Genomic DNA, 113,551 nt, shown 5'->3' on the forward strand with positions numbered 1-113,551 from the left:
TGCGATCTCCTGGTCTATGCGGCTCCCATCAGTTTGGCGCGCAGGGACGGCGGCAGAAACGCCAGCAGATTCCCCGCCAGTACCAGCGCCAGCCCGCACAGGGCCGGCGGTGTCCAATGGTAGCCTTCGTAAATGGTCGAAATGGTCAGCGCTACGATGGGGAATAATACCGTGGAATAGGCCGCGCGGTCAGGCCCGATGCGGCCGACCAGCATCAGGTAAGCGGTAAAGCCGATCACCGAGCCGGGGATGGCGAGATAGAGCAGGGCGCCGAGATAACGCGGCGCGGGATCGATGGTGAACGGCATGCCCATGGCCAGCGCCGCCACGCCCAGCGTGGTGGAGCCGATCAGCATGGCCCAGCTGTTGGTCAGCCAAGGCGTCAGGCCCAGCTGCATGGACTGCATGCGGCTGGACAGCAGATTCCCGCACGAGAAGCACAACGTGCCGCCCAGCGTCAGCGCGAGGCCGAGCAGCGTATGGCTGTCGTGCCAGTGGCCGGCCATCTGCGGCGCGAACAGCAGCACGATGCCGCCGAGGCCCAGCAGGGCGCCCAGCATCACCTGCGGCTTGATAGGACGGCCGAGGAAGATGCGGCCGTTGATGGCGTTCCATAGCGGCGCGGTGGAAAACACCACCGCTTCCAGTCCGCTGGTGACCCACTGGCTGGCGTAATAGAAGCACAGGAAATTCAGGCAAAACAGCGCGATCCCTTGTGCGAACAGATAAGGCCATGCCTGGCGCGGCGGCCACCATTGGCGGCGCGTGAGCAGCAGGCCGGCGAACAGCAAGGCGGCGGCAATCCAGAAGCGGTAAGCGATCGACACCGGCGCTGGCACCACGCCCAGTTGAAAAGTAATGGCGATCCAGGTCGTGCCCCAGATCAGGACTGTGAGGAGGTAGAGGAAGATATTCATAGTGTCGCCAGCATGACGGCCGCACGGCGTGGCGACTTGTCTGAAATTGCGCATATCGCGGCAGGGGCCGGCGCGGTGCGGGCGCTGCGTGCTAGACTTTCTCCATGTCTTCCCGTGCCCACAACCTGCCCGCGACCTTGCTGTCCGCCTTGCCGGACGGGCAACTGTCGCATTCCGTGTTCAAGACCATGTCGGAGACCGAGGCGCAACTGGAGCGCTTTGTCTGGCTGGGCGATGAACTGGCATTGGCGATCTGGCGGCGCGACACGCCGGTGGCGGAGACCAGCTACAACCAGCCGGGCCACCACACGCTGTCCTACTACCTGGACGGCGGCCATCGGACCGAGCGTCTTTCGCTGCCGGGATTGTACGGTGCGCCGAAACGCTTGTGCACTTTGCCGGACTGGCACGAGTCCTCATGGACGGTACGCGGCCAAATGCACTTCATGCACATCTACTTCCTGCCGCAGCACTTCACCCGGCGCGCGGTGGTGGAACTGGACCGCGAACCGCGCGAACTGACCCTGGCCGACCGCACCTACTTTGAGCATGAACGCATCGCCCACCTGTGTGCGGCCCTGGCCAGGATGCCGTGGGACGGACCGGACGCGCAATTGCGTGCCAACGAAGTCACGCACGAGGCGCTGAGCCACCTGCTGCTGGCGCAATCGGCGCCGCTGCAGCAGGCGCGCGTGCGCGGCGGCCTGGCGCCGGTGGTGCGGCGGCGGCTGGCCGACTACATTGAGGCGAACCTGGGGCACAGCATCACGCTGGGCGTGCTGGCGGCGCTGGCCAACCTGTCGGAGTTCCACCTGGTGCGGATGTTCAAAGTCTCATTCGGCATGTCGCCGTCGGCCTGGATCGCCGCGCGCCGCATCGAGCACGCGCGCGTGCTGCTGAAATCCACCGACCAGCCCTTGCAGCAAATTGCCGACGCCTGCGGCTATGCCGACCTGAGCCACTTCAGCCATCGCTTCCGGGCCGCCCTCGGCGCCGCCCCCAGCCGCTACCGCAGCATCGTCACCGCCTGAATTCGGGGTCAGCTCTGACATTTGGACATCCGGTTGCCACAATTGATATTTCTCAAAACCGGGTTAATCAAAACTGATACGCAAATGCCTGCTGCTTTTGCATTTCATGTTTGGGTTTCTGGGGGAGCGTATTGAGATTTCTCAAGCATCCTGCTCGCCTGTCCGAATGTCAGAGCTGACCCCGAATCACGCAGTGCTTAATCTTCCATCTCGTTGATCAGGTTGACGATTTCGTCGCCGTAGGAGGCGAGTTTTTTCTCGCCGACGCCGGAGATGCCGCGCAGGTCGTCCAGCGCCGTCGGGCGGGCTTTGGCGATTTCGCGCAGGGTGGCATCGTTGAAGATGATGTAGGCCGCTACATTGTGTTCGCGCGCGGTGCCCATGCGCCACGAGCGCAGGCGGTCGAAGATTTTTTGCTCGTGCGCCGACAGGTCGCTTTCCACATATCCCTTGGCGGCACGGCTCGGCTTCTGCTTGACCGGTTTCTGGTACTGGCGCAGCTGTACTTTCTGCCCGCCCTTGAGCACCGGGCGCGCGGCATCGGTCAGCTTCAGTGAGCTGAATTGCTCGTGGTCGACCGTCAGCAGCCCCAGCGCGATCACTTGCCGCAGGATGGCGCGCCATTCCTGCTCGCTGCGGTCGGCGCCGATGCCGAACACCGACAGCGAGTCGTGGTGCCAGGTCTTGATCCGTTCCGTCTCCTGCCCGCGCAGCACGTCGATCACGTGGCCGGCCGCGAAGCGCTGGTCGACCCGGTACACGGCCGACAGCAGTTTCTGCACCGGCACCGTGCCGTCGAAGGATACCGGCGGGATCAGGCAGGTGTCGCAATTGCCGCAGGGACCAGCTTTCTCACCGAAGTAGTCGAGCAGGCGCACGCGCCGGCAGCTTAACGTTTCGCACAAGCCCAGCATGGCATCGAGCTTGTTGCCCAGCACGCGCTTGAAGGTTTCGTCGGCTTCGGATTCGTCGATCATGCGCCGCTGCAGCACCACGTCCTGCAGGCCGTAGGCCATCCAGGCGCTGGACGGTTCGCCATCGCGGCCGGCGCGCCCGGTCTCCTGGTAGTAGCCTTCGATGCTCTTGGGCAGGTCCAGGTGGCAGACGAAGCGTACGTTGGGTTTGTCGATGCCCATGCCGAAGGCGATGGTGGCGCACATGACGATGTTCTCTTCGCGCAGGAAGCGCGCCTGGTTGGCCGCGCGCACCGTGTGCTCCATGCCGGCGTGGTAGGCCAGTGCGCGCACGCCGTTCTCGTTCAGGAATTCGGCCGTTTCTTCCACCTTCTTGCGCGACAGGCAGTAGACGATGCCGCAGTCGCCGCCGTGTTCGGTTGTGATGAAATCCAGCAGCTGTTTGCGGCCGTTGGCTTTCTCGACGATCTGGTAGCGGATGTTGGGCCGGTCGAACGAGGATACGAATTGCGCCGCGTCGTCCAGCTGCAGGCGGTGCACGATTTCGGCGCGCGTCTGCGGATCGGCGGTGGCGGTCAGCGCGATGCGCGGGACATTGGGGAACTGCTCGTGCAGCACCGACAGCTTGATGTACTCGGGCCGGAAGTCGTGCCCCCATTGCGATACGCAGTGCGCTTCGTCGATGGCGAACAGCGAGATTTTCGAATCCTGGAACAGGTTCAGGCAGCGGTCGGTCATCAGGCGCTCGGGCGCCACATAGACCAGGTCCAGCTGGTTGGTGCGCACCAGCCGCTCGATGCGGCTGGCTTCTTCGTAGGACTGGGTGGAGTTCAGGAAGGCCGCGCGCACGCCGACTTCTTCCAGCGCGTCGACCTGGTCCTGCATCAGCGCGATCAGCGGCGATACCACCACGCCGACGCCGTCGCGCAGCAGGGCCGGGATCTGGTAGCACAGCGATTTGCCGCCCCCGGTGGGCATCAGGACCAGCGCGTCGCCGCCGCCCGCCACATGGCTGACGATGTCTCCCTGCTGGCCGCGGAAGGCTGGGTAGCCGAAGACGGTTTGCAGCAAGTGGAGGGCGCGTTCGTTATTTTCCTGATGACTCATGATGCTACTGCAACTACTTTAAAAAGATTTAGTCCTTCCAGACGATCACGCCAGTGTAACCTGTGATGAGCACCAGCAGGCCAAAAGCGATGCGATACCAGGCAAAAATCGTGAAAGTATGGGAGGCAACGTAGCGCAGCAGCCAGCGCACGCAGAAGAATGCCGAGATAAATGCCGAGACGGTGCCGATGGTGAACATCGGCAGGTCTGACGCCGCCAGCAGGTCGCGCGCCTTGAACAGCGAGTAGGCGGAGGCGATCAGCAGGGTGGGTATGCCCAGCAGGAAGGAAAACTCGGTGGCGGCCTGGCGCGAGAAGCCGAACATCATGCCGCCAATGATGGTGGAGCCGGAGCGGCTGGTGCCTGGAATCAGCGCAAAGGCCTGGGCGATGCCCATTTTTAAGGCATCCAGCGGGGTCATGTCGTCGACTGAATGGACGCGCACCGAGACCGGATTGGCAGCCACGTGGCGTTCGACGATCAGGATGATGATGCCGCCGACGATCAGCGCCAGGGCCACCGGCACCGGCTTGAACAGGTGTTCCTTCAGCATGTTGCCCAGCGCCAGGCCGAGGATGGCCAGAGGCAGGAAGGCGATGGCGATATTCAAGGCAAAGCGTTGCTGCTTGCGGTCGGTGGTCAGTCCGGTGGTGACTTTGGCGATGCGGGCGCGGTATTCCCAGCAGACGGCAAAGATGGCGCCGGCCTGGATCACAATTTCAAATACATTAATTTTTTCTTCCATGCCCTGGAAGCCCAGCAGGTGCTCGGTGAGGATCAGGTGGCCGGTGGAGGAAATCGGCAAAAATTCCGTCAAACCTTCGACCAGGCCCATGATGAGGGCTTTCAGCGCGAGAACAATATCCATGAAATTAAGTACTTACAGGTGGAAGTTGGAAAAAAAGTGTGCAGCGAGGAGGGTGCCGGGGTCGAAGCTTACCATGTCCGAGTTAACATTTTGTGAATCTCACTCAACGGTAATCTGGGTGGCGGCCATGGCAAGGACTATTTGGCAGAGCTTTGCATTTTGTCATGTGGTTTGTGCGCTGTCGGCCGCAGACTGGGCAGATGCCGAACACCATCCCGCCTGCCCGTTACGATTTGCCGTGGAAAGCCGTGTTGTCGCATGCTTTACGTTCCTTCTTGGTATTTTATTTCCCCACCGTGAGCGCGAGCATCGATTGGCGGCAACGGCCCCGTTTCCGTGACAAGGAGCTGGCAAGAAGTGGCTTCGGCACCAAGCCTGACGTGATGGTGGCCGATAAACTGGTCGAGGTAGCCCTGCGCGAAGGTGGCGGCAGGCCGGTCCTGCTTCACATTGAAATCCAGGCGCAGCGCGATCCGGCGCTGCCCCGGCGCATGCACAACTACCACCAGCTTATCGTCGGCACCTACGGCTTGCCGGTCGTCAGCCTGGTCTTGCTGGCGGATCCGCATCCCCCAACAAGCTCATCATGATCCGGACAAACTCTACGCGGCCAAGCTGCATTTGACCAGGCTACTGTTCAAGCATCGCTGGCGCCAGAGGCGCATAATCGTTTTATTCAATGTGATCAACTGGATGATGGCCTTGCCTGAGTCGTATGAGCGTCGCTACAGACAGGCTGTTGATCGGACGGAGAAGGAGCTCGGAATGAAAAAACTGTACAACTCATTCGAGCAAATGCTCGTCAACGATGGCATCAAGCTCGGATTGGAACGCGGCTTGGAGCAAGGTCTTGAGCAGGGGCTTGAACAAGGTCTTGAGCAAGGTCTTGAGCAAGGTCTGGAGCGTGGGCGTAAAGAAGGCGCGATCGCGGTATTGGAGCGCATGCTGGTGCAGCGTTTCGGCCCGCTGCCGCAAACGGTGCGCAAAAAGCTGGCCAAGGCTAGTTTGACGCAACTGGCGGCCTGGAGTGATGCGCTGGCGGCGGCGCAATCGCTGAAGCAGGTGTTCAGATAAAAAAAGCCCCCGCGGCAGGCTGCGGGGGCGGAAGTGCGACCATCGTGCGGCGTCGCGAGGGAGATGCTCTTTAGAAGGTGACATCCAGGCGGGCGCCGAAGTAGCGCTGGAAGTCGCGCGGCGGCATCCATTCGGTGGTGTTGACCGCGACCGGCGTGTTCGGCGCTTTCGGACTCCAGGTGCCATTGGCGATCGCGTTGTTCAGGCCGGTCGCGTAGCGCTTGTCAAACAGGTTGTTGACCAGGAAGGTGAGCTTGTAACGGTCCTGCTTGTCCTTGACGCCAAAACTCACGTTGGTGATCGCATACGCCCCTTGAATGGTGTTCGGGTCCTGATTCAGCGAGAACTGGGTGCGGCTCTGGTAGCGGGTGGAGCCGGCGACGAAGCCGTTGAAGCTGGCCGATGGCAGCATCAGGTCGTACTGACCGCCCAGATTCACTTTGACTTTCGGCGCGTTCGGCAAGGTCTTGCCGGCCAGGTTCTGCACGAAGGTGTTGTTGTACTTGGGGTTCTGCGCGCAGCCCGGTCCCGGCGTGCCGGCCGTGCCGGCCGCGTTGATGACGTTGTAGCACGGACCGTTTTCAAATTCCTGGATGGTCGCCTCGGTGTAGGCCAAGCTGCCGTTCAGCTGCAGCGCGCGCGTCACGCGTACATTGCCTTCCACTTCCAGGCCCTGGGTGCGCAAGCCGCCGATGCTGTTCAGACCGGTGCGGAAGGTGCCGTCGTCGTCAAAGAAGCTGGACGATTGCTGGAAGTGCTTGAAGTCGGTGCGGAACAGGGCCACGCTGAACATGGCGCGGTTGTCCCACAGGCTTTGCTTCCAGCCCAGCTCGTAACTGCGCGCGGTTTCCGGCGCCACCGCCGGCAGCCTGGCGGTGGCCGCGGTGAAGCCCGACGTCAGGTCGTAAGCCTTCCCTTTGTGGCCGGTCGATGCCATGGCGTACACCATCGCGTCCTTGTTGAGGCGGTGCTCCAGGCCCAGCTTGTAGGTGCTGCTCTTGTCGTTGTCCGACTTGGTGTAGAACTCGGTGAGCGCCTTGACTTGCGGCGGCACGGTGTAACGGCGGAAGTTGTAGCCGGTGTCTTCGTCGTTGTAGCGGGCGCCGAGAATCAGACTGGTATTCGGGCGGAAGTCCCACGACCCTTGGCCGTAAATGGCCTTGCTGATATTCCAGGCGTCGGCGCCATAGGCCGTGCCGTAGGCCTGGATCAGCGGCGCCTTGGTCAGTTCGCGCGTCAACGCGTTCTTGCCGTACCACAGGCCGGCCACATAGCGCAGCGCGCCCTTGTCCGGCGAGGTCAGGCGGAATTCCTGGGTGGTCGATTTGACGTCAAAGAAGCCGTACTGGTACAGGCCGCCATGCATGCCGCTCGGCTGGCCATTCGGCAACAGCAGGAAGGGCAGGATGTCGACGTCGGTGTTGTCGTTGTCCTGATAGTCGTCCATGTGGTACTTGCTGTACGACGAGATCGAGCTCAGCGTGTGGCCCTGCAGCGGGCTGTTGTCGTCGAACGCCCAGTCCAGCTTGACGCCGGTGCCGGCATCATGGAATTTGCCGCCGGTCGGATAGTCGTTGCGCACGTCGCGGTTGTCCGGGCTGATGTGAATGCCGGCCAGCACCACCGACGGCGGCAACTGCGGCGCATTGCGGTACAGCGCGCCCGGCGACATCGAGGTGAAGGCGGTCGAGCAGCAGAATTTCTCGGTGCGGTTGTAGTGCGGCGTCAGCGTCAGGGTCAGCTGGTCGAGCGGCTGCCACTCCAGCTTGCCGCTGAGGTTGTCGCCCTTGCTGCCATTGAGCTTCTTGCCGGTGGTGAGATTGTTGAGCGTGCCGTCGAAGTTGGTCTTGCTGGCGGCCACGCGCAGGCGCAGGGTGTCGGACACGGCGCCGCCGGTGCTGACGCCGACGCGCCATTCATCGTCGTTGGTGATGTAGGTGGTGGCGTTGGTTTTCCACGGACCGCCCAGCGGCTTGGTGGTGATGTTGATGGCGCCGGCAATCGAGCTCTTGCCGAACAGCGTGCTTTGCGGGCCTTTCAGCACCTCGATGCGGCCGACGTCGGCCAGGTCCTTGAAGGCGCCGGCCTGCATGCCCAGCGGCACGTCGTCAACGATCACCGCCACGTCCGCCTCCACGCCGATGCCCAGCGAGAAGGTGCCGATGCCGCGCATATTGATGCTGAAGTTGCCCGGCTGGGTGCCGTAGGACAGCGTCAGCGCCGGCGACAGCGCCGGCACGTCTTCCAGGTCGCGCACGTTGGCGCGCTGCAGGACGGCGTCGTTCAGCACGGTGATCGAGGCCGGCACGTCCTGCAGATTCTGCGCGCGCTTGTTGGCGGTGACGATGACCGATTCCAGTTTGCCGCTGTCGTCCTGTTGCGCCGCCGCGGTGCCGGCCAGCAGGGCCAGGGTCACGGCGGCGGTGATGCGCCGCAGTTGAGGTTGCTTTGTGTGCATGTCGTGTCTCCAGTGGATGTTATGGTTTTTGGGTGCTTCAACTAGATGGTGGAATCGCTTCCACCCGGGGTAAAAAAAATCCGCCGGCAGCCGCGCGGGCTGTCCGGCGGGACGTTTATTGACTGCTGACCTTGAGCGGCGCCTTCAGCTTTTGCGCATAGCCGCGCACGTAGGCATCCCAGGCGGCGGCATCGGCAAAATCGCCGCTCTTGCTCCAGCCGGCGCCGAAGTAGTAGACGAAGGGCTGGCCCGGTTGCGCCGTGCCGATCGACAGCTGCTGTCTATCGATCACGTCGAAGGCCTTGACGCCGGCCGGCAGGATGACGCCGCAGCCGATGCTGCCGTCGTCGCCGTGCGCCGGTTCCCAGTAGCTGTTGAAGTTGTTGGCGCCGTCGGCGGTGTAGTGGCCTTCGCCATCGCGCTGGACGATGCCGACGCCGACATTCAAGGGCTGCTTGCGGTTGCTGGCAAACCGGGTTTCAACGCGGGTCATATTGGAGCCGGCATCGATTGAGAAGCGCTTGACTTCGGACACGGTGCGGCCATTGCCCGCATCCCAGCCGGCGTAGGTCAGCTCGAACACGGCGCGCAGCGGGCCGTCGGCCAGCACCTTGTATTTGGTGAAGTTGGACGAGTTATACAGCTTGCCTTCGCTGACGATGGTGGTGCCGCCGCAGCCGCGGCTCTGGCCCACGCTGTAGTAGTCCAGGCCTTCACCCTCGTCGTGGTGATACTCGCCGCGCTTGTACCACTTGTCGACCACCGGCGTGCGCACCTTCTTCACCCACACGTCCACGCCGCTGCTGATCAGGTGTTCCTTCGGGTCCTTGATGATGGCTGGGCCGTACACGCGGTGCGCGGTGCGGTCGCTCTCCCAGGCGAAATCGTCGAGGCGTTCCGGCACAAAGCGCGCGTGGGTTTTCACCTCGGCCGGCGGCACGGCGGCCAGCCGCTCGGCCGGCAGCACCAGGTAGCGGCGCGTTTCGCCCGCCGCCAGATTCACCGGAAACACGATCTGCTTGCCGATCACCTGCGAGTTGACGATGGCCGAGGTGGCGGCATCCATCACCACCGGCCTGGCGATGCCGGCGCCCAGCTTTGCTTGCGCCAGTTCGTCGCCGCGCACGCCGCTGGTTGGATTGGTGACGCTCACGGTGTGCGGTCTGGTTTTCTCCAGCACCGCCATGCGATACACCTCGCTGCCGGCCAGCAGGAAGCCGCCGACGCCATACACTTCGGTCAGATTTTCGTCAAAGACTTTGGGCGCCAGACCGATAGGCTGGACGTGGGTCAGTTTGCCGTCCGGCTGCACGTTGGCCACCAGCGCGGTCCAGGCTTTCTGCACGGCCGGCTTGAAGGCCCTGGCGCCCAGCAGGCCCTGATTCACACCCCAGGCGAAAGCGTAGGTGTACAGCGCCGAGCCGCTCGATTCCTTCATCGGATAGGTGTCGGGATCGAGCAGGCTGGCGCGCCACAAACCGTCAGGCTGCTGCAGCGTCAGCAGCCGGGCCGCCATCTCCTTGTATTGCTGGACGAAGCGCGGACGCTCGGGATGGTTCTCCGGCAGATATTGCAGCACGCGCACCAGGCCGCCCATCACCCAGCCGTTGCCACGGCTCCAGTAGACCTTCTTGCCGTTGGCTTCGCGCTTGTCGAAGTAGTTGGAGTCGCGGAAGTACAGGTGTTCTTCCTTGTCGTACAGGTAGTCCGACGTCACCCACCATTCGCTGATGGCGAAATCCAGGTAGCGCTGGTCGCCGGTGATGGCCCACAGGCGCAGCCAGGCCGGCGGCGCCATGTACAGCGCGTCGCACCACGACCAGCGGTCCTGGTTGCCCTTGACGGTGAACTCCAGCGAACCGGTGCGGCGGTTGGCGAGGATGTCGTCAAAGCTGGCGCGCAGCGGCGCGATCATCTTCGGGTCGCGGGTTTGCAGATACAGCTCGGCGTAGGTCTGGCCAACGATGTGATCGTCCGCGTGGTAGTGATTGGGGCCGAGCTTCCAGTTGTTCTTCTGGCCCATGGCGATCATCGCATCGCGGTACTTGCTGCTGCCGGAGATATTCGCCAGCGCCATGATGCCGTTGTAGCCCACCGCCTGGGTCCAGTCGTCCGGGCGGTGCTTGCTCGGATTGGCCAGTTGCCAGTCGGCCACGCGTTCCATGGCCGACAGCACGGCTTTCGGATTGATCGCGGCCGACGGCGCAGCCGCTTGCGCGGATGGCGCTTCGGCCGCAACGGCGGGCACGGAGTGGAACATGGCTGCCACGGCAGCCAAAACAGCAATGCGGAGATGCGATGATGTCATGTGGTTGGTCTCGGGTTATTTGTACATGGGGCCTGCCGTGACGAACGGACCGCCCTGATAGATGGTTGGTGCATCGCCGGCCGCTGGATAGTCTGCGCTATCCGGGAAGTGGCCGGCGAATTCGGTGGAGCTATGCTTGGGCACATAGCCCAGGTGTGAAGCGTATTTGTTGTCCCACCACTTGGTGGCGTTGTTGGAGGTGCCGAAGGTGATGGTGTGGCCGACGCGCGGCGTGAACAGCGAGCAGCGGATCAACTCAACCAGATCGTCGTAGGCCAGGTAGGTGACCATCATGCGCGGGTTCTTCGGCTCCGGGAAGGAGGAGCCGATGCGCAGGCATACGGTCTCGGTGCCGAAGCGGTCGTAGTAGTAGCGCGACAGCGCTTCGCCAAAGGCCTTCGACACGCCGTAGAAACCGTCCGGGCGCAGCGGCATGTGGGCGTCCACCAGGTCAGTGGTCTTGTAGTAGCCCACCACGTGGCTGGAACTGGCGAAGATCACGCGCTTGACGCCGCACTTGTGGATAGCTTCATACAGGTGATGCAGGCCAAGGATGTTGGCGTTCATGATCGGCTCGAACTTGTCTTCCACCGAAATGCCGCCGAAGTGCAGCACGGCGTCCACGCCTTGCATCATGCTCATCACTTTGTCGCGGTCACCAAGGTCGCCGATCACGATTTCCTCGCCATCGCGTGCGGGGCCGAGGTCTTTGACGTCATTCAGGCGGACGACATCCGCCCAGGCCTTGGCGCGCTCGCGCAGGACGGTGCCCAGGCCGCCCCCGGCGCCGGTCAGCAGGATGCGTTTGAATGGTTTAGTAGTGGTCATGGGTTGCTTTTATAGGATGGTAAAGGTATTGTAGTTAAACGTTTAATCAGCAGTATAACCAAATTCTCCCCGAGGTCAATCGATTCATGAAAAAGCCGGTTCCCACCATCCGCGACGTGGCCGCCGGCGCCGGCGTCTCCACCGCAACGGTATCCAAGTTCGTAAACCGCACGCAGCGCTTTTCGCCGGCGGTGGAACAGGCCATTACGCGGGTGATCGCGCAGCTGGGCTACCGTTCCAATCCGCTGGCGCAGTCCATGATCACCGGACGCACGCAGAGCATCGGCCTGTCCGTGCTGGACGTGGCAAATCCCCACTTCAGCAGTGTGGTGAAGGGCGCCAACCGCGTGGCGCAGGCGCACGGCTACAACCTGCTGCTGGTCGATACCGAGGAAAACCCGCACCGCGAACGCCCGCTGCTGGAAGCGCTGAGCCGCCGCGTGGACGGCATGATCGTCATCTCGCGCATACCGGAAGCGGAGATGGCGTGGATGCTGGAACTGGACAAGCCGCTGGTGTTCCTGGGACGGCTGGCGCAGCGCGACATTCCCTGCGTGGCGGGCGACGACCATCGCGGCGCGGCTATGCTGGCGCGCCATCTGCTGACGCTGGGGCACCGGCAGATTGCCTATCTGGGCTTCTCCAAATCGCGCCGCGACGAGGAGCGCCTGGCCGGCATCCGCGACTGCCTGGCGGCCATGGGGCTGGCGCTGACGGTATACGACGGCGGCGCGCCGTCGGCGCACGAAGGGGAGCGCATGAGTTCCTCCATCATGCTGGGCGCCACCCATCCCGATGCGCTGATCTGCTACAACGACCTGATGGCCATGGGCTTCATGAAAGCCGCGCAGACGCTGGGCTTCCGCGTGCCGGAGGATATCTCGGTGGCCGGTTTCGACAACATCGATTTCGCCAGTTACAGCCTGCCGCCCTTAACCACGGTCGATCTGCAAAGCGAGCGGATGGGGGCGGCGGCCATGGAGCAGTTGCTGGCGCAGGTCGAAGGCAGGCCGGCGGCGTGTTCCACCATCATCGAGCCACAGCTGGTGCTGCGTCATTCGACGTTGAACCGCAACGTGTAAGTGTTTACCTTAGAAGCAAAATCACATACTATTTGTAAAACGTTTTCCAATAACAATCGAGACGACATGAAATTCCTTCCCCTGACCATGGCTGTGATGACAGCCTGCGCCTCCGCATCGGCGGCGCCGATGAACCGCACCGTTCAAGACAACGCCTACAAGCAGCTGGACTTCTTCTTCAAAAAGCTGGTGGCGGAACGGGAGAACATGGTGCTGGACGGCGCCTCGCCGTTCAAGAGCGGCGACAAGTTCTTGCCGGGGAAGGTGGCGGCAGGACTGGGCCATGTGCTGCTGAATACTTCCAGGGATGACCCGTCGCTGGAGCAAAAGCTGAAGGACTACCGCGATATCGCTGACATGACGGTCGGCATGGACAATCACACCTGGGGCATCTATTACTACATCGGCACGCTGGTAAAGCTGAAGCAAGCCGGCCTGCTGGAGCGCGCCGTCAGCCCGGCCACGCTGGAGAAGCTGCGCAAGCAGCTGGACTGGCGCACGTTTGTCACCCCGCAGTGGGATCTGATCAACCTGCCGACCAATTACTATGGCGTGGCGTTCAGCATCGCGCGCCTGCGGATGATGATGGGGTGGGAAGACGACAGCGCCGGCAAGATCCTGCTCGACAAGATGCTCACCCATTATAAAAAATACTCCGGCAAATTCGGCTTCTCCGACGAGACCGATGGCGAAGGGCGCTTCGACCGTTACAGCATCCTGCTGATCGCGGAAATTTGCGAACGCTTCCTGGAAACCGGGCTACAGCCGACCGACGAGCTGAAAGGCCTGCTGCGCAAGGCGGCCGACATTGCACTGAACGTCGCCAATACCGAGGGCCAGGGCTTCAGCTTCGGCCGCAGCCTCGGGCCGTATGGCGAGACGGCGCTGGTGGAGATCCTGTCGGTATCGGCCTACCTCGATGTGCTGACGCCGGAGGAGAAGCAGTATGCCTACGCCTTCTCCTCGCGCATCGCGGAGCGCTACATGAACTTCTGGTACGACCCGGCCATGCATTCGCTGGACATGTGGGGCAAGGGCCGCCGCACCGATACTTATCGCGGCAAGCACCGCATCCTGGGTGAGAACTTCTCGCTGCTGCATCAGCTGATCTACACCAACGAGACCTGGAACAAGGCCGGCTTCAAGGATGTGCAGCCGAAGGCCGACCTGCAGGCGTGGCTGGACAAGAATCGTCCGCAGTTCAGCACCACCATCTTTGCCCAGGGTGAGTATGACCGTGCGTTGTCCATCTTCCGCGACGGCCCGCATGTGGTGAGCCTGAACATGATCAACGGCGGCGTCAGCCAGCATGACAACAGTCCTTATTACCCGCTGCCATTCGTGCCGAACATCGTCTCCGGCGTGGCCGACAGCGGCGGTGCGCATCCGCAGCTGCTGCCCAGGTTCACCATGGCCGATGGCGCGCAGCTGATCGGCGCGGCGTGGATCAAGGATATCAAGACTGGCAAGGATGGCCAGCGCTACACGGTCTCTTATCGCCAGGACGAACTGGATCGTCTTGGCAAGCGCTCGCCGGTCAAGGACGGCCGCATCAGGCTGCGCACCACTTATACGCTGGAACATGGTGTAATGACCCGTACCGATATTTACACTCCCGTGGGTGCGCAGGAGGTGGACAAGATCACGCTGGAATTTGCCTCCTTTTCCGACCAGGCCAGCATCAAGGGCAATACCGTAACGTTCGCGCAGGGCGCGGTAAAGGAGTACAGTGTCAGCGGCTTGCAGCAATGCGAATCTGCCCCGACCAACGGCAGCAAGGACTTCATGGCGCCATACGGGCCGATGAAGACGCTGGTCACCTGCAGCAGCGGCAAGCTGACCATGAAAGAACCGCTCACCATCAAATGGACCATCAAATATGCCGCATCTGAAAATTGAGTACACCGCCAACCTGGATGCGCACACCGACATCGGCGCTTTGTGCAAGTCGTTGTCGCATACCTTGGTGACGATGCAGGATGCCGCCGGCGCGCTGGTGTTTCCGCTGTATGGCACGCGCGTGCTGGCCTACCCGGCCGCGCATTATGCGGTGGCGGACGGGGAGCAGGGGCGCGCCTTCGTCTACCTCAATCTGCGCATCACGCCGGGGCGCAGTCCGGCGCTGGTGCAGACGATCGGCGAGACGCTGCTGGCGGCGGCGCGTGCGCAGCTGGAACCGGTAATGGATAAGCTGCCGCTGCGCCTCACGCTGCATATCGATGCCACGCCGCCCGGCTACGAAGGCAAATTCACTAATTAAAACGCATAAACTTCAGGAGACATGAATGCGACAAGTGTGGAAGCTGCTGTTGTTAGCAAGCTGCCTGACCGCGAACTTCGCGGCGACAGCGCAGGACGATCAGGCGCCGGGACAGGCGCAGGCCAACAAAGGCGCCAGCCCGCGCGCCGAACTGGCCAGGCAGCCGCCCACGCTGCAAAACATCTACGGCCGTCAGCCGCTGTCGCTGAACGGCCGCTGGAGCTATATCATCGATCCTTACGAAACCGGCTTCTACAACTATCGCCGCCAGCCGTTCGATCAGTCGGCCACCGGCGCCGGCGGTTTCTACGATGACCGCAAGCCGCGCGACAAGGACGACGCGGTGGAATACAACTTCGATGGCTCGCCCACGCTGGCGGTGCCGGGCGACTGGAACTCGCAGGCGTCCAGGCTGGAATTCTACGAAGGCACGCTGTGGATGCGCCAGAAATTCAATGCTATGCCCAAGGACGGCAAGCGCTACTTCCTCTACTTTGGCGCGGTCAACTACGAGGCCCACGTCTACCTGAATGGCAAGAAGCTGGGCAGTCACAAGGGCGGTTTCACGCCGTTCCAGTTCGAGGTGACCGGCCGCCTGCTGAAAGGCGAGAACACGGTGGTGGTCAAGGCCGACAACACACGCCATCAGGACGATATCCCGACCGTGAATACCGACTGGTGGAACTACGGGGGCATCACGCGCGATGTGCTGCTGGCGGAAACGCCGGACACCTACATCGAGGATTACCAGATCCAGCTGGCCAAGGGCGACATGGGCCGCATCGAAGGCCACGTGCAGCTGGCAGGTGCCAAACGCGCGCAGGACGTCACCATCTCGATCGCGGAGTTGGGCGTGAAATCCACCGTGCGCACCGACGCCAATGGCCGCGCCGCGGTCAGCATCGCGCTGCCGAAGAACAAGGTGCGCTACTGGTCGCCGGAAGACCCCAAGCTGTACAACGTCACCATCGCCGGTGTTACCGACACGCTGAATGACCGCATCGGCCTGCGCACCATCGAGACGCGCGGTCACGACATTCTGCTGAACGGCAAATCCGTGTTCCTGCGCGGGATCTCGCTGCATGACGAGAACCCTCTGATCCCCGGCCGTCTGCGCGGCGAAGGCGATATGCGCATGATGCTGCAATGGGCCAAGGACATGAACTGCAATTACGTCCGCCTGGCGCACTATCCGCACAGCGAAGAGATGATCAAGCTGGCCGACGAAATGGGCTTGCTGGTATGGGCCGAGGTTCCGGTGTACTGGACCATCTCGTGGGAGAAGCCGGAAGTCTACGCCAACGCCAAACAGCAGCTGACCGATCTGGTGGTGCGTGACAAGAACCGCGCCAGCGTCATCATCTGGTCGATCGGTAACGAGACGCCAGTCAGCCCGGTGCGCACTGAGTTCATGGGCAAGCTGGCCGACACCGTGCGTTCGCTGGACCGCACCCGCCTGGTGGGTGCGGCGCTGGAAGTGCACCGCACCGGCGACGTGGTGACGGTGGAGGATCCGCTGGCCGACAAGATCGACCTCGCCAGCTTCAATCAATACGCCGGCTGGTACTGGTCGAACAACAAGGAGATGATGAAGTTCTCCTTCAAGGTCAATTACAACAAGCCGGTGCTGGTGACCGAGTTCGGCGCCGACGCGCTGGGTGGCTATCACGCCGACAGCGATACCAAGTGGAGCGAGGAATATCAGGACCAGTTGTACAAGAACACCTTCAAGCTGCTGGACGCGATTCCCGGCCTGCGCGGCATGACGCCGTGGGTGCTGACCGACTTCCGCTCGCCGCGCCGCCCGCATCCATACTTCCAGGACTACTGGAACCGCAAGGGTCTGATTTCGGAGACCGGCAAGAAGAAGCAGGCCTTCTACACGCTGAAGTCCTATTACGAACAAAAACAGCAACAGTACAAATGAAGACAAAATATATCGCTGCCGCCATCGGCGCGGCCTTCGCGCTGTGCGCGCAAGCGCAGGACGCCCAGATCGACCGCAAGGTCGCAGACCTGATGAAGCAGATGACGGTGGCCGAAAAAGTCGGCCAGCTGCATCAGCTCTCCGGCCGTCAGTTCACCGGCCCGACCAGCAGCGCTTATGCCGACAAGCTGGCCGATATCCGCGCCGGCAAGGTCGGCTCCATGCTGAACGTGACCGGCGTGGCCGATACCCGCGAGATCCAGGCGCTGGCGCTGCAATCGCGCCTGAAGATTCCGTTGCTGTTCAGCCTAGACGTCATTCACGGCTACAAGACCGTGTTCCCGGTGCCGCTGGGCGAAGCCGCTTCGTGGGACATGGAGGCGATCGAACTGTCCGCCCACATCGCCGCCAGGGAGGCCGCCGCCGCCGGCATTCACTGGACCTTCGCGCCAATGGTGGACGTGGCGCGCGATCCGCGCTGGGGCCGCGTCATGGAAGGCGCCGGCGAAGACACTTATCTCGGTTCGCAGATTGCCGTCGCGCGCGTGCACGGCTTCCAGGGCAGGAAGCTGGGCGCCACCGACAGCGTGATGGCCACCGCCAAACACTTTGCCGCTTACGGCGCCGCCATCGCGGGCCGCGACTACAACGCGGTCGATATGAGCGAGCAGCAGCTGCATGAGGTCTACCTGCCGCCGTTCAAGGCCGCCGCCGATGCGGGCGCCGCCACCTTCATGAATTCCTTCAATACGCTGAACGGCATTCCAGCCACCGGCAGCGCCGTGCTGCAGCGGGATATCCTGAAAGGTGCCTGGAAATACAAGGGCTTCGTGGTCAGCGACTGGGGCTCGGTGCGCGAGATGGTGCCGCATGGGTATGCCGCCGATCTGTCCGACGCTGCGGTCAAGGCCATCAACGCCGGCAGCGATATGGATATGGAAGGCTATGCCTACACCCAGCATCTGGAAGCCGCAGTCAAAGCAGGCAAGGTGAAGATGGCGACACTGGACGACGCCGTGCGCCGCATCCTGACCAAGAAGTTTGAACTAGGCCTGTTCGACGATCCGTACCGCTATTCCGACGCCGCGCGCGAAAAAGCGGTGCTGGGAGATCAATCGCACCGTGCCGCCGCACTGGACGTGGCGCAGAAATCCATCGTGCTGCTGAAGAACGAAAACAAGCTGTTGCCGCTGTCGCGCGACAGCAAGCGCATTGCGGTGATTGGGCCGCTGGCCGATTCGCAGCGCGACCTGGAAGGCGGCTGGGTGGTGCAGGGCGATCGTGCGCGCGTGGTGAGCATCGTTGAAGGCATCCGCAGCCACGCCGGCAAGGCGGAGATCAGCTACGCACAAGCGTGCGCGCCGGGCTGCGCCAGCAGCGCGGGCTTCGCCGAGGCCGTGGCCACCGCCTCGCGCGCGGACGTGATCGTGCTGGCCGTGGGCGAAACCTGGGACATGAGCGGCGAAGCCAAGTCGCGTACCGACATCACGCTGCCGGGCCAGCAGGAGGCGCTGTTCGACGCGCTGAAGGCCACCGGCAAGCCGGTGGTGGTGGTCATGCTGGCCGGCCGGCCGCTGGTGTTCAACACCGTCGCCGACAAGGCGGACGCCATCGTCTACGCTTGGTTCCCCGGCAGTGAAGGCGGCAACGCGGTGGCCAATGTGCTGTTCGGGGACTACAACCCGTCCGGCAAACTGCCAATCACTTTCCCCCGCGGCGTGGGGCAGATTCCGCTGTCATACGCGCAGTACAACACCGGCCGCCCGGTGACCGACGAGAAGAACGTGGTCTACAAATCGGCCTATATCGATTCCGTCAACACGCCGCGCTACGCCTTTGGCCATGGCCTGAGCTACACCGACTTCAAATACGCCGGTCTGACGCTGAGCAGCCCGACCATGGCGCAAGGGCAGAAGGTGACGCTGTCCTTCGATCTGGCCAACAGCGGCAAGGTGGCCGGCACGGAGATCGTGCAGATGTACCTGCGCGATATGGTGTCGTCGGTGGTGCGGCCGGTGAAGGAGCTGAAAGGATTCCAGAAGGTGCATCTCAAGCCGGGCGAGACGCGCCGCGTCAGCTTCACCATCGACCGTGACACGCTGTCCTTCTTCAACAGCCAGTTGAAGTGGGGCGCGGAAGCGGGTGATTTCAAGCTGATGATCGGCAGCGCCTCGGACGACATTCGTCTCGAAACCACCCTCAAGCTGACGCAGTAAATTAGCGCAGCTTGAGTATCTTGGCCAGCTCGCCGCTTTTATCCAGCGCCTCGATGGCGCTGTTAAATTCGGCGAGACTGATCCGGCTCTTGCGCGAGACGGCACACTTGGTCTTCACCTCGTACACTGTCAACAGATGAGCGCCCGGCGGCAGGCTGCCTTCGGCCATATAACGGTCGATCACATAGCGCGGCGTGATCAGGTAATCGAAACGCCTGGCCTGCCATTTGCGCAGCGACAGCGCTGTCGATGGCGCATCGTCGCGGATGTAGTCCGTGCCCAGTACTTTCTCCAGTTCCGGGTAGCGGAAGCCCAGCACGGTGCCAATACGCTTGCCGCGCAGATCCGCCACGCTGGCCGGCGGCTTCACGCGTGGCGATGACAGTATCACTTCGCTGATCGGGATAAAGGGCTGGGTCCAGTCGACATCGCCGGGCAGCCATTCAGGCAGGTAGCTGCACAGGATATCGCCCTCGCCGGATTCCAGTGCGCCCATCAGGCGGGTGCGCGGCAGCTGGACATATTGCACCGGACGGCCCAGCTGGCGCGCCAGCGCCGCGCCCAAGGCGTCCTGGAAGGCGGTGGGCGGCTGATAGCCGGAGGTCAGCAAACCGTCGACTTTTTCGATGTAGCGCAGCGGCGCCTTGTCCGCGGCCTGCACCGGTGCGGCCGCCAGCAGCAGGGCGGCGATCAGCGGGCGGATCAGCATATCAGGCCTTTCTGCATCTCGCTGACCTCCTCGCGCAGCCAGTCGCAGAAGTGGGTGATCTTGCTCATGCCTTGCTTGCTGCGGTTGATGATGACGCGGTAGCCGCGTCCATATGGCGCGCTTTCGCACTTCACCATTTTCAGGCTGCCGCTGCGCAGGTCCTCGCTGGCGATCGCGTGCGACACCAGCGCGATGCCTTGTCCCGCCACAGCCGACTGCACCATCACCGCAAAGTTGGTGAAGGCGCGCGAGAAGTTGTACTTGCCCTTGAGCGCATTGTTCTGGCGCAGCAGCGCGATCCAGGTGTCGGTGGTGAATTCGTGCAGCAGCGGATAGCGGTGCAGGTCGGCCAGCGTGATCTCGGCTGCGCCGGGCGTCAGCAGGGACGGGCTGTAGACCGCCACCAGCCGGTCGTGGAACAGCAGGTCGGGATCGCCGGGCACCACGTCGTAGGTGCGCAGCGCGATGTCGGTGCTGCCGTCGTCCATGTTCACCAGCTGGTCGCTGGAGTCGATGCGGATATCGAGATCCGGATGCTGCTGCGTAAAGCGGGCGATGCGCGGCACCAGCCATTTGATCGCCAGCGAGTGCGTGGTCGAGATGCGCAGAATTTTCTCGTCATCGCCGGTCTGCAGCGCGGCCACCTTGGTATTCAGTTCGGCCAGCATGCCGCGCACCGTAGCAGCCAGCTCCTGGCCTTTCTCGGTCAGCGTGATGTGGCGCGGATGGCGCAGGAACAGCTCGAACCCCAGCGCCTCTTCCAGCTGCTTGACCTGCAGACTGATGGCGGCCGGCGTCTTGTGCAGCTCCTGCGCGGCCAGTTTGAAACTGCCCCAGCGCGCGGCGCAATCGAAATCGAGCAGGCCGGACAGGGAGCGCAGTGGTTTTGCCATGACCTAGGATTTCTTATTCAAGTAGCGAAAATAACTCGTTTGATAACACTTTGGGGCTGGCAGAAAATATAACCCATAAGCCGCTAAAACTCCATGAACAAGTTTTCTTTACAGGGGATTGCCATGACCACGATCGCTGCATGTCATCAGAATGTCATTCCAACCTGCCCCGGGCTGGCGGCCAGAGTCAAGGCTGAACTGATCCGCATCCTGGCGCAAATGGCTGTGCGCCGTTAAGCCGGGGCGGTGGCGCGTTCAAGGCTGGCAAGCCATTGTATGGCGTGCTCGCGCGAGGTGCCGCACATGTCGGCGGCTGGCTGCAGGCCAGCGCAGAAGGCCGGACGCTCGGGCTGGCCGAAGATGTTGCAGCGATTGTCCTCAGCCAGCTGCACGCAGCGCACGCCGGCCGGTTTGCCGTTCGGCATACCAGGAATGGGGCTGGTGATGGAGGGGGCCGTGCAGCATGCGCCGCAGTTTGGCCGGCACTCCAGCGTGGAGGCGGTCGGATTCATAGGGGCGGTATTTTACCGCGCTTTGGTGGACGCCAGCCATTTTGCCACTTCCCGCGCCACCCACGGTCCGTCGTCCAGCGGCAGGTCGTGGCCGGCGTCGGGATGCACCGCATGCGGCGCCTGCCACGCCTGCGCCAGACGCGCGGAGCAGCGGGGATCCACCAACTGGTCGCCGGCGCTGCTCAGCACCAGCAGCGGCACGGCCGGCTTGCGCGCCGGCGCGCGGAAGCGGGCGGCGGACCACAGCTGGCGCAGCGCGTTCGCGCGCGTGACCGGAAACTCGCGCTGGTAATCGAGCCAGCGCGCCAGCAGGCCGGCACGCTGGCCGGCGTCGCCGGTGCGGCTGGTCAGGCGCAGGATCAGGCGTTCCTGATTTTCGATGCCGCCATTGGCCAGTTGCTGCAATATCGATGGGTAGTTCTGCCAGCGCAGACGCTGGTGAAAGCGGCTGTAGGGGCGCATGCTGGTGTTGATCAACACGCAGCGCGTGATCTCCTGCGGGTAGCGGCTGGCCCATTCCACCGCCACCATGCCGCCCAGCGAGAGCGCCAGCAGCGCGTAGGGTGCCGGCACGCCGCGCGCGCGCAAGTCGGCGCGGCAGAATTCGACCATCTGCGCCACCGTGGTAGGGCTGCGCATGGCGTGGCGCTGGCCGTTGCCCGGCAGGTCGGGCGTGATGATGTCGACGTCCGGCAGCGCCTCCGCCAGCTCGCCGGGGAAGCGTCCCCAGTGGCGCTGTTCGCGCATCAGGCCACGCAGCAAGATCCAGCTGCTCATGAGTGATACCACTGGTCCAGCGCACGCCGGTGCTGCACCTTGCGCGCCATGCCTTCCGGCGTCCAGCGGCCATGGCTGCCGGCGGCGCGCATCAGGAAGTCGAACAGGATCAGATGCCGGCGCAGCACCCGCTGCAGCCGATGGCGCGCGGTCGGATTGAAGATGGCGATGCGGTCGAAGATCTGGCGCGGATTTTTTTTCACCCACAGCCATGAGCCCATCTCCAGCGTCAGCGGCAGGAACACGTTGTCGCTATTCAGATAGAGGTAGTCCCACAGGTCGCCGTGGGTGCGGTACTGGCGGCTCTGCGGTTCGAACACGTAGTTGTGATTCGGGTAGGCGGTGCTGAACAGTTCTTCCAGCGCGCCGATGTCGGCCAGGTGCGGGATCGGCGTGACGGTGTGCGCATGCGGGAACCAGATGCGGTCGCGCAGGCCGAAGCCGGAGTGACAATCAAGCGCCATGCTGAATGGCCGCGCCAGCAGTTCGCGCGCCACGATGTCGCACACGGCCTGGCTTTCCGGCTCCATCGGCGCGCCCTCGGCGCCGCGATACCAGGGCAGGTGATGGCTGTAGCGCTGGCCGCCCAGCATGAACGGCACTTTCTCCACCGCGCTCAGCGGCGCGTTGCGCATCAGGTCCACCCCTTGCGGATTGCAGCGCGTGGCCTGCCACATGCCGCCCGGGTTCACCAGCGGCATGAACACCAGGCGCATCGACTCCAGCTGCTGATGCAAGGTGGCGTCCCAGCGCAGCCGCGCCAGCAGGCTTTCCATGAACGACAGCACCACCTGGGTGCCGATCCGTTCCAGCCCGTGGATGCCGCCAAAGAAGCCCAGTGCCGGCACGTCCGGACTCGGATTGCCCAGCGCGACGGTGTAGACCGGGAACTGGCGGCCGTCCATGGCCACCGTGCAGGAAGTGCCAACTTCGAGATGCCGTCCGCCTTCGTCGATCAGGCGTTTGAGGGTGATGAGTTCAGGCAGATTCTTCTCGGGCATGGCAAGCGACGCAAAAAGATGTGACCGATAGTGTAGCCGATTGCTAGCGTGCCGTCGTCGCCGTTTCCAGCAGTGTCGCGCGGAAGGTGGCCACCAGCGGCCGCAGGTTGATGCGGTGCCAGGCCGCCCACAGCGCGGCGCGATAGCTGAACCACGGCAGCTCGCGCAGCACCACGCCCGGCGGCGCCTGATGGCGCAAGCCTTGCTGCACCAGCGCCACGCCCAGGCCGGCCGCCACCAGTCCGAGCGCGGTGGTCGGTTCGCTGGCTTCCATCTTGATGTTGGGCGTGAAGCCGGAGCGCACGCAGGCCGCCACAAACTGGTGATGGTGGTCGCCGGTTTCCTGGTGGCGCACGACGATGAATTCCTGCCCGGCCAGGTCGTCCGGCCTGAGCTGCTTGACTGCGCACAGCGGGTGCGATTCCGGCAGCGCCAGGATCATCGGGTCGCTGAGGATTTGCGCGCCTTCCAGGTCGGGATCATTGGCCGGCGGCGGATCGCATACCAGCGCGATATCGAGGCTGCGCTGGCGCAGGCCTTCCAGCTGTTCGGAGGAGTGCAGGCTATACAAGGCCACGTGCACGTTCGGCCGCGTCGCGCGCAGGGAGCGCAGGCCGGCCGGCAGCACGCCGCCATGCATGGCGTTCTCGATGTAGCCGATGCACAGGCCTCCTTCATCGCCGCGCCCCAGCCGCCTGGCCAGTCCTTCCAGCCGCGCGGCGTGGGTGAGAAAGGCCTGGGTCTCGGCCAGGAAGGTGCGGCCATCGCGCGTCAGGCGGATGCGCTGCTGGCTGCGCTCAAACAGCGTCAATCCCAGCTTTTCCTCCAGCTGGGCGATCTGGCGCGACAGCGGCGACTGCGAGATGTGCAGGCGCTCGGCGGCGCGGCCGACATGCTCCTCTTCGGCCACGGCGACAAAGTATTGAAGTTGACGGATATCTAACATATCAGACCTTGGTGGACTTAAGTTGTGCAAATTATGTCTTGGACAGTCTTATCTGGTCAACCTAAACTGGCATCACTTTCTTCATTTACCAAGGAAATCAAGATGAGTATCCGTCACAAACTACAGGGCAAGCTGGGCTTCGGCACCGCGCCGCTGGGCAATATGTTCCGCGACATTCCACACGCCGAGGCGCTGGCCACGGTGGACGCGGCCTGGCAGCAGGGCATCCGCTACTTCGACACCGCGCCGCTGTACGGCGCCGGCCTGGCCGAGCTGCGTCTGGGCGAGGCGCTGGCGCAGCACAAGCGCGAGGACTATGTGTTGAGCACCAAGGTCGGCCGCGTCATCCTGGACGAGCTGGAAGATCCGGCCGCGCGCGACATGGGCGAAAAGGGCGGCGTGTTCGAGCACGGCCTGCGCAACAAGATCCTCAACGACTACAGCGCCGACGCCACGCTGCGATCCATCGAGGACAGCCTGAAACGCCTGAAGACCGACTACCTCGACATCGTTTACGTGCACGACGTGGCGCAGGATTTCTACGGCGACGAATGGCTAGCGCAATTCGAGATCGCCCGCACCGGCGCCTTCCGCGTGCTGGACCGCCTGCGCGATGAAGGCGTGATCAAGGCCTGGGGCCTGGGCGTGAACCGCGTCGAACCGCTGGAATTGACGCTGGACCTGAATGAACCCAGGCCGGACACCTTCCTGCTGGCCGGCCGCTACACCCTGCTCGACCACGAGCGCGCCCTGCAACGCCTGCTGCCGGCGGCGCACAAGCGCGGCGTCGACATCGTGGTCGGCGGTCCATACAGCTCGGGCATCCTGGCCGGCGGCACGCATTTCGAGTACCAGAAGGCGTCACCGGAGATCGTGGCCCGCGTGGAGCGCATCAAGGCCGTCGCGCAGAAGCACGGCATCAGCGTCAAGGCGGCGGCATTGCAGTTTGCGCTGGCCCATCCGGCGGTGGCGGCGGTGATACCGGGCGCCAGCCGTCCGGAGCGTATCGCGGAAGATCACGCCGCGTTGAACGAGCAGATTCCACCCGCATTCTGGCAAGAGATGCGCGAACAAAAACTGGTGGCCGCCGATGCGCCGCTGCCGACTGACAAGGAGTAAAACATGAGTATTCCCGCACTGGGACTGGGCACCTTCCGCCTGCAAGGACAAGTGGTGATTGATTCGGTACGCAACGGCCTGGAAGCCGGCTACCGTGCGATCGACACCGCGCAAATCTACGGCAACGAAGCGGAGGTTGGCGCGGCGATTGCCGCCAGCGGCGTGCCGCGTTCGGAGCTGTTCATCACCACCAAGATCTGGATCGACAATCTGTCGCGCGACAAGCTGATACCGAGCCTGAAAGACAGCCTGGCCAGGCTGCGCACCGATTATGTGGATCTGCTGCTGATCCACTGGCCGTCGCCGGGCGGCGCGGTGCCGGTGCAGGAGTTCATGACGGCGCTGGCGCAAGCAAGGGAGCTGGGACTGACGCGCCAGATCGGCGTCTCCAACTTCACGGTGGAGCTGATGCAGCAAGCCATCGACGCGGTTGGCGCCGAGGCGATCGCCACGAATCAGATCGAGCTGCATCCGTATCTGCAAAACCGCAAGGTGGTGGAGTTCGCGCGCGGGCATGGCATTCACATCACGTCCTACATGACGCTGGCCTATGGCAAAGTACTGGGCGATCCGGTGATTGAAAAGATCGCCGCGCTTCACGGCGCCACGCCGGCGCAGGTGGTGCTGGCGTGGGCTATGAAGCTGGGGTACGCGGTGATTCCCTCGTCCACCAGGCGCGCTAACCTGGACAGCAACCTGAAGGCGCGCGATCTGCAGTTGAGCGATGAGGACATGGCGCAGATCGCAACGCTGGAGCGCAACGGCCGCCTCACCAGCCCGGAAGGCCTGGCGCCAGTCTGGGATTAGGCCTTATCGCGGCACACCAGCGCGATCTGCTCCCGCAGCCAGCGCTGGGCCGGATGGGCATCGTTGCGGCGGTGCCAGTGCAGCACGAACGGCACCGGCGCCAGCGCGATCTCCTTCGGCAGCGACAGTAGCGCAAGCTGGTCGCGCAGCCCGCTGCCCTGCACCGCGCCTTCCATCATGGTCGCCAGCAGATCGCCGTTGGCGACGATGGCGGGGGCCGCATACATGTGCGGCAGCGTGACTGCGATATCGCGCTTGCGACCCAGTTGCGCCAGCACGGTGTCGACGTGACCAACGCCGTCGCCTTCGGGTGATACCAGCAGATGCTGACACGCGAGGAAGGCGTCCAGCGTCATTTTCTTTTTGGTGAGCGGATGCTTTTTGCGCGCCACGCACACAAAGCGTTCTTCAAATAGCGGCATGGTGGGGATGCGCGGTGTGCTGCCGCCAGGGACGCCGATGGCGGCATCCGCCTCGCCCGCGTCCAGCAGCGCGAGCGCTTCATCGCGCGCGGTGAATGACTTGACGCGCAGCTTGATGCCGGGCGCCAGTTGCGACAACCGTTTCTGCAGCGCTGGCAGCACGGAAAACGCCGGATGGTCGGACAGCCCGAGCGTAAAGCGGATGGCGGCGCGGCGCGGATCGAATTCCTGCGTGAACTCCAGTGTGCGCTGGATGCTGGCCAATGCCTCACCCAGCGGCGCGGCCAGTTCCAGCGCGCGCGGCGTCGGTTGCAGGCCGCTGGCGCTGCGCACGAACAAATCATCCTTGAGCAGCAAACGCAGTCGCGACAGCGCGGCGCTCATGGCTGGCTGCGTGCGGCCGATGCGCACGCCAGCGCGGGTGACATTACGTTCGCACATCAGGGCGTCGAAGGCCACCAGCAGGTTAAGGTCGATTCCATGAAGATCCATGAGATGGATAATACCGTATATCCATTATCGATTGGACTTGCGTGATACGCCGGCGCTACAGTGAGCGGGTCACTGACTCACTTGGGAGCTACATCATGACTATGCAGGAAAATGGCCTGACCACGGCCCAGCAGCAAGCGATCGAAAACCTCTACCGCGCCTTCAACGAACACAATCCCGCGCTGCTCGACCTGGCGCTGACGGCGGACTGGCAGGACATTCCGCTCGGCCCCGGCCAGCAGCCGGGCAGGGAAGGGATGCGGCCGATTGTGGCCATGTTCACGGAAGCTTTTCCGGATGTGAAGATCACGATACACGACATCTTCGGCCGCGATGGCCGCGCGGCGGTGCGCGCGCAGATCACCGGCACGCATCGCGGTGAATTCTTTGGCATCCCGGCCACCGGCAAGCCGATTGCGGTCGCCATTCACGAGTTTCATCACCTGACCGAGGACCGCATTACCCATACCTGGCACCTGGAGGACTGGTTCGCGATGCTGAATCAGGTGGACGCCTGGCCGCCGCGCTGATATATTTGGCGCATTCACACCTGAGGTATTCGTCCGATGCGCAATTAATGTTGTTGTCTGCTTAAGCACCAGTCCCACCGGGACGGTTTTGACACATCATTTTGGGCATCACCATGACGAATACCTGTCTGACGCTGGAAGGCGTCTCCTTCACGCTGGCCGACGGCCGCGTTCTTTTCCAGGACCTGAACGAAGTGTTCGACCAGCGCCGGACCGCCCTGGTCGGCCGCAATGGCGCCGGCAAGAGTGTGCTGGCGCGCCTGATGGCCGGCCAGCTGGCGCCGTCGTCCGGCCGCATCGCGCGCGGCGGCACGGTGCATTATCTGTCGCAGCACATCGCGCAGCAGGGCTCGGTGGCGGCGCTGGCCGGCGTGCAGGGCACGCTGTCAGCGCTGGAACGCATCGCTAACGGCAGCGTCGATCCGGCTGATTTCGACGCAGTGGGCGAGCATTGGGATCTCCGCGAGCGCCTCCAGCAGGAGCTTGATCGCAGCGGCCTGCCGCATCTGCGGCCCGAGATGCCAGCGGATTCGCTCAGCGGCGGCGAGGCAATGCGGGCGTCGCTGATCGCCGCGTGGCTGTCCGGCGCATCCTTCCTGATCCTCGATGAACCCAGCAACCATCTGGACCGCGCCAACCGGCTGGCGTTGATGGCGCAATTGCAGCGCTGGCCGCATGGCCTGCTGGTGATCAGCCACGACCGCGAATTGCTGGAGCAGATGGAGCGCATTGTTGAACTGTCGCCGCTTGGCCTGCGCAGCTATGGCGGCGGTTATGCGTTCTACGCGGAATGCAAGCGCGTGGAACGCGACAGCGCGCAGCGGCAGCTGGAGCAGCGCAAACTGGAGCGCAAGCGCGAAACGCAGGCGATGCGCGAGCAACAGGAACGGCAGGAGCGACGTCTCGCGAAAGGCGCCAGCGATGGCCGCGATGCCAACCAGGCCAGGATCCTGCTGGGTGGGCAGAAGAACCGTGCGCAGGGCACGGCGGGCAAGCTGCGGCAGCAGCATGCGGCGCAGCAGGAGGCCTTGTCGCAGCGGGTGCGGGAGGCCGCGCGGCAGATCGCGCCGGATGCCGCCGTCGCCATGCACGTGCTGGCGGGGCCGCAGGCCGCGCGCCTGCGCCTGGCTGAGCTGGAGGATGTGGTGCTGCCGTTCGCGCCTGCTGCAACGCGCACCATCAGCCTCGCCATCAGCGGCCAGCAGCGTATCGGCGTGACCGGCCCCAATGGCAGTGGCAAGTCGACCTTGCTTCGGCTGCTGGCCGGGCAGCTGGTGCCGCTGGCCGGAACGTGCGCGGTGCGGGCGCGGACGGCGTATCTCGATCAGCAGCTGGCCGGCCTGGCGCCGCGGCGTTCCGCCATCGCGCATCTGCTGGACGCCAACCATGAAGCCGGCGAATCCGCATTGCGCACGCATCTCGCACAAATGGGACTGGACGCGCAACTGGCCGCCGCGCCGGTCAGTACGCTCAGCGGCGGCGAACGCTTGAAAGTAGCACTGGCCTGCGCGCTGTACGCGCATCCGCCGGCACAGTTGCTGCTGCTGGATGAACCAAGCAATCACCTCGATCTGGCGTCGCTGGAGGCACTGGAAGTCATGCTGGGCCAGTATCAGGGCGCCTTGATGGTGGTGTCGCACGATGAAACCTTCATGCAGGCGCTGCACCTCACGCACCGCCTGCACGCCAGCGCTGACGGCTGGCGCCTGACCGAAGTTTAAAGATCGATGGCAGCGCGGCTGAATGCTGCCGCCGCGCGTCAATGGCGGCGCGGGTTTTCAGCGGTAGTTGCGGCGTTTGCAGCCCGCAGGTGCAGGCCGCGTCCACGATGGCGGCCAGATCGTCGAAGCTGAAGCGGTGCTGCGGCAGATATTCCGCGTAGCTGCCGTCAGCTTGCCCTCGGCCGCCGCTGAAAAGGAGCCAAGGTCCACTGCGCGGACAAATACCGCCATGCTGGTTAAACGGGCAGCTGGGCGAGGTAGTGGTTACGGCTTGATGATCGCCACCGCGCCGCCCGATGGCGCCAGTTTGAGCGTGATGCTTTGCGTGGCGTTGACTTTGGCGTCGCTGGCCTTCAGGCGATTGACGTCGGCGCCGTCCTGCAGCAGCTTCGCGTTGTACGTGCCCTTGCCGAGGAAGGACAGCGGCACCTTCACGCTGCGGCCGGCTTCATTGGTCATGGCGCCGATATACCAGGTGTCGCCCTTGCGGCGGGCGGAGACGATGTACTGGCCGATGTCGCCGGCGAGGATGCGGGTTTCGTCCCACGACGTCGGCACGGTCTGGATGAACTCCGCACCATCGGCCCACGAACCGTCGGCGTTCTTGTAGGCGGCCGGGCTGTCGGACACCATCTGGAACGGGCTGTCGTACACCACATACATGGCGATGGCCTGGCCGCGCGTGGTCATCACCTGCGGCTCATGGTTACGATACGCGAAGGTGGACGGCGTGAGGCTACGGAAGCCGCCCGGCGTGTAATCCATCGGACCCAGGATCATGCGCGTGAACGGCAGCGTGACGTTGTGGGTAGCGGTGATGCGCGCGCTCCACTTATTGTTCTCGGCGCCGAGCACACCCTCCTGCGTGATGTAGTTGGGCCAGGTGCGGTTCAGGCCATTCGGTGGATAGGCGCCGTGCAGGTCGACCATCAGCTTGTGTTCCGCGGCCTTGCTCAGCACCTTGTGATACCAGTCGACCATCTCCTGGTCGTTGCGGTTCATGAAGTCCACTTTCACGCCCTTGATGCCCCAGGCGGCGTACTGCTTGAAGGCGGCATCCATCTGGTTGTCCAGCTGCTGCCACTGCACCCAGACCCATACGCCCACGCCTTTGGATTTTGCGTATTGCATCAGGGCCGGCATGTCCATTTCCGGCTTGGCGCGGGTGACGTCGGCCTGCGGATTCGGTTCGACGTCGCTGCCCACCGACCAGCCCTCGTCGATCAGGATGTCGTCCAGCTTCATCTCCCTGGAGAAGTCGATGAAGGCCTTGTAAGTGGCGGTGTTCACGCCGGCATTCGGCACGTTGATGGCCCAGTCGTTCCACCAGTCCCACGAGGTCTTGGACGGCTTGATCCAGCTGGTGTCCTTGATCTGCGACGGCGCGGCCAGCGTTGGAATCAGCGACGATGCGGTCAGCTCGCCCGGCGCATCGCCCAGCATCACCACGCGCCATGGCGTCTGGAAGCCCTGGCCCTTCAGCTGCACGGCAGCGGAGACGGTTTTGCGGAAGCGGAAATCGCGGTTGTTGTCGAAGCGCGGCGGCAGCGTGACCATCACGCCCAGGCCGGCATCGCCGCGCCCGGACAGGAAGAAGCCCGGATAGTCCTTCACGTCCGATTCCGCGATGGCGAAGGTGGTGGTGCCGGCGCCGGTCTTGCACACCAGCGGCGCCATGAAGTTGTGGAAGTTGCGGATGCCGGACGACTTGATCTTGTCGTATTCCGCCTCAAAGCTGGTGTCGAAGCGGCCCATGTTGGCGCCCCAGCACTCGTAGTCTTTAGCGAAGTTGAACTGCGTCGCTTCGCTCATCACCTTGAAGCCGGACAGGCCGGCCTGCTCCGGCACCGCGTAGCGCAGCGCCACGCCATTGTCGTAGGCGCGCACCAGCAGCTTGAATTGCGGGGCCTTGCCGTTGGCGGCAAATGCCAGGCTCGATTCATTGAAATGATCAGGCGCGCTGCGCGCCTTGCCGACCACGATCTCGTACGTGTCCTTGATGCTGCGCTCGGTGTGGCCGCTCAGCTTCGCACCGGCCGCGATGGCGCCGATGTCGAGGTTAAGGCCCAGCGGCGACGGCGCGATGATCTGCTTGCCATCGCGGCTGACGCTATAGGTCAGCTTGTCGCTGTCGACCGCGACCACATTGCGTCCGTCGGGCGATTTGACGGTGACGGTTTCTGCCTGAGCCGATGCGGCCAGGGTGATGAGCGCAAGCAGGCTTGCGGCGCGGATGTGATCTGCCATGAAGTCTCCGGGGATTGTATTTATCCCGGTATTGTGCAATCAGCAATCCAACGCCGCAATTACGAAATTTACCAAGCGAAGGTATGTTTATTCACGCGTGACGCAACAGCGTGCGCGCTTCACTCAAACTGGATCCGCGTGATGTAGTAAGGGCTGTAGGCGGTGGCCTGTCCCTGCCAGGCGATGCCGTCGATGGTTTTGCCTTCGATGGCCAGTTCCTTCAGCGGGACTTCGACCTGGGTCCAGGTCTTGGCCTTGGGCTGGATGACGAAGCTGGAGTCGACCGGCTTGCCGTCGACCATGGCCTTGACGGTCAGCATCTGGCCGCCCTGGCCGCCGCCGTTGATGCTGAACGTGAGCTTGGTGTAGCCGGCGGTGGGGAAGGCGTCGTGGTGCAGCGCCAGCGCGCTCCAGGGATCGCCTTGCACCTTGATCGGCTTGACGCCGCCGGCCGCCACCGCCAGATCAACCTTGGCCCAGCTCCAGCTTTGCCAGCCGTTCTTGAGCTCATCGTCGTACACGACAAAAGGTTGGGTTTGGGCCAGTGCGGGCCTAGTCAGCCAGGCGGCGGCCAGGCCGGCCAGGGATGCGATGAATCCACGACGGGTGTGCATAGTGTCTCCTTTGAAATTTTTTTTGGAAAATGTACCGGCAGATTGGGTGACTTTCAATCACACAGTGTGTTTTGGCGCATGTTTAGTCGAGAAAACGCAACGCGGCGTACAATATGGCAATGCGCCGACTTCGCCTCCTGCTATTGCTGATATTTGTACTGAGTTCATCCGCCCAGGCGATGGCCTCGGTGCACAAGTGCTGCCCGTCGGCGGCGTGCGGCATGGCGCAGTGTGTGGACCTGGGCTGCGCGCCGGTTGTGCCGGCCATGGCTTTCAATCGCCCGGCGGCGGCGCGGCTGATGCCGGCGGCGCAGGCTTATACCATGTACCTGGCCATGCCCGATACCGATCCTTATGAAGAAGTGTGGACGCCGCCGGATTGAGCTGTTGCCCACGCCGGACCTCTCCCATTTAACTTTTAAAGGAAGATCATGAAATCGAAGACCGTGAAAATCGCAGTGGCCGCCGGCCTGCTCCTGAGCTCGGCCGTAGCCTTTGCCGCCAGCGCCGACTGCTGCGGCGACGTCCTCTGCTGCATCAAGATGCTGGTCTGCTGCTAATCCGCACTGACTAGCCGAGAAAGCCCGCCGTTCACCCGGTGGGCTTTTTTTCGATTAGCCGAAGGTGAAGGCGAAGGCTTTGGCGCCCTGGTCGAGGAATTGGATGTCGAAGCGGCGCTGCCTGACCTGGCCGGATTGGCGCACCAGCTGATAGAGGCGGGTGGCGTCAACGACGCCCATGCCGCCGGCATCGATGTCGGCGCCGTGGTCGGCGCCCGGGGCTTTGCCGTCCAACATCACCTTGATGCGCACCTTGCCGCCCGCCGTGCCCGGCCCCATCACCAGATGCAGATCGCGCGCGCTGAACTGGCAGGCCACGCCGGCGCCCGGCTCGTCCGCGACCGCGCTTTCCGCGCCGACGATCCAGCGGCCGTTCAGGCCCAGCTGATTCAGGCTCAGCTGTCCGGCCGAATACACTTGCGGACGGTCCTCGCGCAGGCGCGGTGTCAGGCGCAGGTTGGAAGCCTTCTGGTAGCCGAGGTAGGCCTCGTCCGAGCCCAGGTTGGCGAGATCCGGCGCCATCTGTTCATCATTGGAACGCGGATTGACCAGTGTGTTGTCGACCGGACCCGGGCTGGCCTCGGCCAGCAGCGACTGGATCGCCCGTTCCATCTTATCGTAGCCGCCTTCGCCAAACTGGTGGTGGCGGATCTTGCCGTTGGCATCGACCAGGTACAGTGCCGGCCAGTAGCGGTTGCCCCACGCCTGCCAGATCTGCTGAGCGCTATCGACCGCGATCGGATAATCGATCTGGAAGCGGCCCACCGCCGCGTTGATGTTGACCAGGTCTTCCTCGAACTTGAATTCCGGCGTGTGCACGCCCACCACCACCAGCCCGCGCTCGCGGTATTTGGCGGCCCAGGCGCGGATGTAGGGGACGGTGCGGATGCAGTTGATGCACGAGTAAGTCCAGAAATCCACCAGCACCACCTTGCCGCGCAACTGCTGCGGTGTCAGCGGCGCCGAGTTGAGCCAGGTGGTGGCGCCACTGAAGCCGCCCGCGCGGCCCTCGACCGGCAGGTTGCTGGGTTTAGTCGCAGCCTCCGCCGCCAGCGACGGCACGCCAGCGGCAGCCAGCGCCCCCAGCGTGATCATGGACAAACTGAGGTGACGTTTTTTTATCTGCATGGGCGTGGCCGGTTGATGAAGTCAGGCCGATTGTAGGCGCCTTGCTCCCACCTGCCATCTCCCAATCGAGTAGCGCGGGGAAAAGCATCATTTAGTAATTTACATTTAATTGTCAAAATAATAAAATTCAATATCGGCACCTGTTTTGGGGGGATGATGAAACAATCTAAAGTTGTCGTGATCGCATTGGGCATGCTTTTGTTTTCGGCTCGGGCCGCTCAACCGGTAACTTCCCCTGCAATACTTTCTGGGACCGTTGTCACTGCGCCAGGCGTTGCTCCGGTTGTTCCAGGCTCGCCTTCTGCCCCGGCGCCGCCACCTATGCCAGCAGGTTATGTGGTCGTTTCGACCAACCATATCGACCAAGTTGCTGCTACCGCGAAGCTGGCTATCGAAGCGTCACAAAAAAATGAAGAATCGGTAATTAAAATATTGGGCTATGTGGGCAGTGCCTTTGCTGCGCTTGTAGCGGTTTTCGCGTTCTTCGGAATTAAGGAATTCAAGGACATCAAGGCCAAGGCGAAGGGGCTGGCAGAACCACTTGAAAAACTGCAGTCCATGAATGTGTCGCTGACACAAGTGCACGAGATGTCAGAGATTCTGATTCGCCTGTTCTCGTTGCGGCATATGAATCAGCAGCTTGGTGAGTTGGTCAGGAAACAAAGTCCCGATGTGAAGAAAACTGCGCTTGACGCGATCCCCGAAGGTCGAGCGCTACTGGACTTGGCAAAGGCTCACTACAAAGCTGTCAGGGAAACTGAAAAGCAGCATACGGCAGAGCATGACGAAAGCCTGTCCAAGCAAAGCGAAAGGGTTCTCTCCTATGTCGCTGCAGTTTTAGCGGTTATCGCCATGCGTGCGGATGCGTTTAATGATGCGGTAAGGTGGGCAGAAGAATCGGTAGAGCATAACCCACGACAGTATGATGATCGTTACTATAATCTCGCCTGCGCACTCACGCGGCGTAACGAAGGAAATGATAGAGTGAGGGCGCTGGTAATACTTGAAGATGCCTTTAAGCGGAAGGCCATTTCGTGGCAAGAGGCATGGGATGACGAGGATTTCCAGAAAATCCGCGATGGTTTGGCGAAAAGCGAGTTTAAGAATGCAGCTGTGGTAGCTGCCGGCGGAGGCGCTCAATGGGGCGCTAATCTGGCTGTTCGCAGGCTGCGCAAAAAACGCCGATAAAAAGCGGTTTTCGCGGCGCAAGCTTAAATATTCGGTTCTTTGATTCTCATATTGAGACCTCCTGTATGCAACCATTCTAGCACGTATCAAGCGCAGAAATTCGTTCGTCAGGGAGCCGTCGCAAGTAGCGCCGTTGAACGACACATCCGCTTGCGCTGGCCGTCACGGGATATCAATCACTTACGATTGCTGGCGACACATCGACTTGCACCAGACGACACATCCAGTTGCGCTATGGGCTGAGAACGACACATGAGCTTGCGCCAGATGCCAAGTTGATCTCAGGAAATATTGTGGAGTAGACTACCGGTTATCTGAAGATAGCTGTTAGGGCATTTATGCGATATTCACATCTAGCTCCGCTCAGCCTTGAAATGCGCGCGAAATTGGCGAGAGCGGCATTAAAGTTTTTTAGTCCTATGACTCAGCAGGAGACGCTTGCAGTTTTGGGCCGCCAGCCGAGTACTCAGGCCACTACTCCGTTAGGAGGATTTGATTTCCTCCAGTACTTGGAAAAAACTGGAGACTTACCTGATGCCATGAAGTATGCGAATGTAGTTCGTCAACTTCTTGAGACAATGGCGAGAACGGGTTGGCTCATGATAATGGGGCCATCCGGGAACGTCATGATGCCGACGACCTACTACTATCTTAAAGAGAATACGGCGGTTGAGCAGAAGGGACTTTTCACGCTGTCAAACGCGTTGGGAATTGATTTCCTGCATTCGCTTATCGCACCAAATCTTGTTCATCTGTCCGGTGTTAACGCTCACGGTGATGAACATGGCGGCACAGGTATGTTGATCGCGCCAAATGTTGTTCTTACCTGCGCCCATGTAATTCGGGACATGACGCTATATCCAAAACAGGAAGTGGATCATGCCGAATTGACGGTCAAGGATGTGAAGTCTCATCCGAACATTGACGTAGGCTTGGTTTATTTTGATCAGCACGCCGCGTATTCAACATATGCGCTGCCGTGTGTCGATCCACAAGTTGGAATGGACGTGGCGATTTTTGGGTATCCCAAAATACCTTACGCTAAGCACGCCCCGCTGACGATGCAAAAAGGTGAAGTCACGTGCGGGGAGGTGCTTTGTTTTGATGGAACGCGCGTCTTCCTGTTCTCGGCGATTGCGCGCCCCGGTAATAGCGGCGGACCAATTCTATCGGCCGATGGCCGCTTTCTCGGAATCGTTACTGAGGACTTGATGTACAAAGATTCGGAATCACCGGAGAAGTACTTCCACCCCCACTTTGCGGGAATTCCTACATCAGAAGTCGTTAAGGCTATTTCCGATATGGACGCCTCGATATCTCTACCCGTAGAAGACTATCAATAGCGCTTTTCTTAAGCGCCTTGTCTACTTGGAGAACCTTAATGCACAAATTGTTGATTACACTACCCTTGCTGTCATTGCTGACCGCATGCGCAACAAGCAATGAATTTCGTACCGTAAATCTCGATCCCGGAACATTTGAGACCATCTGTGGAGGAGATACAGCGGGTAGGCCCAGCCAACCTGTCGCATTGGTAGCAAGCGGAAATTCACCTTTTGCAGCTGGTTCTGTCTCATGCGGAACCACTCGTGGCCCAGCATCTCCTGAGTTCCAAAAGGTAGCGTTAAGCTTTGCAGAGTCCGATAAGACTTTGGCGCGGCCCAGCGCGCTTATTCTCGTGTCCGCGTCAGGACCGAAAAGCGGTCACATGTCAGGTCAGCTTGCGGATGCGATCAAGATTCAGACATCCATGGCCGGAATGTCACGAGTGATAATGCTCGAAAAAACACCACTTACCGAGCAAGGGATTTATCTGGGGTATGCCTATCCATGAGAATCTGGCGTATTAGGATCGGGACTGTATTCAATCGTTTCGGAGACTAGTCGCTCCTGTAGGTAATGACTCCAACAGTAGTCTGCCATCAGTTCTTTCACTGTCCGCCACTGTGTAGCTCGCTCGCCAACCAGCCGTTGCATGTCTTCTGCTTGGTCGGTGGAACATTCAACTGGAAATGCAGGTGCGGCATGCGCCAGAAGCCAGAGAGTTCGCGTGATGCCGTTACTGAAGCTCACGGCATTGTCTGACAACCCTATTCCTGCTTTAGCGAGGGGCACTGGATTGCCGGCACCGTAGCTGAAACCATCCACCGCCCGCCCGAATTTATAGTCGGCCAGCCAGCCTCGGCGCTTTAAGTGTGGCAGCCACTTGTCTCTGCCGGGGCGATATGAAAGGTAGCGGCGTAGGACGGGATCGACTATTGCGTGAATGCTGCCCAGCCACGCTGGGCCTTTGCTGGCCTTCCAAGCTTGTAGAAATCGTTCGGCATTGACGATGACCACGGCACGCTGTTCCATCATGTAGTTGGAGGCATCGACCCGCATATATGCGGGGCCGCTGCTTTCTGTTTCGACGCGGTAGATCGCCGTTGGGGTGTGTCCGAACAGATAGGTTCGTCCGATCAACGAGACGGTCATATTTTGATCCCTTTCCCACCCAGTATGAACGCAACTGCGTATGCCAAAAAATGGCCGACCGCGCCAGCATGAACCGGCCGCTGGGGCCCGCCGTGTTCCAACTCGTCGATAGCCGCCCGCCGTAACGAACACCTAGTCGAGGTTTTCGACTGCCGACACGACCACTGTTACCGATGACAGCACGTCATAGGGCTGTTGGATACCTCTAAATTCGCCGGTTTTACTATCTATCCATAAGTGAGTAATGCTCGGAAACCAGTCAGGGTCGACAGGATGTAGCGCGTTCGGGTTGTGGTACATGACAATGCTGTCCGCCCATGATTCCTCGTATCGTGGATCATCTACGTCGATAGCGAACTCTAGCGGCCGTAGAGCCTCTGGGTCAGGGTTGTACTTGAACCCCCTCCGAATCATCAAAACGTCGTCTGAACCCAGCCCAGCCAACTTCCCCATGCGATTGAATTTCGTGATCGTTGCCGCATTGCTAAACAAGACTGCGCTGATATTTTCAGCATCAGGATAGTTGAAGAAATTTGAGGGAATAGTCTTGCCATTCCAGCTATGCGATTCGACCACTTCAGTCTTGGCAATGTCCTTGCCTTCCCCGTCGAGTTCCAGCCGTGTCCTGATCCCGTATAGAAATTCACTTAACGCAGTTCGTGACCACATCATGGAACCGGGCATGTGGTAATCGTGAACCGCCAGCACAAGCGGCTTACCGACGACGTGTGGTTTTTCCCAATACTTCTTCTTGAGCTTCGAGAACAGAGGACTGCCAAACTTGATCGGCAAGTAGTCGTCTGCCAGTGCCATGACTTCCTCGTGAGTTTCCGGCTCATCGGCATCGGGACGGTTCTTATCTTTGCTTGGATTCACCGTCACGGCTTCGACAAGGCACTCATCTCCAAACCATGAAAGGTGAAAATCAGGAGCGGGATTGCCTCTTACGAATTCGAACCCTTCTTCGTACAGATAGACGTACAGGTAAAGCTCCCAAAGGCGTGCTTCAAATCCATGCGTCTGGAACTCTTTAATGTAGTGTCCATCAGGGTCTTTATATGTGTAGACGATTTCGCGGATAAGGTTGCGAGCGGCCTCGTAGCGTGGCTCTGAAATCAGGACTTTGAAGTAGGGATGTAATTCATTATCAGGGACAACCGGCACGAGGATTTCGTACGGCGCTACTTTCTCATCTCCCTGTGGATAAAGCGCCTGACCGTCATGCTCGTATTTCTTAAACGCCTCCGCCATAGCCTGTATGGCTTGATCCGGGGTTTGATAAAATTCACCGCTCACTTCAATGCAACGGAACATCTTCCGACTGTCGCGACCGAGGATCAGAAAGCCAAAGTCTCCATCGGTCTTGTCGAAGGTGATCAGGCCAAGAATCTTTTTTTCGAACGCCTCAAACCACGCAACCTCTTGAGCCATCACACGAATCAAAGGCTGCCGCGCGTAGCAGTAAGCATTGAACTGAACTCGTGATATCTGTCTCATAGTTGAGCCATGAAGAGGTTATGCGATTGATCGAACATGATCGTGCGGGAGTCGAGTTCTGCCAGATGGCAGAATCCCTTCCCAGCATGTAGTCCCTTGTGAGGTAATTACTTCAAACCGATATCTCCGATTCTGATTCACGTCATTTAGCGTCACTAACAAAAGCTCGGTCTCCTTCACCAGCGTAAATTGCAGCGTATCCTCGATGAAGTGCTCATTGTCATCCAGCGTTCCTTTTGGATTCCAAACAGCGGCCTGAGGGGAGTAGTCCCAGTCAAATGGCCCAAGTTTGCTGCGGAACCAATTCGCAAGATTGCGCGGTTTGGGATCGTATGCGTAACACTTCACGCAATTAACACGATATGGGGTGTCCCGCTGATTAAAAACCATCAGCTTCGCTCGCGTTTTTCCGCTGACATTAACGATACCCAACGCTTCAACGCTAGGCAGGGTTTCTGCCTTCTCGAACGACTGGCGCAAAAAGGCGGCCTTTGTAATCTGATACATGCGCCGTGCTTCAATCCACGAAAGTAATGCTGCAACAGCAGCTACAACGCTGATGGCAATCGCTACATCAATGTTCATCGGACACTTAAACCTTTTTCATTTTTCCTACACCTGCACGATTCATGACTGACCCGATTTACGTTTAAGTCGTTCTTCGTTCCATTTGCGCTCCTCCTCCGCCAGATCAACGCCATCCACGCTCATGAAGAATTCGCGTTGACTGTAGCGTTTAAGGCGAACTGTCTCAGGATCATGCCGACAAGGCATTGACAAATCCAGCGGCTCACCGCCGAGTTCGACCACGGTGGCCGACAGCAGGTCGCCCACAAGCTTCCACGCTTCGAAGGCCACTTCAAGCAAGTCTTTGCCGGGGAACTGAGAAATCATCCATGTACGCCATAGGACCGGCGCGGAATCGCAATCCGGCCCCAGACCTCTCCAAAATGAATCAGTGCGGCAGATTTCTTTATAGCGCTCATATGCGTCGTCCGAACTCTCCCAAGGCTCGACGCGAAATGGAAAACTGATCTTGATCCGAGAGCCTTCGATGGTGCCGATGCAGCCTCGACTTTCAACGTCTAGCATTCCTTGGTGGACTATAAAGTTTCTTCTGAGACGCAGGAGCGAAAAGAGATCGGTAGCAATTACTTCCTTCAGTCGAGGCTTAATTGCGCGCCTTGCGGATTCATGGCGCTCCAAGTTTTTTGTAAGCAGCTCCGGCACGTCCGCGACGGCTCGGATGAACGAATTAAGGGCATATCGAAAAGGAGCCGGATCGTGGTAGTTCCCCTCCATCTGATGAAGATGCCAATGGCACTCGTGCCAACGGTCGAGTGATGCTTCAATTGGCTGATGGGCGCACGACATCGAGTTCGGCTCCTGCGTTCACTCTGTTCATCAAACTAATCCTCGCTCATCAGTTCCGTGACATCGGTTTCCAAGATGGCGGCTAGTTTGCACAGCACGAGCAAGGATGGATTTCCGACGCCACGCTCGATCTGGCTGATGTAGGTTCGGTCCAGATCGGCGGTCAGGGCGAGTGCTTCCTGCGATAGCCCCTTCTGGCTTCGTAGTGCCCGAATGTTGACCGCAAGCTGCTTGCGAATCTGATCATAGTTCCGTCCCATGAAAGGGAGGATGCCTACAACGGGACTACCAATCCACGGATTATATTCTACAAATGATGACTATAATCCACATTTGAAGATTATAATCTACATGTCATTGAAGTGGAGGAGGCTATGGGTTGGTACAAGATCGGCGACAGAATCCTGTCGGACAGGGAAATGAATGCCGTGAGCGGTGGGTTCCTCGACATGGCGATACCCTGTATCGTAACCGCCGTCGGAGTATGGTTGTTGACCATGCTATTGCCGAAAGTTCACTTCTTCGTTGTGCACACCACAACGACCAAGCTGATCTACGTGGTGTGTGGATTCACTGTGTTCGTGGCGAGCTACGCGTATCGCAAATTGATCGCTGCGCTGGGAGTGATCGCGTTCTTCGGCTTGATCCTATTCTGTTTAGGGATGGCCTTCTTGGAGTGGGTGGTCAAGTAGTAGCGATTATTGGCCTCTCCTGCCGGGCTTGTAACGCCGCCGTAAGGGAGCGTCGATTTCTTCGGCTGTAGCATAAAGGATTTCGGTTTCCGAAAAGCCGTGCTGACGCAGCTCATTCTCTGTCGCGGCAATCTTCTGTTGGCGGCCGTCGTTGCTCGGCCAGTGGATCTGGCTGCTCTTGATCAATTGGGTAAGTTTGAAGTACGACATGTTTAGTAACGTGCAGACTTCCCCCTTGCTCAAGCGCGACAATCTCGCGTCTCCTGCCCCTGCTTGAACGAGAGGCCATACGTGAGTTAGTACCTCCTCCGCGAAGGATTTGAGCATTGGACTTCCAGAGAGAAATGGAAGTAACTGTATGCCAGGCCCCATGGTGGCCAGACGTTGAATGACGAGCGCTGCAACGTGATCAAACGCGGTCCTTTCGCCGTTAAGAAATGAAACAGAGAGGTTCAAGCGCGTGTGCTCCGTGGCCGGGCTGTCATCTAATCCGTCGAACCGTACGAGGGCACCCCAGAAGTCCAATACCTTCCCTAGTGAGTCTGCGCTTTTTGATTTCAGCATGCCTTGAACTGCAACCATAGCGCTGTCGGTCACTGGGGGACCGTGCATTATTAGCAGCGAGGCTTCGCAGTGATCGCAGGTCGTGAGTTCGCCACGTCCGATGGAGGGGGCTTTGCCACACTTCTCGCATCGGTCCACCAGCAGACACTGATGATCAGTACATGCCGAGAACGGCCGCACAAGCCATTGCTGTCGCCAATACGGCTTCTCTGTCAGGCATTGGCTGCAAAAGGCGCGTGCATCATCGCGGCGAAAGCAACGGTCAGGTATTGCCATCGAATGATACAGACGAGGTGAGCGTCTTGATGTACTAATCCTTGGCAAGGCCAGCTTGGCCGCATCCGCTGAAAGGCCGAGTGACTGGATGAGAATGCGGTACCGATGTCGATCAATGATGCATGCTCTCAGTGTCGGCTCATTGATTTGAATTCCAATTGCAGCGAAGAGTCTATAAACCGACGAATGGCCATTTTCTTCTGCCGCACGAATTAAGAAGCTGGCGGCGCTTTCCCCGTCATACGGTATTGGGCGAAAAAGCAGTCTCATGACAATGAATGCCTCCTCATTGCTGTCGCCAGCGCGCTGGGCGCGAGTCGAAACGGATTTTCTCGGACGAGGCTGACACGGGCCAATCTGCCAGAGTCCCACACTGCTGCAAAGTGTTCCATCGTCAGACGCGAGGCCCCGTTGGAAAAAGCGCTCAAGGCTGCATGCTTGATGAGCCCTGTGACATAGGATGGAACGCCACTGGTTGCCGCATAAACTTGGCTTGCCGTGTAGAGCGAGTCAAAGTGAGGCGCGCCATCCAATTTCAGCCGGGTCACGGTTTGCTGCATTGCTTCGGCGAGAAACGAGACAAGTGTGCCGGGATTGTCTTGGTCGCCGGGAGTGAGGGCGCTCAGACAATATTCCAGAGGAAATCTGCGGGCATGCTGACCGTCCGCCGCTAAGAGTGGCGCGAAGGCAGGAAGTCCAACCAAGCAAAAAGAAATGCCCGTTTGATCCACTACCTCTTTGATCCAATTTCGAACGTGTTCATTGGTGGAAGCTGAACGGTTCTTGAGCAAGAATAAATGGTGAAACTCGTCAGCGAATACTAGAGTCGTTTTTGTCTTTTGTAAGAGCTTGCACAAACGTCTGGTTAACTTGCCGCGGTTGCTTCCGGAATCAAGGTCGTCTACACCCAGCGCCTGTAGCATGCTTTCCGCAACGCCCCGAATTGTTGCCGATGCTGGTATTGAAAAATAGAACGCTGGCACGATTGTGCCGTCAACGTAATCGTCGCGGACGGTCGATCTCTTCATACGAGATAGAATCGTGCGGCAAACGGTCGTCTTTCCCATGCCGCCTTCTGCTAGTAGAAGGCTCCCTACCGGTTCGCTGTAGAATTCAGATTGCAATGAGCATTCCTCAATGCCGCGCACGGCGGCGTCAAAAGCGGGATGCGCGATAACCATTTTGTCGAGTAATGCGACCCGCCGCACAAGGTCTCTTCTGTCCATAGTCACTCCACGTCGTAGGCATCAAATTTCGGAATGCTTTGCCATGCGCTATGGTCGGCATTGGGGGGCGGAGACCGGCGTGACGGTGATAACGCTTGAACTTCGTGGGCTACCTGTTCCGGTTCTATGGCACTCGATGGGTTTTCGATTCGCCGTTGGCTTTGGCGGGCGACTTGGATTCGCCCGGCTCCATTGGTCAGCTTGCGCAACCACTTTTTAGCGACTTGGGATTCGCTTTGAATACGCGAATAAAGGCGCCAGAGCGCGATGGCATTTGCATTGCCGCCGAACTTGTTTCTATCGGATTCAGACATTGCCTTTTTGATCGCCATTGCCTCATCGTGAGCAAACTGCGTCAAATCACTTGTATATTCCGGGTCTATCGACTCGGCCAAGATCAAATCTCCTTTTTTGGTTGGGTCTTCTACAAATACTGTGTGCAAGTTCAGCTCATCAACAAGCAGCGTGACCTTCGAATGGCCTTGTGCTTCAAGGGTGGGGAAGGCATGCGAGTAATACTGAAGCCCAGCATATTGAACGCGCCCGCCACTTATGGTTCGTTGATATGGCCGTCGAGCGAGCGCGTTCACCTCATCCGCACTTAATTTCATGGGAGGCATTGCCTTCGCCTGCTCATCCCATGCGACACAGGGGGCGCGCATCGTCCGTGTATGAACCGTTTTGTGGTAGACCTCATTGATCCATTCTTGTGTGAAGGAAGTGACCTGCTGTAAGGTGAACCGAGCATTCTTCGTAGAGTCGTAGTCACCGCGTTTAGACGGATTCGAAAATGTGGTTCCGGGCAAAGATTGAATCAAAGCCAAGGTCAATGTTCTGAAAAAGGATTCGATGTGCGCCTTCCCATCTGGATCGCGCACTTGCGCTGGCGATATCGTAATGGCGAGCGTGTCGCACAGCAGAATGAACGCAGAGTTTGCGAACTCGACTCCGTTATCCGGAATGATCAGGGCTGGGATGCCGTATCGCACGAGCATGTCTTTTAGAGCAGCTAGGGCTGTGGTAGCGCTGGCCGGGAAAAGGCTGCAATAGATGCCGATAATGCAGCGGGTATTCACGTCGAGGACCGTGGTCAAATATGGATGGCCGATTACCTCGCCTGTGTCGGGGTCAATGACCAGCACATCCAATATGTGCGTGTCCATCTGGACAATCGAAAGAATTGCGGCTGCTTTGGTCGATCTTCCTGCGGCTCGCGCCGCCTTGCTTGCTGCCAATCCGCCTTGCTGAGCGCGTGTCACTTCGAAAGGGTCGAGCAGCTTGAGTCTGCGCTGGATTGTTCGCATCGACACCAGCTTCATCTTGTTTCGATGGGCGTCACAGTAACCTAGTTCTGCCGCACGGCCGACGACCTGCGCAAACACAGCATTGCCACGCCGCCACTCACGCCGCAAAAATTGATTGTCTATTGCTTCACTGATGAGCTGTTCAATCTCAACTCCGATGCGCATCGTTCGATTCCCCAGATTTCGCCGAGGCGCAAGGCCAGAAATCCCGTTCTGGCGGAATGCTCGAATCCAGTAAGTCACTGACCTAACCGATGGAGGTGCTGTATCGGATATCTCGGCAGCGATGACCTTGATCACTTCAGCAAGTTCCGCTTTAGCCGCTGGAAATGCAAGGCCAAGAATGGCGTCCTCGACATACCTGCGTTTGCGCATGATTACCTGCGCATTGTGCGCAGTGAGGGTAGTTCCCGGCGTGTTCGAAAGCACAATCGTCTGCTGTTCTTGAAGTTCTATGAATGCGGTATAAGGCATCCTATGAACTTGCCCGCCAGCGCTACTTGAATAGCGAACCATATCTCTAGCAACAAAACTCACTTCGAAGTCTGCGCCGTGCATGGAGAACCGCATGCCAAGCTGAGGTTCCGCGATCTTGTCCACTATGCTGCTCCCTGAAGAGACTGCATGTCAGGATCGAGATCAGCACTCCATAGCTGGTGAAAATGGAGATAGTCTGCGAGATGAGCCGAAAGACGATTTCGCTGCAATAGCAGGTATGCTTGATGAAGAGTGGTAGTGCCGCTGCTTATGAGTATCGATCTTGCATGGTCGATCTCATTTGCCGTGTAGCGTTGTAGATGCCCGCGCGAATAACGGCGAAGAAGATCATTGAGTGTGTGCGTTCCCGGCAGATGGCGGGCGTCGATTACGCCGAACCCGACACTGACTTCGGCGAGCATGACGCGCATCGTGTTGAAACGCTCGATGTCATCGGCGGACAGATTTTCAGTGGATGGCTTGACCTCGTGCACTTCGTAGGTTCCAGCCATCGTCCGGATAAGGAAATCTGGATGTGCGAATCGGCCGCCAGGCAACGTAATTCGGATAGCTTGAGTGCGATAGGCATTAACCCATGGCGAACGTTCCAAGACTACAGCATAGGCCAGTTCGAGTTGGCTTTCTAGCGGAACGATGCCACCGCATTTGCGGCTTGGGAATAAGGCGGTTCGTCGCCCTCGACCTCCTTGGTGAATGCGACGGGCCCCGTGAAGAATTCGCGCTACCGTGGGCAGCTTTAGAAACGCCGCTTCGATTTGAACTGTCAGTTCTGACCGTGGAGTATCAAACGCGGCACAATCACCATTGCTTGCATCGAGACATCCGCGTAACTCATTGGCTTCTGAGGTGCCTGTTGCAGAGGCCGCAAGTGGCTGCATACGCCCGTGGCCGGGCCCTTTGCTTGGAAACATTGTGTTCCTCCAAATGTGCTGATCACCAGCGCCCAAGACGGGAGCTGCTGTTGTGGCGCCGCCTACAAGATCGACGGCGTGACTTGACCTTTGGCTACATTCAGAAGACACTATGGGTGCGAACCGGTTCGTATCCTCTGATATGTACCATCAGGCGGGCCCGAAAGGGCCCGTTTGCATTTCTGGCGGTTATTTTGTTCGTACTGGTTCTAGTCCCCCTTATCACCCCCCTCAAATTCCAAGTTGTAGTCGTGTTCTTTGTACCCAGCCTTCATCCCAAGGGCCACGGCGATGCGATGACTTTGACCGCGTGACGGTACGTTGTGAGACCGCAACACTTGATAAACCATCGTTGGGCTAAATCCGTTGCGACGTGCCCATTCAGCCGCAGAAATTCCGCGTAATTCGAACTCCCTCATCACGTCCGCCGCTGTGCGATACATAGTGCGCCCCACTTTTACCAAGACTTGCATGCAACACTACAATAAGCATAAATGTTGCACAAGTGCTTGTTTTTGTTAGTTTTTTGTCGTTTCAGCTTTTGTCGTTTTTGACCGGAATTTGGATTTTCTTCATCTAATTGATATCTCTTTGGCGCACCTTCTGACCGAGCTGTCTCGTCTTGTTTGTGACAAAGAATGACAATCTCTCTGTTGCATTAGTGTAATGTTTTCGATGTGGCGCTTGAATATGGCTGGCGCGGGAACTAACTCGACTACAAAGGAAATTTCCATGAAAGTTTCACAAGTATCGCTTCGTAATTTTCGGCGCTTAGAGGACGTCCAGTTCAGCCTTGAGGATGATCACACCGTCTTCGTCGGGCCCAACAACAGCGGGAAAACATCGGCCGTATCAGCATTTCGTTTGTTCTTCGAACGGGGCAGCGAATTCACAATCAACGATTTTACGGTCGCTTGCATAGGTAAATTTGATCGATATGGTGACGATGCGACGATGATGCCGGATAGCCTGCCAGCAATTGAAATGGATATCTGGCTGTCTATCAATCCTGATGTTGAATTCGGCAGAGTCTTTTCGTTGTTGCCCGACGTGTCAAACGACTTTGACAAAGTTGGAATACGCCTACGTTATTGTGTTCAGGACGGTCAACTATTACGTGATGAGTACACCACGAGTGTCCCAGCGCTGGATGGCAAACGCCAGAAAAGCCTAGCAAAATTCTTACAACAAGTGCCGAGGCTCTCGCGCTACTTTACAGTCAGATACTATGCTCTCTCGATTGAAGAGGACGGAGTAAAGGAAACGGAGATTGAAGCAAAGGAGGGGAAGCGAACGCTCAATTCGCTGATTAGAGTCGATTTCATTGATGCCCAGCGGAACATACATGATCAGGACAGTGGGCGTTTCAACCGTCTTTCCGCAGCATTCTCGGCATATTACAAGAGTAATCTGGAGAAGCCGTCTGAAAACGAGGCGGCCAACAAAGTTATTGATGAAAACAATTCGCGACTAACTGCACATTACGACACGCACTTCAAACCTTTGCTCAGTGTAATTTCTAAACTCGGTGTTCCTTCGGCGCATGATAGAGCGTTGCGCTTGGTTTCATCGATGAGTGCTCAGGATGCGTTGCAGGGAAACACCGAGTTGTTTTATGTGGATCAGGTTCTAAAGCACGAACTACCGGAGGCATACAATGGCCTTGGGTTTAAGAATCTCATCTATATAGCGATTCAGCTAAACCATTACCATGCGCAGTGGCTGGCGACAGAGAGCGGGCGTGAACTTTGCCAGCTCATCTTTATCGAGGAACCCGAGGTTCATCTTCACGCGCAAGTTCAGCAGGTATTCATAGCGAACATTTCAAAAATCTTGAGCGAGACCGCAAAAGAACTTGGAGTGGGTGCAGTGACCCCTCAACTCGCTATCTCAACACACTCCTCACATATTGTTGACGCTGTAGCGTTTGAAAAAATTCGATACTTCCGTCGAGTTCCACTTAAGTCTCAAGCTGGAAACGGGGCTGCGAGCCCAAGTGCCACATCAGTGTTGAATCTCCACGATTTCAGGCCCACACCAGAGCCAGTAAGGGCGCTTACCGCGCAAGAAGAGCTCTTAGACGAGCCAGAAAAGGAAAAGCTGCTTGCTGAGCTGAAAAAGGGGCAGCAACAAGCTACTATCGATTTCCTGAGAAAATACTTGAAGCTTACTCACTGCGACATGTTCTTCGCAGATGCTGCCATTCTTGTTGAGGGTACGGTTGAAAAATTGCTGCTTCCCCAGATGATCGACCAAAGTGCAGCGCGTCTTCTAAATCGCTACATAACGATCTTAGAAGTTGGTGGGGCGTACGCGCATAAGCTCTCAAGCCTGCTCGGTTTCTTGGGAATTCCGTTCCTTGTAATCACTGACATTGACACCGTCGATGCCGCTGACGCTAGGAAGGCTTGCCGCGCTGATAAGGCTGGGGCGCGAACCTCAAATGCCGCCCTCAAGTTTCTTTTGTCGAAGAGCACTCGCGACGAGCTTGTGGCGCTCACGACGGAAGAATGTTTAGTCCAATCTGGACAGTGCTTTGTGACGTTTCAAAAGCCGGTCAAAGTGGGCGAGGACGAAATGCACGGCCGCACTCTTGAGGAGACGTTCATCTACGAGAATTTGGAAATTTTTGAAGGTGAGCAGAAGGTCGATATCGGGCTAGACCTAACGGCAGCAATGACGTGCGATGAGCTTATGGACAAGATTTACGGCGAGGTTCGCGATCAGAATTTCAAGAAGGCAGATTTCGCGCTGGCACTAGCGTCCTCTCAAATCAAATGGAATACGCCAGCTTACATCGAAGCAGGGCTGCGGTGGCTTGAGGAGCGACTGTCTCCAATTGCGAACGCTGAAGCTCAGTAGATCATCAATGAGGACGCGGAATGAACACCACACTTAAGCCGACGAAGGCAGACGAGCAGATTCGAGAGTGCATTGATAAGCGGACGAGTTTTTATGTAATTGCCGGTGCCGGATCGGGGAAGACGACTTCGCTGATTTCTGCACTAGACTTCATCCGTAAGCAACACGGAAAACAACTTCGGCGTGACGGGCAACAAATCGTTTGCGTCACTTATACGAAACGCGCGGTCGCGGTCATATCGTCCCGACTCGGATGGGATGACCTTTTTATCGTCAGCACATTGCATGGCTTTCTTTGGGGGGAGGTGAAGCGTTACATACCTAGCATACGCAAGGCACTCCAAGAAAAAGTGATACCAGACCGCATCGCGAAAGCGAAGGAAGACGATGATGGTGGGAAAAGCAAAAAGGCACTAAATGCGCGCGCAAAAGTCGAGGCACTTCAGCGTGATTTAGAGGGATTGCACGCCGTACCAGCATTTACGTATAACGATTCAAACTTCAGCAACTATCTTCAAGGCGAAATCGGTCACGCCGACGTAATTGATATTGCTGCGCAAATGCTTACGATAAGCCCTCAATTGCAACGAATAATGGGGCAGAAATATCCCTACATATTTGTGGATGAGGCACAGGACACTCAAGAGAACGTAGTCGCGGCGTTGAACACACTCTGCCAAGGTGTCGGATTGCCGATCATCGGATACTTTGGGGACCCGCTACAACAGATTTATGACAAGAGAGCAGGGGATTTTAAAGGGCCCCAAGATTCGGTTCGCATTCCGAAGGAGGAGAATTTTCGATGCTCTACTGAGGTAATCGATCTTCTCAACGCATTTCGCAAGGACATCCAGCAATTCCCGGCTGGCAAGAACGCTGAAATTAAGGGAAGTGTCATCATCAGACTCATTCAGACCGAAAAGCCAGGTGCACCTCGGGGGCGTTATACGACAGAACAAATGGATAGCGTGTCTCAAAAGCTAGACGACGCGCTGGCAAGCTGGGGCTGGAAAGACCGGAAGAAAGCCAAACACCTGTACCTCGTCAGGCAGATGATTGCAAAGAGACTAGGTTTCTCGGCCCTACATGAGCTGTTTACCGGGGATTACTCATCAACGCGCGCGCAAGACGATTACGAAAATGGCGAGCACTATCTTCTCAAGCCCTTTATTGCTTGCCTCAATCCTCTGATAAAAGCTCACAACTCAAAAAACAGCAGAGCCACGATAGATCTGCTGCGCCAAAACAGCCCGGCTTTCGACCCGAAGGGTAAGAACTCCAATCTTCCGCTCAGAGAAATGCGGAAAAGAATCGAGGCAATTACGACCACTTTGGATGAAATGTGGAAGAGCAAGACCACTGGCGATATTCTCAGATACTGCCGAGAGAATGAGCTCTACCCTGTCTCAAAGCGTCTCACAGAGAATCTAGATCGCGAACGCCGTGGTGAACCCTATGATGAAGAGAAGCATGCATCGGAAAAAGGTGAGTGGCTGGCGGACGAATTCTTTACGATGGGTTTAAAGGAGATTTCCCATTATTGTGACTTTATCGATGACAACACCGAATTCAGTACCCAGCATGGTGTTAAGGGGGAGGAGTATGAGAGCGTCCTGGTTGTATTTGACGATGTTGGCTCCGCTTGGAATAACTACAGCTTCGTTAAGACGTTAACTCCGGAGAGTGCCGGGGGCGAGCCAACAGATCGGCAGCGCCGCTTGACCACAAATCTCGCGTACGTTTGCTTTTCGAGAGCAGAAAAAGATCTACGGATTGTGATGTTCTCTCCTAACGCAACGGCTGCGAAACAGGAGCTACTGAAGAAAGAGTTGTTTACTGAGGGTCAAATTGAAATTGCTTGAAGGCACCTACTGCTCACTCAATGCTCTTCGCAACCGGCGAAGTAAGCTGCGCACCGGACTGGCCTAAGAGACTGCCTTTTTAGGTCTCGTTAACGCGAGCACATGCACGCGAATGCGCGGAGGGCCTTATGGCGCAAGTCGATGTGTCGCCAGCGCAAGCGGATGTGTCGTCCAACGAGCGCTCGCTTGACGCTATCCCGCCCTGCGATTATATTAATGACTCACAAGTAAGTTACTTTCACCTACACCCATGCAAGCCCCTCAAGATACCAAGCCACGCTGGGAGCGGCGCAAGGATGCGCGGCCGCAGGAGTTGCTGGCGGCGGCGCTGGAGCAATTCGTGGAGCGCGGCTATGCCGCCACCCGCCTGGAAGACGTGGCCAAACACGCCGGCGTATCCAAGGGAACCCTGTATTTATATTTCACCAACAAAGAAGAACTGTTCAAGGCTGTGGTGCGCGAAAGCATCGTGGCCACCATCGGTCAGGCCGAGCAGGATGCGGCGGTGTTCGAAGGCTCCAGCAGCGAGTTGCTGCGCGCCCTGCTGATGCGCTGGTGGGACCAGATCTGCGCCACCCCGATCGCCGGCGTCACCAAGCTGATGCTGGCCGAAGGCCACAATTTCCCGGAACTGGTGAAGTTCCACAATGAAGAAGTGGTGGCGCGCGGCAGCGCCCTGATCACCGGCGTGCTGCAGCGCGGCATCAGCAGCGGCGAGTTCCGCCCGGTCGACCCGGCCGTCATGACCCAGGTGCTGATCGCCCCAGTGATGATGCTGATGATGTGGACCCGCTCCTTCATGCCGGCCTGCGAGATGCCGCCGGTCGATCCGCACGTGTTCCTGGACACCTTTATCAGCACCACGCTGGTTGGCCTGGAGGCGCCCAAGCCGTGAGCGCCGCCCGGTATTTTTCCATCCAGCTTGCCTTTTTCGCAGGTTCACCCCCTTTAAACTGCAGACTGTCGCAATTTCCCGCGAACCCGCCGTCGAATCGTTAATATGTGCCTCGATGCCAGTTCAACGATAAAATGACGGATTATTTAATCCCGACCTGAGTCATAAGATGAATATCGAACAAGCCCGCTTCAACATGATCGAACAGCAAATCCGTCCTTGGGACGTCCTGGACGCCGAGGTGCTGGAGTTGCTGCACGTTGTCAAACGTGAAAACTTCGTGCCGGCCGCGCACAAGGCGCTGGCCTTTGCCGACATTGAAATCCCGTTGCCGGGCGGCGAAGCGATGCTGGCGCCGAAGATCGAAGCCCGCCTGCTGCAAGACCTGGCCCTGAAGAAGCACGAATCGGTGCTGCTGATCGGCGCCGGCACCGGCTACCTGGCCGCGCTGCTGGGCCACAAGGCGCAGAAGGTGACGGCGGTGGAAGTGTCGCCGGAACTGAAGGCGCTGGCGGAACAGAATCTGGCCGCCAACGGCGTCACCAATGTGACGGTCGAGCTGGGCAATGGCGCGCAAGGCTGGTCCAACGGCGCCCCGTTTGATGTGATCGTGGTGTCCGGTTCGCTGCCAGTGCTGCCGGAAGCGATGTTGCAACAACTGAAGGTGGGCGGCCGTCTGGCGGTCATCATTGGCCAGGCGCCGGCGATGAAAGCGCAGCTGATCACCCGCACCGGCGAAGCCGGCTACGACACCCGCACCCTGTTCGAGACCAACGTCAAGCCGCTGGCCTCGGCGGTGGCGCCGTCGCAGTTCAAGTTTTAAGCGGGAAGGGCAGCCATGCAGCAGATTACTGCGCTGGAGCTGGCCGACTGGCTGGCAGACGACGCGCGTCCCAACCCGATGTTGCTGGACGTGCGTGAAAACTGGGAATTCGAGACCTGCCGCATTGACGGCTCGGTCCAGATCCCGATGAATACCATACCGGCGCGCATCGACGACCTCGATGAGGATGCAGCAATTGTCTGCATCTGCCATCACGGTGCGCGCAGTATGCAGGTGGCTGCCTTCCTGGAGCGTAACGGCTTCAGCAAGATGATCAACCTGACCGGCGGGATCCACGCCTGGGCGCTGCAAGTCGACGGCACGATGGCCAAGTATTAAGCGGCCCGCGCTGTCGGCCGGCGCGGCGATCAGGTAGCAGTGTTTTTGATTTGTTCAACTTTTTGATGACTCCAACGGAGATTGCAATGCAGAGACCCCTTATCGCCGTGCTGATCACCAGCGCCTTCTTGACGCTCAACGCACAGGCGGCCGACCTGCTCCAGGTGTACCAGCAAGCACTGGCCAATGACGCGACCTACGCCAGCGCCCGCTCTTCGCTTGCCGCCGGCCAGGAACGCATCACCCAGGGGCGCTCGGGCCTGCTGCCGACCATCGCGGCCAGCGGCAGCAATACCCGCAACACCGGCGACGCCACCTCGGCCGAGTTCCTGACCGGTAACCTGGTCAAGAACGATACCGAGTATCACGCCAACACCTACACCGTCTCGCTGTCGCAGCCGCTGTTCAACTGGGGCGCGTGGGAAACCTACCAGCAGAGCAAGCTGGCCCAGGCCACCGCCGAAGCCACCTTCTCGCAGGCCCAGCAAGACCTGATCGTGCGCGTGGCGCAAGCTTACTTTGACGTGCTGACCGCGCAGGACAACCTGACCGCGACCCAGGCGCAGAAAGTGGCCACCACCGAGCAGCTGGCCTCGGCCAAGCGCAACTTCGAGGTCGGCACCCAGACCATCACCGACACCCACGAGGCGCAGGCAGCCTACGACCTGGTGGTGGCGCAGGAATTTGCCGCCATCAACGACCTGGACAACAAACGCACCGCGCTGCAGGTTATCGTCGGCCAGACCACCGGCGAGCTGGCGCCGCTGCGCCCCGGCGTGACCATCGCACCGCCGTCGCCGGCCGCGGTGGAGCCGTGGGTCAGCTCGGCGGAAACGCAGAACTATTCGGTGGTGGCCGCCGGCCTGAACGTGGAGATCGCCAAGCGCGAAATCTCGCGCAACCGCGCCAACCACCTGCCGACCGCCAACCTGATCGCCAGCACCTCGCACCAGCGCCAGACCGGCGCCAGCGGCAGCACCGTCAACAACAATGCCATCGGCGTCAGCTGGAACATCCCGATCTTCAACGGTTTTGCCATCACCAGCAAGGTGCGCGAAACCATCGCCCTGGAAGACAAGGCCCGCAACGACCTGGAAGCCACCAAACGTGCCGCTGCCCAGACCGCGCGCCAGGCCTTCCTCGGCATGACCAGCGGCCTGGCCCAGGTCAAGGCGCTGGAAGCGGCGGAAGTGTCGAGCAAGTCTTCGCTGGATTCGAACAAGCTGGGCTACCAGGTCGGCGTGCGTATCAATATCGATGTGCTGAATGCGCAAAAGCTGCTGTACTCGACTCAGAAAGACCTGTCGAAAGCCCGTTACGACACCATCATGAACGGCCTGCGCCTGAAATCGGCGGCCGGCTCGCTGAAAGAGTCGGACCTGGCGCCGATCAACGCGCTGCTGGCGCACTAATCCCCGTTATCGTCGTTCCGGCGAAAGCCGGAACCCATGGAAAGCGTGCGTTGCCAAGGCGCTTGCGTTCTATGGGTTCCGGCCTTCGCCGGAACGACGTTTACGCTAATTATTAGTGAAAATTGCATAGTCATCGCAATTTTCATGAATTTATTCCATCTACGCACAGGCGGATACTAGCTCCATCGCAACCAACAATGAAGGAGCTAGATCATGAAACAAGTCGCTATCATCACCGGCGCATCGCGCGGCATCGGCGCCGCCATCGCCCAACGCCTGGCCAAGGACGGCTTTGCCGTGGTGGTCAACTACGCCGGAAACGTGGCCGAGGCTGACAAGGTCGTGACCGCCATCCACGCCGACGGCGGCCAGGCCATTGCCATCCAGGCCGACGTGGCCAGCAGCGCCGACGTGCGCCGCCTGTTCGACCAGACCGTCGCCCAGCTCGGCCGCGTGGACGTGCTGGTCAACAACGCCGGTATCATGCCGCCGCAACTGCCGCACCTGGCCGCCACCGACGACGAGACGTTTGACCGCCTGGTGGCCGTCAACCTCAAGGGCAGCTTCAACACCATGCGCGAAGCCGCCGGCAAGCTGGAGCAGGGCGGCCGCATCATCAACTTCTCGTCCAGCCTGGTCGGCACGCTGCTGCCCGGCTACTCGGCCTACGTGGCCACCAAGGCCGGCATCGAAGCCATGACCACCATCCTGGCCAAGGAATTGCGCGGCAAGAACATCACCGTCAACGCGGTCGCGCCCGGTCCCACCGCCACCGCCCTGTTCCTCGACGGTAAAACGCCGGAACTGATCGAGCGGCTGGCCAAGATGCCGCCGCTGGAGCGCCTCGGCCTGCCGGAAGACATCGCCAACGCGGTGGCCTTCCTGGCCGGCGCCGACGGCGGCTGGATCAACGGCCAGACCCTGCGCGCCAATGGCGGCATGGTGTAAGGAGACGACATCATGAGCAACGCTATTGTTCTGGTTACGGGCGCCGGCACCGGCATTGGCCACCTGTCCGCGAAAGCGCTGGCGCTGGCCGGCCACACGGTGTACGCCTCGATGCGCGACATCCACGGCCGCAACGCCGCCAAGGTGCGCGAGCTGCGCGACTGGGCCTTCGCCAACGGCGCCGATGTGCGCGCGGTGGAACTGGATGTGCTGTCGCAGGCCTCGGCCGACGCGGCGGTGGCCAGCATCATGGCCGAGCGCGGCCGGCTGGATGTGGTGGTGCATAACGCCGGCCATCTGGTGATCGGCCCCACCGAAGCTTACACCCCGGAGGAAATCAGCAAGGTGTTTGACACCAATTTCCTCGGCACCCAGCGCGTCAACAAGGCGGTGCTGCCGGTGATGCGGGCGCAGAAACAGGGTTTGGTATTGTGGGTCAGCAGCTCGACCACGCGCGGCGGCTTCCCGCCTTTCCTCGGCCCGTATGCGGCGGCCAAGGCGGCCATGGATTCGATCGCGGTGACCATGGCGTATGAACTGGCGCGCTTCAATATCGAGACCTCGATCGTGGTGCCGGGCGCCTTTACCGCCGGGACCGACCATTTCGCCAACGCCGGCAAGCCGGCCGACGCCGCCACCAGCGCCGCCTACGCGGTGTACGATGGCCTCATGGACCAGGTCGGTGCGCGCCTGACCGAGCTGATGCCGCCGGAGGCCGATCCGGCGGCGGTGGCGGCTGACATCGCCCGCATCGTCAGCCTGCCGCACGGCACGCGGCCATTCCGCTCCATCACCGACTTTGTCGACGATGGCGTGACGGCGGTGACCGAGGTGGCCGAGCGGGTGCGCGTGGAGTTTGCCGAACGCATCGGCATTGCCGATCTGCTCAAACCCAGCCAGCCCTGATTACAGGCCGGCGCCCTGACCGTCGAAGCTGCGTTCGATCAGTTCAATCTTGTAGCCGTCGGGATCGGTCACAAAGGCGATCACGGTGGTGCCGCCCTTGACCGGACCCGGTTCGCGGGTCACGTTGCCGCCGTTGGCCTTCACGGCCGCGGCGGTGGCGTAAATATCCTCGGCCGAGATGGCGATGTGGCCGTAGGCCGTGCCCATGTCGTAGCTGGTGGTGCCGTAGTTATAGGTCAGCTCCAGCTCGGCGTGCTCCGGGTTTGAGCCGTAGCCGAGGAAGGCCAGCGTGTACTGGTATTCCGGGTTGTCGCTGGTGCGCAGCAGCTTCATGCCAAGCACCTTGGTGTAGAAATCGATGGAGCGCTGCAAGTCGCCAACTCGCAGCATGGTGTGCAGGATGCGCATGGTAAATCCTTGTTTGTGTGAAAACCAAACAAGGATTTTATCAGCGGCTGGCCGATTGCGCTGTGGCCGGCGCTACCCGCCACACCACGTTGCCGACGTCGTCCGCCACCAGCAGCGCGCCCTGGCCATCCACCGCCACGCCCACCGGCCGCCCCTGCGCCTTGCCTTCGCCGTTGAGGAAGCCGGTCAGGAAATCCTGCGGCGGCCCGGACGGCTTGCCGCCGCTGAACGGCACAAACACCACCTTGTAGCCGCTGTGCGGCTTGCGGTTCCAGGAACCGTGCTGGCCGATGAACACGCCGCCCTGGTAAGCCTGCGGGAACAGCTTGCCTTCGTAAAAGGCCAGCCCCAGCGAGGCGGTGTGCGCGCCCAGCGCATAGTCGGGCGCGATGGCCTTGGCCACCATGGCCGGCTGCGGCGGCTTGACGCGGCTGTCCACATGCTGGCCGTAGTAGCTGTAGGGCCAGCCGTAGAAACCGCCATCCTTCACCGAGGTCATGTAATCGGGCACCAGCTCGTTGCCCAGTTCGTCGCGCTCGTTGACGGCGGTCCACAAGGTTTTGCCTTGCGGCTCCCAGCCCATGCCGTTGGGGTTGCGCAGGCCGGTGGCGTACAGGCGCGATTTGCCGCTGGCCAGGTCCAGCTGCCAGATGGCGGCCCGGCCCAGTTCTTCTTCCATGCCGTTTTCCGCCACATTGCTGTTCGAGCCCACCGTCGCGTACAAATACTTGCCGTCCGGGCTGGCGATGATGTTCTTGGTCCAGTGGTGATTGCGCGGACCGGCCGGCAGGTCCATCACCTTGGTGCCGGGCGCGCTGATGCTGGTGGCGCCTTCCTGGTAGGGGAAGCGCAGCACCGCGTCAGTGTCGGCCACGTACAGGTACTGGCCCACCAGCGCCATGCCGAACGGCGAGTTCAGGCCCTTGAGGAAGACCGTGCGGGTTTGCGCCGCGCCGTTGGCGTCCACCCCGCGCAGCAGGGTGATGCGGTTGGCCGATTCGGTTACCGCGCCGGCTTTCTTTTGTACCGCCTTCATCACCATGCCCTTGACGCCCTTGCTATCCTCCGGCTTGGGCGGGGCATTGGTTTCCGCCACCAGCACGTCGCCGTTGGGCAGCGTGTAGACCCAGCGTGGATGGTCCAGCCCGCGCGCATAGGCGCTCACCCGGAAGCCGGCCGGCGCCAGTGGCTGCTGCTGCCCGCTCCAGCGCTCGACCGGGGCAATGTTCACGGTGGGGATCAGCTGCTTGTCGGGGGCCGGCAGGCTGGGGTTGGGGCCGAAGCCGGGGGGATAGGCCTGGGCCTGGGCCAGCGCGGGCGCGGCCACCATCAGCAGGAAGGCAAGGGGATGACGCATGGACACTCCTTTCAGTCGCGCTTGACGTGCGGTTGCGGCTGCGCCTCGGCATCGCTACGCGGTTTCTGCACGCCGCGCTGGTTGTGCAGGTCGGTGTCGACCATGCCGCTCTCGATATCGGCCGCGGCCTGGCGGATGATGCTGCGCGGTTTGGCGCCATTGCCGTCCGGCGCTTCGTCGCGCTCGTGCGGCATGCGCTTGACGCCGTCATCCTTGACCTTGGCGTCGGTATTGATGTGTTGTTGCTTCAACATGGCAGCCTCCATCAGGGTTGATGAGAACCATCTTAGCGAGTTGGTTTTGTGTCAGTCGCCACATTGAATTCCGACAATTTTTGAAGGAAGTCGTTTATCATTTAGACCACGTTTTTCTTCCCCGGGATTTTCTGCATGAGCACTGCCGCCAAGCTGGACAATTGCGCCAACTGCGAAACGCCGCTGAGCGGCCACTTCTGTTCCAACTGCGGCCAGGAAGCGGTGCTGCACCACGCCAGCACGCGCGAGTTCCTGCATGAATTCATCGGCCACTACGTGGCGCTGGAGGGCAAGCTGTGGAGCTCGCTGCGGTTGCTGATCCTCAAGCCGGGCGAGCTGACCAATGAATACATCCGCGGCCGCCGCGTGCGCTATGTGCAGCCGCTGCGCATGTACCTGACCTTCAGCGTGCTGTTCTTTGCCCTGTTCAAATTCACCAGCGACGGCAGCAGCCACGTCGAGGCCAAGGTCGAAGGCCAGACCACCGCCGCCAAGGCGGTGGCGCCGGCGCGCGTGCTGGCCGATACCGTGGCCGCCGAGCGCGCGCGCATCGGCAAGCCGGCCACGCCGGAAGATGCGGCCAGCCACTCAGCCGCCAAGGAGGCCGTGGCCGAGATGATGAGCGACATGGCGGCTGAAGACGCCCGGTCGGAAATGCGCGCCGCCAAGGCCCAGGCCGCGGCCGACGCCGCTCCCAAGGACGATGACAAGGACGTCAACGTCAACATCAACGAAGAATACATTGACGGCAAGCTGAGTGACTGGCCGCTGCTGCGCCGCCAGTGGCATGCGCTCAACCAGTTGCCGCCGGAAGAGCAGGTCAAGGTGTTCAAGAACGGCATGAGCCATTACGCGCCGTACGCCATCTTCTGCCTGATGCCGGTGTTTGCGCTGTTCCTCAAGGTGCTGTACCTGGGCTCGGGGCGCCGTTTCGGCGAACACATGCTGTTTGCGCTGCACACCAATGCCTTTGCCTTCCTGATGTTCTGCGTGATCCTGCTGGCGCACTTCCCGCTGCTGCAGTTCGCGCTGTGGTGCTGGCTGATCGGCTACCTGCCATGGGCCATGCGGCGCGTGTACCACAGCAGCCGCCTTGGTACTTTTGCGCGCTGGTCAGCGCTGATGCTGGCCTATATGATCGCGCTATTGTTTGCGGTGATGGTGTCGGCTGGCATGGGCATCCTGTCGGTCGGCCATTAAACTTGCGCCAGACACTGTTTAAATGTACAGTGACGGCGCGCCTAGCCTGAAGCCGAGATTTTTATGACCACCACGCACGCTGTTTTCCACACTATCGCACTGGTCGTGCGCCCGAATACCGACGGCATTGCCGAATCGGTGGGCAGCGTGGTCGATTTCCTGCAGCAGCGCGGCTATGAGGTGGTGTTTGAAGAAGCCACCGCCGCCCACCTGGGCGTGCAGCTGGACGATGCGCGCGTGCTGAGCGCGGCCGGCATCGGCGCCGAATGCGACGCCGCCATCGTCATGGGCGGCGACGGCACCATGCTGGGCATCGCCCGCCAGCTGGCGCCGTTCAATGTGCCGCTGATCGGCATCAACCAGGGCCGGCTCGGCTTCATGACCGACATCCCGCTGGAAGGCATGCACGATGCGCTGGGCCGCATCCTGAGCGGCAGCTACAAGGCCGAGCGCCGCACCCTGCTGGAAGGCCGCGTGATGCGCGGCGACGCCAGCATCCACGTCGGCATGGCGGTCAACGACGTGGTGGTGTCGCGCGGCGCCGGCGCCGGCATGGCCGAGCTGCGCGTCGATGTGGACGGCCAGTTCATGTACAACCAGCGTTCGGATGGCCTGATCATCTCGACCCCGACCGGCTCCACCGCCTACGCGCTGTCGGCCGGCGGACCGCTGCTGCACCCGTCGCTGGGCGGCATCGTGATGGTGCCGATCGCGCCGCACGCGCTGTCCAACCGCCCGATCGTGCTGCCGGAATCGAGCGAGATCGTGGTGGAGATCGTGCGCGGGCGCGACATCAGCGTCAACTTCGACATGCAAACCTTTGCCAGCCTGCAGTCGCAGGACCGCATCGTGATCCAGCGCTCGCCGCATGCGATCACCTTCCTGCATCCGGACGGCTGGAGCTACTACAACACTCTGCGCGAAAAGCTGCACTGGAACGAATACCCGTCCGGTGAGGGCAAGCTCGCTTAATCACCTTTATTGGCCTCCATGCTGCGTACCCTGTCCATCCGTGATTTTGTTATCGTCGAGTCGATCGAACTGGAGTTCTCCGCCGGCTTCACCGTGTTCACCGGCGAGACCGGCGCCGGCAAATCGATCCTGATCGATGCGCTGACGCTGGCGCTGGGCGGCCGCGGCGACGCCAGCGTGGTGCGCGAGGGCGCCGCCAAGGCTGACATCACGGCCGATTTCGCGCTCAGCGCCCAGGCGCGCGAGTGGCTGGTGGCGCATGAATTCGCGGTGGAAGAAGATGGGGCGCTGCTGCGCCGCGTGATCGACAACGCCGGCCGCAGCAAGGCTTACATCAACGGCATCGCCGCCACCGCCGCGCAACTGCGCGAGCTGGGCGACCTGCTGGTCGACATCCACGGCCAGCACGCGCACCAGTCGCTGATGAAGACCGAGGCCCAGCGCGACCTGCTGGACGGCCAGGCCGGCGCCGCCGGCGAAGCGCGCGCGGTGGCCGCGGCCTACAAGGCATGGCGCGCGCTGGCGAAGCAGCTGGAGGAATTCGAGACCAACGCCGCCAACGTGCTGTATGAACGCGAGCGCCTGGAGTGGCAGGTCAATGAACTGGAAAAGCTGGCGGTCAAGCCGGGCGAATGGGCGGAGGTCAGCAATGAACAAAGCCGCCTGTCGCACGCGGCCAGTTTGATGGAAGGTGCGCAGGAAGCGCTGGCGGCGATCTCCGAAGCGGAAGACCATCCGATCTTGTCGCAGCTGTCGTCGCTGAACCAGAAGCTGGGCAAGCTGGCCGATATCGACAGCGGCCTGCAGCCGATCGTGGACCTGATCGAGCCGGCGCGCATCCAGCTGCAGGAGGCGGTGTATGCGCTCAATGATTATCTGGACCGCGTGGACCTCGATCCGGCGCGCCTGCGCAGCGTCGAGGCGCGCATGGACGCCATCCATTCGGCGGCGCGCAAGTTCCGCGTGCCGGAAGACGAGCTGCCGCAGGAACACGCCAGGCTGGCCACGCGGCTGTCGCAGCTGGCCGACGCCACCGATCTGGAAGGCTTGCGCAAGCAGGAAGAGAAGCTGAAGTCGGCCTACCTGGCCGAGGCGTCCAAACTGAGCGCCACCCGCGCGCGCGCCGCGCGGCAGCTGGGCGAGGCGGTCACCAAGGCGATGCAGGAACTGAACATGACCGGCGGCCGTTTCGAGGTCGCGCTGCATGCCTGCGAGCCGGCCGCGTATGGCGTCGAGCAGGTGGAATTCCTGGTGGCCGGTCATGCCGGCGTGGCGGCGCGGCCGCTGGCCAAGGTGGCCTCGGGCGGCGAACTGGCGCGCATTTCGCTGGCGATTTCGGTCATCACCTCCGACGCCACTACGGTGCCGACCCTGATCTTCGATGAAGTGGACAGCGGCATCGGCGGCGGCGTGGCGGAAGTGGTGGGGCGCTTGCTGCGCCGGCTGGGGCAGGAGCGCCAGGTGCTGTGCGTGACGCACTTGCCGCAGGTGGCCAGCCAGGCCAGCCAGCACTTCCAGGTGGCCAAGGGCACGCTGGACAATGGCAAGACGGCCTCGCGCATCGACGTGCTGGACGCCAAGTCGCGGGTGGAAGAAATCGCCCGCATGCTGGGCGGGCTGGAAATCACCGCCACCACCCGCAAGCACGCCCGCGAACTGCTCGCTTCCTGATATCGCTCAGTTCAAGCGCGGATAAACGCGCTAAGATTGATCATTGGCCTTGACAATGGAGGGCGATCATGGAAACCGAGCAAAGATTCGAAAGACTGGAATTTTTTGCTGACGAAACCAAGCAGCGCCTGACGCGCATTGAGACGCGGCTTGAGGAGATGGCGACCAAAGCGGATTTGTTCGCTCTTGAAGCAAGGCTGATCAAGTGGATGATTGCGACCGCTTTCGCGATTACCACCGTCATGGGTGGCGTAGCAGTCGCGGTCGCAAAGCTTATACATTAAGATAAGGGCTTACGGTTCAACCTTCAGCCATTCATGACCTTCCAAAAAGAACCTCCCCACAAGCACGGCAGCGTCGGCCGCAGCGCCATCGTCCTGGTTAATCTCGGCACGCCGGACGCGCCGACCCGTTCCGCGGTGCGCCGCTATCTCAAGCAATTCCTGTCCGACCCGCGTGTGGTCGAGATACCGCGCGCGATCTGGTGGTTCATCCTCAACCTGATCATCCTGCCGTTCCGCTCCGGCCAGTCGGCCAAAAAATACGCCACCATCTGGACCAGCGAAGGCTCGCCGCTGCGCACCCATACCGATGCCCAGGCGCTCGGCCTGCGCGCCGCGCTGGGCGAACGCGGCCATGAAGAGCTGATCGTCGCCATGGCCATGCGCTATGGCTCGCCGTCGCTGCCGGAAGTGCTTGGCAAGCTGAAGGCCGACGGCGCCGACCGCATCCTGCTGCTGCCGGCCTACCCGCAATACTCCGGCACCACCACCGGCTCCATCTGCGACGCCGTGTTCCAGCACTACGGCAGCGTGCGCAACATTCCCGAGCTGCGCTTCGTGCGCAACTACCACGACCATGAGGGCTATATCCGCGCCCTGCGCGACGCCGTGCTTAATCACTGGGAACAGCACGGCAAGCCGGAAAAACTGGTGATGAGCTTCCACGGCGTGCCCAAGCGCACCCTGATGCTGGGCGACCCCTACCACTGCGAATGCCTGAAAACCGCGCGCCTGCTGGCCGCCGCCCTCAAGCTGACGCCGGAGCAGTACGTGGTCACCTTCCAGTCGCGCTTCGGCAAGGCCGAGTGGCTGCAGCCGTACACCGCGCCCACCGTGGCCCAGCTGGCGCGCGACGGCGTGCGCCGGCTGGACGTGATCTGCCCCGGCTTCATCAGCGATTGCCTGGAAACGCTGGAAGAAATCAATATGGAAGTGCGGCACGATTTCGAGGCCAACGGCGGTACCGACTACCACTATATCCCCTGCCTGAACGAAACCCCGGCCTGGATCGCCGCGCTGGCCGAGATTGCCGAACAGCACATCATTGGCTGGCCGACCCAGCTGGCACCGTCGCAACGCGAGGCGCTGCGCAAAGAGGCCGAGGCCGGCCGCGACAAGGCCCTGGCGCTTGGGGCCGCCGACTGAAAAGCAACAACCCCGCCCCCGTCACCCCGTCACCCGATAATCAGCACTTGCGGGTGACGAGTGCCAGCCTGTTAAAATAGCCGCCTGATGCAAGCTTAACGTTGTCGAAATGGCAGGCAAATAAACCCTTGAAATCGTAGGTTATTGCCCCATTTGCTGCCACAGCGGTAACAAAAGTAATGTCAAACAAATACGATTGTAGGAGTCTTTAGATGCAAGATCAGGAAAACCAAGCCGTACCACCTAATCCAGAGGCGGCTGAAGCCGCTGCGTCGGCCCCACCATCGACCCCGGAACAAGCCGCTGGCCAGCCGTCGCTGGAAGAACAGCTGGCCGCTACCGAAGCCAAGCTGGCTGAAATGCACGACGCCTTCATGCGCGCCAAAGCCGACGGCGAAAACATCCGCCGCCGCGCCCAGGAAGACGTGGCCAAGGCCCATAAATTCGCTGTCGAAAGCTTTGCCGAAGCCATGGTGCCGGTCAAGGACAGCCTGGAAATGGCCCTGAAAGTGGACGCGCCTACCGTCGAATCGCTGAAGGAAGGCGTGGAAATGACGCTGAAACAGCTGTCCTCCGCCTTCGAGCGTAACCGCCTGATCGCCATCGAACCGGCCCAGGGCGAAAAACTGGACCCGAACAAGCACCAGGCCGTGGCCGTGGTGCCGGCCGAGCAGGAAGCCAACACCGTCGTGACTGTGCTGCAAAAAGGTTACATGATCGCCGACCGCCTGCTGCGTCCGGCCATCGTTACCGCAGCGCAAGCAAAGTAATTTTAAGCTCTTGAAACAATAGAGTTTTTCCACATATTAGTACCATCTGAACTTTAGCAAATAAGGAAAAAAATCATGGGTCGTATTATCGGTATCGATTTGGGAACCACCAACTCGTGCGTTTCCGTCATGGAAAACGGTCAGCCTAAGGTAATCGAGAACGCCGAAGGCGCGCGCACGACGCCATCCATCATTGCTTATCAAGACGATGGTGAAATCCTGGTCGGCGCGCCGGCAAAACGCCAGGCTGTGACCAACCCAAAAAACACCCTGTTCGCGGTGAAGCGCCTGATCGGTCGTAAGTTCGACGAGAAGGAAGTGCAGAAGGACATCGGTCTGATGCCTTACGCCATCACCAAGGCCGACAACGGCGACGCCTGGATCAGCGTGCGCGACAAGAAACTGGCGCCGCCGCAAATCTCGGCCGAAGTGCTGCGCAAGATGAAGAAAACCGCGGAAGACTACCTGGGTGAAGAAGTCACCGAGGCCGTCATCACCGTGCCGGCGTACTTCAACGACTCGCAGCGTCAAGCTACCAAGGACGCCGGCCGCATCGCCGGTCTGGACGTCAAGCGCATCATCAACGAACCAACCGCAGCGGCACTGGCCTTCGGCCTGGACAAGTCGGAAAAGGGCGACCGCAAGATCGCCGTGTACGACCTGGGCGGCGGTACCTTTGACGTATCGATCATTGAAATCGCGGACGTGGACGGCGAGAAGCAGTTTGAAGTGCTGTCGACCAACGGCGACACCTTCCTGGGCGGCGAAGACTTCGACCAGCGCGTGATCGACTACATCATCGAAGAGTTCAAGAAGGTCAACGGCCTGGATCTGAAAAAAGACCCGATCGCCCTGCAGCGTATCAAGGCTTCGGCCGAGCGCGCCAAGATCGAACTGTCGTCGTCGGCCCAGACTGAAATCAACGAGCCGTACATCGCCATGGCGAACGGCGCGCCGGTCCACCTGACCCTGAAGATCACCCGCGCCAAGCTGGAATCGCTGGTGGAAGAGCTGATCAACGCCACCATCGAGCCTTGCCGCACCGCCATCAAGGACGCCGGCATCAAGGTATCGGACATCGACGACATCATCCTGGTCGGCGGCATGACCCGTATGCCGAAGGTGCAGGAGAAAGTGAAAGAGTTCTTCGGCAAGGATCCACGCAAGGACGTGAACCCGGACGAAGCGGTGGCCGTGGGTGCCGCAATTCAGGGTTCGGTGCTGTCGGGCGAGCGCAAAGACCTGCTGCTGCTGGACGTGACCCCGCTGTCGCTGGGTATCGAAACCCTGGGCGGCGTGATGACCAAGATGATTCACAAGAACACCACGATCCCGACCAAGTTCTCGCAAGTGTTCTCGACCGCCGATGACAACCAGCCTGCGGTGACCATCAAGGTCTACCAGGGCGAGCGTGAAATCGCGGCCGGTAACAAGAGCCTGGGTGAATTCAATCTGGAAGGCATCCCGCCAGCAGCACGCGGCACCCCGCAGATCGAAGTGACCTTCGACATCGACGCCAACGGCATTCTGCACGTCGGCGCGAAAGACAAGGCCACCGGCAAAGAGAACAAGATCACGATCAAGGCCAACTCCGGCCTGACCGAAGCGGAAATCCAGAAAATGGTGAAAGACGCTGAAGTCAACGCCGAAGAAGACAAGAAAGTGAAGGAACTGGCCGAGTCGCGCAACCAGGCCGACGCGCTGGTGCACTCGACCCGCAAGTCGCTGACCGAATACGGCGACAAGCTGGAAGCCGGCGAGAAAGAGAAGATCGAAGCGGCGATCAACGACCTGGAAGCCTCGGTCAAATCGGGCGACAAGGCCGAGATCGACGCCAAGGTGGCCGCGCTGTCGACCGCTTCGCAGAAGCTGGGCGAGAAGATGTACGCTGACATGCAAGCCCAGCAGGCCGCTGGCGGCGCCGAAGGCGCAGCCCCAGGCGCCGGTGCTGAGCAGGCCAAGCAGCAGGACGACGTGGTCGACGCCGACTTCAAGGAAGTCAAAGACAGCAAGTAATCGCCATCCCGCGCAAGCGGGTGTGGCCAGCCGAGTCGTGTGGCAACGCCGCCGGCTCGGCTTTTTCGCATAAATCAGTACAGAATATAAGCAAGGTTACGACAACATGGCAAAGCGTGATTTCTACGAGGTACTCGGTGTTGCAAAGGGCGCATCCGAGGACGAGATCAAGAAGGCCTATCGCAAACTGGCTATGAAGTACCATCCGGACCGCAATCCGGACAGCAAGGACGCGGAAGAGAAATTCAAGGAAGTCAAAGAAGCCTACGAGATGCTGACCAATCCGGAAAAGCGCGAGGCGTATGACCGCTATGGTCACGCCGGCGTCGATCCGAACATGGGCGGCGGCGGCGGCTTTGGCGGCGGCGGTTTCGGCGACGCGTTTGGCGACATCTTTGGCGACATCTTCGGTGGCGGCCGCGGCCGCAGCCAGGGGCCGCAGGTGTACCGCGGCGCCGACCTGCGCTACAACCTGGAGATCACGCTGGAGCAGGCCGCGCACGGCTTCGACACCACCATCCGCGTGCCGTCGTGGGACAAGTGCGACACCTGCCACGGTTCCGGCGCCAAGCCGGGCACCTCGCCGGTGACGTGCTCGACCTGCGCCGGCCACGGCCAGGTGCGCATGCAGCAGGGCTTCTTCAGCATCCAGCAGACTTGCCCGAAATGCCACGGCACCGGCAAGATCATTCCGGAACCGTGCGCCGCCTGCTCGGGCCAGGGCCGCATCAAGCGCAACAAGACGCTGGAAGTGAAAATCCCGGTCGGCATCGACAACGGCATGCGCATCCGCTCGTCCGGCAACGGCGAGCCGGGCACCAATGGCGGGCCGTCGGGCGACTTGTACGTGGAAATCCACATCAAGCCGCATCCGGTGTTCCAGCGCGAAGGCGACGATCTGCACTGCGAAATGCCGATCTCGTTTGCCAAGGCGGCCCTGGGCGGCGAAATCGAGGTGCCGACGTTGTCTGGTAAAGTAGCGTTTACAATCCCGGAAGGCACCCAGTCGGGCAAGACCTTCCGCCTGAAAGGCAAGGGCATCAAGGGCGTGCGTTCCGGCTTTGCCGGCGACTTGTTCTGCCATGTGGCGGTCGAGACGCCGGTCAAGCTGACCGAGAAGCAGAAAGAACTGCTGCGCGAGTTCGAGAAGTCGACCACCGAAGGTGGCGCCAAGCACAGCCCACAGACGAAAACCTGGCGCGACAAGGTGAAGGATTTTTTTGAGTAATTCACCCGTCACGTTGAATCGGTAATATCCAGACCGCCGCGCTGCGTTGTGAGCAGACCGGCGGTCTTCTTATGTACGAGAGGAGCATCATGGAAAGCCTGAAGAACAGCACATCCCCCCTGCGTCACCTGCTGGAGAACAACCGCAAATGGGCCGCATCGGAAATCGAGCGCGACCCGGACTTCTTCAACCGCCTGGCCACGCAAGCGGCGCCGGAATACCTGTGGATCGGTTGCTCGGACAGCCGGGTGCCGGCAAACGAGCTGCTGGGCCTGGCGCCGGGCGACGTCTTCGTCCACCGCAACATCGCCAACGTGGTGGTGCACTCCGACCTGAACTGCCTGTCGGTGCTGCAGTTTGCGGTGGAAGTGCTGAAGGTCAAGCACGTGATCGTAGTCGGCCACTACGGCTGCAAAGGCGTGCACGCGGCCATGACCGGCACCCGCGTCGGCCTGGTCGACAACTGGCTGCGCCACGTGTATGACGTGAACCAGAAGCACGAGCGCTACCTGGGCGCCGTGGTCAACGAACAGAAGCGCTCGGAGCGCCTGGTGGAACTGAACGTGGTCGAGCAAGTGAACAACGTGGTGCAAACCACCATCGTGCGCGACGCCTGGGACCGCGGCCAGGAACTGACCGTGCATGGCTGGGTCTATGGCATCAACGACGGCAAGCTGCAAGACATGGGCATCGCCGTCAGCGCGCTGGACCAACTGGCCCCGGTCGTGCAGCAGCGCTTGGCGAAGTACGAAGCTGCATAAATTCCGCATAACGATATCGGATTAGATTCGTTTTCTCACGAAGGACGGCGGCATAGACTGGATGGCACATCTTTACAAGAGAGTGTGTCATGGCTGCCGTCCTTCAGGATTCTTTTCAGGTTGAGCTGTTCGATGCGCCGCTGGGCGCGGAGATTGTCGGGCTGGATCTGAACCGCCCGCTGCCGCAGCGGGACTTTCAACGCATTCATAAGGCGCATCTGGATCACCATCTGCTGGTGTTCCGCGATCAGCGCATCACGCCCCAACAGCAGGTCGATTTCAGCCGCCGCTTCGGGCCGCTGCAGATCCATGTGCTGCGCAATTTCCAGCTGCCTTCCCATCCGGAGGTGCTGATCATTTCGAATATCATCGAGAACGGCAAGCCGCTCGGCCTGGGCGATGCCGGCCATTTCTGGCACTCGGACCTCTCGTACAAGGACAAGCCCAGCCTCGGCTCGATGCTGCATGCGCAGGAGTTGCCGCTGGAGGGCGGCGATACGCTGTTCGCCAATATGCATCTGGCTTACGACACGCTGCCGGCCGCGCTGCGCCACGCGGTGCACGGCGCGCGTGCTGAGCACAGCTATCTGGCGCAGTATGAAGAGCTGCGCCGCCGCAGTCCGTTCCGCCCGGCGCTGACGCAGGCGCAGATCGATGAGGTCAAGCCGGTGCTGCATCCGGTGGTGCGCAGGCATCCGGAGACGGGGCGCGAGGCCTTGTTCGTCAGTGAGCATTTCACCACCCGCATTGACGGCATTCCCGACGACGAGAGCCGCGCGCTGCTGGCCGAGTTGTTCGCGCACAGCGTCAAGCCGGAGCATGTGTATCGCCATCGCTGGGCGCCGCATGATCTGGTGTTCTGGGATAACCGCTCGCTGATGCATCTTGCCGGCGGCACGCCTGAGCATTTGCGCCGCAAGCTGTACCGCACCACCATCGAAGGCGATGTGCCTTTCTAATCCAATGAGGAAACCCATGTTCAGATTGACCGCCGCCATCCTGGCCCTGTCGCTTGCCGCCGCTGCTCCCGCGCGGGCCGAGGGGCGCATTCGTATCGCCGAGCAGTTCGGCGTGGTGTACCTGCTGCTTAACGTGGCGCAGGATCAGCAGCTGATCGAGAAGCAGGGCAAGAAGCTCGGCGTTGATATCACGGTGGAGCGCTTGCAGTTGTCAGGCGGTTCGGCGGTGAATGATGCGCTGCTGTCGGGCGCCATCGATATCGCCGGCGCCGGCGTCGGCCCGCTGCTGACCATCTGGGACCGCACCAGCGGCCGGCAGAATGTGAAGGGCGTAGCCTCGCTGGGCAGCTTCCCTTATTACCTGGTCAGCACCAACCCGAAGGTGAAGTCGATTGCGGATCTGAGCGAGAAGGACCGGATTGCGCTGCCGGCGGTGACGGTGTCGGTGCAGTCGCGCATCTTGCAGTATGCGGCGGCCAAGCAGTGGGGCGACAAGGAGTTTGCGCGTCTCGATAAGTACACGCAGACCTTGCCGCATCCGGATGCGGCGGCGGCGCTCATCGCGGGCGGTACGGAGATCAACGGCCACTTCGGCAATCCACCGTTCCAGGAGCAGGAGCTGGCTGCGAACCCGAATGCGCGCATCATTTTGAATTCCTACGATGTGCTGGGCGGGCCGAGTTCGGCCACGGTGCTGTATGCCACCGAGAAGTTCCGCAACGAGAATCCGAAGACCTATCGGGCCTTTACCGCCGCGCTGGCGGAGGCGGCGCAGTACATCGCCAAAAATCCGGAAGGCGCGGCCGACACCTATCTGCGGGTCAGCAAGGCCAAGGTGGATCGCGCGCTGCTGCTGAAGATCATCAGGAACCCGCAGGTGAATTTCAGCGTGGCGCCGCAGAATACCTATGGACTGGCGCAGTTCCTGTACCGCGTCGGTGCGATCAAGAAGCAGCCGGCCAGCTGGCGCGACTACTTCTTTGACGATCCTGTGATTGCGGCCGGGTCATGAGCTTGCAGATCGTCAGCCCGACCGGCGGCATCCAGCCTCTGCTGCGCGCGCAGCACGTGAGCCTGGAATATGGCGGCACGCGCGCCACGCAGGATGTCAGCTTCGATGTGTATCGCGGTGACCGCTTTGTGCTGCTGGGGCCTTCGGGCTGCGGCAAGTCGTCCTTGCTGAAGGCGGCGGCTGGCTTCATCCAGCCAGCCAGCGGCAGCATCGCCATCCATGGCGCCGAGGTGCGCGGGCCGGGGCCGGATCGCATCGTCGTGTTTCAGGAATTCGATCAGCTGCCACCCTGGAAGACGGTCAAGGAAAATGTGATGTTTCCGTTGTTGATGAGCAGGCGCGTCAGCCGGCATGAGGCCGCCGAGCGGGCCATGCATTGGATCGGCAAGGTGGGCCTGGGGGGATTTGAGCATGCGCATCCGCACACGCTGTCCGGCGGCATGAAGCAGCGTGTGGCGATTGCGCGCGCACTCGCCATGCAGCCGGAGGTGCTGTTGATGGACGAGCCGTTCGCCGCGCTCGACGCGCTCACGCGGCGCAAGATGCAGGAGGAGCTGGGGCGCTTGTGGGAAGAGCTGCGCTTTACCTTGTTGTTTGTGACGCATTCGATAGAGGAGGCGCTGGTGGTGGGGAATCGGATATTGCTGCTGTCGCCGCATCCGGGGCAGGTGAGGGCGGAGTTGAATAGCCATCAGTTCGATCTGGTGAGCGCGGGCAGTGCGGAGTTTCAGGCGGCCACCCAGCGCATCCACGGATTGCTGTTCGGTGATGCTGCCGCCGCCGTCGCCCCGGCAGACGGCGGACGGTATGCCGCTGCGACCCATGCTGAGCGTGCCGGCAAGCGGGCTATGGGCCGCACAGGCGTAGCGCCCGGCGTGCGCCGGGACGACGGGGTGGCGCGATGAGCCAGGTCTTCGATCCGCCGATCCGGCAGGAGCGCGAATATGCCGTCGCGCCGCCGGCGTTGCGGCCGGCCGCGCCGGCACTGCCGCTGGCCGCCAGCGCATGGCAGCAGGGCTGGCTGCGCAAGGCGTTCATCCTCATCGTGCTGGCCGTCGTATGGGAAGCCGCCGCCCGCTGGCAAAACAATGACTTGCTGCTGCCGACCTTCCTGCAAACCGCACACGCCTTCATCGACGGCATCGCCAGCGGCGAATTGCCGGACCGGGTGCGCGTCTCGCTCACCGTCCTGCTGCAAGGCTATGCGGCGGGCATCCTGGCCGCCTTCGCCCTGACCGCGCTGGCCGCCTCCACCCGCATCGGCCGCGATCTGCTGGAAACCCTGACCGCCATGTTCAACCCCTTGCCCGCCATCGCCCTGCTGCCGCTGGCGCTGCTGTGGTTCGGCCTGGGCAAGGCCAGCCTGCTGTTCGTGATCGTGCACGCGGTGCTGTGGCCGCTGGCAGTGGGCGCCTACGCCGGCTTCCAGTCCGTGCCCGACACCTTGCGCATGGCCGGCCGCAATTATGGGCTCAGCGGCCTGCGCTTCGTGCTGCACATCCTGGTGCCGGCCGCCCTGCCCTCCATCCTGTCCGGCCTGAAGATCGGCTGGGCCTTCGCCTGGCGCACCCTGATCGCCGCCGAGCTGGTATTCGGCACCACCGCCGGCCAGGGCGGCCTGGGCTGGTACATCTTCCAGAACCGTAACGAGCTGTATACAGACAAGGTCTTTGCCGGTCTGGCCGCCGTCATCCTGATCGGCTTGTTCATTGACAATGTGGTATTCCGTCCACTCGAAACCCTGACGATACGGCGCTGGGGCATGCAGCGTTAGGATGAATACTGGCAGAATTTGTCGGTTGTACCGTAAAATCTGCCCATGAGCATCCAAAATACTGGTTTGATTCTTGCTTGGAGCAAGGTCATGACCCACTCCCATGCGTAAGCCGGCCATGCCCAATTTGCGTATCGTTGTCGTCAACACCGTCATCCATGACGAGGATGACGAGGCGCTGCACGCGCAGGCCGAGCGCGCGCGGGTATTGCGCATTGGGCTGCTGGAAGCCGGCTACGACATCATCGCCTCGCTGCCGCCGGATATGTACTTGCCCGAGCGCATCGCCCAGCTGCAGCCCGACATGATCATCGTCGATGCCGAGTCGGACGCGCGCGATGTGCTGGAGCACGTGGTGATCGCCACCCGCGACGAACGCCGCCCGATTGTCATGTTCACCGAAGACCAGGACCCGGACAGCATGGAAGCCGCGGTCGAAGCCGGCGTCTCGGCCTATGTGGTGGCCGGCCTGCAGAGCGAACGCATCAAACCGGTGCTGCAGGTGGCGCTGGCCCAGTTCAAGCGCGAGCAAAAGCTGCTGGACGAGCTGAGCGACACCAAGAGCAAGCTGGCCGAGCGCAAGGTGATCGAGCGCGCCAAGGGCCTGCTGATGGAGCGTCAGCGCTTCACTGAGGAGCAGGCCTACCAAAAGCTGCGCTCGATGGCGATGAGCAAGAACCTCAAGCTGTCGGAAGTGGCGCAGCGGATTCTGGACGTCGAAGACCTTTTGGGCTGAAAACGCCCGCCCAAAATGATGCACCGCGCAAAAGCGGTGCATTTTTTTTGCCTGAAATCTCCCTTTCCCCCTGTAAAGCTGCTGGCACGGACATTGCATAACCGTAGACAAGCGCAATGCTGCGCGGCTGTGTCCTGCCAACGGCGGTGGGGCCCACCAGACAACGACGTCTACCAATCATGAATTCGTTTCGTGAGGGTAGGCGTTTTTTTTGGCTCTTAGTTATCGACGACTACAAGAAGGGGAAACACCATGAACTACACAAAACTAGGCACTCCAAAGACGGAAGCAGTCAACGTAACACGCAGAAAAATAATTCATGGTGCAGGTCTTGTAGCGGGAGGAAGTATGTTGGGTTTGTCGACGGGTGGTGTCTGGGCAGCAGGTTCGGATAAGCCGGAAAAGGAAGAAATCAAGATCGGCTTCATCCCGCTGACCGACTGCGCTTCCGTGGTCATGGCCTCGGTGCTGGGCTTCGACAAGAAGTATGGCGTCAAATTCGTGCTGAGCAAGGAAGCCTCCTGGGCCGGCGTGCGCGACAAGCTGGCCAATGGCGACCTGGACGCGGCGCACGTGCTGTATGGCCTGCTGTACGGCGTACAAATGGGCATCGGCGGCCAGAAAAAAGACATGGCCGTGCTCATGAGCCTGAATAACAATGGCCAGGCCATTACCCTGTCCAAGAAAGTGGCTGACAAGGGCGGCGTCGACGGTGCCTCGCTGGCCAGGCTGATGCAAACCGACAAGCGCGAATACACCTTCGCGCAAACCTTCCCGACCGGCACCCACGCCATGTGGCTGTACTACTGGCTGGCCGCCAACGGCATCAACCCGATGAAGGACGCCAAAGTCATCACCGTGCCGCCGCCGCAGATGGTGGCCAATATGCGCGTCGGGAATATGGACGGCTTCTGCGTGGGCGAGCCGTGGAACCACCGCGCCATCATGGACGGCGTCGGCATCACCGCCACCACCACCCAGGAAATCTGGAAGGACCACCCGGAGAAGGTGCTGGGCTCCACCCTGGAATTCGCCAAAAAATACCCGAACACCTGCCGCGCCATGATGGCCGCCATCCTCGATGCCGGCAAATGGATCGACTCTTCGCTGGCCAACAAGAACAAGATGGCCGAAACCATTGCCGATAAATCCTACGTCAACACCAGCAAGGATGCGATCGACCAGCGCATCATGGGCCGCTACCAGAATGGCCTGGGCAAGACCTGGGACGATGCGAACCACATGAAGTTCTACAACGACGGCGCGGTCAACTTCCCCTACCTGTCGGACGGCATGTGGTTCATGACCCAGCACCGCCGCTGGGGCCTGCTGAAGGATGATCCCGACTACCTGGCCGTGGCCACCTCGGTCAATCAGATCGATCTGTACAAGGACGCCGCCACCATGACCAAGACGCCGGTGCCGAAAAGCCCGCTGCGCTCGTCGAAACTGATGGATGGTTCCGTGTGGGACGGCAAGAACCCGAAAGCGTTCGCCGCCTCGTTCAAGATCAAAGCCTGATAACCGGAGGTCGCCATGAATGCCATGCTCAAACCTGACAGCGCTGAGCCGGTTGCGGCTGCGCCAGTGATTCCTCCGGCCGCTGACACGCCGGCCCGCCGCCCGCGCCGTCCGCTTGCCGCCAATTCGACGGCGCGCACGCGCCAGCAAGTGTCCGCCACCGCGCTGAAGATCATCGCGCCGCTGGTGGGCGCCGCCTTGCTGGTGCTGGTCTGGCAAATCATCACCGTCAAGAACAGCAGCTTCCCGACGCCGGCCGCCACGCTGGAAGAGGCGATCAAGCTGTTCTCCGATCCGTTCTACCGCAACAGCCCGAATGACCAGGGCATCGGCTGGAACCTGCTGGCATCGCTGCAGCGCGTCGGCGTGGGCTTTGGCCTGGCCGCGCTGGTGGGGATTCCGCTGGGCTTCCTGATCGGCCGCGTGCAGTTTGTCAGCGCCATGTTCAGCCCGATTATCAGCCTGCTGAAACCGGTGTCGCCGCTGGCCTGGCTGCCAATTGGCCTGCTGATTTTCAAATCGGCCAATCCGGCCGCCATCTGGTCGATCTTCATCTGCTCGATCTGGCCGATGATCATCAACACCGCCATCGGCGTGCAGCGCGTGCCGCAGGACTATATGAACGTGGCGCGTGTGCTCAACCTGTCGGAGTGGAAGATCCTGACCAAGATCCTGCTGCCGTCGGCGCTGCCGTTCGTGCTGACCGGCGTGCGCCTGTCGATCGGCACCGCGTGGCTGGTGATCGTCGCCGCCGAGATGCTGACCGGCGGCGTCGGCATCGGCTTCTGGGTGTGGGATGAGTGGAACAACCTGAATGTCCCGCACATCATCATCGCCATCGGCGCGATTGGCCTGGTTGGCCTGCTGCTGGAGCAGGCGCTGATGGCGCTGGCCCGCGCTTTCACCTACGAACAAGTGTCGAACTAAGGAGCACAGTCATGGACGATCCAAAATTCATCGATATCGAAGGCGTGGAGATGGTGTTCCACACCAAAAAAGGCATCTTCCACGCGCTGCGTGAGATCGACCTGAAAGTCGCCAAGGGCGAATTCATCACCCTGATCGGCCATTCGGGCTGCGGCAAGTCGACCTTGCTCAACCTGATCGCCGGCCTGCTGAGACCGACCGACGGCGTGCTGCTGTGCGCCAACCGCGAGATCGCCGGCCCGTCGCCGGAACGCTCGGTGGTGTTCCAGAACCACTCGCTGCTGCCGTGGCTGACCTGCTACGAAAACATCTACCTCGGCGTCGAGCGCGTGTTTGGCGCCACCGAGACCAGGGCGCAGCTCAAGGAACGCACCATGGCGGCGCTGGCGCTGGTCGGCCTGACGGCGGCCGAAGCCAAGCGCCCGCATGAAATCTCGGGCGGCATGAAGCAGCGTGTCGGCATCGCCCGCGCGCTGGCGATGGAGCCGAAAGTGCTGCTGATGGACGAACCGTTCGGCGCACTGGACGCGCTGACCCGCGCCCACCTGCAGGATGAGCTGCTGAAGATCGTCGCCGCCACCCGGTCCACGGTGGTGATGGTGACGCACGATGTGGACGAAGCGGTGCTGCTGTCCGACCGCATCGTCATGATGACCAACGGCCCGGCCGCCACCATCGGTGAAATCGTCGATGTGCGGCTGGAGCGCCCGCGCGACCGCGTGGCGCTGGCGTCGGATGCGCGCTACATGGAATACCGCACGGCAGTGCTGGAATTCCTGTACCGGAAACAAGCGCATCCCGCCAAAGCCGCTTAATTCAAGGAATCAAGGAGAGAAAACGATGCACATGCACGCGCCTATCGCACCCGCCGCCGGTTCCCATGGCGGCAAGCCGCTGCCGGGAGAAGTCTTCGGCGCCCTGATCAACCTGTCCGGGCGTCGCCGCTTCACCTCGCAGCGGCTGGTGCTGTACGCCGTGCTGGCATCGCAGCAGCAGGAAGGGGCGGCGGCCATCGCCCACGAGACGCTGGCGCTGTTCCGCGGCGCCCACAAATCGCTGCTGACCGACGGCGACGGCCTGCCGGGCGTGTTCTGCCCGGAGCTGGAGCAGGCTTACTTCGGCAAGCTGCAGGGCGACCGTGAAATCACCGCCTTTGCCGACCTGGCCGAGCGCACCCTGAAGGCGATCGCGCAGGACGCCGGCGACAGCGGCACACTGCTGGCGGAGCTGGTGCGCATCACCACCCCCACGCTGGCCATTCTGAACCAGATCACCGGCATCTACGAAGAGCAGGCCAGGCTGCACGCGCGCTTGATGAAGAAACAACTACGCGGCGTGATTACCGATATTGAAACCATCAACCGCCAGGCGCGCATGGTGGCCTTCAACGCCCGCATCGTCGCGGCGCGGGCCGGCCAGGCCGGCAAGGAATTCTCGGTGGTGGCCGGCGTTCTGTCCAACATCAGCGGCGAAATCGACGAGATGGTGGCGGCCGCGCTGGCCGCCGCCGGCTGACCCCGCTGCACCGCTGGTGCGCACCGATAGCGTGCACGGTGCACCGCAACATTGCAGTGCACCGTTTTGTTTTTACTGCGCCCAACCCGCATTTTTCCGTCGTTTCCCTCTGTAGCCAGCCGTTTTAAGGAGCTGGCACAGCTCTTGCAAAGGATAGGGCAAGGGATCAACGGCGATCTCCCGGAAATACACGAATTCATGGCTGGTCCAAGGACGGACTGGCAGGACAACGGCGTCCGCCCAACCCGGTCTTGTGACCTGTGGTTGTGCGGACGCCTTTTTGTTTTCTGAACGGGATAAAAAAATGGCCAGCAAAGCTACCAGCATCAAGCTCTTTTCGATTTCAACGCCTCAGATGCGGGCGTTCCACTTGACCTGGATGGCGTTCTTCGTCTGCTTCTTCGCATGGTTCGCCTGCGCGCCGCTGATGCCGGTGATTAAAGGCGAATTCGGCCTGACGCCGGCGCAGATCGCCAACATCAACATCGCTGCTGTCGCTGTCACCATCATCGTGCGCCTGATTATCGGCCCGCTGTGCGACCACTTCGGCCCGCGCAAGGCCTACACCGGCCTGCTGCTGCTGGGTTCCATCCCGGTGATCGGCGTGGCCTTCGCTCAGACCTACGAAAGCTTCCTGTTCTTCCGCCTCGCCATCGGCGCGGCCGGCGCCAGCTTCGTCATCACGCAATACCACACCTCGGTGATGTTTGCGCCGAACGTGGTGGGCACGGCCAACGCTGCCGCCGCAGGCTGGGGCAACGCCGGCGGCGGCGCCGCGCAAGCCGCCATGCCGCTGCTGATGGCCGCCATGATCATGCTGGGCGTGAGCGAAGGCTTCGGCTGGCGCGCCGCCCTGATCGTGCCGGGCATCCTGATGATCATCATGGCCGGCGTCTACTACCGCTACACCCAGGACTGCCCGCAAGGTAACTTCAAGGAACTGCGCGCCGCCGGCATCACCATCGACGGCGGCAAGAAAGGCGGCTGGGATTCGTTCAAGCTGGCCGCCGCCAACTACCGCGTATGGCTGCTGTTCATCACCTACGGCGCCTGCTTCGGCATCGAGATCTTCATCCACAACATCGCCGCCACCTACTACGTTGACCACTTCAAGCTGACGCTGGCGCAGGCCGGCATGGCGGCGGGTTCCTTCGGTCTGCTGGCGCTGTTCGCCCGTGCACTGGGCGGCTGGGTATCGGACAAATTCGCCGCCGCCGGCAACCTGAATAACCGCGTCAACCTGCTGTTCGTGCTGATGCTGGGCGAAGGCGCCGGCCTGCTGATGTTTGCCCACGCCGGCAACGCCACCCTGGCCATCTGCGCCATGCTGTTCTTTGGTCTGTTCACCCACATGGCTTGCGGCGCAACCTACGCCGTGGTGCCTTTCGTCGACAAGCGCGCCCTGGGCGGCGTGGCCGGCATCATCGGCGCCGGCGGCAACGTGGGCGCGGTCGCAGCCGGCTTCCTGATGAAGGGCACCGGCGACGTGCAGCAGACCCTGAGCATCCTGGGCGTATTGGTCGGCATCTCCGCCCTGTGCGCACTGGCCGCGCGCTTCAGCGCCGCCGCCGTAGAAGAATCCGCAATCGCCACCAAGCTGGCAGCTTAATAGGACTAGCATCATGAAAATTATCGTTATCGGCCACGGCATGGTAGGCCACAAATTCCTGGAAAGCTTGGCTAACAGCGGCACGCCGAACCTGCAAGTCACGGTATTGTGCGAAGAGCCGCGTCCCGCTTACGACCGCGTGCACCTGTCGGAATTCTTCTCGGGTAAATCGGCCGAAGACCTGTCGCTGGTGAAGCCGGGCTTCTTCGAACAAAACGACAGCATGGTGCTGCGCCTGAACACCCGCGCCACCGCCATCGACACCAAGGCCAAAACCGTCACCACCGGCGAGGGCGAGGTTCTGTCTTACGACAAACTGGTGATCGCCACCGGCTCCTATCCATTCGTGCCGCCGCTGCCGGGCAAGGACCGCAAGGACTGCTTCGTCTACCGCACCATCGAAGATCTGGAAGCCATGCTGGAATGCGGCCAGCGCGCCAAGACCGGCGTGGTGATCGGCGGCGGCCTGCTGGGCCTGGAATGCGCCAAGGCCCTGCGCGACATGAATCTGGAAACCCACGTGGTGGAATTCTCGCCGCGCCTGATGGCGGTGCAGGTGGACGATGGCGGCGGCCGTGTGCTGCGCCGTAAGATCGAGGACCTGGGCGTGACCGTCCACACCGGCAAGAACACCACCGCCATCGTCGATGGCGTGGCCGCCACCCATCGCATGGAGTTTGCCGACGGCGGCCATCTGGAAGCCGACATGATCGTGTTTTCGGCCGGTATCCGCCCGCGCGACATGCTGGCCAAGGAAGCCGGCCTGACCATCGGCCCGCGCGGCGGCATTGAAATCAACAACAACTGCGTCACCTCCGACCCGCACGTCTACGCCATTGGCGAGTGCGCGCTGTGGGGCGGCATGATCTTCGGCCTGGTGGCTCCGGGCTACGAGATGGCGCGCGTCGCCGTCAAGCACATGCTGGGCGAAGCGGCGGAGTTCTCCGGCGCCGACATGAGCACCAAGCTGAAACTGATGGGCGTGGACGTGGCCTCGATCGGCGACCCGCACGGCAAGGAAGAGGGCAGCCACTCCTACCAGTTCATCGACGAGCGCAAACAGATCTACAAGAAGATCGTGGTGTCGAGCTGCGGCAAATACCTGCTGGGCGGCGTGATGGTGGGCGACGCCACCGAATACGGCACCCTGCTGCAAATGATGCTGAACAAGATCGAACTGCCGGAATCGCCGGAGTTCCTGATCCTGCCGCAATCGGACGGGGCGGCCAAGCCGGCGCTGGGCGTGGATGCGCTGCCGGACTCGGCGCAGATCTGCTCCTGCAATAACATCTCCAAGGGCCAGCTGTGCGCCGCTGTGCAAAATGGCGCCACCACCATCGGTGAACTGAAGTCGTGCACCACCGCCGGTACGGCGTGCGGCGGCTGCGTGCCGCTGGTGACGCAGGTGATGAAGGCCGAGATGAAGAAGCAGGGCATGGAAGTCAACAACCATGTGTGCGAGCACTTCGCTTACTCGCGCCAGGAGCTGTTCCACCTGATCAAAGTCGGCAAGATCACCACCTTCAACGATCTGCTGCACAAGCATGGCAAGGGCCTGGGTTGCGACGTGTGCAAACCGCTGGCCGCCAGCATTCTGGCCACCATCAACAACGAATTCGTTCTGAAGAAAGAACACGCCAGCCTGCAGGACACCAACGACTACTTCCTCGGCAACATCCAGAAGGACGGCACCTACTCGGTGGTGCCGCGCATGCCGGGCGGCGAAGTCACCGCCGATGGCCTGATCGCGGTAGGCCAGGTGGCCAAGAAGTATGGCCTGTACACCAAAATCACCGGCGGCGCCCGCGTCGACATGTTCGGCGCCCGCGTGGAACAGCTGCCGCTGATCTGGGAAGAACTGATTGCCGCCGGCTTCGAATCCGGCCACGCTTACGGCAAGTCGCTGCGCACCGTGAAGTCCTGCGTCGGTTCGACCTGGTGCCGTTACGGTGTGGATGATTCGATCGGCCTGGCCGTCGAGCTGGAAAACCGCTACAAGGGTCTGCGCACGCCGCACAAGATCAAGTTTGGCGTATCCGGCTGCACCCGCGAGTGCGCCGAGGCGCAGGGCAAGGACGTCGGCGTGATCGCCACCGAAAAGGGCTGGAACCTTTATGTGTGCGGCAACGGCGGCATGAAGCCGCGCCACGCGGAACTGATCGCCACTGAACTGGATAAAGCCACCCTGATCCAGTACATCGACCGCTTCCTGATGTTCTACAGCCGCACCGGCGACCGCCTGCAGCGCACCAGCACCTGGCGCGAAAACATGGAGGGCGGCCTGGATTATCTGAAGGATGTGATCATCAAGGACAAGCTGGGTATCGCCGCCGAGCTGGAAGCCGACATGCAGCACGTGGTCAACACCTACGCCTGCGAGTGGAAAGAAGCGGTCGAGAATCCGGAGACCCGCAAACGCTTCCGCCACTTCGTCAACAGCGACAAGAGCGACCAGAACGTGCTGTTCATGGAGGAGCGCGGCCAGATCCGCCCGGCCACCATCGAAGAACGCAAACGCGTTATCCCTATCGCAGTCAAGGCAGCTTGAGGAGAAAATTATGCACCGTGATATTCAAACCGATAACTGGATCGCCGTCTGCAACCTGGACGACATCGTCCCCAACACCGGCGTATGCGCGCTGCTGAACGATGAACAAGTGGCGGTGTTCCACGTCGACGACGGCGGCCCGCGCGTGTTCGCCATCGATAACTACGATCCGAATTCGGAAGCCTCCGTGCTGTCGCGCGGCCTGGTGGGTTCGCTGGGCGAGCGCATCGTGGTGGCGTCGCCGATCTACAAGCAGCACTTCGACCTGCAAACCGGCGAGTGCCTGGAAGCGCCGGAGCATTCGGTGGCCACCTATCCCGCCCGCATCGACGGCGGCAAAGTCTGGGTAGGCCTGTGAAACTAAATCCGTCATTCCGGCCTTCGCCGGAATGACGGCGGTGGGAGTTAGCGATATGAAGCCATCCTTAGTTGTAATCGGCAACGGCATGGCCGGCATGCGTACGGTGGAGGAACTGTACAAGCTGGCGCCGGATATGTACGACATCACCGTGTTCGGCGCCGAGCCGCACGGTAACTACAACCGCATCCTGCTGTCGCCGGTGCTGGCCGGCGAGAAAAGCATCGACGACATCATGCTCAACACGCGCGAATGGTACGTCCAGCACAACATCACGCTGCACGCCGGCGATCCGGTGGTGCACATCGACCGCCGCAAGCGCATCGTGCGCGCGCAGTCCGGCCTGGAGGTGCGCTATGACCGCCTGCTGATCGCCACCGGCTCCAAGCCTTTCATCATCCCGGTGCCGGGCCACAAGCTGGATGGCGTGCTGGCCTTCCGTGATATTCAGGATGTGGAAACCATGCTGGCCATGGCGCGCAATCACCGCCACGCGGTGGTGATCGGCGGCGGCCTGCTGGGCCTCGAAGCGGCCAATGGCCTGCAACGTCAGGGCATGTCCGTGACGGTGGTGCACGTGACCGACGCGCTGATGAACCAGCAGCTCGACAAGCCTGCCGCGCTGCTGCTGCAAAAAGCGCTGGAAGCCAAGGGCCTCAAGTTCATGATGGAGGCGCAGACCGAAGAAATCCTCGGCCCTGACCGCGTGACCGGCGTGCGCTTCAAGGACGGCACCGTGATCCCGGCCGACCTGGTGGTGATGACCGCCGGCGTGCGTCCGAACATCGAACTGGCCAAGGCTGCCGGCCTGCATTGCGAACGCGCCATCGTGGTTGACGATACCCTGCAAACCTACGACCCGCGCGTGTACGCCGTGGGCGAATGCGTGCAGCACCGCAGCGCCACCTTTGGCCTGGTCGCGCCGATCTGGGATCAGGCCCGCGTGTGCGGCGCCCACCTGGCCGGCGCCGGCGTGCGCCGCTATGTGCAATCGACTTCGCCAACGCGCCTGAAAGTGACCGGCGTCGATCTGTACTCGGTCGGTGATTTCATCGGCGGCGAAGGCAGCGAAGACCTGGTGCTGCGCGATGCGCGCCGCGGCGTCTACAAGCGCCTGGTGTTGAAGGACAACCGCGTCACCGGTGCCGTGCTGTATGGCGATGTGAAGGACGGCCCGTGGTACTTCGGCCTGATCCAGAACCGCGCCGACATCACGCCGATCCGGCAAACCCTGTTATTTGGCGAAGCCCTGTCCAACCGGGCCGCCTGAATTCTGCCTGACATTAAGCGAGAAGCATTGTGAACCTGTCCACCGACCATCTGGCTATCCGTACCACCTGTGCATACTGCGGCGTCGGCTGCGGCGTGCAGGCCACGCCGCTGGCCGACGGCGCGATCGCCATCGCCGGCGACAAGCTGCACCCGGCGAACAAAGGCCGTCTGTGCGTGAAAGGTTCTGCACTGGGCGAAACCGTGGGGCTGGAAGGCCGCCTGTTGTACCCGCAAGTGCGCGAGGCCGATGGCTTGCGCCGCACCTCCTGGGATGAAGCGCTCGGCAAAGTGGCCGATGCGTGGAAAACCATCATTGCCGAACACGGCCCGGATGCGGTTGCGCTGTACGTCTCCGGCCAGTTGCTGACCGAAGACTACTATGTCGCCAACAAGCTGATGAAGGGCTACGTCGGCAGCGCCAACATCGACACCAATTCGCGCCTGTGCATGTCGTCCGCCGTGGCGGGCTACAAACGCGCCTTTGGCGAAGACCTGGTCCCGGTCTGCTACGACGATCTGGAGCTGGCCGACATGATCGTGCTGGTGGGCTCCAACACCGCGTGGTGCCACCCGATCCTGTTCCAGCGCATCCTGAAAGCCAAGGAAGCGCGCCCTGAGCTGAAGCTGGTGGTGATCGATCCGCGCCGCACCGCCACCTGCGAGCTGGCCGACCTCCACCTGCCGGTCAAGGCGGGCACCGACGTGTGGCTGTTCAACGGTTTGCTGAGCTATCTGTCGCGTATTGGCGCGGTCGATCCGCGCTTCATCGAGAATCACACCAACGGTTTCGACGCCGCGCTGGACGTGGCCAATGCCGATTGTGCCGATCCCGCGGTGGTCGCCAAAATCTGCCGCATCGAACTGCCGGTGCTGCTGGAGTTCTACGAACTGTTCGCCGCCACCCGCAAGACCATCACCGCCTACTCGATGGGCGTGAACCAGTCCTCGGCCGGCACCGACAAGGCCAACGCCATCATCAACTGCCACCTGATCGGCGGCCGTCTCGGCAAGCCAGGCATGGGGCCGTTTTCCATCACCGGCCAGCCGAACGCCATGGGCGGCCGTGAAGTCGGCGGCCTGGCCAATATGCTGGCCGCGCACATGGACCTGGAGCGCGCCGAACACCGCGAGGTGGTGCAGACGTTCTGGGAATCGCCGGTCATGGCCGACCAGGGCGGCCTGAAAGCGGTTGACCTGTTCAAGGCCATCGAGGAAGGCAAGGTCAAGTCGGTGTGGGTCATCGCCACCAATCCGGTGGTCAGCCTGCCGGACGCGGATCAGGTACGCCGCGCGCTGGACAAGTGCGAGCTGGTGATCTCCTCCGACATCATGCAGAACACCGACACCACCGCCTACGCCGACGTGCTGCTGCCGGCTTTGGGCTGGGGCGAGAAGGATGGCACGGTGACCAATTCCGAGCGCCGCATCTCGCGTCAGCGCGCCTTCCTGCCGGCGCCCGGCGAAGCGCTGCCGGACTGGAAGATCCTGTCGCTGTTCGCGCAGCGCATGGGGTACAGCGGTTTCGATTTCAGCGGCCAGCACGACGTGTTCGACGAACACGCGCGCCTGAGCGGTTTCCGCAACGCCGTGGGCGACGTGCCGCGCGCGTTTGACATGTCCGGCCTCGGCGGTCTGAACCAGCGCGAGTACGACGATCTGGAGCCGACCCAGTGGCCGGTGCGCCGCGCTGCTTCCGGCGAGCTGCAGATCGAAACCCGTTTGTTCAAGGATTATGTGTTCGCCCACGCGGACGGCAAGGCGCGCTTCATCGCCACCGCGCCGCGCCTGCCAAAGCACGCCGTCAGCGAAGATTATCCATTGTCGCTCAACACCGGCCGCGTGCGCGATCAGTGGCACACCATGACCCGCACCGGCAAGTCGGCCACGCTGGCCGATCACATCGCCGAATCGTTTGTCGACATGCACCCGCAGGACGCGCTGCTGAGCGGCGTGCGCGAGGGTGAACTGGCGCGCATCACTTCCGAGTGGGGCGCCATGGTGGCGCGCGTGCAGCACGGCGGCGGCATCCCGCGCGGCAGCGTGTTCATTCCGATCCACTGGAACGGCCAGACCGCCTCCGACGCCCGCGTTGGCGCGGTGGTCAATCCGGTGGTGGATCCGGTGTCGGGCGAGCCTGAGTTCAAACACACGCCGGTGCGCGTGGAGCAGTTCCGCGTCAACTGGCACGGCTTCATCCTGAGCCGCGCGGAAGTGAACCTCGACAGCGTGGCGCATTGGACCCGCATCCAGGGCCGCGAATTCGCACGCTACGAGCTGGCCGGCCGCAACACCATCAAGGATTATCCGGCCTGGGCGCGCGCCCTGCTGGGCGTGGCGGATCTGGACGCCGACTGGCTGGAATACGAAGACCGCACCGCCGGCGTGTACCGCGCCGCGCACGTGGTGAACGACCGCATCGATCAGTGCATCTTCGTCTCGCCGCGCCAGGACATGCCATCGCGCGCATGGCTGGCCAGCCTGTTCGCCAAGGAGCAGTTGAGCGAAATCGATCGCGTCGGCCTGCTGGTCGGCATGCCGGTGGAGAAGGGCGCGGACACCGGTCCTACTGTGTGCTCGTGCTTCGGCGTCGGCCGCAACACCATCTGCAACGCCATCGTCGAGAAGGATCTGAAGACGGTGCCGGAGGTGACGGCCTGCCTGAAAGCCGGCGGCAACTGCGGTTCCTGCGTCCCGGAGATCAAGAAGATCCTGGTGCAAACCCGCGTGGAGGCCGCCGAAGCGCAGTAAGAAAGGTTGCGATTATGGTAAGCTAGACTTGTCTATCGCAACCTTGAGTGCACCATGTCTATCCGTGAAAATTTCTCCGATGCCGATATGGACCAGTGGCTCAACGATAACCGAGTCACTGAAATTGAATGCCTGGTGCCCGACCTGACGGGTGTGGCGCGCGGGAAGATCCTGCCGCGCGCCAAATTCACGCAGGAGCGCGGCATGCGCATCCCCGAGGCGGTGCTGGGCATGACCGTCACCGGCAATTACCCGACCGAGGACGCGGCCTACGACCGCGCCATCTCCAACACCGACCGCGACATGATCCTGCGCGCGGACCCGGGCAGCATCACCACCGTGCCGTGGGCCATCGATCCGACCGCGCAGGTCATCCACGATTGCTACTTCGCCGACGGCACGCTGGTCGACTTTGCGCCGCGCTCGGTGCTGCGCCGCGTGCTGAAACTGTATGCCGATAAAGGCTGGAAGCCGATCGTCGGGCCGGAGCTGGAGTTCTACCTCACCGAAAAAAACATCGACCCTGACCTGCCACTGAAAGCGCCGGTGGGCCGCAGCGGCCGTTCCGAGACCACGCGCCAGGTCTACAGCATCGACGCCGTCAACGAATTCGATCCGCTGTTCGAGGACATTTACGACTACTGCGCGCTGATGAATCTCGACGTGGACACGTTGATCCACGAAACCGGCGCCGGCCAGATGGGCCTCAACTTCCAGCACGGCGACGCCATGGCGCTGGCCGACAATGTGTTCTATTTCAAGCGCACCTTGCGCGAAGCGGCGCTCAAGCACGATATGTACGCCACCTTCATGGCCAAGCCGATGGCCGGCGAGCCCGGATCGGCCATGCACGTGCACCAGAGCGTGAGCGACGTCGCCAGCGGCCGTAACATCTTTAATTTGCCTGATGGGTCGCCGTCGCCGCACTTCCGCCATTACATCGGCGGCTTGCAGCGCTATACGCCGGCGGCGATGGCCATTCTTGCGCCGTATGTGAACTCGTACCGCCGCATCGTGCGTCACACGGCGGCGCCGATCAATATCCAGTGGGGCATGGACAACCGCACCGTGGGCTTCCGCATTCCCATCTCCGGCGTGGAGCAGCGCCGGGTGGAAAACCGCATCATCGGCGCCGACGCCAATCCGTATCTGGCGATGGCGGTGACGCTGGCCTGCGGCTATCTCGGCATGATCGACCAGCTGGAGCCGACCGCCATGTACACCGGCAGCGCCTACGACCACGTGTACGAGCTGCCGCAAGGTCTGCCGCAGGCGCTGAAGCTGATGCGGCAGGAAGACCGCCTGCGCGATGTGCTGGGCGAGCGCTTCGTCGATGTCTACACCGCAATCAAGGAGCTGGAGCACCAGGAATTCATGACCGTCATCAGCCCATGGGAACGGGAGCACTTATTGCTGCATGTTTGAGCGCTGGCTTTATAATCACAGGTTTGGCCTATATCCTTTTAATTTTCTAACAACATGACCATAGAGCGAGCTGCTGAACCTTTCCTCCTGATCAAGAACCTGGTGAAGGAATTCGATGGCGTGCGTGCCGTCAATGACGTATCAGTTGCGATCAACAAGGGCGAAATCTTCGCACTGCTGGGCAGCTCGGGCTGCGGCAAGTCGACCCTGTTGCGCATGCTGGCCGGCTTTGAAACGCCGACTTCCGGCAGCATCACGCTGGCCGGACAAGATATCGTCAGCGTGCCGCCGTACCAGCGCCCCATCAACATGATGTTCCAGTCGTACGCGTTGTTCCCGCACCTGTCGGTGTGGGACAACATCGCCTTCGGTCTGCGCCGCGACGGCCTGCCGAAGGACGAAATCGCAGCGCGCGTGGAGAAGATGCTGTCGCTGGTGCAGTTGACCGACTACGCCAGGCGCAAGCCGCACCAGCTGTCCGGCGGCCAGCAGCAGCGCGTGGCGCTGGCGCGTTCGCTGGCCAAGCGTCCGCAGTTGCTGCTGCTGGACGAGCCGCTGGGCGCACTGGATAAGAAGCTGCGCGAGCGCACGCAGATGGAACTGGTCAGCATCATCGAAGAAGTGGGCGTGACCTGCGTGATGGTGACGCACGATCAGGATGAAGCCATGAGCATGGCCACCCGCATCGCCGTCATGAGCGCGGGCCGCATTCTGCAAGTGGGCGCGCCGGACGAAATCTACGAGACCCCGAACTGCCGCTTCGTGGCCGACTTTATCGGCAGCGTGAACCTGTTCAACGGCAGCGTGGCGGAAGATGAGTCGGACCACGTCATCATCGATACGCCGGAAGGCAGGCATTACGTCACCCACGGAATTACCGGCACCATGGGCATGCCGGTGTCGGTGGCGGTGCGTCCCGAGAAGATCGCGGTGCAGGCCGATGCGCCGATGCAGGAGCAGCGCGCCAAGGCCGCGGAACATGGCTACAACTGCGTGCAGGGCGTCATCACTGGCATCTCCTACTTCGGCAACGAGACCAGCTACCACATCACGCTGGACAGCGGCATGGTGCTCAAGGCCTCGCGCACCAACGTGGCGCGCCACGACGATGCGGCGTTGAAGCGCGATCAGCGCGTCTACGCATGGTGGGACGGCGCCGATGTCGTCGTGCTGACCAGCTAAGGCAGGGCGCACATGAACTTCCTCAAGAACCTGTTCAAGCATCCGGGGCGCGCGACGGTCATTGCCGTGCCGTTCCTGTGGCTGACCTTTGCTTTCCTGATTCCGTTCCTGATCGTTTTGCGCATCAGCTTTACCGATCTGGATTCCGGCGATGGCAGCCCGTTCGGCACGCTGATGACGGTGGTGGACGGCGTGATCACGCTGAAGGTGAAGATCGCCAACTACCTGTACATCGCGCAGGACGAGCTGTATGCGATCACCTATCTGAACTCGATCAAGTTTGCCGCCATCACGGCGGCGCTGTGCCTGGTCATCGGCTATCCGTTCGCGTACTTCATGGCGCGCGCCAAACCTGCTGTGCGTCCGGTACTGCTGATGCTGGTGATGATGCCGTTCTGGACATCCTTCCTGCTGCGTATCTACGCGTGGAAGGGCATCCTGGCCAACAACGGTATCCTCAACAGCTTCCTGACCGACATCGGCATGATCTCCGAGCCGCTGCACCTGATGAACACCAAGTTCTCGCTGATCATCGGCATGGTGTACGCCTACCTGCCGTTCATGATCCTGCCGCTGTATGCGAATCTGGTGAAGATGGACGTGCGCTTCATTGAAGCTGCCGCCGACCTGGGCGCGACGCCGTGGCAGACCTTCTGGCGCGTGACCGTGCCGCTGTCGAAGTCGGGCATCATCGCCGGCACCATGCTGGTGTTTATCCCGGCGGTGGGCGAGTACGTGATTCCTGAGCTGCTGGGCGGCCCGGAAACGCTGATGATCGGCCGCCAGCTGTGGGACGAATTCTTTACCAATAACGACTGGCCGCTGGCGTCTTCGGTGACGGTGGTGGTGATTCTGCTGATCCTGGTGCCGATGGCGATTTTCAATAAATATCAGGCGGAACAGGAGGCGCGCAAATGACGCAGTTTCTGCATCGCTGGTTCGGGCGCGGCTGGCTGTCGCTCGGTTATCTGTTCCTGTACATCCCGATCGTGGTGTTGGTGGTGTTCTCGTTTAACAGCTCGCGCCAGGATATGGTGTGGAGTGGTTTCTCGCTGCAGTGGTATGCGGCGCTGCTGAACGATGCGGAAATCATCAGCGGCTTCGGGCTGTCCTTGCGTATCGCGCTGCTGACGGCTTGCGGCTCGGTCGTCCTTGGTACGTTTGCGGCCTTTGTGCTGGACCGCTACCAGCGCTTCGCCGGCCGCACGCTGTTCACCGGCATGGTGAGCGCGCCGCTGGTGATGCCGGAAGTGATCATCGGCTTGTCGCTGCTGCTGATGCTGGTGTCGGTGCAGAAGATGTTCGGCTTCCCGGAGCGTGGCCTCGTCACCATCTGGCTGGGCCACACTTTGCTCGGTATGGCGTATGCGACGGTGGTGGTGCAATCGCGCCTGCGTGAGATGAACAAGTCGCTGGAGGAAGCGGCGATGGATCTGGGCTGCCGTCCGTTCCAGGTGTTTTTCCTGGTGACGCTGCCGAACATCAAGCAGGCCTTGGGTTCGGCGTGGCTGCTGACCTTCACGCTGTCGCTGGATGACGTGGTGCTGTCGGCCTTCCTGTCCGGCCCCGGCTCGTCGACCATGCCGATCGTGATCTTCTCGCGCGCGCGCCTGGGCCTCGATCCGCGTGTGAATGCGGTGGCGGCGCTGACGATTCTGGTGGTCTCAATCGGCGTAATCGCATCGAGCCTGTACATTGCCCGCGCCGAGCGTCTGCGTTCCAGACAGCTGGCGGCTGCGGCCAAGGGCTAGCCTCTATCCCAGGTAGCGCTGGCGATGAAAATCGCCGCGCCAAATCTTCATGCCGCCGCCTCAGCCGCGATCAGGGCGCCCAGCTGACGGCCGTAGTCAGTGATCTGCTCCGGCGTGCAGTAGGCATAGCCGACCAGCAGCCCGCGCCGCACCTGCGGCTTGAGGTAGTAGGTGGACAGCGCCTTGACCGAGATGCCCAGCGTGGCCGCGCGCTGCGCCAGCGCCACGTCGTCCACGCCGTGCGGCAGTTCGACCACCAGATGCAGGCCGGATTCTTCTTTCGAGATGCTGACGTTGCGCGGCAGCTGCTGCGCCAGCATATGACGCAGCAGTTCGCGCCGTGCGCCGTAGGTCTGGCGGATCTTGCGCACGTGGGTGGTGAAGTGGCCGAGTGTGATGAAGTCGGTCAGCGTGGCTTGCACGGTCAGCTGACCCGGACGCTGCAAGTCGTACAGCGCGCTGCGGAAGGCGTTGATCAGCGCCGGCGGCACCACCAGGTAGCCGACCTTGATGCCGGGGTAGAGCACCTTGGAGAAGGTGCCCATGTAGAGCACACGGTCATCGTTGTCCAGGCCTTGCAGTGCGGCCAGCGGGCGGCCGGTGTAGCGGAATTCGCTGTCGTAGTCGTCTTCCAGTATCCAGGCGTCCTTGCGCACGGCCACATCCAGCAGATCGCGGCGCCGCGCGAGGCTCATCACCGCGCCGGTCGGGTACTGGTGCGATGGTGTGACGTAGATCAGGCGCGGTCTGGTGGCAAGGTCGGCGTCGTTCAGCGCCATGCCGTCGCTGTCGACGGTGATCGGGCGCAGCTTCAACTCGCGCGCCTGGAACACGCGCCGCGCGCCCCAGTAGCAGGGGTCTTCCACCCATGCGGTGTCGCCGGCATCAGCCAGCAGTTGCGCACACAGGTCCAATGATTGCTGTGTGCCGGCGGTGATCATCACCTGTTCCACCTCCACCTTGACCGAGCGCGAGATGCGCAGGTATTCAGTGATGGCCTGACGCAGCGGCAGATGGCCGCCGGACTGGCCGTAGTCCAGCAGATCATTGCGCGCTTCGCGCCAGATGCGGTTCTGCAGCCGTTGCCACAGCTTGAACGGGAACGACGAGAAATCCGGCTCGCCCGGTGCAAATGGCTGGATTTCGAATTGCGGCCCGGCCGCGTAGCTGGCCAGCTCCTGCCCGCGCCGCGACAGACGCACCGGCCGCGCGACGGCTGTCGCGCCGCTCGCTGCGGGCTTGCCCTGTGGCGCGGCGCCAACACCTCGCATCGTGGCGCTGTGGGCCTGCAAATCGGCCACATAAGTGCCGCTGCCCCTGGCGCTGACCACATAACCTTCCGCCGCCAGCTGCTCAAACGCCGCAATCACCGTATTGCGCGCAATGCCCAGATCCCGCGCCAGATCACGGCTGGATGGCAGTTTGCTGCCCGCCGCGAGCCGCTGCTGGTGGATCGCGGCCTTGGCCGCTTCATATAGCCTGCGCTGCTGGGGAAGACGCGGATGGAAGCCGGATTGCGCCAGCGCGGCGGCCAGCAGGTCGGAGGTCGGGGACATCTAAAAAAGTGGTTCTATCAAATATCAAAAAGTGGCGCTCACAATAATACCAAAATGGGCATATCATTTAGTTAAATCAAATAGATGAAAGCTTCTATGCGCAGCCCTGTCGTTTTGGTTCCTGCGTGCGTCAACCAGATCGGCGCACATCCGTATCACACCGCGCAGCTCAAATACGTGGCTGCCGTGGCGGACGGCGCGCACTGCACGCCGCTGATCGTGCCGGCGCTCGGCGCTGCCACCGATTTCGAAGCGCTGCTGGCATTGGCCGACGGCGTGATGCTGACCGGTTCTCCGTCCAACGTCCATGCCAGCCTGTATGGCGAGGAGCTGCTGGACCCATCGCTGCCGCTGGATGCGGCACGCGACGCCACCACGCTGCCATTGATCCGCGCCGCCATCAAGCGCGGCATCCCGCTGCTGGCGATCTGCCGCGGCTTCCAGGAAGTGAACGTGGCGCTGGGCGGCACCCTGCATCAGGCGCTGCACAATGTGCCCGGCATGGCTGACCATCGCGAAAACAAGGACCACACGCTGGACCAGCAATACGCGCCATCGCACCGCGTGCTGCTGGATCCCGGGGGGCGCATGGCGCAGATCCTGGACGGAGCCGCCGGGATTCAGGTCAACTCGCTGCACGGACAAGGCATCAAGCAGCTGGCGCCCGGGCTCGCGGCGGAAGCGCGCGCCGCCGACGGGCTGGTGGAAGCCTACCGCGTCGCGGACGCCAAAGGATTCACGCTCGCAGTACAGTGGCACCCGGAGTGGCGTTTTTCCGAGAACCCGGACTCCGTCAAATTATTCAGAGCCTTTGGCGACGCCTGCCGCGCCTACCAGGCCGCCCGATAACAACAACGAGAGAAGCAAATGGCAATTCGCGAAAACTTTACCTATACCGATATGGACCTGTGGCTGAACGAGAAGCGCGTCACGGAAATTGAATGCCTGGTGCCTGACCTGACCGGCGTGGCGCGCGGGAAGATTCTCCCACGCGGCAAATTCACGCAGGAGCGCGGCATGCGCATTCCGGAAGCGGTGCTTGGCATGACCGTCACCGGCAATTATCCGACCGAGGACGCAGGCTACGACCGCGCCATCTCCAGCACCGACCGCGACATGATCCTGAAGGCAGACCCCACCACCATCACCATGGTGCCGTGGGCCACCGACCCCACCGCGCAAGTGATCCACGACTGCTACTTTGCTGATGGCCGTCTGGTCGACTTTGCGCCGCGCTCCGTGTTGCGCCGCGTGCTCAAGCTGTATGAGGACAAAGGCTGGAAGCCAGTGGTGGCGCCGGAACTGGAGTTCTACCTGACCGCCAAGAACAGCGATCCTGACCTGCCATTGAAACCGCCGATCGGCCGCAGCGGCCGCGCCGAAACTACGCGCCAGGTCTACAGCATCGACGCCGTGAATGAATTCGACCCGCTGTTCGAGGACATCTACGACTATTGCGACCTGATGGGCCTCGACGTCGACACGCTGATTCATGAAATCGGCGCCGGACAGATGGAGATCAACTTCCTGCACGGCGAACCTTTGGGTCTGGCGGACAAAGTGTTCTTCTTCAAGCGCACCTTGCGCGAAGCAGCGCTCAAGCATGATATGTATGCGACCTTCATGGCCAAGCCGATGGCCGGTGAACCCGGATCGGCCATGCATGTGCACCAGAGCGTGGTGGACGCCAGGAGCGGCAAGAACATCTTCAGTTCCGAGGACGGTTCGGCCTCGCCGCTGTTCAAGTACTACATCGGTGGTTTGCAGCGCTATATGCCATCGGCGATGGCGATTGTGGCGCCGTATGTGAACTCCTACCGCCGCATCGTGCGCCACACGGCGGCGCCGATCAACATCCAGTGGGGCATGGACAACCGCACCGTGGGCTTCCGCGTGCCGGAGTCCGGCGTACAGGATCGCCGCGTGGAGAACCGCATCATCGGTGCGGACGCCAATCCGTATCTGGCACTGGCGGTGACGCTGGCCTGCGGCTATCTCGGCATGATCGACCAGGTGGAGCCGACGCCGATGACGGTGGACAGCGCCTACGACCTGAAGATCGAACTGCCGCAAGGCCTGCCGGAAGCGCTGCAGCTGCTGCGTGCCGAGGACAAGCTGCGCACCGTGCTGGGCGACCGCTTTATCGACGTCTACGCCGCCATCAAGGATCTGGAGCATCAGGAATTCATGACCGTTATCAGCCCGTGGGAGCGCGAGCACCTGCTGCTGCACGTTTAAGGAGCCCGCCATGAGCAACTACGATACCAACGCGATCCAGAAGCTGGACACCGCGCACTACATGCATCCGTTCACCGACCACAAGGCGCTGGGCGAGAAGGGCGCGCGCGTGATGGTGCGCGGCGAGGGCATTTATCTGTGGGACTCGGACGGCAAGAAAATCATCGATGGCATGTCCGGCCTGTGGTGCGTGAACGTGGGCTACGGCCGCACCAGCATCTCGGAAGCGGTGTACCAGCAGATGGAGACGCTGCCGTTCTATAACAGCTTCTTCAACACCACCAATGTGCCGGCGGTGCAGCTTGCAGCCAGGCTGGTGCAGATTTCGCCGCCGCAGTTTAACCACGTCTACTTCACCGGCTCCGGCTCGGAGGGCAACGACACCAATGTGCGCATGGTGCGCCGCTATTGGGATGTGTTGGGTTACAAGGACCGTCACACCATCATCAGCCGCCACAACGCCTACCACGGCAGCACCATGGCCGGCGCGTCGCTGGGCGGCATGTCGGGCATGCACGAACAGGGCGGCCTGCCGATACCGGGCATTGTGCATATCGGTCAGCCGAACTATCTGGAGTCCGGGCAGGGTATGACGGAAGAAGCATTCGGCATCGAGGCCGCTTCCTGGCTGGAGAAGAAAATCCTGGAAGTCGGGCCGGAGAAAGTGGCGGCCTTTATCGGAGAGCCGATACAGGGCGCCGGCGGCGTGATTATTCCGCCTTCCACCTATTGGCCGGAGATCCAGCGCATTTGCGACAAATACGGCATTCTGCTGATTGCCGATGAAGTGATCTGCGGCTTCGGCCGCGTGGGCCGCTGGTTCGCATCCGAGCTGTTTGGCATCAAGCCGGATCTGATTACGTTTGCCAAGGGCGTGACCTCGGGATATGTGCCGCTGGGGGGCGTGCTGGTGGGCGACCGCGTGGCCAAGGTGCTGATCGAGCAGGGCGGCGAATTCAATCATGGCTTCACTTATTCCGGCCATCCGGTGGCGTGTGCGGCGGCGCTGGAAAACATCCGCATCATTGAAGAAGAAAAGCTGATCGAGCGCGTGGCGCAGGAAACCGGGCCTTATCTGAAAAAGCGCTTTGCCGAACTGGCGGACCACCCGCTGGTCGGCTACGCCAACAGCTGCGGCTTTGTGGCCGGGCTGAATCTGGTGCGCAGCAAGGGCGCCACCGTGCATGAGAATGTGGCGTTCGACGAATCGCTGGCTGTCGGCATGGTGTGCCGCGGCTATATGTTCAACAACGGCATGATCATGCGCGCTGTGGGCGACCGCATGATCATCGCGCCACCGCTGGTGCTGACCACGGCGCAGATCGACGAAATGCTGGCGCTGATCCGCCACTGCCTTGATCTGACCTACGCCGATGTGAAGGAACGCGGCTGGCTGTAAGGAGAGACGATTATGACGACATGGCATGAGAAAGCCGCCGCGCTGCAAGCGGACGGCCGCGCCTTCATCGGCGGTGAGCGGGTGTGGGCCAAATCGGAACAGCAGTTTGAGAACCTGTCGCCCATCGACGGGCGCAAGCTGGGCATGGTGGCGCGCTGCGATGGCGCAGACGTGGATATCGCTGTCGCCGTCGCCCGCACGGCATTCGAGGATCGCCGCTGGGCCGCCAAGTCGCCGGCGCAGCGCAAGCGCGTGCTGATCAAGTTTGCGGATCTGATGCAGAAGTATGGCCAGGAGCTGGCGCTGCTGGAGACGCTGGACATGGGCAAGCCGATCAAATACAGCCAGACTGTGGACGTGGGCGGCGCCGCCAACTGCATCCGCTGGTACGGCGAGGCGATCGACAAGATCTATGATGAAATCGCGCCGACGCCAGCCAGCAGCCTGGCGCTGATCACACGCGAACCGGTGGGCGTGGTGGCGGCCATCGTACCGTGGAATTATCCGATGCTGATGGCGGCCTGGAAGATCGCACCGGCGCTGGCGGCGGGGAATAGCGTGGTGCTCAAGCCATCCGAGAAATCGCCGCTGACGGCGCTGCGGCTGGCGGAGATTGCGCTGGAAGCGGGCGTGCCGCCTGGCGTGTTCAATGTGCTGCCGGGATTTGGCGCGGAAGCGGGTGCGGCGCTGGCGCTGCACATGGACGTGGACTGCATCGGTTTCACCGGTTCGACGCGTGTTGGCAAGCAGATCATGCAGATGGCGGGACAGTCGAATCTCAAGCGGGCATGGACGGAGTTGGGCGGCAAGTCGGCCAACATCGTGTGCGCGGACTGTCCGGATCTGGATGCGGCGGTGGAGGCGGCGATCGGTTCCATCTTCTTCAACCAGGGCGAGAGCTGCAATGCACCTTCGCGCCTGTTCGTGGAGGCGTCAATCAAGGACCGCTTCATCGAAAAAGCGCTGGCGAAGGTGCCGGCCTACGCGCCCGGCGATCCGCTGGACGAGAACACCGTCATGGGTGCCATTGTCGATGCCACCCAGTTGAAGACGGTGATGGGCTACATCGAATCCGGCCATGCCGACGGCGCACGCCTGCTGGCCGGCGGCAAGCAGGCGCGCATGGAGACCGGCGGCTATTACGTCGAGCCGACACTGTTTGATCAGGTGGACAGCAGCATGACCATCGCGCGCGAAGAGATCTTTGGTCCGGTGCTGTCGATGCTGAGCTTTACCGATGTGCAGGAAGCGGTACGGCAGGCCAACGCCACGCATTACGGCCTGCACGCGGCCGTGTGGACGGCGGACCTGAGCAAGGCGATTCAGACATCGCGCGCGCTGCGGGCCGGCACGGTGCACGTCAACCAGTACGACGGCGACGACATCACCGTGCCGTTCGGCGGCTACAAGCAGTCCGGCAATGGCCGCGACAAGTCGCTGCACGCGTTCGATAAATACACGGAATTGAAAACGACATGGATACAGATCGGCTAGACGAGCTGCGGGCGCAAGGCATACGCTATGTGTTTGCCCAGTTCACCGACATTCACGGCGCCGCCAAGGGCAAGCTGGTGCCGCTGGCGCACCTTGGCGACATCGTCTCGCCGGGTGCGGGCTTTTCCGGACCGTCGATCTGGGGCACCGGCCTGCCGCGCAACGGTCCGCGCTCGGAATACTATGGCCGTGCCGATCTGACCACCTTGCAGCCCATGCCATGGCTGCCCGGCTATGCCCGCGTGGTGCTGGATGGCCATGTCGCCGGCGAGCCGTTCGACGCTTGCCCGCGTCAGGTGTTGCGCAAGCAGGTCGCGCGTCTGGCGGCGCGCGGCTGGACGCTGAACGCCGGCCTGGAGCCGGAGTTCTTCCTGCTGCAAAAAGGTTCGGACGGCTACGATGCCGAATCCGGCGACGCGCTGGAAAAACCCTCCTACGATACCAAAAGCCTGCTGCGCCGCCGCTCCTTCCTCGACAAGCTGACCACCTCCCTCAACGAATGCGGCCTGGGTGTCTACCAGATCGACCATGAGGACGCGGCCGGCCAGTTTGAAGTGAACTATCACTACGCGGATGCGCTGCGCGCCGCAGACAATTTCATGCTGTTCAAAATGGCTGCGCACCACATCGCGGAAGAAGAGGGCATGCTGTTCTCGATGATGCCCAAGCCGTTCGCGGACCGGCCGGGCAGCGGCTTGCATTTCCATCTCTCGCTGGCGGACGACAACGGCAACGAGGTGGCCGCGCCAATAAACCACTTCCTGGCCGGTCTGCTGCACCACGCGCCGGCGTTGACGGCATTGTGCGCGCCGACCGTGAATTCGTACAAGCGCCTGATGTGCGGCCAGTCGCTGTCCGGCACCAGCTGGGCGCCGGCTTTCATCGGCCATGGCGACAACAACCGCACGGTGGTGGCGCGTACCGTGCACCAGCGGATCGAGTGGCGCTTGCCTGACAGTGCTGCCAATCCCTACCTCGCACTGGCGGGCGTGATCGCGGCGGGACTGGATGGCATCGACCGGCAGCTCGATCCCGGCGCGCCGGTCAATCAGGACGTCTACGAAATGCGCGATGAGCAGCGCGCCGCACTTGGGTTGCGGCTGCTGCCGCAGAATCTGGGGGCGGCGGCGGAGGCGCTGCGTGCCGACGCCATTCTGGCCGAATCGCTGGGTGCAAACATCGTTCACGAATTCGCCGCGCTGAAAAGCGCCGAGTGGATCGAATACAGCCAACACGTCAGCGCGTGGGAAACCGCGCGCTATCTGAACCGTTTCTAAGCAGGAGACCGCGATGAGTCAGGCCATGAAGGATTTTCTACGCGAGCGTAATATCCACGAGGTGGAATGCGTCATCGCGGACATGACCGGCATCGCGCGCGGCAAGATCCTGCCCAAGGACCTGTTCCTGAACGAGGGCCAGATGCGCTTGCCCAAGAGCGTGCTGCTCAACACCGTCAACGGCGAACAGCCCAACAACACGCCTTATGTTGGCGCGACTGATCCGGACATGATCTGCGTGCCGGATATCGCCACGCTGCGCCAGGTACCATGGGCGGCGGAGAATGTGGCGTTGGTGATCCACGATTGCCAGAACTTTGACGGCTCGCCGGTCGGCCTGTCGCCGCGCGCCGTACTGCGCCAGGTGCTGCGCTTGTACGAAGATCGCGGCTGGCAGCCGGTGGTGGCGCCGGAGATGGAGTTCTACCTCGTGGCCCGCAGCAGCAATCCGCACGAGCCGCTGGCGCCGCCGCTGGGACGCAGCGGCAAGACCGAGTCCGGCCGGCAGTCTTACTCGATCGACGCGGTGAACGACTTTGATCCCTTCTTCCTTGAGTTGTCGGCGTTCTGCAAGCAGCACGATCTCGGCGTCGAAACGCTGATCCACGAAGCCGGCGCGGGCCAGATGGAAATCAACTTCACCCATGGCGAGGCGCTGGAGCTGGCGGACCGCGTATTCCTGTTCAAGCGCGCCGTGCGCGAGACGGCCTTAAGGCACGGCATCTTCGCCACTTTCATGGCCAAGCCGATGGAGACCGAACCGGGAAGCGCGATGCACATTCACCAGAGCGTGCTGGATACCGCCACTGGCGAGAACATCTTCACGCGCAAGGATGGCGATGCCAGCGACTTGTTCTTCAACTACATCGCGGGGCTGGAAAAGTACATCGCACCGGCGATGCTGCTGTTTGCGCCACATGTGAATTCCTATCGCCGCCTGTCGCGCTTCATGTCGGCGCCGACCAATGTGCATTGGGGCTATGACAACCGCACCTGCGGCATCCGTATCCCCAACTCCACGCCGGTCAATCGCCGCGTGGAGAACCGCGTGCCGGGCGTGGACGTGAATCCCTACCTGGCGATGGCGGCCACGCTGGCTTGCGGCTATCTCGGCATGACGCAAGGCCTCAAGCCCTCCGCGCCGACGTCGGACAGCGCGGAACATGTGCACGATCAGCTGCCGCGCAATCTGGAAGACGCTATCCAGCGCCTGCGCGAGTGCAAGCCGCTGAGCGATATTCTGGGCGAGTTGTTCGTGCAAGCGTTCTGTGAGGTGAAGGAGCTGGAATTCGCCACCTACAGCCGTGTCATCAGCTCGTGGGAGCGCGAGCATCTGATGCTGCTCGTATGAGAGCGGGGCTGAACTGGCAGCGCGTGCAGGCGCTGGTCGCCATCGAACGCGCCAGCTACATTGCGCGCAATCCGGAGTCCGCGCGGCTGGCGGGAGAGGCCGCGCAGCATCTGCTGTTTGGCGTGCCGATGCACTGGATGAATGACTGGTCGACGCCATTCCCGCTGACTGTGCGTGAAGCCTCCGGCGCGCGCTTCCGCGATGCGGATGGTCACGAGTACATCGACTTCTGCCTGGGCGACACCGGCGCCATGTTCGGCCACGCGCCGCTGCCGGTGGCGCAAGCCATCGCCCGTCAATCCGCGCGTGGCTACACCGCCATGCTGCCGTCGGAAGATGTCGGCCCGGTGGCGGCGGAGTTATCGCGGCGTTTCGGTTTGCCGTGCTGGCAGTTCGCGCTATCGGCTTCGGACGCTAACCGCTTCGTGTTGCGCTGGCTGCGCGCCGCGACAGGGCGCAGCAAGGTGTTGGTGTTCAACGGCTGCTATCACGGCACGGTGGATGACGTGTTTGTCGATCTGGTCGATGGCGTGCCGACGCAGCGCGACAGCCTGCTTGGACAGGTATATACACTGACGGATCACACGGTGGTGGTGGAGTTCAACGATCTGTCGGCATTGGAGGCCGCGTTAAAGCAGGGCGACATCGCCTGCGTGCTGGCCGAGCCGGTGATGACCAACGTTGGCATGGTGCTGCCGCAGCCGGGCTTCTGGGACGCCGCGCAGCAGCTCATCAGACAGCATGGCACGCTATTGGTGATCGACGAAACCCACACCATCAGCAGCGGCCCAGGGGGCTACGCCCGCGCGCACGGCCTGCAGCCGGATGCGCTGGTGATCGGCAAACCTGTCGGCGGCGGCATTCCCTGCGCGGTGTACGGTTTTACGGAAGCAGTAGCGCGCCGCGTGGAGCAGGCCAAACGCAGCGCACCGCCGGGACATTCCGGCATCGGCACCACGCTCAGCGCGAATATGTTCGCCATCGCCGCGATGCGCGCGAATCTTGAGGAAGTGATGACGGAGCAGGCCTACCAGCACATGTTTGCGCTGGCAGCCCAACTGGCAGATGGCCTGCGCGACATCATCGCACGCCACCAGTTGCCATGGTGCGTCACCCAAATCGGTGCGCGCACCGAATTCCAGTTCACCCCAACCGCTCCGCGCAACGGCTCAGAAGCGCAGGCCGTAATGGACAGTGAACTGGAGCAGGCCATCCATCTTTACCTGCTCAACCGCGGCCTGCTCATCACACCCTTCCACAACATGCTGCTGGTCTGCCCCGATACTGCTCAGAGCGATCTGCATAACTTGCTTGCTACCTTTGATACCTGTCTTCAGCTATTGCTATAGAGTTGACCGGAACTGACCACGCTGAGATACTCAGTTTCCCGTGGCGGCGTAATGGTTCCCGTCATTGCTACGACATTCAGAGAGCACCATGGTTCAGGCATCACAGCAACGATTACTCGATATTCTTGATTACTGGCATAAGATTGAATTTTTCATTCCCTTTGATTTAGATCAAGTCACTGAAGTAGAGGACGTATGGAAGCTGCGCTGGATCTGGCCGGAACAACTGGCAACCTGGCCGGCAAATTATCAGCAACAATTCGACATTCCCGAACACCGCAAGATCAGCGGCTTCCGCTTATATGTGGGGTTGTTTGATAGCAGCGAGATCGCAGATGTCTGCAAGCGGGTCTTGCCCTCAACCGGAAGCAATGATGAGGATGAGGAACGGGGGGCGATGGAGGGACGCAGTTGTTTCGCCCGACTCGATCTTAACGCGGATGGAGAGCCAAATTTCGAACCGGTGTCGGTATCGACGGTGCCGTGGGCGCTCGGGCGTGTTCTGGCGCATGGTATCGACAGTCTTACCTCCGCAGCTTTTGAAGACGCGAAATTCGACTTGAAGGACTTGCTGGAGGATTTCCGTACGCGGCGAGCACCCGGCAAGACGGCCAGGCCCGGGGCACCGGCAGTGGCGCCGCTGACCGGGCTTGAGATTCAGCAGCTCTTGACCTTATTTGAGGGGTGGGCGGGCTTTACGCCGGTCTCGGGACAGCCGCTGTTGCTGGAAGTTCGGACTAGCCAGAAAAAGAAAGAGGACAAGCAGGAAAAAAGCCTCGACCAGCAGCTAGCGGAGGAAGACGACGAAGCAACTGAGATGGATATCGATATTCTCAACAGTTTTTATATCGAGGATATTGAACGGGCGATGAGCGCTTTGCGCTCTGGCGAGGTGCCGATATTGGCTTCTTACCTGACCCCGCTGGTACAGGATCAACGTATTGATGTTTATACCCGGGACGGCCGACGGGCATTGTTGCAGCATCTGCATCCAGCACGCTACAACCGTGGGCATTGGCTGAGCCAGGCATCGCACAGCATGAGCCTGATGCAGCAGTTTGCCATCAACACGGGGCTCGAAAGTGTACGCGAAGGCGGCCTGTTCGCTGTCAATGGGCCGCCAGGCACGGGCAAGACAACGCTGTTGCGAGAAATCTTTGCTGACAATATTGTACGCCGGGCGGCTGTTTTGGCAGGTCTTCCTACTGCTGCCGATGCGTTTTCCGGCAAGTGCAAAGTCGATTTTAAGAATGGCAAGTATGCTTGGGTCAGCAGGCTTCGGCCTGAGTTAACCGGCTTTGAAATGGTGGTGGCTTCGTCCAACAATGCGGCGGTGGAAAACATCTCACGCGACTTGCCGAAATTGAAGTCCTTGGGACAGGAATGGCAGAAGACTGCCTATCTGAAATCGGTAGCATATCGTCTGGCCGCAGAAGATGAAGACGGATATTTTCACCCGGATGCGGAGGTGGAGCCGTGGGGATTAATCTCCTGCGCGCTGGGCAACAGCATTAACCGCCGTCGCTTTGTTTCCAAGTTTTATCACAACAACTGGAATGAAAAAGTAGCCCCTCGTCCGGATTGCCAGAATATCCGCGAATGGCTGGAGACTTACAGTGGCCCTGGTTTTGCGCAGGCGGCTGCAACTTACAATGCGCTGGCAACTGAGGTGGAGCGCGCCGGCAAAGCATTGGCGGAATACGCGACCTTGTGGCAGCAATATCAAGGGGTGGAAGCTGACGAGTTTTGCAGGCCTGAACTTGCGGCGTTGACTTCGGCGCAGGCGCAGGCTGACGTAGCGGCGCGTGAGCACGCGTTGGCATGCGCCGCGTTCAGCGATCTGCAGCAGGAGCAGGCCGATTTACGCGAGGAAGAACGCTTGCTGGCACTGCAGCGCCCGGTTTGGTGGGAGCGCTGGTTGAAGCCTGCGCTGACCAGGCGCCATCAGGAAGAGTGCAGGACGAATACCAGCGCCCAGCGTGAACTGCTGCGGCAGGTGAGCGCTGCCAGGGCAGCCCTGCATCAGGCTGCGTTGCTGCTGGAGCGTCAGCCAGCAGCCGTGGAGGCGGCACGCGTCGCCTGGCAACGGCGGCGGCAAGTGTGGCAGGATGGGCAGGATCAACTGGCTCAGCTCCGCACACAATATGCATTTGATTTGCCCGCCTCTTTGGACGCACTGGAGCAGGACAGTGTCCAGATCGCTGGGCTGTGGCATGACGAAGCGCTGGCCCACTTGCGCTCCCAACTGTTCGCCGCCGCGCTGGCCCTGCATGAGGCCTGGTTGGCCGAGGTCGGCAAAGGAGGAGGCTTTGGCGGGAATATGTTTGCGCTTTCGCTGTTGTTGACCAACCAGCGACCTGATGACGAAGCCTGCATTCCCATGATATGGCAAAGCCTGTTCATGGTGGTACCGGTGGTATCGACGACTTTTGCCTCCATGGCGCGCCAGTTTAGCGGCATGAAGGCCGAATCGATAGGCTGGTTGTTTATCGACGAGGCTGGGCAGGCGGTGCCGCAGGCCGCAGTCGGCGGCTTATGGCGCGCACGCCGCGCCATCGTGGTGGGCGATCCCCGGCAGATCGAACCGGTGTTTACTGTGCCGCAATCGTTGATCCGGGCTTTGTCTGCGCAGTCCCCGCATACCGCGGGAGAGGCTTATGCACCGGATAAGGTATCGGTTCAGCGTCTTGCCGATGCCGCCAATCGTTATGGCACGGCGATGCCGCAAAGCGGAGGCGACGCTCTGTGGATTGGCAGTCCTTTGCGGGTTCACCGGCGCTGTGCCGATCCGATGTTTTCGCTGGCGAATACGATTGCTTACGATGGCAAAATGGTGATCGAGATGGTCCGCCGTAAGCCGCCGCAGCCCAAGATCCCGATGGGTGACAGCGCGTGGATTGAGGTGAGTGGCAAAACCGCTTTCAAGCAAGAGGTGCCGGAACAAATCGACTTTGTGGCCGCACTCCTCTTGAAACTGTATGAGTTGGATGGTGCGTTGCCTGCGCTGTATGTGATATCGCCCTTCAAGGCAGTGCGCAATGCGCTGAGAAAACGTATCGCTGAATTGGATTGGCCGGGAAAACCGCCAGCCAGGTCGGTAGTCCGGCAATGGTGTAAGTCCCGTATCGGCACGGTGCATACGTTTCAGGGCAAGGAAGAGGCGCTGGTGCTGATGGTGCTGGGTGTCGATGCCGAGCATACGGGATCGGCAACGTGGGCGGCATCCAAACCGAACTTGCTCAATGTGGCGCTCACCAGGGCTCAGCAATACTTCTACATGGTCGGCGCAGCAGAGGTATGGCGCGGACAACCATACTTTGGCGCCGCTTACGCCAGACTGCCCTCCCGCAGCCCGGCGGAATTTTTGGCGGGTATCGGCGCGGCCGCACCCGCCGATACGATTTAGAAGCAGTGTTCCAGCGCCGGGAAGCTGCCGTCCTTGACGGCGGTGACGTAGGCGGTGATGGCGGCGTCGATGCTGGTCTGGCCTTCCATGAAGTTTTTCACGAAGCGCGCTTTGCGGCCCGGGAACACGCCCAGCAGGTCGTGCATCACCAATACCTGGCCCGAGCAGTCCGGACCCGCGCCGATGCCGATGGTTGGAATCGACAGCAGTTCGGTCACTTCCTTGCCCAGCGCCGAAGGAATCGCCTCCAGCACCACGATCGAGGCGCCGGCGGCCTGGATCTTCAGCGCGTCGGCTTTCAGCAGATCGGCGCTCTCAGTGGTTTTTCCTTGCACTTTGTAGCCGCCCAGCTGGTGCACCGATTGCGGCGTCAGGCCGAGGTGGGCGCACACTGGCACGCCGCGCTCGGTCAGGAATTTGATGGTGTCGGCCAGCCACGCGCCGCCTTCGATCTTGACCATGTGCGCGCCGGCCTGCATCGCCAGCACGGCGTTGGCGTACGCGGTCTCCGGCGTGCCGTAGGCGCCGAATGGCAGGTCGGCCACGATCATGGCGTTCTTGGTGCCGCGCGCCACGGAGGCGGTGTGGTAGACGATGTCGGTCATGGTGACCGGCAGCGTCGATTGATGGCCGGCGCAGACCATGCCCAGCGAATCACCGATCAGCAGGATTTCGACGCCGCAGCGGTCCATCAGCGACGCGAAGCTGGCGTCGTAGCAGGTCAGCATGGTGATCTTCTCGCCGGCGTTGCGCAGCGTGGCCAGGGTGTTGACGGTGACAGCTTTCGATACGACCGGTTTGGCCGGTGCAGGTGCGTTGGCGTCGGCGGGCTTTTGGCTCGCGGCCAGTTCGTTGCCTTGCAGGTATCCAGACATGGTAAATCCTTTACTGATTAAATCGGGCTGATGCCCTGGTCGGCCACGCCGGCGGCATATTGCGCCGCCGCTCCGTGGCCGGGGATGTGAATCGATGGCGCCAGTTCCAGCAGCGGCACCAGCACGAACGCACGCTTGGTCATGCGCGGGTGCGGCACGGTCAGCGTGGGGCTGTTGATGGTGGCGTCGCCATACATTAGCAGATCGAGATCCAGCGTGCGCGGCGCGTTGCGGTAGGGCCGTTCGCGGCCGTGCGCCTGTTCAATTTCTTGCAGCGCACGCAGCAGCGCTTCGGCGTCCAGCGTGGTGGCGATGCGGGCCACGGCGTTGATGTAATCGTCGCCGCTGGAGTCGATCGGTGCGGTGCGATACAGGCTGGAGGCCGCCATCAAAGTGCAGCCGGGCTGGCGCTGCAGGCGGTCCAGCGCGTCCAGCACGTTGGCGCGCGCGTCGCCCAGATTGGCGCCGATGCCGATGTAGGCGATGGTGAAGGCAAAGGGCGCCTTATCGTCCTGCGGCGTCGCGGGCGCGAGGCCCGCGTTGATGGTGGTGCTCATGGTGAAACTCAGTCGCCGCCGCCGTCATGCGCCGGTGCTGGCGCGGCGTTGTCGCTGCCGCTTTCGCCACGGCCGCCGCGATTACGGCCGCCACGGCGCGGACCGCGCTTGCGCTTGGCCCCGCCGGCGCCGCCGCTGCCGCCGCCCGATGGCTGGCTGGCCGACGAAATCAGATCTTCGCGCGATGCCTCGTCGCTTTCGTAGAAGGCGGTCCACCATTCGCCGATTTCGGCGTCGATCTCGCCCGAGGCGCAGCGCAGCAGCAGGAAGTCATAGCCGGCGCGGAAGCGCTGGTGTTCCAGCAGCTTGTGCGGCGCCTTGCCGGTGCGGCGCTCGAAGCGCGGCTGCATGGCCCAGATGTCGCGCATGTCGGAACCGATCTTGCGCTGCAAGGCCAGTTTCTCGGTCTGCGAATCGAGCACGTCGTCGGCCGCCAGGTGCAGCGCCGGAATGGTCTGCTCGCCGGCCGCGCGGTAGGCTTCCCACTTTTCCAGCACCTGATGCCACAGCAGCGAGGCAAACAGGAAGCCCGGCGACACGGTCTTGCCGGCATGGATGCGGGCGTCGGTCGAATCCAGCGCCAGGGTCACGAACTTGAAGCCCATCGGCTGCTCCAGCACCACGTCCAGCAGCGGCAGCAGGCCGTGATGCAGGCCTTCCTTGCGCAGTTGCTGCAGGCAGGCCAGCGCGTGGCCGCTCATCAGGAGCTTGAGCATTTCATCGAACACGCGCGCGGCCGGCACGTTGTTGATCAGCGGCGCCATGACCTTGATCGGCGCGCCGGTTTCCGGCTCGATGGAGAATTTCAGCTTGGCGGCAAAGCGCACCACGCGCAGCATGCGCACCGGGTCTTCGCGGTAGCGTTCTTCCGGCTTGCCGATGATGCGCAGCGTTTGCGCGCGGATGTCCTCGATGCCGCCGTGGTAGTCCAGCACCTGCTGGTTGGCCGGGTTGTAGTACATGGCGTTGATGGTGAAGTCGCGGCGCTCCGCGTCTTCCGCCTGTGAACCGAAGGTGTTGTCGCGCAAAACGCGGCCATGTTCATCCTTCGGCGCGTTGGCCGAGGTGGTGCCGCGGAAGGTGGTCACTTCCAGCAGGTCGTTGCCGAACATGACGTGCACGATCTGGAAGCGCTTGCCGATGATGAAGGCGCGGCGGAACAGGCGCTTGACCTGCTCCGGGGTGGCGTTGGTGGCGATGTCGAAGTCTTTCGGCTTCACACCCAGCAGCAGGTCGCGCACCGCGCCGCCCACCACAAAGGCTTCGTAGCCCGCTTCCTGCAGCGTGCTGGTGACGCGGATGGCATTGTTCGACAGCAGGCGCGGGTCGATGCCGTGGGCTTCTGGCCCCAGCACCACCGGCGTGTTTGCGTCGCGGGCCGCTTTACTCTTGGTGCCGAGGATTTTGCGGATCAGTTTCTTAATCATTGAACAGCTCAATTAATGGCCAGCCGTTGGCGGCGGCGTGCGTTTTCAGTTTTTCATTGGGGTTGGTCGCCACCGGATGGCTGACGATCGACATCAGCGGCAAATCGTTGTGCGAATCGCTGTAGAAGTGGACGCTCTCAAAGTCCTCCAGCTTTTTGCCCATTTTTTCCAGCCACGCCTTGGTGTGGACGATTTTGCCCGCGCCCTGGGTCGGGGTGCCCAGCAGCTTGCCGGTCAGGTTGCCCTCGGCATCGACTTCCGGCATGGCCGCGATCAGGTGTTCCACGCCCAGCGCCCTGGCGATCGGCGCGGTCACGAAGTGGTTGGTGGCGGTGACGATGGCCACCAGGTCGCCGGCGTCCAGGTGCTTTTGCAGCAGGGCGCGCGCCGAGGGCCGCAGGGCCGGCGCGATCACTTCGGCCATGTACTGGGCCTGCATCTCCTCCAGCCGCGCGCGCGGGAAGCCGGCCAGGGTGCCCAGCGCGAACTCCAGGTATTCTACCGGATCGAGCGTGCCGGCCTGGTATTGGGCGAAGAACTCGCGGTTGCGGCGGTCAAATTCGGCGGCGTCGACGGCGCCGATGCGCACTAAAAACTGGCCCCACTCGAAGTCGGAGTCGATCGGCAGCAGGGTGTGGTCGAGGTCAAAAAGGGCGAGTTTCATTATTCTTTCGCTTCCGCCTGCAGCCACTCGCGCAGCAGCGGCAGAGTGATCGGGCGTTGGGTTTCAAGGGAATACTGGTCCAGCGAATCGAGGATGGTCGACAGCGACCGCATGTCGCGCTGGAAGTGAGACAGCAAGTAGGGTATCACGCCGGCCGACAGCGTCAAGCCGCGCGCCGCCGCCGCTGCCGCCAGGGCGGCGCTCTTTTCGTCGTCGGTCAGGCCGTGGATCTGGTAGATCAGGCCCCAGCCCATGCGCGTGCGCAGGTCTTCGCGCACCGGCAGCACGGCCGGCGCCACGTTGCCGCTGCAGACCATGAAGGCGTTGTTGGCGCGGATTTCATTGAACAGGGCGAAGGCGTCGATCTGCGCCACCGGCGACAGCTTTTCGCAGTCGTCCAGCAGGTACAGGTCCACCTCCGGCGAATACACGAATTCCGACTCGATCGAGAACGGCGAGATATAGCGCGCGCGCAGCTGGTCTTCCTCGCTGCCGGCGCTGGCCAGCGCCTTGAGCAAGTGCGATTTGCCGACGCCGACCGCGCCCCACAGGTAGGCGAAGTGCTCGCGCGACGTGCGGCTGGCGAACTGCTGCATCAGCGCTGCCGCTTCGGCATTCTGTCCTACCTCGAACGATGCGAGGCTGTGCGTGGGTTCCGCGCCTAAATCGAGCACCAGTTGTTTCATGGCGTTCGCCTTGTGGTCTTTTGCATAACGTTTTGGTGTTTCACATCATGCATTATAAAAGCTGCTGCTCAGATAGTGGCGGCGCAGGTGTTTAAAGGCCACCATCAGCACTGCCGACGCGGGCAGGGCCAGCAGCACGCCGACAAAGCCGAACAGCTGGCCAAACGCCAGCAGCGCGAAAATCACGGCCAGCGGATTGAGGCCGATCCGCTCCCCGACCAGGCGCGGGGTCAGGAAGAAGCCTTCCAGCACCTGGCCGAAGCCGTAGATCACGGCCACCGCGATCAGGCCGCTGAAATCGGTAAATTGCAGCACGGCCGAAATCAGCGCCAGCACCAGCCCCAGGCCGAAGCCGAGGTAGGGGATGAACACCAGCAGGCCGGTCAGGATGCCGACCGGCAGGGCGACGTCAAAGCCGGCGATGGCCAGCGCCACCGAGTAGTAGATCGCCAGCACCACCATCACCAACAACTGGCCGCGCAGGTACTGGGCCAGCAGGGTGTCGACCTCGTTGGCCATGCCCATGGTGGCTTCGATATAGCGGCGCGGCACGCAGCCGGCAATGCGCGCCAGCATGGCGTGCCAGTCCAGCAGCAGGTAGAACAGCACCACCGGCACCAGTACCACGGTGGCCAGCCAGCCCAAAACGGCGGTGCCGCCGACGCGGGCGGAATTCAGCACGGCGGCCCAGATGGCGTCGCCGGAGGCGGCCAGCTGGTCGCTGGCCAACTGCTTGATGCCGGCGCTGTCCAGGCGTACGTTCAGGCCGAGGTCGCGCAACCTGGGCGCCAGCAGGTCGTTGGTCTTGGCCAGGAAAGCCGGGATCTGGGCCTGCAGCAGCGGGATTTCCTTCTGCAGCACCGGCACCACGATCAGCACCAGCGCCGTGATGGCGGCAAAGAACAGCGTCACCACGATCAGCACCGACAGCGCGCGCGGCATGCTCAGGCGGCGGCCGAAGCGGATGCGGTCGAGGCGGTCAACGCCGGGATTGAGGGCGTAGGCAAAGATGGCGGCGGCCAGGAAGGGCGTCAGCACCGGCCCCAGCGTCACCAGCAGGAAAAAGAATGCAGCCCATACCGCCAACCAGAATGCCGTTTGCTTTTGCTCTAGCGTGAGGGGAAATGGCATGGGGGATGTATTTGATGGTTAAAAAGGCGGTTGGACGGGGCAATTTTGATAAAATAGCGGATTGACCGGGTTTTATTGCACATTTTCGTGCGTTTTTGTCACGAAATCGGTCTCCGCCTTCTATTTTACCGCCTCCGCTGCGAAATACACCATGAGCCAAACTACTAATGTTTCCCTGTCCTACCGTGACGCCGGCGTCGATATCGACGCGGGTGATGCCTTAGTCGAAGCAATCAAGCCGTACGCCAAGCGCACCATGCGCGAAGGCGTGCTGGCCGGCTTGGGCGGTTTCGGTGCGATGTTCGAGATCAGCAAAAAGTACAAGGAGCCGGTGCTGGTGTCCGGCACGGACGGCGTGGGCACCAAGCTGAAGCTGGCGTTTGAGCTGAACCGCCACGACACCGTCGGCATCGACCTGGTGGCGATGAGCGTGAACGACATCCTGGTGCAGGGCGCCGAGCCGCTGTTCTTCCTCGACTACTTCGCCTGCGGCAAGCTGGACGTGGCCACCGCCTCGAACGTGATCAAGGGCATCGCCCAGGGTTGCGAGCAGGCCGGCTGCGCGCTGATCGGCGGCGAAACCGCCGAAATGCCATCGATGTACCCGGACGGCGAGTACGACCTGGCCGGTTTCGCGGTGGGCGCGGTGGAAAAATCGAAAATCATCGACGGCACCAGGATTGCGCCGGGCGATGTGATCCTGGGCCTGGCCTCGTCGGGCGTGCACTCGAACGGTTACTCGCTGGTGCGCAAGATCATTGAAGTGTCCAAGCCGGACCTGCAGGGCGACTTCCACGGCCGTCCGCTGGCCGACGTGCTGATGGCGCCGACCCGCATCTACGTCAAGCCGCTGCTGGCGCTGATGGAATCGATCGAAGTCAAAGGCATGGTGCACATCACCGGCGGCGGCCTGGTCGAGAACATTCCACGCGTGCTGCAGCCTGGCCTGGTGGCCGAACTGGATGCCAAGTCGTGGACCCTGCCGCCGCTGTTCCAGTGGCTGCAGCAGCACGGCGGCGTGGCCGACGCCGAGATGCACCGCGTGTTCAACTGCGGCATCGGCATGACGGTGATCGTCTCGGCCGACAACGCGGCCGCGGCCAAGGCCCAGCTGGAAGCGGCCGGCGAAACCGTCTACACCATCGGTAAAATCCGCGCCCGCGTGGGTGACGAGCACCAGACCATCGTGGTGTAATTGGCGACGGCTGAATGAAAAAGCGGACCTTGATGGTCCGCTTTTTTTATTTGCGATCAGGTGGCGGTGGTGGCCTGCCGCCTTCCGGCACGGCGACGATCAGGTCGCGCATTTTCTTGCAGGTGCCTTTGACGGTTTCGCCGCGGCGACCCTTGAATTCGACCTTGGCGCCTTCGGCCTTGCCCTTGCAGGCAGCGATGGCTTCCGGCGGCGGACCAGGCGGCTGGCCATCCGGTGGCGGCGGTGGATTGTTCTGCGCCGATGCGCCCAGCGTGCCGGCGGCCAGCGCCGCACACAACATCCAGTGCTTAATCAACTTCATGAAAACTCCCGATAACAATGGACCGCCATTATCTTGCGTGCAACTGTTAGCTGCGGTCAAGCCGCTGTAAAGCCCGGTAAAATCTTAATGCCTGTGGGCGCCGCCAGGACGATGTAGGTCTTCCAGATCGATGGCGGTGATGATGCCGGTGTCTGGCTCTGCACAATCAAATGTGACGCGCCAGTTAGCATCGACTTCAATGCTATATCGGTGCTTCTGCCCGTTCAATTGTTTGCCCCAAGAGATAGAAATACCGCGCTTGTCGCTACCTCCGTATTGCCAAAAGCGTCGCATACCTTTGTGCATGATATCCCTGCTTTGGAAACTCATGACATTGTCCTGAATCGTTGACGGGCGTGGGTGTTTGCTCCTACGATGAAGCATGACCGCTACCTCCTAGGAGGAACCATGATCACTATGCACCCTGGCGAATATCTATCTCTGTCCTACGTCGAACCTTATAAACTTAGTTCAGCAGAATTGGCGGAGCGATTGGGGTTGTCTGAGCAGGTTATCGATGGATTGCTCGCGGCAGAGGTTGAATTGACGGCGGAGATGGCTGTGCGGTTTGAACTGGCTCTTGGCCGTTCAGCAGAATCTTGGCTGGCTTTGCAGAATGCTTACAGTTTGAAGCAGGCAAGAAAAAAGGTCGATCCCGCTACGGTGCGACCTTTTGTGTTTCCGGCCCGCGAGAATGCGGTTTAGCGCTTGAGGATTTTTTCCACCGGCGCCGGGCGCAGGCGGAAGGCGTCCGGCAGGCCGGAGCCGAGCAGGGGACGCAGGTACATGCGGAAGGCATCCGTCACGTCGGTGCCGCTGGCGGTGATGAATTCGTCCTCCATCACGCGCGTTTTGCCGGCCACCGCGCTCAGTGGCAGCAGTTCGTAGTCGACCGAGTAGAAGCCGGTGCGCTTGATCGCCACCGAGCCGTCGCGCCCGCCCCACATGGCGAATTGCACCGCTTTCTCGCCCACCTCGCGCGCCTCGCGCTGATCGACGTCCGACACGCAGCCGATGAAGGAGCGCTGCAGATAGCCGAACGTATCGCCGCGCACGCGCTTGATGCCGAGCCTGGCTTTGATTTCGTCGCACAGCAGGTCGGCCAGGGCGCCGGTGCCGGACAGCTGCACGTTGCCGTGCGCGTCGCGCTCGACTTCTTTCGCCAGCAGGGTGGCGATTGCTTCGCCGCTGGCATCGTGGATGCCTTCGGACACGGCGATCACGCAGCGGCCGTAGCGCTCGTACACCGCTTTCACATCAGCCAGGAACCGCTCCAGCGAAAACACGCGCTCGGGCAGGTAGATCAGGTGCGGGCCGTCGTCGGGGAATTTCTTGCCAAGCGCGGCGGCGGCGGTCAGGAAGCCGGCGTGGCGGCCCATCACCACGCCCACGTACACGCCCGGCAGCGCGGCATTGTCCAGATTGGCACCGGCAAATGCCTGCGCCACAAAGCGCGCCGCCGACGGAAAGCCCGGCGTGTGGTCGTTGCCGACCAGGTCGTTGTCGATGGTCTTCGGGATGTGCATGCAGCGCAGCGCGTAGTTGGCCGCCTGCGCCTGCTCGCTGACGATGCGCACGGTGTCGGACGAATCGTTGCCGCCGATGTAGTAGAACTGCTCGATCTGGTGCGCCTGCAGGACTTTGAAGATCTCCTGGCAATACGCTTGGTCCGGCTTGTCGCGGGTGGAGCCGAGCGCGGAGGAGGGCGTGGCCGCCACCAGTTCGAGGTTGTGGCTGGTCTCGCGGGTGAGGTCGACCAGTTCCTCGTTGACGATGCCGCGCACGCCGTGCAGCGCCCCATACACCCGCGTGACGTCGCGGAAGCGGCGCGCCTCCAGCACCACGCCGGCCAGCGACTGGTTGATGACGGCGGTCGGCCCGCCTCCCTGTGCCACCAAGATTTTTCCCGACGACATGTTCGCTCCTCCCAGGTGAAGTGAAGCGCCCACTATAGCGCGAACTTCAGGGCTTGCCGATATTCTTGTCGAGGAAGCGCTCGACCCGGCCCCAGAAATCGATGCGGTTGTGCGGCAGCGACCAGCCATGGCCTTCTTCGTTGTACTCGACCCATTCGACGTTGGCGTTGCCAGCCCGGGTGACGGCGTCGCGGAACTTGAGGCCGTGGTTGATCGGCACCCGCATGTCGGCGCCGCCGTAGGCCATCAGCAGCGGCTGCTTGAGGCGGGCCGCCTGCACCAGCGGCGAGGTGGCTTGCAGCTGCGCCGCGTCCTTGACTGGATCGCCGATCAGGTGCGGCATGCCGTACTGCTTCCAGCCGCTCGACAGGTCGGAACTGTAGAACCAGCCGCCGTCGTACATCAGGTGGATGTCGGTGACGCCGACCCATTCCACGCCGCACTTGTACAGCTCGGGGTCCTTGATCAGGCCCATCAGCGTGGCGTAGCCGCCGTAGCTGGCGCCGGCCAGGCACACCCGTTTGCCGTCGGCATAGCCTTGCGCCACCGCCCAGCGCGTGCCGTCCGCGATGTCGTCCTGCATGGCCAGGCCCCATTGCTTCCAGCCGGCGTAGAAGTGGTCCTTGCCATAGCCGGTGCTGCCGCGGAACTCCGGCTCCAGCACGGCATACCCGCGCGTGGCCAGGAATTGCGCCTCGGCGTTCCAGTTCCAGCTGCCGCCGCGCACCCACGGGCCGCCGTGCACCAGCACCACCAGCGGCAGGTTTTTTGGCGCGCCCTGCGGCGGCAGCGTCAGCCAGGCCGGGATCTGGCGGCCGTCGCGCGCCTTGTAATAGACCAGCTCGCGCGGGCCCATGTCGGCGGCCTTGATCTGCGGCGCCATGCGGCCCACCTCGCTCAGGCGCTGGGTGTCGGTGTTGTAGATCAGGAAGCGGCGCGGCTGCCGGTCGGAGTACGATTCCACCAGCACCCAGGCGGTTTCCGGCCGCACCGGCGGCGTGATGAGGTTGATCACGCCGGGCAGGCGGGCGTCGATCTGCGCCTGCAGTGCCTTCATGCCGGGATCAAACCACGCCGTGCCCTCGGCGTCGGCATGGATGCGCACACCGAGCAGGCGCTGCTTGCTGATGATGAGTTCGCCACGGAAGTCGAAGCCGTCCAGCTCCACCAGGTGCTGGGGCGCCAGCTTGTTGTGCTGCAGGTCATAGCGGAACAGGGCGCTCTTGTCGCGGCCTTCGCTGCTGACCACGTACAGCGCGCCGTCCGGACCGAAGGCCAGCGGATGGAAATCGCTGCCTTCGCCGGTATAGCCATCGTAGGTCAGCAGGGTGCGCCATTGCCGGGTGGCCGGGTCGAGGTAGCGCAGGCTGGCGACATTCTTGTCCAGCGTCTGCAGCAGGCGCGGCTCGCCGTTCTGGTCCAGCAGCCAGCTGCGCGCGGTACCCGGATGGTCGACCGGGCTGGAGCCGCCGTTGCGCGTATTCAGACGCAGCAAGTCTTCCGCTTCGACCACGCCGCCGCCGCTGAAGCCGGCGTCGGTGACGTAGACATAATCGCTGTCCTGCGCGCCAACCTGGTCCAGCATATAGGTGTGCCAAGGCAGCAGCTCGCGGTTGTCGTCGCTGCTGCGCAGGAATTCGTCGCGGCGCAGCGCCAGTTGGCGGTATTGCTTGCCGTCGCGGTTGACCACGTACAGGCCGGGCGCATAGCGCTGGTCGCGCCGGCCCTTGGCCTTGTCCATGGTGCTGAACATCAGGCGGTCGTTGTTGACCCATTGGGCCTGGCCG

At 61.5% G+C, this 113,551-nt stretch carries 103 protein-coding genes (2 of these 103 running past the window's edge); 63 read left to right on the plus strand and 40 right to left on the minus strand.

Features of this window, described 5'->3' with window-relative positions:
* Together ABDW57_RS00770 and ABDW57_RS00775 are read right to left on the minus strand one after the other, a co-directional pair.
* Window position 1, minus strand: partial view of an amidohydrolase gene (locus tag ABDW57_RS00770; protein ID WP_343728296.1) — a 1-nt sliver only. 1,769 nt of this gene lie to the left of the window's left edge; a 1-nt sliver of its 1,770-nt coding sequence is all that appears in the window; only part of the start codon is in view: it crosses the left edge, with 1 base visible at window position 1; its stop codon lies beyond the left edge, outside the window.
* Window positions 2-14: 13 nt separating this feature from the next.
* Entirely contained in the window at window positions 15-917 is a 903-nt protein-coding gene (locus ABDW57_RS00775) for an EamA family transporter (protein ID WP_343728297.1), read from the minus strand.
* Between the two features lie 104 nt (window positions 918-1,021).
* On the opposite strand from ABDW57_RS00775, the gene ABDW57_RS00780 reads away from it, so the two are divergent.
* On the plus strand, window positions 1,022-1,948 hold the full coding sequence (locus ABDW57_RS00780) for an AraC family transcriptional regulator (protein ID WP_343728298.1): 927 nt from the start codon (window positions 1,022-1,024) through the stop codon (window positions 1,946-1,948).
* A 197-nt stretch (window positions 1,949-2,145) separates the two neighbouring features.
* Here ABDW57_RS00780 and recQ read toward each other — a convergent pair whose 3' ends face one another.
* Window positions 2,146-3,969, minus strand: a complete 1,824-nt coding sequence (gene recQ / locus ABDW57_RS00785) for a DNA helicase RecQ (RefSeq protein ID WP_343728299.1) — start codon at window positions 3,967-3,969, stop codon at window positions 2,146-2,148.
* A gap of 28 nt (window positions 3,970-3,997) precedes the next feature.
* The gene (locus ABDW57_RS00790; protein WP_343728300.1) at window positions 3,998-4,837 is read right to left on the minus strand and encodes an undecaprenyl-diphosphate phosphatase; all 840 of its coding nucleotides are present in this window, start codon (window positions 4,835-4,837) and stop codon (window positions 3,998-4,000) included.
* Window positions 4,838-5,037: 200 nt separating this feature from the next.
* On the opposite strand from ABDW57_RS00790, the gene ABDW57_RS00795 reads away from it, so the two are divergent.
* On the plus strand, window positions 5,038-5,427 hold the full coding sequence (locus ABDW57_RS00795; protein WP_343728301.1) for a hypothetical protein: 390 nt from the start codon (window positions 5,038-5,040) through the stop codon (window positions 5,425-5,427).
* Window positions 5,428-5,602: 175 nt separating this feature from the next.
* On the plus strand, window positions 5,603-5,911 hold the full coding sequence (locus ABDW57_RS00800; protein WP_343728302.1) for a DUF4351 domain-containing protein: 309 nt from the start codon (window positions 5,603-5,605) through the stop codon (window positions 5,909-5,911).
* Between the two features lie 70 nt (window positions 5,912-5,981).
* On the opposite strand, the gene ABDW57_RS00805 is transcribed toward ABDW57_RS00800, so the two are convergent.
* From ABDW57_RS00805 to ABDW57_RS00815, 3 genes are all read right to left on the minus strand, one after another.
* Entirely contained in the window at window positions 5,982-8,369 is a 2,388-nt protein-coding gene (locus ABDW57_RS00805) for a TonB-dependent receptor (RefSeq protein WP_343728303.1), read from the minus strand.
* Window positions 8,370-8,484: 115 nt separating this feature from the next.
* Window positions 8,485-10,629, minus strand: a complete 2,145-nt coding sequence (locus ABDW57_RS00810) for a glycoside hydrolase family 88 protein (protein WP_343728304.1) — start codon at window positions 10,627-10,629, stop codon at window positions 8,485-8,487.
* A gap of 63 nt (window positions 10,630-10,692) precedes the next feature.
* Window positions 10,693-11,505 carry an NAD(P)-dependent oxidoreductase gene (locus ABDW57_RS00815; protein WP_343728305.1) on the minus strand — a complete coding sequence of 271 codons (813 nt, stop codon included), beginning with the start codon at window positions 11,503-11,505 and terminating at the stop codon, window positions 10,693-10,695.
* A gap of 86 nt (window positions 11,506-11,591) precedes the next feature.
* Here ABDW57_RS00815 and ABDW57_RS00820 point away from each other — a divergent pair, with 86 nt between their 5' ends.
* From ABDW57_RS00820 to ABDW57_RS00840, 5 genes are all read left to right on the plus strand, one after another.
* On the plus strand, window positions 11,592-12,587 hold the full coding sequence (locus tag ABDW57_RS00820) for a LacI family DNA-binding transcriptional regulator (RefSeq protein ID WP_343728306.1): 996 nt from the start codon (window positions 11,592-11,594) through the stop codon (window positions 12,585-12,587).
* Window positions 12,588-12,653: 66 nt separating this feature from the next.
* Window positions 12,654-14,486, plus strand: a complete 1,833-nt coding sequence (locus ABDW57_RS00825; RefSeq protein WP_343728307.1) for a hypothetical protein — start codon at window positions 12,654-12,656, stop codon at window positions 14,484-14,486.
* A complete protein-coding gene (locus ABDW57_RS00830; protein WP_343728308.1) occupies window positions 14,467-14,847 on the plus strand; it encodes a 5-carboxymethyl-2-hydroxymuconate isomerase in 381 nt (126 codons plus the stop codon). The genes ABDW57_RS00825 and ABDW57_RS00830 overlap by 20 nt, the downstream gene beginning before the upstream one ends.
* 25 nt (window positions 14,848-14,872) lie before the next feature.
* On the plus strand, window positions 14,873-16,774 hold the full coding sequence (locus ABDW57_RS00835) for a glycoside hydrolase family 2 TIM barrel-domain containing protein (protein ID WP_343728309.1): 1,902 nt from the start codon (window positions 14,873-14,875) through the stop codon (window positions 16,772-16,774).
* Entirely contained in the window at window positions 16,771-18,990 is a 2,220-nt protein-coding gene (locus ABDW57_RS00840; protein ID WP_343728310.1) for a glycoside hydrolase family 3 N-terminal domain-containing protein, read from the plus strand. Before ABDW57_RS00835 ends, ABDW57_RS00840 begins: the two co-directional genes overlap by 4 nt.
* A 1-nt stretch (window position 18,991) precedes the next feature.
* Here ABDW57_RS00840 and ABDW57_RS00845 read toward each other — a convergent pair whose 3' ends face one another.
* The 6 genes from ABDW57_RS00845 to ABDW57_RS00870 form a co-directional block, all read right to left on the minus strand.
* Window positions 18,992-19,699, minus strand: a complete 708-nt coding sequence (locus tag ABDW57_RS00845; RefSeq protein ID WP_343728311.1) for a transporter substrate-binding domain-containing protein — start codon at window positions 19,697-19,699, stop codon at window positions 18,992-18,994.
* Complete coding sequence (locus tag ABDW57_RS00850; RefSeq protein ID WP_343728312.1) at window positions 19,693-20,592, minus strand: LysR substrate-binding domain-containing protein; 900 nt, start codon at window positions 20,590-20,592, stop codon at window positions 19,693-19,695. The genes ABDW57_RS00845 and ABDW57_RS00850 overlap by 7 nt, the downstream gene beginning before the upstream one ends.
* Before the next feature lie 233 nt (window positions 20,593-20,825).
* Window positions 20,826-21,104, minus strand: coding sequence for a YkgJ family cysteine cluster protein (locus ABDW57_RS00855; protein ID WP_343728313.1), 279 nt, complete (start codon window positions 21,102-21,104; stop codon window positions 20,826-20,828).
* Between the two features lie 12 nt (window positions 21,105-21,116).
* Entirely contained in the window at window positions 21,117-21,881 is a 765-nt protein-coding gene (locus ABDW57_RS00860; RefSeq protein ID WP_343728314.1) for an alpha/beta hydrolase, read from the minus strand.
* Window positions 21,878-22,882, minus strand: a complete 1,005-nt coding sequence (locus ABDW57_RS00865) for a M14 family zinc carboxypeptidase (protein WP_343728315.1) — start codon at window positions 22,880-22,882, stop codon at window positions 21,878-21,880. Before ABDW57_RS00865 ends, ABDW57_RS00860 begins: the two co-directional genes overlap by 4 nt.
* A gap of 43 nt (window positions 22,883-22,925) precedes the next feature.
* Window positions 22,926-23,828, minus strand: a complete 903-nt coding sequence (locus ABDW57_RS00870) for a LysR substrate-binding domain-containing protein (protein WP_343728316.1) — start codon at window positions 23,826-23,828, stop codon at window positions 22,926-22,928.
* A gap of 102 nt (window positions 23,829-23,930) precedes the next feature.
* Between ABDW57_RS00870 and ABDW57_RS00875 the strand changes: the two genes are divergently transcribed.
* Window positions 23,931-24,947 (plus strand): aldo/keto reductase, encoded by a 1,017-nt coding sequence (locus tag ABDW57_RS00875; protein WP_343728317.1) that lies wholly within the window; start codon window positions 23,931-23,933, stop codon window positions 24,945-24,947.
* A gap of 3 nt (window positions 24,948-24,950) precedes the next feature.
* On the plus strand, window positions 24,951-25,754 hold the full coding sequence (dkgB, locus tag ABDW57_RS00880) for a 2,5-didehydrogluconate reductase DkgB (RefSeq protein WP_343728318.1): 804 nt from the start codon (window positions 24,951-24,953) through the stop codon (window positions 25,752-25,754).
* On the opposite strand, the gene ABDW57_RS00885 is transcribed toward dkgB, so the two are convergent.
* A complete protein-coding gene (locus tag ABDW57_RS00885; RefSeq protein WP_343728319.1) occupies window positions 25,751-26,668 on the minus strand; it encodes a LysR substrate-binding domain-containing protein in 918 nt (305 codons plus the stop codon). The genes dkgB and ABDW57_RS00885 overlap by 4 nt on opposite strands.
* 95 nt (window positions 26,669-26,763) lie before the next feature.
* On the opposite strand from ABDW57_RS00885, the gene ABDW57_RS00890 reads away from it, so the two are divergent.
* A complete protein-coding gene (locus tag ABDW57_RS00890) occupies window positions 26,764-27,198 on the plus strand; it encodes an ester cyclase (protein ID WP_343728320.1) in 435 nt (144 codons plus the stop codon).
* Window positions 27,199-27,311: 113 nt separating this feature from the next.
* Entirely contained in the window at window positions 27,312-28,919 is a 1,608-nt protein-coding gene (locus ABDW57_RS00895; protein ID WP_343728321.1) for an ABC-F family ATP-binding cassette domain-containing protein, read from the plus strand.
* Window positions 28,920-29,183: 264 nt separating this feature from the next.
* On the opposite strand, the gene ABDW57_RS00900 is transcribed toward ABDW57_RS00895, so the two are convergent.
* Window positions 29,184-31,166, minus strand: a complete 1,983-nt coding sequence (locus ABDW57_RS00900) for a glycoside hydrolase family 97 protein (RefSeq protein WP_343728322.1) — start codon at window positions 31,164-31,166, stop codon at window positions 29,184-29,186.
* Window positions 31,167-31,285: 119 nt separating this feature from the next.
* Complete coding sequence (locus ABDW57_RS00905) at window positions 31,286-31,780, minus strand: hypothetical protein (RefSeq protein WP_343728323.1); 495 nt, start codon at window positions 31,778-31,780, stop codon at window positions 31,286-31,288.
* Window positions 31,781-31,899: 119 nt separating this feature from the next.
* On the opposite strand from ABDW57_RS00905, the gene ABDW57_RS00910 reads away from it, so the two are divergent.
* Both ABDW57_RS00910 and ABDW57_RS00915 read left to right on the plus strand, forming a co-directional pair.
* The gene (locus ABDW57_RS00910) at window positions 31,900-32,163 is read left to right on the plus strand and encodes a hypothetical protein (protein ID WP_343728324.1); all 264 of its coding nucleotides are present in this window, start codon (window positions 31,900-31,902) and stop codon (window positions 32,161-32,163) included.
* A gap of 48 nt (window positions 32,164-32,211) precedes the next feature.
* Entirely contained in the window at window positions 32,212-32,340 is a 129-nt protein-coding gene (locus tag ABDW57_RS00915; protein ID WP_343728325.1) for a hypothetical protein, read from the plus strand.
* 54 nt (window positions 32,341-32,394) lie between these two features.
* On the opposite strand, the gene ABDW57_RS00920 is transcribed toward ABDW57_RS00915, so the two are convergent.
* Window positions 32,395-33,468: a thioredoxin family protein gene (locus ABDW57_RS00920; protein ID WP_343728326.1), complete on the minus strand. Its 1,074-nt coding sequence runs from the start codon at window positions 33,466-33,468 to the stop codon at window positions 32,395-32,397.
* A gap of 153 nt (window positions 33,469-33,621) precedes the next feature.
* Between ABDW57_RS00920 and ABDW57_RS00925 the strand changes: the two genes are divergently transcribed.
* From ABDW57_RS00925 to ABDW57_RS00935, 3 genes are all read left to right on the plus strand, one after another.
* Window positions 33,622-34,656 carry a hypothetical protein gene (locus ABDW57_RS00925; protein ID WP_343728327.1) on the plus strand — a complete coding sequence of 345 codons (1,035 nt, stop codon included), beginning with the start codon at window positions 33,622-33,624 and terminating at the stop codon, window positions 34,654-34,656.
* A 374-nt stretch (window positions 34,657-35,030) separates the two neighbouring features.
* Window positions 35,031-35,999: a serine protease gene (locus ABDW57_RS00930; RefSeq protein WP_343728328.1), complete on the plus strand. Its 969-nt coding sequence runs from the start codon at window positions 35,031-35,033 to the stop codon at window positions 35,997-35,999.
* A 38-nt stretch (window positions 36,000-36,037) separates the two neighbouring features.
* Complete coding sequence (locus ABDW57_RS00935; protein ID WP_343728329.1) at window positions 36,038-36,490, plus strand: hypothetical protein; 453 nt, start codon at window positions 36,038-36,040, stop codon at window positions 36,488-36,490.
* Here the strand turns inward: ABDW57_RS00935 and ABDW57_RS00940 are convergent.
* The 5 genes from ABDW57_RS00940 to ABDW57_RS00960 form a co-directional block, all read right to left on the minus strand.
* Window positions 36,481-37,131 carry a hypothetical protein gene (locus tag ABDW57_RS00940; protein WP_343728330.1) on the minus strand — a complete coding sequence of 217 codons (651 nt, stop codon included), beginning with the start codon at window positions 37,129-37,131 and terminating at the stop codon, window positions 36,481-36,483. The two genes, ABDW57_RS00935 and ABDW57_RS00940, sit on opposite strands and share 10 nt — an antisense overlap.
* A 132-nt stretch (window positions 37,132-37,263) precedes the next feature.
* Complete coding sequence (locus tag ABDW57_RS00945; protein WP_343728331.1) at window positions 37,264-38,628, minus strand: hypothetical protein; 1,365 nt, start codon at window positions 38,626-38,628, stop codon at window positions 37,264-37,266.
* Window positions 38,629-38,646: 18 nt separating this feature from the next.
* Window positions 38,647-39,213 carry a hypothetical protein gene (locus tag ABDW57_RS00950; RefSeq protein ID WP_343728332.1) on the minus strand — a complete coding sequence of 189 codons (567 nt, stop codon included), beginning with the start codon at window positions 39,211-39,213 and terminating at the stop codon, window positions 38,647-38,649.
* A 42-nt stretch (window positions 39,214-39,255) separates the two neighbouring features.
* Window positions 39,256-40,002: a hypothetical protein gene (locus ABDW57_RS00955; RefSeq protein WP_343728333.1), complete on the minus strand. Its 747-nt coding sequence runs from the start codon at window positions 40,000-40,002 to the stop codon at window positions 39,256-39,258.
* Window positions 40,003-40,037: 35 nt separating this feature from the next.
* Window positions 40,038-40,262 carry a helix-turn-helix transcriptional regulator gene (locus tag ABDW57_RS00960; protein ID WP_343728334.1) on the minus strand — a complete coding sequence of 75 codons (225 nt, stop codon included), beginning with the start codon at window positions 40,260-40,262 and terminating at the stop codon, window positions 40,038-40,040.
* Between the two features lie 114 nt (window positions 40,263-40,376).
* Between ABDW57_RS00960 and ABDW57_RS00965 the strand changes: the two genes are divergently transcribed.
* Window positions 40,377-40,694, plus strand: a complete 318-nt coding sequence (locus tag ABDW57_RS00965) for a hypothetical protein (protein WP_343728335.1) — start codon at window positions 40,377-40,379, stop codon at window positions 40,692-40,694.
* A gap of 6 nt (window positions 40,695-40,700) precedes the next feature.
* Here the strand turns inward: ABDW57_RS00965 and ABDW57_RS00970 are convergent, their stop codons facing one another.
* From ABDW57_RS00970 to ABDW57_RS00985, 4 genes are read right to left on the minus strand one after another with little or no spacing between them, the layout of a single operon-like run.
* Entirely contained in the window at window positions 40,701-41,804 is a 1,104-nt protein-coding gene (locus ABDW57_RS00970; protein ID WP_343728336.1) for a TniQ family protein, read from the minus strand.
* On the minus strand, window positions 41,801-42,760 hold the full coding sequence (locus ABDW57_RS00975; RefSeq protein ID WP_343728337.1) for a TniB family NTP-binding protein: 960 nt from the start codon (window positions 42,758-42,760) through the stop codon (window positions 41,801-41,803). Before ABDW57_RS00975 ends, ABDW57_RS00970 begins: the two co-directional genes overlap by 4 nt.
* 2 nt (window positions 42,761-42,762) lie before the next feature.
* Complete coding sequence (locus ABDW57_RS00980; RefSeq protein WP_343728338.1) at window positions 42,763-44,664, minus strand: DDE-type integrase/transposase/recombinase; 1,902 nt, start codon at window positions 44,662-44,664, stop codon at window positions 42,763-42,765.
* A complete protein-coding gene (locus ABDW57_RS00985) occupies window positions 44,664-45,473 on the minus strand; it encodes a hypothetical protein (RefSeq protein ID WP_343728339.1) in 810 nt (269 codons plus the stop codon). Before ABDW57_RS00985 ends, ABDW57_RS00980 begins: the two co-directional genes overlap by 1 nt.
* Window positions 45,474-46,205: 732 nt before the next feature.
* Between ABDW57_RS00985 and ABDW57_RS00990 the strand changes: the two genes are divergently transcribed.
* From ABDW57_RS00990 to ABDW57_RS01025, 8 genes are all read left to right on the plus strand, one after another.
* A complete protein-coding gene (locus ABDW57_RS00990; protein WP_343728340.1) occupies window positions 46,206-48,335 on the plus strand; it encodes an ATP-dependent endonuclease in 2,130 nt (709 codons plus the stop codon).
* Window positions 48,336-48,355: 20 nt separating this feature from the next.
* The gene (locus tag ABDW57_RS00995) at window positions 48,356-50,197 is read left to right on the plus strand and encodes a UvrD-helicase domain-containing protein (protein ID WP_343728341.1); all 1,842 of its coding nucleotides are present in this window, start codon (window positions 48,356-48,358) and stop codon (window positions 50,195-50,197) included.
* 250 nt (window positions 50,198-50,447) lie between these two features.
* Window positions 50,448-51,092 (plus strand): TetR/AcrR family transcriptional regulator, encoded by a 645-nt coding sequence (locus ABDW57_RS01000; RefSeq protein ID WP_343728342.1) that lies wholly within the window; start codon window positions 50,448-50,450, stop codon window positions 51,090-51,092.
* A gap of 169 nt (window positions 51,093-51,261) precedes the next feature.
* Complete coding sequence (locus ABDW57_RS01005; protein ID WP_343728343.1) at window positions 51,262-51,915, plus strand: protein-L-isoaspartate O-methyltransferase; 654 nt, start codon at window positions 51,262-51,264, stop codon at window positions 51,913-51,915.
* 15 nt (window positions 51,916-51,930) lie between these two features.
* Window positions 51,931-52,254 (plus strand): rhodanese-like domain-containing protein, encoded by a 324-nt coding sequence (locus tag ABDW57_RS01010; protein ID WP_343728344.1) that lies wholly within the window; start codon window positions 51,931-51,933, stop codon window positions 52,252-52,254.
* Between the two features lie 86 nt (window positions 52,255-52,340).
* Window positions 52,341-53,666 carry a TolC family outer membrane protein gene (locus ABDW57_RS01015; RefSeq protein WP_343728345.1) on the plus strand — a complete coding sequence of 442 codons (1,326 nt, stop codon included), beginning with the start codon at window positions 52,341-52,343 and terminating at the stop codon, window positions 53,664-53,666.
* 213 nt (window positions 53,667-53,879) lie between these two features.
* A complete protein-coding gene (locus ABDW57_RS01020) occupies window positions 53,880-54,614 on the plus strand; it encodes an SDR family oxidoreductase (RefSeq protein ID WP_343728346.1) in 735 nt (244 codons plus the stop codon).
* Window positions 54,615-54,626: 12 nt separating this feature from the next.
* On the plus strand, window positions 54,627-55,520 hold the full coding sequence (locus ABDW57_RS01025; protein ID WP_343728347.1) for an SDR family oxidoreductase: 894 nt from the start codon (window positions 54,627-54,629) through the stop codon (window positions 55,518-55,520).
* On the opposite strand, the gene gloA is transcribed toward ABDW57_RS01025, so the two are convergent.
* Genes gloA through ABDW57_RS01040 form a run of 3 tightly spaced genes read right to left on the minus strand, consistent with a single transcriptional unit; the run spans window position 55,521 to window position 57,539 of the window.
* Window positions 55,521-55,928: a lactoylglutathione lyase gene (gloA, locus tag ABDW57_RS01030; RefSeq protein WP_343728348.1), complete on the minus strand. Its 408-nt coding sequence runs from the start codon at window positions 55,926-55,928 to the stop codon at window positions 55,521-55,523.
* A 40-nt stretch (window positions 55,929-55,968) separates the two neighbouring features.
* Window positions 55,969-57,285 carry a sorbosone dehydrogenase family protein gene (locus ABDW57_RS01035; protein WP_343728349.1) on the minus strand — a complete coding sequence of 439 codons (1,317 nt, stop codon included), beginning with the start codon at window positions 57,283-57,285 and terminating at the stop codon, window positions 55,969-55,971.
* Window positions 57,286-57,296: 11 nt separating this feature from the next.
* Window positions 57,297-57,539 (minus strand): hypothetical protein, encoded by a 243-nt coding sequence (locus ABDW57_RS01040; RefSeq protein WP_343728350.1) that lies wholly within the window; start codon window positions 57,537-57,539, stop codon window positions 57,297-57,299.
* 135 nt (window positions 57,540-57,674) lie between these two features.
* Here ABDW57_RS01040 and ABDW57_RS01045 point away from each other — a divergent pair, with 135 nt between their 5' ends.
* The 27 genes from ABDW57_RS01045 (at window position 57,675) to ABDW57_RS01175 (ending at window position 88,921) form a co-directional block, all read left to right on the plus strand.
* Window positions 57,675-58,739 carry a DUF3667 domain-containing protein gene (locus ABDW57_RS01045; protein WP_343728351.1) on the plus strand — a complete coding sequence of 355 codons (1,065 nt, stop codon included), beginning with the start codon at window positions 57,675-57,677 and terminating at the stop codon, window positions 58,737-58,739.
* Between the two features lie 63 nt (window positions 58,740-58,802).
* Window positions 58,803-59,711 carry an NAD kinase gene (locus ABDW57_RS01050; RefSeq protein ID WP_343728352.1) on the plus strand — a complete coding sequence of 303 codons (909 nt, stop codon included), beginning with the start codon at window positions 58,803-58,805 and terminating at the stop codon, window positions 59,709-59,711.
* Window positions 59,712-59,729: 18 nt separating this feature from the next.
* On the plus strand, window positions 59,730-61,382 hold the full coding sequence (recN, locus tag ABDW57_RS01055) for a DNA repair protein RecN (protein WP_343728353.1): 1,653 nt from the start codon (window positions 59,730-59,732) through the stop codon (window positions 61,380-61,382).
* 68 nt (window positions 61,383-61,450) lie between these two features.
* Entirely contained in the window at window positions 61,451-61,666 is a 216-nt protein-coding gene (locus ABDW57_RS01060) for a hypothetical protein (RefSeq protein WP_343728354.1), read from the plus strand.
* Between the two features lie 33 nt (window positions 61,667-61,699).
* Entirely contained in the window at window positions 61,700-62,809 is a 1,110-nt protein-coding gene (gene hemH / locus ABDW57_RS01065; protein WP_343728355.1) for a ferrochelatase, read from the plus strand.
* Window positions 62,810-63,021: 212 nt separating this feature from the next.
* On the plus strand, window positions 63,022-63,579 hold the full coding sequence (grpE, locus tag ABDW57_RS01070; protein WP_343728356.1) for a nucleotide exchange factor GrpE: 558 nt from the start codon (window positions 63,022-63,024) through the stop codon (window positions 63,577-63,579).
* Window positions 63,580-63,654: 75 nt separating this feature from the next.
* On the plus strand, window positions 63,655-65,595 hold the full coding sequence (gene dnaK, locus ABDW57_RS01075; protein ID WP_343728357.1) for a molecular chaperone DnaK: 1,941 nt from the start codon (window positions 63,655-63,657) through the stop codon (window positions 65,593-65,595).
* Between the two features lie 106 nt (window positions 65,596-65,701).
* Window positions 65,702-66,823 (plus strand): molecular chaperone DnaJ, encoded by a 1,122-nt coding sequence (dnaJ, locus tag ABDW57_RS01080; RefSeq protein WP_343728358.1) that lies wholly within the window; start codon window positions 65,702-65,704, stop codon window positions 66,821-66,823.
* Between the two features lie 89 nt (window positions 66,824-66,912).
* Window positions 66,913-67,584: a carbonate dehydratase gene (can, locus tag ABDW57_RS01085; RefSeq protein ID WP_343728359.1), complete on the plus strand. Its 672-nt coding sequence runs from the start codon at window positions 66,913-66,915 to the stop codon at window positions 67,582-67,584.
* Window positions 67,585-67,673: 89 nt separating this feature from the next.
* On the plus strand, window positions 67,674-68,543 hold the full coding sequence (locus ABDW57_RS01090) for a TauD/TfdA family dioxygenase (RefSeq protein ID WP_343728360.1): 870 nt from the start codon (window positions 67,674-67,676) through the stop codon (window positions 68,541-68,543).
* A 16-nt stretch (window positions 68,544-68,559) separates the two neighbouring features.
* Window positions 68,560-69,555, plus strand: coding sequence for an ABC transporter substrate-binding protein (locus tag ABDW57_RS01095; RefSeq protein WP_343728361.1), 996 nt, complete (start codon window positions 68,560-68,562; stop codon window positions 69,553-69,555).
* Window positions 69,552-70,460 (plus strand): ABC transporter ATP-binding protein, encoded by a 909-nt coding sequence (locus ABDW57_RS01100; RefSeq protein WP_343728362.1) that lies wholly within the window; start codon window positions 69,552-69,554, stop codon window positions 70,458-70,460. Before ABDW57_RS01095 ends, ABDW57_RS01100 begins: the two co-directional genes overlap by 4 nt.
* The gene (locus tag ABDW57_RS01105) at window positions 70,457-71,329 is read left to right on the plus strand and encodes an ABC transporter permease (protein WP_343728363.1); all 873 of its coding nucleotides are present in this window, start codon (window positions 70,457-70,459) and stop codon (window positions 71,327-71,329) included. The genes ABDW57_RS01100 and ABDW57_RS01105 overlap by 4 nt, the downstream gene beginning before the upstream one ends.
* Window positions 71,330-71,447: 118 nt before the next feature.
* Entirely contained in the window at window positions 71,448-72,065 is a 618-nt protein-coding gene (locus ABDW57_RS01110) for an ANTAR domain-containing protein (RefSeq protein ID WP_343728364.1), read from the plus strand.
* A 252-nt stretch (window positions 72,066-72,317) separates the two neighbouring features.
* Complete coding sequence (locus ABDW57_RS01115) at window positions 72,318-73,586, plus strand: CmpA/NrtA family ABC transporter substrate-binding protein (protein ID WP_343728365.1); 1,269 nt, start codon at window positions 72,318-72,320, stop codon at window positions 73,584-73,586.
* Window positions 73,587-73,601: 15 nt separating this feature from the next.
* Entirely contained in the window at window positions 73,602-74,513 is a 912-nt protein-coding gene (gene ntrB / locus ABDW57_RS01120; protein WP_343728366.1) for a nitrate ABC transporter permease, read from the plus strand.
* 11 nt (window positions 74,514-74,524) lie between these two features.
* Window positions 74,525-75,328, plus strand: a complete 804-nt coding sequence (locus tag ABDW57_RS01125; protein ID WP_343728367.1) for an ABC transporter ATP-binding protein — start codon at window positions 74,525-74,527, stop codon at window positions 75,326-75,328.
* 31 nt (window positions 75,329-75,359) lie between these two features.
* Window positions 75,360-76,028, plus strand: a complete 669-nt coding sequence (locus ABDW57_RS01130) for a methyl-accepting chemotaxis protein (RefSeq protein WP_343728368.1) — start codon at window positions 75,360-75,362, stop codon at window positions 76,026-76,028.
* 304 nt (window positions 76,029-76,332) lie between these two features.
* Complete coding sequence (locus ABDW57_RS01135; protein WP_343728369.1) at window positions 76,333-77,637, plus strand: MFS transporter; 1,305 nt, start codon at window positions 76,333-76,335, stop codon at window positions 77,635-77,637.
* A 13-nt stretch (window positions 77,638-77,650) separates the two neighbouring features.
* On the plus strand, window positions 77,651-80,185 hold the full coding sequence (gene nirB, locus ABDW57_RS01140) for a nitrite reductase large subunit NirB (RefSeq protein WP_343728370.1): 2,535 nt from the start codon (window positions 77,651-77,653) through the stop codon (window positions 80,183-80,185).
* Between the two features lie 10 nt (window positions 80,186-80,195).
* A complete protein-coding gene (gene nirD, locus ABDW57_RS01145; RefSeq protein WP_343728371.1) occupies window positions 80,196-80,543 on the plus strand; it encodes a nitrite reductase small subunit NirD in 348 nt (115 codons plus the stop codon).
* 55 nt (window positions 80,544-80,598) lie between these two features.
* Window positions 80,599-81,813, plus strand: coding sequence for an FAD-dependent oxidoreductase (locus ABDW57_RS01150; RefSeq protein WP_343728372.1), 1,215 nt, complete (start codon window positions 80,599-80,601; stop codon window positions 81,811-81,813).
* Window positions 81,814-81,842: 29 nt separating this feature from the next.
* Window positions 81,843-84,563, plus strand: a complete 2,721-nt coding sequence (locus ABDW57_RS01155; protein WP_343728373.1) for a molybdopterin-dependent oxidoreductase — start codon at window positions 81,843-81,845, stop codon at window positions 84,561-84,563.
* Between the two features lie 54 nt (window positions 84,564-84,617).
* On the plus strand, window positions 84,618-85,988 hold the full coding sequence (locus tag ABDW57_RS01160) for a glutamine synthetase family protein (RefSeq protein ID WP_343728374.1): 1,371 nt from the start codon (window positions 84,618-84,620) through the stop codon (window positions 85,986-85,988).
* 54 nt (window positions 85,989-86,042) lie between these two features.
* Entirely contained in the window at window positions 86,043-87,170 is a 1,128-nt protein-coding gene (potA, locus tag ABDW57_RS01165) for a polyamine ABC transporter ATP-binding protein (protein ID WP_343728375.1), read from the plus strand.
* A 12-nt stretch (window positions 87,171-87,182) separates the two neighbouring features.
* Complete coding sequence (locus ABDW57_RS01170) at window positions 87,183-88,088, plus strand: ABC transporter permease subunit (RefSeq protein WP_343728376.1); 906 nt, start codon at window positions 87,183-87,185, stop codon at window positions 88,086-88,088.
* Window positions 88,085-88,921 carry an ABC transporter permease subunit gene (locus tag ABDW57_RS01175; RefSeq protein ID WP_343728377.1) on the plus strand — a complete coding sequence of 279 codons (837 nt, stop codon included), beginning with the start codon at window positions 88,085-88,087 and terminating at the stop codon, window positions 88,919-88,921. The genes ABDW57_RS01170 and ABDW57_RS01175 overlap by 4 nt, the downstream gene beginning before the upstream one ends.
* Before the next feature lie 47 nt (window positions 88,922-88,968).
* On the opposite strand, the gene ABDW57_RS01180 is transcribed toward ABDW57_RS01175, so the two are convergent.
* A complete protein-coding gene (locus ABDW57_RS01180; protein WP_343728378.1) occupies window positions 88,969-90,477 on the minus strand; it encodes a PLP-dependent aminotransferase family protein in 1,509 nt (502 codons plus the stop codon).
* Between the two features lie 96 nt (window positions 90,478-90,573).
* Here ABDW57_RS01180 and ABDW57_RS01185 point away from each other — a divergent pair, with 96 nt between their 5' ends.
* The 8 genes from ABDW57_RS01185 to ABDW57_RS01220 all read left to right on the plus strand — a co-directional run bounded on the left by ABDW57_RS01185 (window position 90,574) and on the right by ABDW57_RS01220 (window position 102,991).
* A complete protein-coding gene (locus tag ABDW57_RS01185) occupies window positions 90,574-91,326 on the plus strand; it encodes a gamma-glutamyl-gamma-aminobutyrate hydrolase family protein (RefSeq protein ID WP_343728379.1) in 753 nt (250 codons plus the stop codon).
* An 18-nt stretch (window positions 91,327-91,344) separates the two neighbouring features.
* The gene (locus ABDW57_RS01190) at window positions 91,345-92,715 is read left to right on the plus strand and encodes a glutamine synthetase family protein (RefSeq protein WP_343728380.1); all 1,371 of its coding nucleotides are present in this window, start codon (window positions 91,345-91,347) and stop codon (window positions 92,713-92,715) included.
* 10 nt (window positions 92,716-92,725) lie between these two features.
* A complete protein-coding gene (locus ABDW57_RS01195) occupies window positions 92,726-94,114 on the plus strand; it encodes an aspartate aminotransferase family protein (protein ID WP_343728381.1) in 1,389 nt (462 codons plus the stop codon).
* Between the two features lie 12 nt (window positions 94,115-94,126).
* Complete coding sequence (locus tag ABDW57_RS01200) at window positions 94,127-95,608, plus strand: aldehyde dehydrogenase (RefSeq protein ID WP_343728382.1); 1,482 nt, start codon at window positions 94,127-94,129, stop codon at window positions 95,606-95,608.
* On the plus strand, window positions 95,590-96,885 hold the full coding sequence (gene glnT, locus ABDW57_RS01205; protein WP_343728383.1) for a type III glutamate--ammonia ligase: 1,296 nt from the start codon (window positions 95,590-95,592) through the stop codon (window positions 96,883-96,885). The genes ABDW57_RS01200 and glnT overlap by 19 nt, the downstream gene beginning before the upstream one ends.
* A 13-nt stretch (window positions 96,886-96,898) precedes the next feature.
* Window positions 96,899-98,236 carry a glutamine synthetase family protein gene (locus ABDW57_RS01210; protein ID WP_343728384.1) on the plus strand — a complete coding sequence of 446 codons (1,338 nt, stop codon included), beginning with the start codon at window positions 96,899-96,901 and terminating at the stop codon, window positions 98,234-98,236.
* Window positions 98,233-99,585, plus strand: a complete 1,353-nt coding sequence (locus ABDW57_RS01215; RefSeq protein WP_343728385.1) for an aspartate aminotransferase family protein — start codon at window positions 98,233-98,235, stop codon at window positions 99,583-99,585. Before ABDW57_RS01210 ends, ABDW57_RS01215 begins: the two co-directional genes overlap by 4 nt.
* Before the next feature lie 88 nt (window positions 99,586-99,673).
* Window positions 99,674-102,991 (plus strand): ATP-binding protein, encoded by a 3,318-nt coding sequence (locus ABDW57_RS01220; RefSeq protein ID WP_343728386.1) that lies wholly within the window; start codon window positions 99,674-99,676, stop codon window positions 102,989-102,991.
* Here ABDW57_RS01220 and panB read toward each other — a convergent pair.
* The 6 genes from panB to ABDW57_RS01250 are packed head-to-tail and all read right to left on the minus strand — an operon-like array spanning window position 102,988 to window position 108,331.
* Window positions 102,988-103,866 carry a 3-methyl-2-oxobutanoate hydroxymethyltransferase gene (gene panB, locus ABDW57_RS01225; protein WP_343728387.1) on the minus strand — a complete coding sequence of 293 codons (879 nt, stop codon included), beginning with the start codon at window positions 103,864-103,866 and terminating at the stop codon, window positions 102,988-102,990. The two genes, ABDW57_RS01220 and panB, sit on opposite strands and share 4 nt — an antisense overlap.
* 17 nt (window positions 103,867-103,883) lie before the next feature.
* Window positions 103,884-104,423 (minus strand): 2-amino-4-hydroxy-6-hydroxymethyldihydropteridine diphosphokinase, encoded by a 540-nt coding sequence (folK, locus tag ABDW57_RS01230; protein ID WP_343728388.1) that lies wholly within the window; start codon window positions 104,421-104,423, stop codon window positions 103,884-103,886.
* Window positions 104,424-104,431: 8 nt separating this feature from the next.
* Window positions 104,432-105,850, minus strand: coding sequence for a polynucleotide adenylyltransferase PcnB (pcnB, locus tag ABDW57_RS01235; RefSeq protein WP_343728389.1), 1,419 nt, complete (start codon window positions 105,848-105,850; stop codon window positions 104,432-104,434).
* Complete coding sequence (locus tag ABDW57_RS01240) at window positions 105,843-106,514, minus strand: HAD family hydrolase (RefSeq protein ID WP_343728390.1); 672 nt, start codon at window positions 106,512-106,514, stop codon at window positions 105,843-105,845. Before ABDW57_RS01240 ends, pcnB begins: the two co-directional genes overlap by 8 nt.
* Window positions 106,514-107,200 carry a DnaA regulatory inactivator Hda gene (gene hda, locus ABDW57_RS01245; protein WP_343728391.1) on the minus strand — a complete coding sequence of 229 codons (687 nt, stop codon included), beginning with the start codon at window positions 107,198-107,200 and terminating at the stop codon, window positions 106,514-106,516. The genes ABDW57_RS01240 and hda overlap by 1 nt, the downstream gene beginning before the upstream one ends.
* A gap of 45 nt (window positions 107,201-107,245) precedes the next feature.
* On the minus strand, window positions 107,246-108,331 hold the full coding sequence (locus tag ABDW57_RS01250) for an AI-2E family transporter (protein WP_343728392.1): 1,086 nt from the start codon (window positions 108,329-108,331) through the stop codon (window positions 107,246-107,248).
* A 151-nt stretch (window positions 108,332-108,482) separates the two neighbouring features.
* Between ABDW57_RS01250 and purM the strand changes: the two genes are divergently transcribed.
* Window positions 108,483-109,526 (plus strand): phosphoribosylformylglycinamidine cyclo-ligase, encoded by a 1,044-nt coding sequence (gene purM, locus ABDW57_RS01255; protein WP_343728393.1) that lies wholly within the window; start codon window positions 108,483-108,485, stop codon window positions 109,524-109,526.
* Window positions 109,527-109,572: 46 nt separating this feature from the next.
* Here the strand turns inward: purM and ABDW57_RS01260 are convergent, their stop codons facing one another.
* Window positions 109,573-109,848 carry a hypothetical protein gene (locus ABDW57_RS01260; RefSeq protein ID WP_343728394.1) on the minus strand — a complete coding sequence of 92 codons (276 nt, stop codon included), beginning with the start codon at window positions 109,846-109,848 and terminating at the stop codon, window positions 109,573-109,575.
* Window positions 109,849-109,932: 84 nt separating this feature from the next.
* Window positions 109,933-110,178: a hypothetical protein gene (locus tag ABDW57_RS01265; RefSeq protein ID WP_343728395.1), complete on the minus strand. Its 246-nt coding sequence runs from the start codon at window positions 110,176-110,178 to the stop codon at window positions 109,933-109,935.
* A gap of 78 nt (window positions 110,179-110,256) precedes the next feature.
* On the opposite strand from ABDW57_RS01265, the gene ABDW57_RS01270 reads away from it, so the two are divergent.
* Window positions 110,257-110,553: a HigA family addiction module antitoxin gene (locus ABDW57_RS01270; RefSeq protein ID WP_343728396.1), complete on the plus strand. Its 297-nt coding sequence runs from the start codon at window positions 110,257-110,259 to the stop codon at window positions 110,551-110,553.
* Here the strand turns inward: ABDW57_RS01270 and ABDW57_RS01275 are convergent.
* Window positions 110,550-111,764: a 6-phosphofructokinase gene (locus tag ABDW57_RS01275; RefSeq protein ID WP_343728397.1), complete on the minus strand. Its 1,215-nt coding sequence runs from the start codon at window positions 111,762-111,764 to the stop codon at window positions 110,550-110,552. The two genes, ABDW57_RS01270 and ABDW57_RS01275, sit on opposite strands and share 4 nt — an antisense overlap.
* Before the next feature lie 46 nt (window positions 111,765-111,810).
* Window positions 111,811-113,551 carry the 3' portion of a prolyl oligopeptidase family serine peptidase gene (locus tag ABDW57_RS01280; RefSeq protein ID WP_343728398.1) on the minus strand. Its footprint extends 242 nt past the window's final position, so 1,741 of the gene's 1,983 nt are visible here — the last part of the coding sequence; the start codon falls outside the window, past its right edge; the stop codon is at window positions 111,811-111,813.

Origin of the sequence: Duganella sp. (assembly GCF_039595735.1) — a bacterium.
Taxonomy (GTDB): Bacteria; Pseudomonadota; Gammaproteobacteria; order Burkholderiales; family Burkholderiaceae_D; genus Rugamonas.

What these genes read in the sequence shown, in the direction of transcription:
- ABDW57_RS00830 (WP_343728308.1), top strand. Translation starts at nt 14,467, where the DNA reads ATGCCGCATCTGAAAATTGAGTACACCGCCAACCTGGATGCGCACACC.
- ABDW57_RS00920 (WP_343728326.1), bottom strand. Translation starts at nt 33,468, where the DNA reads ATGCAGATAAAAAAACGTCACCTCAGTTTGTCCATGATCACGCTGGGG.
- ABDW57_RS00860 (WP_343728314.1), bottom strand. Translation starts at nt 21,881, where the DNA reads ATGAGCAGCTGGATCTTGCTGCGTGGCCTGATGCGCGAACAGCGCCAC.
- ABDW57_RS01200 (WP_343728382.1), top strand. Translation starts at nt 94,127, where the DNA reads ATGACGACATGGCATGAGAAAGCCGCCGCGCTGCAAGCGGACGGCCGC.
- grpE (WP_343728356.1), top strand. Translation starts at nt 63,022, where the DNA reads ATGCAAGATCAGGAAAACCAAGCCGTACCACCTAATCCAGAGGCGGCT.
- ABDW57_RS00840 (WP_343728310.1), top strand. Translation starts at nt 16,771, where the DNA reads ATGAAGACAAAATATATCGCTGCCGCCATCGGCGCGGCCTTCGCGCTG.
- ABDW57_RS01035 (WP_343728349.1), bottom strand. Translation starts at nt 57,285, where the DNA reads ATGCGTCATCCCCTTGCCTTCCTGCTGATGGTGGCCGCGCCCGCGCTG.
- ABDW57_RS01020 (WP_343728346.1), top strand. Translation starts at nt 53,880, where the DNA reads ATGAAACAAGTCGCTATCATCACCGGCGCATCGCGCGGCATCGGCGCC.
- nirB (WP_343728370.1), top strand. Translation starts at nt 77,651, where the DNA reads ATGAAAATTATCGTTATCGGCCACGGCATGGTAGGCCACAAATTCCTG.
- ABDW57_RS01190 (WP_343728380.1), top strand. Translation starts at nt 91,345, where the DNA reads ATGGCAATTCGCGAAAACTTTACCTATACCGATATGGACCTGTGGCTG.
- ABDW57_RS00850 (WP_343728312.1), bottom strand. Translation starts at nt 20,592, where the DNA reads ATGGCAAAACCACTGCGCTCCCTGTCCGGCCTGCTCGATTTCGATTGC.
- pcnB (WP_343728389.1), bottom strand. Translation starts at nt 105,850, where the DNA reads ATGATTAAGAAACTGATCCGCAAAATCCTCGGCACCAAGAGTAAAGCG.
- ABDW57_RS00905 (WP_343728323.1), bottom strand. Translation starts at nt 31,780, where the DNA reads ATGCACACCCGTCGTGGATTCATCGCATCCCTGGCCGGCCTGGCCGCC.
- ABDW57_RS01250 (WP_343728392.1), bottom strand. Translation starts at nt 108,331, where the DNA reads ATGCCATTTCCCCTCACGCTAGAGCAAAAGCAAACGGCATTCTGGTTG.
- ntrB (WP_343728366.1), top strand. Translation starts at nt 73,602, where the DNA reads ATGAATGCCATGCTCAAACCTGACAGCGCTGAGCCGGTTGCGGCTGCG.
- ABDW57_RS01090 (WP_343728360.1), top strand. Translation starts at nt 67,674, where the DNA reads ATGGCTGCCGTCCTTCAGGATTCTTTTCAGGTTGAGCTGTTCGATGCG.
- ABDW57_RS00975 (WP_343728337.1), bottom strand. Translation starts at nt 42,760, where the DNA reads ATGGACAGAAGAGACCTTGTGCGGCGGGTCGCATTACTCGACAAAATG.
- ABDW57_RS01045 (WP_343728351.1), top strand. Translation starts at nt 57,675, where the DNA reads ATGAGCACTGCCGCCAAGCTGGACAATTGCGCCAACTGCGAAACGCCG.
- ABDW57_RS01050 (WP_343728352.1), top strand. Translation starts at nt 58,803, where the DNA reads ATGACCACCACGCACGCTGTTTTCCACACTATCGCACTGGTCGTGCGC.
- dnaK (WP_343728357.1), top strand. Translation starts at nt 63,655, where the DNA reads ATGGGTCGTATTATCGGTATCGATTTGGGAACCACCAACTCGTGCGTT.
- ABDW57_RS00820 (WP_343728306.1), top strand. Translation starts at nt 11,592, where the DNA reads ATGAAAAAGCCGGTTCCCACCATCCGCGACGTGGCCGCCGGCGCCGGC.
- ABDW57_RS01125 (WP_343728367.1), top strand. Translation starts at nt 74,525, where the DNA reads ATGGACGATCCAAAATTCATCGATATCGAAGGCGTGGAGATGGTGTTC.
- ABDW57_RS00960 (WP_343728334.1), bottom strand. Translation starts at nt 40,262, where the DNA reads ATGGGACGGAACTATGATCAGATTCGCAAGCAGCTTGCGGTCAACATT.
- ABDW57_RS01240 (WP_343728390.1), bottom strand. Translation starts at nt 106,514, where the DNA reads ATGAAACTCGCCCTTTTTGACCTCGACCACACCCTGCTGCCGATCGAC.
- ABDW57_RS01095 (WP_343728361.1), top strand. Translation starts at nt 68,560, where the DNA reads ATGTTCAGATTGACCGCCGCCATCCTGGCCCTGTCGCTTGCCGCCGCT.
- can (WP_343728359.1), top strand. Translation starts at nt 66,913, where the DNA reads ATGGAAAGCCTGAAGAACAGCACATCCCCCCTGCGTCACCTGCTGGAG.
- ABDW57_RS00795 (WP_343728301.1), top strand. Translation starts at nt 5,038, where the DNA reads ATGCCGAACACCATCCCGCCTGCCCGTTACGATTTGCCGTGGAAAGCC.
- ABDW57_RS00930 (WP_343728328.1), top strand. Translation starts at nt 35,031, where the DNA reads ATGCGCGCGAAATTGGCGAGAGCGGCATTAAAGTTTTTTAGTCCTATG.
- ABDW57_RS00900 (WP_343728322.1), bottom strand. Translation starts at nt 31,166, where the DNA reads ATGGCAGATCACATCCGCGCCGCAAGCCTGCTTGCGCTCATCACCCTG.
- ABDW57_RS00845 (WP_343728311.1), bottom strand. Translation starts at nt 19,699, where the DNA reads ATGCTGATCCGCCCGCTGATCGCCGCCCTGCTGCTGGCGGCCGCACCG.
- ABDW57_RS00815 (WP_343728305.1), bottom strand. Translation starts at nt 11,505, where the DNA reads ATGACCACTACTAAACCATTCAAACGCATCCTGCTGACCGGCGCCGGG.
- ABDW57_RS00995 (WP_343728341.1), top strand. Translation starts at nt 48,356, where the DNA reads ATGAACACCACACTTAAGCCGACGAAGGCAGACGAGCAGATTCGAGAG.
- ABDW57_RS01185 (WP_343728379.1), top strand. Translation starts at nt 90,574, where the DNA reads ATGCGCAGCCCTGTCGTTTTGGTTCCTGCGTGCGTCAACCAGATCGGC.
- ABDW57_RS01265 (WP_343728395.1), bottom strand. Translation starts at nt 110,178, where the DNA reads ATGAGTTTCCAAAGCAGGGATATCATGCACAAAGGTATGCGACGCTTT.
- ABDW57_RS01010 (WP_343728344.1), top strand. Translation starts at nt 51,931, where the DNA reads ATGCAGCAGATTACTGCGCTGGAGCTGGCCGACTGGCTGGCAGACGAC.
- glnT (WP_343728383.1), top strand. Translation starts at nt 95,590, where the DNA reads ATGGATACAGATCGGCTAGACGAGCTGCGGGCGCAAGGCATACGCTAT.
- dkgB (WP_343728318.1), top strand. Translation starts at nt 24,951, where the DNA reads ATGAGTATTCCCGCACTGGGACTGGGCACCTTCCGCCTGCAAGGACAA.
- ABDW57_RS00990 (WP_343728340.1), top strand. Translation starts at nt 46,206, where the DNA reads ATGAAAGTTTCACAAGTATCGCTTCGTAATTTTCGGCGCTTAGAGGAC.
- ABDW57_RS00810 (WP_343728304.1), bottom strand. Translation starts at nt 10,629, where the DNA reads ATGTTCCACTCCGTGCCCGCCGTTGCGGCCGAAGCGCCATCCGCGCAA.
- ABDW57_RS00885 (WP_343728319.1), bottom strand. Translation starts at nt 26,668, where the DNA reads ATGGATCTTCATGGAATCGACCTTAACCTGCTGGTGGCCTTCGACGCC.
- ABDW57_RS01215 (WP_343728385.1), top strand. Translation starts at nt 98,233, where the DNA reads ATGAGAGCGGGGCTGAACTGGCAGCGCGTGCAGGCGCTGGTCGCCATC.
- ABDW57_RS01015 (WP_343728345.1), top strand. Translation starts at nt 52,341, where the DNA reads ATGCAGAGACCCCTTATCGCCGTGCTGATCACCAGCGCCTTCTTGACG.
- ABDW57_RS01005 (WP_343728343.1), top strand. Translation starts at nt 51,262, where the DNA reads ATGAATATCGAACAAGCCCGCTTCAACATGATCGAACAGCAAATCCGT.
- ABDW57_RS01025 (WP_343728347.1), top strand. Translation starts at nt 54,627, where the DNA reads ATGAGCAACGCTATTGTTCTGGTTACGGGCGCCGGCACCGGCATTGGC.
- ABDW57_RS00780 (WP_343728298.1), top strand. Translation starts at nt 1,022, where the DNA reads ATGTCTTCCCGTGCCCACAACCTGCCCGCGACCTTGCTGTCCGCCTTG.
- ABDW57_RS00870 (WP_343728316.1), bottom strand. Translation starts at nt 23,828, where the DNA reads ATGTTAGATATCCGTCAACTTCAATACTTTGTCGCCGTGGCCGAAGAG.
- ABDW57_RS01130 (WP_343728368.1), top strand. Translation starts at nt 75,360, where the DNA reads ATGCACGCGCCTATCGCACCCGCCGCCGGTTCCCATGGCGGCAAGCCG.
- ABDW57_RS00950 (WP_343728332.1), bottom strand. Translation starts at nt 39,213, where the DNA reads ATGAACATTGATGTAGCGATTGCCATCAGCGTTGTAGCTGCTGTTGCA.
- ABDW57_RS00865 (WP_343728315.1), bottom strand. Translation starts at nt 22,882, where the DNA reads ATGCCCGAGAAGAATCTGCCTGAACTCATCACCCTCAAACGCCTGATC.
- ABDW57_RS01110 (WP_343728364.1), top strand. Translation starts at nt 71,448, where the DNA reads ATGCCCAATTTGCGTATCGTTGTCGTCAACACCGTCATCCATGACGAG.
- purM (WP_343728393.1), top strand. Translation starts at nt 108,483, where the DNA reads ATGAGCCAAACTACTAATGTTTCCCTGTCCTACCGTGACGCCGGCGTC.
- recQ (WP_343728299.1), bottom strand. Translation starts at nt 3,969, where the DNA reads ATGAGTCATCAGGAAAATAACGAACGCGCCCTCCACTTGCTGCAAACC.
- ABDW57_RS00890 (WP_343728320.1), top strand. Translation starts at nt 26,764, where the DNA reads ATGACTATGCAGGAAAATGGCCTGACCACGGCCCAGCAGCAAGCGATC.
- dnaJ (WP_343728358.1), top strand. Translation starts at nt 65,702, where the DNA reads ATGGCAAAGCGTGATTTCTACGAGGTACTCGGTGTTGCAAAGGGCGCA.
- panB (WP_343728387.1), bottom strand. Translation starts at nt 103,866, where the DNA reads ATGTCTGGATACCTGCAAGGCAACGAACTGGCCGCGAGCCAAAAGCCC.
- nirD (WP_343728371.1), top strand. Translation starts at nt 80,196, where the DNA reads ATGCACCGTGATATTCAAACCGATAACTGGATCGCCGTCTGCAACCTG.
- ABDW57_RS00835 (WP_343728309.1), top strand. Translation starts at nt 14,873, where the DNA reads ATGCGACAAGTGTGGAAGCTGCTGTTGTTAGCAAGCTGCCTGACCGCG.
- ABDW57_RS01135 (WP_343728369.1), top strand. Translation starts at nt 76,333, where the DNA reads ATGGCCAGCAAAGCTACCAGCATCAAGCTCTTTTCGATTTCAACGCCT.
- ABDW57_RS01195 (WP_343728381.1), top strand. Translation starts at nt 92,726, where the DNA reads ATGAGCAACTACGATACCAACGCGATCCAGAAGCTGGACACCGCGCAC.
- ABDW57_RS01220 (WP_343728386.1), top strand. Translation starts at nt 99,674, where the DNA reads ATGGTTCAGGCATCACAGCAACGATTACTCGATATTCTTGATTACTGG.
- hemH (WP_343728355.1), top strand. Translation starts at nt 61,700, where the DNA reads ATGACCTTCCAAAAAGAACCTCCCCACAAGCACGGCAGCGTCGGCCGC.
- ABDW57_RS01210 (WP_343728384.1), top strand. Translation starts at nt 96,899, where the DNA reads ATGAGTCAGGCCATGAAGGATTTTCTACGCGAGCGTAATATCCACGAG.
- ABDW57_RS00775 (WP_343728297.1), bottom strand. Translation starts at nt 917, where the DNA reads ATGAATATCTTCCTCTACCTCCTCACAGTCCTGATCTGGGGCACGACC.
- gloA (WP_343728348.1), bottom strand. Translation starts at nt 55,928, where the DNA reads ATGCGCATCCTGCACACCATGCTGCGAGTTGGCGACTTGCAGCGCTCC.
- ABDW57_RS00910 (WP_343728324.1), top strand. Translation starts at nt 31,900, where the DNA reads ATGCGCCGACTTCGCCTCCTGCTATTGCTGATATTTGTACTGAGTTCA.
- ABDW57_RS00825 (WP_343728307.1), top strand. Translation starts at nt 12,654, where the DNA reads ATGAAATTCCTTCCCCTGACCATGGCTGTGATGACAGCCTGCGCCTCC.
- ABDW57_RS01160 (WP_343728374.1), top strand. Translation starts at nt 84,618, where the DNA reads ATGTCTATCCGTGAAAATTTCTCCGATGCCGATATGGACCAGTGGCTC.
- ABDW57_RS00970 (WP_343728336.1), bottom strand. Translation starts at nt 41,804, where the DNA reads ATGAGACTGCTTTTTCGCCCAATACCGTATGACGGGGAAAGCGCCGCC.
- ABDW57_RS00790 (WP_343728300.1), bottom strand. Translation starts at nt 4,837, where the DNA reads ATGGATATTGTTCTCGCGCTGAAAGCCCTCATCATGGGCCTGGTCGAA.
- ABDW57_RS00805 (WP_343728303.1), bottom strand. Translation starts at nt 8,369, where the DNA reads ATGCACACAAAGCAACCTCAACTGCGGCGCATCACCGCCGCCGTGACC.
- ABDW57_RS00875 (WP_343728317.1), top strand. Translation starts at nt 23,931, where the DNA reads ATGAGTATCCGTCACAAACTACAGGGCAAGCTGGGCTTCGGCACCGCG.
- ABDW57_RS00915 (WP_343728325.1), top strand. Translation starts at nt 32,212, where the DNA reads ATGAAATCGAAGACCGTGAAAATCGCAGTGGCCGCCGGCCTGCTCCTG.
- ABDW57_RS01040 (WP_343728350.1), bottom strand. Translation starts at nt 57,539, where the DNA reads ATGTTGAAGCAACAACACATCAATACCGACGCCAAGGTCAAGGATGAC.
- ABDW57_RS00965 (WP_343728335.1), top strand. Translation starts at nt 40,377, where the DNA reads ATGGGTTGGTACAAGATCGGCGACAGAATCCTGTCGGACAGGGAAATG.
- ABDW57_RS00925 (WP_343728327.1), top strand. Translation starts at nt 33,622, where the DNA reads ATGATGAAACAATCTAAAGTTGTCGTGATCGCATTGGGCATGCTTTTG.
- ABDW57_RS00895 (WP_343728321.1), top strand. Translation starts at nt 27,312, where the DNA reads ATGACGAATACCTGTCTGACGCTGGAAGGCGTCTCCTTCACGCTGGCC.
- ABDW57_RS01260 (WP_343728394.1), bottom strand. Translation starts at nt 109,848, where the DNA reads ATGAAGTTGATTAAGCACTGGATGTTGTGTGCGGCGCTGGCCGCCGGC.
- ABDW57_RS01105 (WP_343728363.1), top strand. Translation starts at nt 70,457, where the DNA reads ATGAGCCAGGTCTTCGATCCGCCGATCCGGCAGGAGCGCGAATATGCC.
- ABDW57_RS00800 (WP_343728302.1), top strand. Translation starts at nt 5,603, where the DNA reads ATGAAAAAACTGTACAACTCATTCGAGCAAATGCTCGTCAACGATGGC.
- ABDW57_RS01180 (WP_343728378.1), bottom strand. Translation starts at nt 90,477, where the DNA reads ATGTCCCCGACCTCCGACCTGCTGGCCGCCGCGCTGGCGCAATCCGGC.
- ABDW57_RS00955 (WP_343728333.1), bottom strand. Translation starts at nt 40,002, where the DNA reads ATGTCGTGCGCCCATCAGCCAATTGAAGCATCACTCGACCGTTGGCAC.
- folK (WP_343728388.1), bottom strand. Translation starts at nt 104,423, where the DNA reads ATGAGCACCACCATCAACGCGGGCCTCGCGCCCGCGACGCCGCAGGAC.
- ABDW57_RS01175 (WP_343728377.1), top strand. Translation starts at nt 88,085, where the DNA reads ATGACGCAGTTTCTGCATCGCTGGTTCGGGCGCGGCTGGCTGTCGCTC.
- ABDW57_RS01100 (WP_343728362.1), top strand. Translation starts at nt 69,552, where the DNA reads ATGAGCTTGCAGATCGTCAGCCCGACCGGCGGCATCCAGCCTCTGCTG.
- potA (WP_343728375.1), top strand. Translation starts at nt 86,043, where the DNA reads ATGACCATAGAGCGAGCTGCTGAACCTTTCCTCCTGATCAAGAACCTG.
- ABDW57_RS00855 (WP_343728313.1), bottom strand. Translation starts at nt 21,104, where the DNA reads ATGAATCCGACCGCCTCCACGCTGGAGTGCCGGCCAAACTGCGGCGCA.
- ABDW57_RS01150 (WP_343728372.1), top strand. Translation starts at nt 80,599, where the DNA reads ATGAAGCCATCCTTAGTTGTAATCGGCAACGGCATGGCCGGCATGCGT.
- ABDW57_RS00945 (WP_343728331.1), bottom strand. Translation starts at nt 38,628, where the DNA reads ATGAGACAGATATCACGAGTTCAGTTCAATGCTTACTGCTACGCGCGG.
- ABDW57_RS00940 (WP_343728330.1), bottom strand. Translation starts at nt 37,131, where the DNA reads ATGACCGTCTCGTTGATCGGACGAACCTATCTGTTCGGACACACCCCA.
- recN (WP_343728353.1), top strand. Translation starts at nt 59,730, where the DNA reads ATGCTGCGTACCCTGTCCATCCGTGATTTTGTTATCGTCGAGTCGATC.
- ABDW57_RS01170 (WP_343728376.1), top strand. Translation starts at nt 87,183, where the DNA reads ATGAACTTCCTCAAGAACCTGTTCAAGCATCCGGGGCGCGCGACGGTC.
- hda (WP_343728391.1), bottom strand. Translation starts at nt 107,200, where the DNA reads ATGAAACAACTGGTGCTCGATTTAGGCGCGGAACCCACGCACAGCCTC.
- ABDW57_RS01115 (WP_343728365.1), top strand. Translation starts at nt 72,318, where the DNA reads ATGAACTACACAAAACTAGGCACTCCAAAGACGGAAGCAGTCAACGTA.
- ABDW57_RS01275 (WP_343728397.1), bottom strand. Translation starts at nt 111,764, where the DNA reads ATGTCGTCGGGAAAAATCTTGGTGGCACAGGGAGGCGGGCCGACCGCC.
- ABDW57_RS01000 (WP_343728342.1), top strand. Translation starts at nt 50,448, where the DNA reads ATGCAAGCCCCTCAAGATACCAAGCCACGCTGGGAGCGGCGCAAGGAT.
- ABDW57_RS00935 (WP_343728329.1), top strand. Translation starts at nt 36,038, where the DNA reads ATGCACAAATTGTTGATTACACTACCCTTGCTGTCATTGCTGACCGCA.
- ABDW57_RS01060 (WP_343728354.1), top strand. Translation starts at nt 61,451, where the DNA reads ATGGAAACCGAGCAAAGATTCGAAAGACTGGAATTTTTTGCTGACGAA.
- ABDW57_RS01270 (WP_343728396.1), top strand. Translation starts at nt 110,257, where the DNA reads ATGATCACTATGCACCCTGGCGAATATCTATCTCTGTCCTACGTCGAA.
- ABDW57_RS00985 (WP_343728339.1), bottom strand. Translation starts at nt 45,473, where the DNA reads ATGTTTCCAAGCAAAGGGCCCGGCCACGGGCGTATGCAGCCACTTGCG.